Origin of the sequence: Kocuria marina (assembly GCA_014652975.1) — a bacterium.
Taxonomy (GTDB): domain Bacteria; phylum Actinomycetota; class Actinomycetes; order Actinomycetales; family Micrococcaceae; genus Kocuria; species Kocuria marina.
Window position 1 is genome coordinate 172,514 of sequence record BMZV01000003.1, and the last position, 115,343, is coordinate 287,856.

Sequence of the window (115,343 nt, forward strand, 5' to 3'; positions counted from 1 at the left end):
GGCTCGTACGACGACGCTATCTCGATCGCCAACGACACCCTCTACGGTCTGGGCGCCGGTGTGTGGGCTCGTAGCGGTAACACCGCCTACCGCGCCGGCAGGGCCATCCAGTCCGGCCGCGTGTGGGTGAACCAGTACCACAGCTACCCCGCGCACTCCACGTTCGGCGGCTACAAGTCCTCGGGCATCGGCAGGGAGAACCACCTCATGATGCTCGACCACTACCAGCAGACCAAGAACATGCTCGTGAGCTACACCGAGAACGCGCAGGGCTTCTTCTAGACCCTGACCGGAAGGCGAGGAACCGTCATGAGCACCCCTTCATCACCGGCAGAACCGCCCCCGACGGGCACCGCGGATCCCGAACACCCCGTGGTGCTCGAGACCATCGCGGCGGTACCCGGTGAGACCACCTCACGGGTCGGTTTCACCGGGCCCGCGGTGGCCCTGTTGCAGGAACTGTGGGAGCAACATGGACCCCTCATGTTCCACCAGTCCGGGGGATGCTGTGACGGTTCCTCGCCCATGTGCTTCCCCGCCGGTGAGTTCCGCACGGGCGGGGCCGATGTCCTGCTGGGGACAGCCCGGTTGCCGTCCCCGACCGGCGAGGATCTCGGGGGCCTGGAGTTCTGGATCTCCGCCGAGCAGTTCGAGTACTGGCGGCACACGCGGTTAGTAATCGACGCCGTTCCCGGCCGCGGTGGGGGCTTCTCCCTCGAGGCCCCCACGGGCCGGCGCTTCCTCACTCGCAGCGAACTGTGTGGGATCGAGGTGTACTGATCGGAGACGTTGGTCAATCGTGAGAAGGGTGGCTGGTTCCCGCAGGCTGCGTGGGGGCGGTGGTGGTTGTCGTAGTGCAGCCAGCCCTCGAGTTTCCCGCGGCGCTCGGCCTCGCTCGTATAGCAGCGGGCGTAGCCCCAGCCGTCGGCCAGGGTGAGGTGGAACCGCTCGATCTTCCCGTTGGTCTGTGGCCGATACGGCCTCGTGCGCTTGTGCCGGATGCCGAGGCCGATGCAGGTGTGTCGCCACAAGTGTGAGCGGTAGGCGCCGCCGTTGTCGGACAGCACCTCTCGACGGTGACACCACGCTGGTTGAACCACTCGACGGCCCGGACGAGGACGGCAGTGGCGGTGAGGGCAATGTCGTCGTCGTGGATCTCGGCGGGGCATTCAATCGCTGGGTGACAGGCTCACCAAGTGGGAAGTTCGCCGTGACCTGGGGTGACGCGTCGCTCATCCTGACCGATGGGACGGTCGTTGATGCTGGCCTCGCGATGGGTCATGTAGCCCTGTGCGTCGAAACGCCACAGCTCATTGCCGTAGGAGCGCCACCACCGGCCGTCATGGTCGTGCCACTCGTACTGGAATCGCACGGCGATCTGATCGTCGGTGAACGCCCACAGGTTCTTGCGGAGTTGATAGTCGAGTTCCCGATCCCACTTGGCGGTGAGGAAGGCTATCACCTGGTCCCGGCCGGTGATCGTCTGGTCACGGTTTCGCCACACGGTATCGACGCTGTAGGCCTGGGCGACCGTCTCGGGGTCGCGGGTATTCCAGGCGTCTTCGGCGGCCTGTACCTTGCGGGCGGCGGTTTCGGCGGTGAACGGTGGGATGGGGTTGCGGGTTTGGGTCACGTGATGGCTCCTTGACCTGGGAGCGGATGTGTCAGTGGTTTGCGGGCGTTGGCCACGTGGGTGGCGCCGGGTGGTACTCGATGCCTTTCTTGTACCAGGTGTAAGAGAGCGTGTCGTTGGGAGTGGGGAACGAGCCGGTGACGGTTTCGGTTTAGGCCGCGAGTGTGAGCGGCTTGGTTAGTTTGGCTTCGAACTCGATGGGCGTCAACCCGCCGAGTCTGTCCTGGGCTCGTTGACGGTGATACTTCCGCTCGATCCAGACCACGATGGTCAGGCGCAGCTGCCGGGCCATCGCGCGACCACGGAACTGGCTCCCTGTGTCGGCGTGCAGGATGCACCCGGCGACGTCGCCTCGGCGGGCGAGTGCGTTGCGGATCGCGTCGACGGCGAGTTTCGCGGTCATCCGCTCCGAGATCGAGTATCCGACGACGCGGTTGGAGAACACGTCTTTGATCGCGCACCAGTAGAGCGTGCCTTCCTTCGTCCAATGCCCCGTGATATCCCTCAGCCAGAGCCGGTTCGGCTCGTCGGCGCGGAAGACCCGCTGGAGGTGGTCCTCGAACACCGAGGGGCCCGTTGTCTTCCCCTTCCCGCGCTGGCGAGCTCGGCAACGAGCGGGTATGTCAGTGTGGGCAGCCGCCGAGGCGCAGATTCGCTTGCGACAAATACGCCGCAGCCCTGCTGAGCACCTCGTTGTCCTGCCCCAGGAGGCGGATCCACTTCTTCAGCTCCCGAGCATCCGCCGCGTCCGACGCAGTCTGACCAGGCCGATTTCCTTCATCACAGTCGACCTGACGGAGCCAGTTCTGCAGGGTCGCTTCGCTGATACCGAAGTCGGTAGCAATCTATGTGATGGTGACTCCGCTCTGACGACGGCGAGCGACCGCGATAACGTCCTCCCGGAACTCTCTGGGATGAGGACCGGGCATGATGACATCCTCCCCGCCAGCGCCTCTCAACGCTAACGATCAGTCGTCACCTACTCGTTCCCCACGCCCGGTCTCGACCACCAAGGTGACCTACGACGCCCAGACGTGGCTATACGTCACCAACCGCCGAGCGGAAGGAAGGAACGATCGAGAGATCCGCCGCTGCATCAAGCACTACCTAGCCTGTCACGTCTATCGAACCCTCAACGCTACGACCCCGAGGGTGAATGGCTCTTGACCGACATAGAAGAATCTGGACACCCCTCGGCAGACGTCACCATCGGACGTCAGTGTGGGGTTTGCCGGCAGGGGCGGGGTCGGCGGGTAGTTCTGGTTGTCCGGTTGGAAGGGTGGACAAACAGAACTACCCACTCAGGCAGGTTCTACCGAGAGGTTAGATTGCGGCGACAGCCGAACGAACAGCCTCAGCCATGGACGTGGCCGGGCGTCCGATAAGCCTGCTCAGGTCTCCAGAGTTCACTAGGAGATCTCCGCGGGCTATTCCCAGATCAGAATCTGCGAGGATTTCCGCGCCCCCCTCGGGCACTCCGACCCTGACGAGCATTGCGGCGTATTCGCGCGGCGGCAGGTCCTGGTAGGAGATGTGCTGGCCGGCCGCGGCGCTGATCTCTGCCGCAAGCTCGGCCATGGTGAACGGCTTGTCACCGCCGAGCTCATAGATCCTGCCGGCCTGGTCGTCGGCCAGCAGCACCGCGGCGGCCGCCTGGGCATAGTCTGCGCGGGAGGCGGCGCTCACCCGACCATTGCCGGCACTGCCGACGAGGGCACCCTGAGCGAGCACGCCCGGCAATTGGTCGGTGTAGTTCTCCAGATACCAGCTGTTGCGCAACAGGACGAAAGGAACGCCGGACTGCTCCAGGAGGGTCTCGGTGGCTTGGTGCTCGACAGCCAGCTTCATCTCACTGCCGTCTGCGTTGGCGATGCTCGTGTAGGCGACCAGCTGGATACCCTCGCGCTGAGCGGCCTCGATCACGGTACGGTGCTGCTCCACCCGCTGGCCCACCTCGGAACCTGAGATCAGGAGGACTTTGCTGGCCCCCTTCAAGGCCTTTCCTACGGAGGCCGCGTCGGTGTAGTCCAGCTTCCTCACGTGGACACCGCGCTGTGCCAGATCCGCGATCTTGTCAACTGCACGCCCTGCGGCCACAATCTCCTGCGGCGGAACGTTGCGCTCCAGCAGTGTTTCCACGACCTGGCGGCCAAGCTGGCCGGTAGCTCCGGTGATAACGATGCTCATGGTGTCCTTCCATGGGGTCCTCGACGGAAGGTATAACCGCCCCACCTTTCGATTACTTCCGAAAAGCCGGGAGAAGAACCCGACTGTGGTGGCTGCTTTCTCATCCTCGAGGGCCTCGGTGTAGGCCGGCCGGGAAACCCGGAACTTTGCAGCCACGTGAGCCTGGGGCACACCATCGTAAAGATGACGGTGCACCATCCGCAGAAGGCCGGTCGGGGTCAGGGGTGCATGAGCGTAGGTCATGAACGGGCTCTCTCGTACGGGTGGGTGGTGTAGGAGCTTCCATCCCGCGACGAGCAGCCCGTTCCTCATCTCACCACCACACCCGTGCCAACAACCCCATCCACCACAACACCTAGGAAGCACCTTCATCGGGCCCGCGTCACTCGTGAACGGCGGCGCTCCGCGCCTCGGATCCCAGGTGCGGACCCTCCGTTCGCGCGCGGTCGTCCCGTCGGCGGAGGGCGGCGCGCCGGATGAGCCACCGGCTCACGAGCTGCAGGAGCAGCCCCGCGGCGAACGTCACGGCCATGAACGGGCGGTCGATGTCGAGCGGTAGGACCACGGCCGCCATGCACACCGCACCGAGCACGATGAACGCGGCACGAGCGATGCAGCGGCACTCGGTGCGCCAATAACCACGGGGCAGCCGCACGACCCGTCGGCATGTGGCGAGCACCGCGAGCCACCCCGTTCCCAGTGGAACGGACAGTTGCGGGTACGTGAGTCCGGCGTCGCCCGGCAGGGCGATCACCGCACCTCGAGCCACCACCTGGTTGGCAAGGATCAGGGCCAGGGTCACGGCCAGGGCGTCCAGCAGTATCGACGTCAGGGGGCGGGACAGCCATCGCGAAGGCCGCGCCGGTGGTGTCCCGGTGTCGTTCGTAAGGCCGATGCCGTCCGAGAGCCACGGCCCGTGCGGGAGCCCGGCTCCTATGGACGGCCCGTTCGCCAGCCCGGTCCCGAGGGACAGCGCGGGCCCGTTCGAGCCATGGGACGCTGTCGCTGGTCGGGACCCGGTGACGCCAGGGAGGTCCCGTGGGATGCGCGCACCACGACGCACGATCTCGACCATCCGGGCCACCTCCCTCTCCACGCGCGCGGCCGACGTCACAGGGTACATCCAGATGCTTGAGGTTGTCCCTATTTGTATGATCGCGGCCCTCCCGCGAGCACACCCCTCCTCACCGGACTGACGTCCCCTCACCCGATCCGCCGTAGAGTGAGGGGCGTGCACCCCGCTCTCGTCCTGGCCTCGCAATCACCGGCGCGCGCATCCCTGTTGGAGCGCGCGCACATCCCGTACCGCGCCGTCGTCTCCCACGTGGACGAGGACGCCCTCGTGGCCGCGGGAGCCCCCGAGACCCCCGCAGAGACCGCCTTGCTACTGGCCCGGGCCAAGGCGGAGGCCGTCGCAGCGCTTCCGGAAGCGGAGGGGCGGCTCGTGCTGGGTTGCGACTCCGTGTTCGAGCTCGACGGCGTCCCCTACGGCAAGCCGTACGAGCCGGACGTCGCGATCGAGCGCATCAGCGCCATGAGCGGGCGCACGGGCACGCTGCACACGGGCCACTGGCTCGTGGATGCGCGCACGGGCGAGGCTTCCGGCAACGGCCTGGTCTGTTCCGCGGACGTGCACTTCGCCACCATGACACGCGCGGAGATCGAGGACTATGTGGCCACGGGTGAGCCCCTCCAAGTCGCAGGCTCCTTCACCCTGGACGGGCGGGGATCCCAGTTCATCGAACGGGTGAACGGGGATCCGAACGCCGTGATCGGGCTGAGCCTGTCCACCCTGCGTACCCTGCTCGCCGGGGTAGGGATCCGGGCGTCCTCGTGGTGGGGTGCCGCAGCACAGGGCGGGGCGCAATGATTTGTAGATCTTCCACAGTTACCGCACCGCGGTGCCCCCGCGCTTAGGCGTTCCCCGGCACGGGGCACTAACCTTTCGGCAGAGAGTCGACAAGGAGCTATCACGTGACAACCACCTCGCGGCAGCAAGAGGCCGCCACCGCAACCCGCCCCGTCACCAAGGTCCTCGTGGCCAACCGAGGGGAGATCGCGGTGCGCGTGATCCGCGCCGCGCGCGACGAGGGCATCGCCTCCGTGGCCGTCTACGCGGACCCGGACCGGGATGCGCTGCACGTGCGCATGGCGGACGAGGCGTACTCACTGGGCGGGACGACCGCCGCGGACTCCTACCTGCGGATCGACAAGATCCTCGACGCCGCTCGACGCGCCGGTGCTGACTCCGTCCACCCCGGTTACGGGTTCCTGTCCGAGAACGCGGAATTCGCCTCCGCGGTGATCGCGGCGGGACTCACATGGATCGGCCCTCCCCCGGCGGCGATAGCCCAGCTCGGTGACAAGGTCGCGGCCCGCCACATCGCGGAGAAGGTCGAGGCGCCGCAGGTCCCCGGCACCGCCGACCCGGTGTCCTCGGCCCAGGAGGTCCTGGACTTCGCGGACGAACACGGCCTGCCGATCGCGATCAAGGCCGCCTTCGGTGGTGGCGGCCGCGGCATCAAGGTGGTGCGTGAGCGCGACGCGATCCCCGAGCTCTACGAATCGGCCGTGCGCGAGGCTACCGCCGCCTTCGGCCGCGGTGAGTGCTTCGTGGAACGGTTCCTGGACGCACCCCGCCACGTGGAGACCCAGTGCCTCGCGGACCAGTTCGGCAGCGTCGTCGTAGTGTCCACGCGCGACTGCTCGCTGCAGCGGCGCAATCAGAAGCTCGTGGAGGAGGCACCCGCGCCGTTCCTGTCGGACGAGCAGATCGAGCGGCTCTACGAGTCCTCCAAGGCCATCCTCAAGGAAGCCCAGTACCAGGGCGCGGGGACGTGCGAGTTCCTCGTGGGCCAGGACGGGACGATCTCCTTCCTGGAGGTCAATACGCGCCTACAAGTGGAGCACCCCGTGTCGGAGGAGGTCTCGGGACTGGACCTGGTGCGGGAGCAGTTCCGCATCGCCCGCGGTGAGGCCCTCGGCTACGACGACCCCGAGATCCGCGGACACAGCTTCGAGTTCCGGATCAACGGCGAGGACGCCGGCCGCAACTTCATGCCCTCCCCCGGCACGCTCACCACGTTCACCGTGCCCTCCGGGCCGGGCGTGCGCGTGGACTCCGGCGTGGAGGCCGGCGAGACCGTGGGCGGGAACTTCGACTCGATGCTCGCCAAGCTCGTGGTGACCGGTGCGACCCGCACGCAGGCCCTCGAACGGTCCCGCCGGGCCCTGCAGGAACTGACGATCGAGGGCATGCCCACTGTCGTCCCGTTTCACCGGGCCGTGGTGAGCGATCCCGCATTCGCAACCCCGGACGACACCCCCTTCACCGTGCACACCCGGTGGATCGAGACGGAGTTCGACAACCGGATCGAACCCTTCACCGTGGCACCCGAACCCTCGGCGGACGAACCCGAACGGCAGAGTGTCGTCGTGGAGGTGGGCGGTAAGCGCCTCGAGGTGACCATGCCGCTGCTGGGAGGTGCGGCCCGCCCGGCCGCAGCCCAGCCCAAGGCACGCAAGCAGCGCAGCGGACGCGGCACGGCGGCCCGCGGAGCCTCGGGGGATTCCCTCTCCTCACCCATGCAGGGCACGATCGTGAAGATCGCCGTGGCCAACGGGGACGAGGTCTCCGAGGGGGACCTGATCGTGGTGCTCGAAGCCATGAAGATGGAGCAGCCGCTCACCGCCCACAAGTCCGGTGTGATCAAGGACCTGGACGTGTCCGAGGGGGACACCGTCTCCGCCGGCACCGTGCTGGCCTCCATCACGGGCTGACGTCCCGGCGCATCGCCTTACGGGGCCGGGGCATCGCTCCGGAGCCCCCACCAATCCGTCGTAGCGGCCCCGGTTCGGAACAGGACCGGGGCCGCTACGCACCCGCTCGACGACGAGACCGGCCCAGCACACGAACTGAGCGACGTCGAGGTTCCATCTCGGAATGTGGACGCCAGAATTCACCATGCGGTATGGCCGGTCTTATCTTGAAGGCATTTCGCCCCTGAGTCCCTGTGAGGTTCTTCATGTCTTCCACCGTGTCCACCGTGGATCCGGGATCCCCCGCGGAGCAATCACGTGTGCCCCGCAGCCGCGTGATCCTGGCGTCCCTCGCGGGAACCACGATCGAGTTCTACGACTTTTACGTATACGCGACCGCTGCGGTGGCCGTGTTCCCCGCCCTGTTCTTCACGGGCGAGAACGACACCGCCAAGCTGCTGGCCTCCATGGCCACGTTCGCCGCCGCGTTCTTCGGCCGGCCCATCGGCTCCGTGATCTTCGGTCATTACGGGGACCGGATCGGGCGTAAGGCCACCCTGATCGGCGCTCTGCTGACCATGGGTATCGCCACGTTCCTGATCGGCCTGCTGCCCACGTTCTACCAGATCGGCATCTGGGCTCCCCTGATCCTCACGATCCTGCGCTTCTGTCAGGGCCTGGGACTGGGCGGCGAATGGTCCGGTGCCTCCCTGCTCGCGACCGAGTACGCGGAGGAGGGCAAACGGGCCCGCGCCGCGATGTGGCCGCAACTCGGCGCGCCGTTCGGGTTCATCCTGGCCAACGGCTTCTTCCTGCTGCTGACCGTGGTCATGCAGTTCGGCACCGCGGGTCACCACCTGGGCACGGGCCACCCGTTCCTGGTGTGGGGCTGGCGGATCCCGTTCCTCGCGTCCGTGGTCATGGTCCTGCTGGGCCTGTGGGTGCGGATCAAGCTCGAGGAGACCCCGGTGTTCCAGCGCGCGGAACAGCAGGGTGAGAAGGTCAAGGCCCCCGTGGCCGAGGTCTTCAAGACGTCGTGGGTGCAGATCATCCAGGGCACGTTCATCATGCTCGCCACGTACGTTCTGTTCTACCTGATGACCGCATGGGTGCTGTCCTACGGAATCGGCAAGCCGGAGACCGGTGGCCTGGGCATCGAGTACCGCACGTTCCTGATCCTGCAGTTGCTCGCCGTGCTGCTGTTCGCCGCCATGGTCCCCGTCTCGGGCTGGCTCGCGGACCGCTACGGCCGCCGCTCCTCGCAGCTCGTGATCACGAGCCTCATCCTGCTGTTCGGCCTGAGCTTCGCCCTGATCATGAACCCCGACCTCGTGGGCACGGGCGCGGATGCGTCCCTGCTGCGCGTGCTGGTCTTCCTCACGATCGGCATGACCCTCATGGGCCTGACGTTCGGTTCCATGTCCGCGATCCTGCCCGAACTGTTCCCCACGAACGTGCGCTACACCGGTTCGGGCATTGCGTACAACGTGGCGTCCATCCTGGGTGCGGCGATCACCCCCTACATCGCGGTGCTGCTCAACGCGCGCTTCGGCGTGGGCGCGGTGGGCCTGTACCTGTCCTTCGCCGCCGTCATCACGCTCATCGCGCTGTGGTTCTCCCCCGAGACCCGGCACGTGAACATGTACACCGTGGGCACCAAGGCCGCCAAGTAGGCCTTCCGCTTCCACGGACGACGGCGCCGCGGTGACCTTCCGTACGAAGGTCACCGCGGCGTCGTCGTACCCGGGGTGCGAACCGTGCCCGGCTGGAACGAGCGGTGCTCGCCCGAGCGGGGCAGTCAGCGGTGGACATGCAAGCGGCGCGCGGCCTCCGCGATCGTGCCGGACAGGGACGGGTAGACCGCGAACGTGTCGGAGAGGTCGTCCACGCCCAGGCGGTGGGTCACCGCGAGCGCGATCGGGAAGATCAGCTCGGAGGCGCGCGGTCCCACGACCACGCCGCCCATGACCGTCCCACTGCCGCGGCGGGCGAAGATCTTCACGAAACCGTCGTCCACGGCCATCATCTTGGCGCGCGGGTTGGTGGACAGCTTCATGGTCATGCCAGTGAACATCGCGGGATCCGCCTCGACGTCCGACTGGGAAATGCCCACGGAAGCGATCTCCGGGGACGTGAAGATGTTGGACGCGACCTCGTCCGTGTGCAGCGGGTGCACGGTGTCACCCAGGATGTGGGCCACGGCGATCCGGCCCTGCATCGCGGCCACGGAGGCCAGGGGCAGCACGCCCGTGCAGTCACCGGCGGCGTAGATCCCGCTGACCGACGTGCGGGAGACCGAGTCCACCTTGATGTGACCGCGTTCGTCCATGGCGACCCCGGCCTCCTCGAGACCCATGTCCGCGGTGTTCGGGATTGAGCCCACGGCCAGCAGGCAGTGCGAACCGCGCACCTTGCGCCCGTCAGAGAGCGTCACGCGCACGCCGTCCCCAGTGTTCTCCACGGAGTCGGCGCGGGAGCGGGACAGAACGCGCAGACCGCGGCGCTCGAAGACGTTCTCGAGCACCTGGGCGGCATCGGTGTCCGAACCGGGCAGCACCTGCTCGCGGGACGAGATCAGGGTGACCTCCGAGCCCAGGCCGTTGTACGCGGAGGCGAACTCGGCGCCGGTGACACCCGAACCCACCACGATCAGCTTCTCGGGGATCTCGGTGAGCTGGTAGATCTGCTTCCAGTTGAAGATCCGCTCGCCGTCCGGCTTGGCGGTGTCCATCTCCCGGGGGTGCGAGCCCACGGCGAGCAGGACGACGTTCGCGTGGAGTTCGTACTCGGCGTCGTCGTCGGAGGGGCTGACCACCACGGTGTGCTGATCGGCCAGGCGGCCGCGGCCCTGCACCACGCGCACGCCCACGCGCTCCAGGCCGCGCTTGATGTCACGGGACTGCGTGGCGGCGAGGCGCAGCAGGCGCACGTTGACGGTGTCCAGGTCCACGCGGAGGTTGTTCAACTCCTCGCTCGCGTCCTGACCGTCCCCCACGTGCACGCCCAGGTCCTTGGCGTCCGCGAACCGGTTCATGGTGTCCGCGGACGCGATCAGGGTCTTGGAGGGGACCACGTCCGTGAGCACGGCGGAACCGCCCATGCCCTGCTCCTCGATCACGGTGACCTCCGCACCGAGGGACGCGGCGACCAGTGCGGCCTCGTAACCACCGGGGCCGCCGCCGATGATCACGAGCTTCGGATTCGCAAATTCAGTCTGCACACTCACGGTCCCCATTGTTGCAGCATTTACCCCGGGTGCTACCGCCCATGATGGTGGTCCGGGTCTTCCGCGGGCCGGTTACGAATGGCCGAGTCAGCGAACACACGTCGTAGGAGGAGACATGTCCACCGTCGCTCTCGTTGTCGTTCTGGGCTTCGTCCTTTTCGTCGTCCTGGTCGTCGGGGTGGTTCTCACGGCCTCACTCCGCCGGCAGCGCCCGCCCGCGTCCGATCCGGCCCCTCCGCTCAAGGGCCACGTGGTGCGGGGTGCACCTCCCGCCGATCGTTGAGGACGACCCCTTGCCGGCAGGACCCTTGCCGGGCCTTTCACGTCCGAGCGGTGGATCGCGGCTTAGAGTGGTGACCGTGACTGAGAACGCAACGGCTTGCACGGATCCCTTCGACCTCGCCCGCCGCGCCGCGGACGTCCTGCGTGAGCGCACCGGCGTGCAGAGGCACCGGATCGCCCTGACCCTGGGCTCCGGGTGGGGCGGTGCCGCGGACCTCATCGGTGAGACCGAACACGAGATCCCCGCGACCGAGATCCCCGGCTTCTCCGCCCCCGCCCTGCAGGGCCACGGCGGCACCCTGCGTTCCATCCGGCTCACGAACGGGGATCACGCCCTGGTGATCGGGGCGCGCACCCACTTCTACGAGGGCAAGGGTGTGCGGGCCGTGGCCCACGGCGTGCGCACGGCCGCCGCGGCCGGAGCCGAGATCATGATCCTGACGAACGGATGCGGCGGACTGAACCCCGCATGGGCGCCCGGGACCCCCGTGTTGATCCGCGATCACATCAACCTCACCGCCCATTCCCCGCTCGAGGGCGCCACCTTCGTGGACCTCACCGACCTTTATTCTCGGCGGACGCGGGACATCGCCCACCAGGTGGAGCCCGGACTCGACGAGGGCGTTTACGCCCAGTTCACCGGACCGCACTACGAGACACCGGCGGAGGTTCGGATGGCCAAGGTGCTCGGAGCGGACCTCGTGGGCATGTCCACGGCGCTCGAGGCGATTGCCGCGCGCCACGCCGGCCTCGAGGTGCTGGGGATGTCTCTCGTGACCAATCTCGCGGCGGGGATCAGCGACGAGCCCCTGTCCCACGAGGAAGTGCTCGAGGCCGGCCAGGCCGCCGGTCCCCGGATCTCCCGGCTGCTCGCGGACGTCGTCGCGAAGTTGTGAGAACGCGCGCCGGTTCGGGTGCTCGATATCGACGGAATGTCGGCAAGTTCCGGTCCCAGGCACTAGACTGGGCGCAGGAACGTAATGGGCCCGCCGCGGCGGTCTGAAAGGGTGAACTCATGGTCAGAAGAGCCGAAACACACACGAGCGATCAGTACTCCGCTGGGCGCACGGTGGAGGATGGCAGCCACGCGGTGACCGAGGACCACCGGGCCGCCCGCTCCGACCACGATTCCGCGTCCCGCCGCAAGCCGCAGTACTCTGGCCAGGACGACGTCGTGAAGAACGCCATCCTCTTCGGCGGCGGTTTCATCACCATCCTGGTGAGCCTTTACCTCTTCGCGTCCTACCCGGACAGCTGGTTGTTGTTCCTGCTCGGGATCCTGGCCTACGGTCTGGCCCTCATGGTCCCCACCACGATCCTCAACGGCAGCACCGCCAAGCACTCCACGGGTGGCAAGGAAGTCACCCTGGACCTCCCGCGCGACGCCTCCGAGATGGCCCGCCAGCCCATCGGAGCGGGTCAGCGCCAGGACAACGTGAGCCACTGACGCACCACATCCACGACAGCCCCGCTCGTCCACCCGGATGAGCGGGGCTGTTTCCGTGTGCGGACCTGCGACGACGCCGCGCCAAGGTACCCGGGGTGAGTCAGTACCCGGGCGAGGCGGCGCCCGGACGGGGCCGCGCTATCCCTACTGCGAGACCTCCTCCGTAGGTGCCTGTACCGGAGGGAAGATCGCGTCCAGCACCTCCCGTGCCCATGCGAGGATCTCCCCGTCCACGAGGTCCTTGCCCCCGATCCGCGCGGTCTTGGGTTTGGGGATCAGTGCCATGCGGGTGTCCGCCCCCGGGACCGACTTCACCTGCGCGCCCGGGTACATCCGAGTCAGGCGCATCTCGCGGGACTCGGTGAGCTCGGCCGGCGAGAACCGGATCATGGTGCCCTGGGTGGCCACGTCCGTGAGACCCGCGGCGCGCGCCCTGATCCGCAACCGGGCGACGTCGAGCAGGTTCTCCACCGGGGTGGGTAGCGGGCCGTAACGGTCCTTGAGTTCCTCGCCGGCCTCCGCGACGGCTTCTTCCGTGGCGGCGTTCGCGATCGTGCGGTACGCCTCGAGCCGCAAGCGCTCACCGGGCACGTAGTCGTGCGGGAGGTGGGCGTTGACGGGCAGCTCGATCTTCATCTCGGCGGGACCCGTGTCCTGGTCGCCGCGGTACTCGGCTACGGCCTCCCCCACGAGCCGCAGGTACATGTCGAAGCCCACGCCCGCGATGTGTCCGGACTGTTCCCCGCCCAGCAGGTTGCCCGCACCGCGGATCTCGAGGTCCTTCATGGCCAATTGCAGACCCGAGCCGAGCTCGTTGTGGGCGGCCACGGCCTTGAGCCGTTCCAGTGCCGTCTCGCTGAGTGGTTTCTCCGTGGGGTACAGGAAATAGGCGTAGGCACGTTCACGCCCACGGCCCACGCGACCGCGCAACTGGTGCAGCTGCGACAGCCCGTAGCGGTCCGCGTGGTCCACGATCAGCGTGTTGGCGTTGGCGATGTCCAGGCCCGTTTCCACGATGGTGGTGCACACCAGGACGTCGAACTTCTTCTCCCAGAAGTCCACGATGATCTGCTCCAGGCGCGACTCGCTCATCTGCCCGTGGGCCACCGCGATCCGCGCCTCGGGAACGAGTTCGGCGAGCGCTTTGGCCTGCGCCTCGATCGAGGAGACACGGTTGTGGATGAAAAACACCTGGCCCTCGCGCATGAGCTCACGCCGGATGGCCGCGGAGACCTGCTTGTCCGTGTAGGGCCCCGCGTACGTGAGCACGGGGTGGCGTTCCTCGGGCGGGGTCGCGAGCGTGGAGGTCTCACGGATGCCCGTCATGGACATCTCCAGCGTGCGTGGGATGGGGGTCGCGGACATGGCCAGGACGTCCACGTCCGTGCGCATGGCCTTGAGCTTCTCCTTGTGCTCCACGCCGAAACGCTGTTCCTCGTCGATGATCACCAGGCCCAGGTTCTTGAACTGGGTCTCCTTGGAGAGCAGTCGGTGGGTCCCGATGACGACGTCGATCGCGCCGGAGCGCAGTCCCTCGAGCGTGGCCTTGGACTCCTTGGCGCTCTGGAACCGGGACAGCGTGGCCAGGCGCACCGGGAAGCCCGAGAAGCGTTCGGCGAAGGTCTCGGTGTGCTGCTGGGCGAGCAGCGTGGTGGGCACGAGCACGGCCACCTGTTTGCCGTCCTGCACGGCCTTGAACGCCGCGCGCACCGCGACCTCGGTCTTGCCGTAGCCCACGTCCCCGGAGATCAACCGGTCCATGGGGATGGGCCGTTCCATGTCCGCCTTGACCTCGTCGATCGTGGTGAGCTGATCCGGGGTCTCCACGTACGGGAAGGCCTGTTCGAGTTCGCGCTGCCACGGGGTGTCCGGGCCGAACGCGTAGCCCTTGGACGCCATGCGCGCCGAGTACAGCCGGATCAGCTCGTTGGCGATCTCCTTGACGGCCTTCTTGGCGCTGCGCTTGGTCTTGTTCCAGTCCGCGCCACCCATCTTGGACAACGACGGCGCTTCCCCGCCCACGTACGTGCTCACCTGGTCGAGCTGCTCCGTGGGCACGAACAACCGGTCCCGGGGACCGTTGCGCTTGGACGGCGCGTACTCGAGCACGAGGTACTCGCGCACGGGCTTGGGTTGACCCGGGGCGGTCATGGCCCCGGCGATCGGTCGCTGCACGAGTTCGATGAACTGCCCGATCCCGTGCTGCTCGTGCACCACGTAGTCGCCCTTCTGCAGGGCCAGGGGGTCCACCTGGTTGCGCTTGCGCCGCTGCGGCAGTTTGCGCTGCGCCCGGTTGTCGTAGGCGGTGGAACGCCCGAGCACGTCCGCCTCGGTCAGCAGGGCGGTGCGCGTGGCCTCGATGACGAACCCGCGTCCGGCGCGGGCCGTGGTCAGTTCCACGAGACCGGCCCGGGGCACCTCCGTGAGGCTGTCGCACCGGGCGGCGGGGATCTCCGCCCCGTGCAGCAGCTCGCTCAGCCGCTGCAGCGGTCCGGGGCCGTCCGTGACGAGCACGACCCGCCAGTCGTCGTGCATGCGCTCCCCCAGGAAGCGCAGCATGGCCTCCACGTCCCCCGAGAACCGGGTGGGTTCGCGCGCCGTGACGGTCAGGGTGTCGGCGTCGGTGTCCGCGAGCCGGACCTCCTCGTCCGCGGTGTCGGCGTCGATCTGGGAGGTCGTCACGGCGTTGACGTTGAGCCCCGTGACGGACCACCACCCCACCGACCGGTCGAGCGCGAGTTCCCGGACCTCCCCCACGGTGTGGAAGGACCCGGCGGCGAGCGTGCGGGACGCGCCGTCGTCGGCGTCGAGCGCGGCGTGCAGGTCCAGCGGGGCGTCGTTGCCGCCCGAGGCGGACTCCCACGCGGCCGTGAGGAACTCCTGGTTGGTGGCCACGAGGTCGTGCGCGCGGGCCCGGACCTTCTCGGGTTCGAGCACCACGGTCATGGAGCCTTCGGGCAGCAGGGACATGAGCTGGACCATCTCGTCCGCGAGCAGTGGCGCGAGCGATTCCATGCCCTCCACGTACTGCCCGCCGGCGATGCGCTCCAGGATCTCGCGCCCGCCCGGCAGCTGTTCCTTGAGCTTGGCGGCGCGTGACTGCACCGACGGGGTGATGAGCAGTTCACGGCACGGCGGGGCCACGATCACGGACGGGGACTCGGCATCGGTCAGCGTGCGCTGGTCCGCGACCGCGAACCACCGCATCTCGTCGAGCTCGTCCCCGAAGAACTCCGCGCGCACCGGGTGGTCCTCGGTGGGCGGGAAGACGTCGATGATGCCGCCGCGCACCGCGAACTCGCCGCGGCGGGTCACCATGTCCACGCGCGAATACGCTGCCCCGGCAAGGCTCGCCACGAGCTGTTGGAAGTCGTAGTCCTGGCCCGTGCGCAGCGTCACGGGTTCCATGGCGCCCAGCCCGGCGACCACGGGTTGCAGCACCGAACGCACCGGCGCCACGACCACGCGCAGCGGCTGTTCCCCGTCCTGCGCGTGTTCCAGGCGCCGCAGCACGCTCAATCGCTGGCCCACGGTGTCCGAGCGCGGCGAGAGGCGTTCGTGCGGCAGGGTCTCCCAGGACGGGAAGTTGGCGATCTGCTCGGCGGGCACGTAGGACGCGAGCCCGGCCTGCAGTTCCTCGGCTTCACGTCCCGTGGCGGTCACGGCCAGCAGGATCGGGGTGGACCCCGCGGAACCGTCCTCGGCCCCGTCGGACGACGACGCCGCCCCGGCCCCGTCCGCGAGGCCCCGCACGATCTGCGCGAGCACCGGTGCGCGCAAGCCGTCGGTCGCGCTGATGATGGTCTCGGCGGAGCGCTCCGCGAGCGGCCGGGCGGCCTGCACGCGGATGTTCGCGAAGCTGCGGTCCTCGGAGAGCGCGGTGAGCAGACCGGTCAGGGACATGGGTGGCTGACTCCTGGTGGGTGCGGTGAGCGGGGCCTGTGACCCCGTGCCCATGACGGGCGGGGCGGAACGCGCTACAGCCTACTCGGGGCGTCGGACACGCTCCCGCGCGAGCGCACCGTCCGGAACCCGTCCTCGCGGGAGGTGTGCCGGGTCGGCCGGGCTCGCGCGAGGTCAGCCCCGTACGCGAGCGCGCGGACCCGACACCGGTTCCGACGGCCGAACCGCGCCCGGGCGGCCCGCTCGTACCCTGGAGACATGACGACACCTGAGCACCCCGCCCTGACCGGACTGACCGTGGCCGTGACCGCGCACCGTCGCGCCGCAGAGCAGAGCGGGGCCTTCGAACGCCACGGGGCACGTGTGATCCACGCGCCCGCGCTCAAGCTCGCCCCGGTGGACCAGGACGACGCCGTTCTGGCCGCCGTGCGCGAGACGATCGCGACTCCCCCGGACGCCGTGCTCGTCACCACGGGCTACGGCTTCGACCGGTGGCTGCGCGTGGCCGAGCAGGAAGGGCTGGGCGACGAGCTGCTGGAAACGCTGCGCGGCGTCGTCGTCATGGCACGCGGAGCGAAGGCCCGGGGGCAGTTGCAGGCCAAGGGCGTGACGTGCGCGTACACGGGTGCGTCCGGGCGCACCGCGGAACTCGTGGACCGCGTGCTCGCGGGGGATCCCGCGGCGCAGCGCCCCGCGACCGTGACCGTGCAGGTGCACGGCACCACGGACGAGGCACAGCTCGAGCGGTTGCGCGCGGACGGGATCGCGGTGCGCGTGGTGGCGCCCTATCAGTGGGAGTCCGCGGACGAGGGTTCCCGACTGGCCGGGCTCGTGCGCGACGTCGTGGCCGGGGAGATCGATTACGTCACGTTCACCGCCGCGCCCGCCGTGGACGCCCTGTTCGACGCCGCTCGCTCGGTGGGCGCGTACGACGAGTTGGTGGGCGCATTACGCGAGGGCCGGTGCACCGCGGTGGCGATCGGGCCGGTGTGCGTGCAGCCGCTCGAGGAAGCGGGCGTCACGAACGCCGTGGTGCCCGAGCGGTTCCGTCTGGGGGCCATGGTCAAGGCCGTGTGCGATCACGCGCGGGAGGCCGCCTCGCGGTAGTGCTCCACCGTGAGCTTCACGAGTTCCGGGGGCACCGATCCGGGGTGGACGAGCAGCGGCTCGGCCGCGATGTCGCCGCCGGCCGAGAGGACGCGACCGTGGAAGAAACCCGGTGCCAGGAGGTACGGGACGAGCAGCACGCGCCCGGCGTCGTCGGGAGTACCTTCCGTGCGGCGCGGCATTTGCGGATCGGATTCCGCATCGCGTGAGCCGGGGTGCTCGACGTGTCGGCCGAGCTCCGCGCGCGCGGCGGCGACGGCGTCGGGAACCGAGGGCCGCGCCGCCGAGAGGTAGCAGGCCGTCACGGGCGCGCCCAGTGCAGCGCCGAGGTATCGGGCCATGAGCTCGCAATCGTCCCGCGAACGCGGATCGGAGGATCCCGCCGCGACCATGAGCACGCGATCGGCCGGTGCGAGACCGGGTGCACCCGCGGCGTCGAGCGCCTCGGCGAGCCGCCGGGCCATCACGGCCGCCAGGCGACGATCAGGGCCCAGTGCCGCGGCCACGACGTGCTGCGGTGAGGACTCGACGGCCCGGGCCATGTCCACGAACACGTGGTACCCGGCGGAGAGCAACAGCGGCACGACCACCGCGGGATGCTCGGCGTGTTCCCGGGTGCGCGCCACCAGATCGGGTTCCTGGACGTCCACCCACGTGTCCACCACGTCCACCTCGGGAAGGGCCGCACGCACCTGCTCGACCAGGGCGGCGACGGCGCGCTGTCCCCGCTCGTCGCGGGTCCCGTGGGCGCACGCGAGCAGGACGGGAGCGGAGGCGGGATGCGGGTTCACACAGTCCATTGTGCCGGTTTCCCGGCTTGCGCGGCGCATCCGGGAGGCCGCGGTCGCGGGACCGATGACTAGGATGAGGGCAGCCCGCGCACCGTGTCCCACGGCGCGCGGAAACCGACGATTCGGCGACGACCCTGAGGAGCACCATGTCCGTCAACGCTTCCACCACCATCAAGGCCCCCGTGGACACCGTCCTGGCCACGTTCGTGGACGAGGCCTTCGTCCGTCACGTGAGCGCCTTGGCCGGAACGCAGTTCGAGTCCTTCGAGGTCAACGGGGACACCTCCACGGCGTTCACCGCGAGCACCGTACGCAGCATGGGCTCGGACAGGCTGCCGGACGTGGCGCAGAAGTTCGTCAAGGGCGGGGTGAAGCTCACCCAGGTGGATACGTACGACGCCCCCGCCGCGGACGGTTCCCGTACCGTGCGCACCGAGATCAAAGTGGCCGGTCTGCCCGTGGGAGCCACCGCGCACCAGACCATCAAGCCCCTGGGTGAGAACGAGACCTCGGTGGACGTCACCGGTGAGGTGCAGGCCAACATCCCGCTCGTGGGCAAGAAGATCGCCGCGGCCGCCGAGCCCTACATCGGCAAGGCTCTGACCCTGCAGGCCCGCCAGGCCGAGGCGTGGATCGCCAAGAACTGAGCGCCTTGCGGGTCTAGGATGGCCGGGCGGGAACCATCGGTGCCCGCCCGGCCATCCTTCGTCCTACTCGACAACCGCGGTTCACCTCTGAACCACGTGACGGGAGTTCCTTGTCTTGAGCACAGACACGCAGACGTCCTCCGGTTCCGGTGGATCCTTCACGAATTTCCTCCGCCGGGACACCACCGGCGGTCTCCTCCTTCTGATCGCCATGGTGTTGGCCCTCGTGATCGCCAATTCCCCGTGGGGGGAGGTCTACTTCGGGCTGCGTGACACCGAGGTGGGCCCGAGTGTGGCCGGGCTGCAGCACACCGTGGGGCACTGGGCCTCGGACGGGCTGCTCGCGATCTTCTTCTTCCTCACGGGGTTGGAGTTGAAGGCCGAGTTCGTGGACGGGGAACTGCACAACATCCGTAAGGCGATCCTGCCGGTCGTGGCCGCGTGCGGCGGCGTGCTCGTTCCCGCGTTGATCTTCCTGGGGGTCAACCTGGCCGCCGGTTCGGAGCGCACCGCGCTGCACGGCTGGGCGATCCCCACCGCCACGGACATCGCCTTCGCGGTGTCGGTGCTCGCGGTCGTGGGTTCATCCCTTCCCGTGGCCATGCGCACGTTCCTGTTGACCCTGGCGGTCGTGGACGACCTCATCGCGATCGCGATCATCGCGTTCGTCTACACCGAGAGCGTGAACTTCCCGTTCCTGGGCGGGGCCGCGGTGCTGCTGGCACTGTACTGGTTCCTCACCCACAAGTTCATGGGGTGGTTCATGGCCCGGCACTGGGCCGCGTGGGTCATCCTGCTGCCCATCGGTGTGGTGACGTGGTGGCTGGTCTACGAGTCCGGGATCCACGCGACGATCGCGGGCGTCCTGTTGGGCTTCATGGTCCCCGTGCTCAAGCAGAAGCCGCGCATCATCCGTCAGGAGGACCCGCGCATGGGGTTGGCACCCGTGCTCGAACACCGCTTCCGTCCGCTGTCCAACGGCTTCGTGATCCCCGTCTTCGCGTTCTTCTCGGCGGGTGTGGCCGTGGGCGGCTGGGACGGTGTGACCTCCGCCGCCACGGACCCGGTGGCCCTGGGCATCGTGGCCGGTCTACTGCTCGGCAAGCCCATCGGCATCTTCGGTGCCGCGTGGCTCATGGACCGTTTCACGTCTGCGGAGAAGGACCGGGACTACACGTGGTTCGACATGTTCGGCATGACGATCGTCGCGGGCATCGGGTTCACGGTGTCCCTGCTCGTGGGCGAACTGAGCTTCGGTGAGGGCAGCCCCCACGGTGACCACGCCAAGGTGGGCATCCTGTGCGGTTCCCTGCTCGCCGCGCTGATCGGTGGCGCTCTCGTGGCCACGCGCAACAAGAAGTACAAGGCGATGCGCGCGGCCGGCCACGACCCGGACACCCTGGACTGACGCCCACACACCGCTGCACAAGAGACGCGCCCGCTCCCCCGATCCGGGGAGCGGGCGCGTTACTCGTGCCGGGCGGTCAGGCCGGGTTGCGCGGGTGGAAGTACTGCTGCGCGGCGGTCAAGCCCCGCTCGCTGAGCATCTCGACGGCGTCGGCGGCGTCGGAGACGAGCAGGGGCAGCTCCTTCGCCTGCGCGCCGGAGAAGCGTTTGAGCACGTAGTCCGCGGTGTCCATGCGTCCCGGGGGTCGACCCACGCCCACGCGCACCCGCGCGTAACCGGGCCCGCCCATGGCCTTGGTGATGTCCCGCAACCCGTTGTGACCGCCCTCCCCGCCACCGCACTTGAGCTTGACGGCGCCGAAGGGCAGGTCGACGTCGTCGTGGACCACCACGAGTTCGTCCGCGCCCAGGGAATAGTACTTGGCCAACGCGCTCACGGGCCCCCCGGAGACGTTCATGTAGCTCAGGGGCTGGGCCAACACGAGTCGCGGCGCCCCCGGACGCATCCGGGTCTCCGCCACGGCGGCGCGCGCCTTGTGAGCGGAGAGTTTCACGCCGGCGCGCTGCGCGAGTTCGGCCACGACCATGGCACCGACGTTGTGCCGGGTCCCCGCGTAACGGTCCCCCGGGTTGCCCAGTCCCACGACCAGCGTGCGCTGCGTCATCTCGTGTCCCTTCTTCCGGGCGGGGCGGCCCCGCTCGTTCGTCCCGCACCGTATCGGGTGTCGGATTGTTCGTTGCCGGGGCCGTGTCCGGACCCGGGGACGACGGCGGCGGCAGGCACACGTGGTGCTTGCCGCCGCTCATCACATCGCCTCAACCCGTTACGGACAGGCGATCACTCGGATCACTCGTCGTCCGAGGACTCCCCGGCCGACTCCTGCGCGGTCTCGCCCTCGGCGTCCTCGGCCTCCGGCTCCTCACCCAGGTCCTGCTCCACGGGCTCGGACACGTTGATGACCAGCAGCTCGGGGTCGGACACGAGCGTGACACCGGAGGGCAGGGTCACGTCCGCGGCGTAGACGTGCTCGCCGGCCTCGCGGCCCTCGATGTCCACGACGACGTTCTCAGGAACCTTCAGCGCGTCGGCCTCGACGAGCAGGACGTTCTCCTCCACGTTGTGCACGGCGGTCGCGGCGACCTCGCCCTCGACGGTCACGGGGACCTCGACCTCGACACGCTCACCGCGGCGCACGGTCAGCAGGTCGATGTGCAGGATCTCGGGGCGCACGGGGTGGCGCTGGACGTCCTTGATCATCGCGAGGTGGCCCTCGCCGTCCACGTCGATCTCGAGCACAGCGTTGGAGTTACGGGACGCGAGCATCATGTCGTGGCCCGGCAGGATCACGTGCAGCGGCTCGGCACCGTGGCCGTAGATCACGGCGGGGATCTGGTCGTTGGCGCGCACGCGGCGGGAGTAGCCCTTGCCGAACTCGGTGCGCAGGGTCGCGGGAATGGTGATGACGTCCACCATGGCGGTTCTCCTTCGATCGTGGGTCTGGTTGGTTACCGTCAGACCGTCCGAGTCACGGTGGAGGTGCTCGCACCGTGCGTCCCGAACGTTGTTACGACCGACGTGGTGCGGTACCCCACTCGCCCACCGCTCGGGATGCACTCACCGGTCGCGGTAGATCGTAAGGATCCACAAGCCGTCGTCGATAACGGGGCGGGACGACCGCCCCCTCGCCTTGGCAACGGGCCCACAATAGCACGTGCCCCACCCCCGGCGCCGCCTCCGGGTTTGACCCCCAAGCGGGCGACGACGCGGCCCCGTCAAGGACGTCACATGTCCACAATTCTGTACCGATTCATGGACTCTGGGGGTATTCGAGCAGGTGAGAGAGTATGTTGACTAATTAGCGGGCGTAAATCTCGGGGGAGATGAACACCGCGGTGCGGGGACTCGTTGGGAACGGTCCACGCATCGGAGCGAGCGCGTGGGGCGTCTCGCCGTCGAACGGTTTTGGGGGAAGGTTCGTCGACCGTGTTCCAGCATGCAAGCCAGAAACACAAGCACCTGTCGTGGCGCGAGAGCTACCAGACGGAACTGAGGATCTACGACGCTTTGTCCCTGGTGCTCGCGCTCGCCGCGGCCCAGGCCCTGCGGTTCGGCTGGCTGCAGGGGTTGCTGCAGGTGGACGTGCTGCCCGTGCCCTACTGGCTCGTGGGGCTGCTGCTGGCCGTGGGGTGGTGGCTGTGGCTCGAGCTGCGCGGCACCCGCGGTGTGCGGCTGATCGGTAACGGTGCGGAGGAGGCAAAGCAGCTCGTCACGGCCTCGCTCACGTTGTTCGCCGCGATCGCCATCGCCTCCTACGCCTTCAACGTGCCCACGGCGCGCGGGTACATCCTGATCGCACTGCCTCTCGGCACACTGGCCCTTTTCGCAGGACGCATGTGGGCGCGGCGTCAACTCATGCAGCGGCGCAAGAACGGGCTCAACATGTCCCGCACCATGGTGGTGGGTCGCTTCCCGGGGGCGGTGGAACTTGTTGGAGAGCTGCAGAGTCGCCCGGACGCCGGGTTCAACCCCGTGGCGGTCTATATGCCCACCTCGCACCACCAACTGCCGCAGTCCCTGCACTCCGTGCGGGTACCCGTCAACGCACTCGCGCCGGAGGAACGCCCGAGCGTCCAGGGGATCATGCAGGCGTGCCGCGAGCACGACATCGAGACGCTCGTGATGGCCGCCGCCGTACCCCTGAACACCACTGAGATCCGCCACCTGGGCTGGGCGCTCGCGGACGAGCGGATCCGACTGGTCATGAACACCGGGCTCACGGACGTGGCCGGACCCCGGATCCACACCCAGCAGCTCGTGGGTCTGCCGCTGATCCACGTGGCCACCCCGCGTTTCACCCGGTCCAAGAAGATCGTCAAGCGCATCATCGACGTCACCGGCTCTCTGGCCGCGCTGATCATCCTCTTCCCCGTGATGCTCGTGCTGGGCATCCTGGTCAAGGCGCACGACGGCGGTCCCGCGTTCTTCGCGCAGGAGCGCGTGGGGATTGACGGCACCCGGTTCCGGATGCTCAAGTTCCGTTCCATGTACACGGACGCCGAGGAACGCAAGGCCGCCCTGATGGCCGCCAATGAGTCTCAGGGGGACGTGCTCTTCAAGATGAAGGATGATCCCCGCGTGACCGCACCCGGCAAGTGGATGCGCCGGTTCAGCCTGGACGAGCTGCCGCAGTTCATCAACGTGCTCAACGGCACCATGTCCCTCGTGGGGCCCCGCCCGCCGCTGGCCAGCGAGGTGGACAAGTACGAGCAGCACGTCTACCGCCGCTTGCGTGTGCGCCCCGGGATCACTGGCCTGTGGCAGGTCTCCGGTCGTTCGGACCTCGACTGGAACCAGACCGTGCGCCTGGACCTGTACTACGTGGAGAACTGGTCGCCGGTGCAGGACTTGATCATCATGCTGCGGACCGTGCGCGCGGTCTTCGCATCCGAAGGCGCCTACTGAGGTCGAAATCAGAAGTATTTCTTCTCGAAATGCAATCGTGATGACCGTTGCGTGTGAGATACATCAAATTCCTGGGTGACCACTTACACTTTCTAGTGCGTCCCCCTGGCCGCTCGCCTTCCCCCCAATGAGTGGCTCCCCCCACACGCAGTAAAGGCTACGCGTATGATCTCCCCCCGAAAATCAGTGCTGCCCGCTGCCGTGACCGCCGCGGTCCTGGCACTGACCACCTTCATCCCCGCCACGGCGGCCAACGATCCCGCGGAGAACCTCAATCCCGAGAAGGGGAAAGTGGTCTCCGTGGAAACCCACGAACTCGAGACGGTTGTCAAGGACCCCCAGCTGCCCACGGCCCCGCCCAAGACCGGTGACAAGAATCCCGGCGCGACCATGGGCCAGAAGATGAAGTCCATGGCGACCACGACCAACCTCTCGGAGGCGTCCGAGAAGGAACTCGACAAGGTGGCCGAGAACGTCCTCGGCCCCGAGGCGGCGAAACCCTCCGCCGCGCCGTCGACCGCGGCGCCGTCGCCCAAGACCCCCGCCACGCCGTCCGCGAGCGCGAACCCGAAGGCCACCGCGAGTGCCGCCGCGCAGGCCGCGGGCACCACGGGCATCGGCCCGGCCGGTTCCATGTCCCTCGTGATCCGGGAGAACAACTGGATCCCCACCGGGATCCAGGGCATGGACGTCTCCGGGTGGCAGCCTGCTGTGAACTGGAGCGCGGAATACGCCGCCGGCGCGCGCTTCGCTTACGTCAAGGCCACCGAGGGGACCGGTTATCACTCCGAGGCCTTCAACGACCAATACACGGGCTCGTACGAGGTGGGCATGTTCCGCGGCGCGTACCACTTCGCGCTGCCCTCACAGTCCTCGGGTGCCGCCCAGGCGGACTTCTTCATCAACAACGGCGGCGGCTGGTCCTCGGACGGCAAGACCCTGCCCGGCCTGCTGGACATCGAGTACAACCCGTACGCCTCCCTGGGTGGCACGTGCTACAACATGTCCCAGCCGCAGATGACCGCGTGGATCAAGTCCTTCTCGGACCGCTACAAGCAGCGCACTGGTCGACTGCCCGCGATCTACACGACCGCGGACTGGTGGCAGACCTGCACGGGCAACACGGCGCAGTTCAACGACCACCCCCTGCACCTCGCGTCCTACGGCGTCATGGCACCCCAGTGGTACCCCAACGGCTGGTCGCGCTACGACATCTGGCAGTACACGGACAGCGGGCCCTTCTCGGGTGATTCGAACGTGTACGGCGGTTCGTGGGCACAGCTGCAGGCCCTGGCATCGTCGTCGAGCTACAAGCCGCTGGGCGGGCGCGCGACCGGCTACTCCGTGGCCGGCGGCATCGGCGCGATCTACCGCGCCACGGGCGGCGCCGCGAAGTGGGGCACCCCGGTGGGCCCCGAGGCCAACGCCGCGAACGGCGGCCGGTACCAAGAGTTCGTGCGCAACGGCGTGAAGTCCACCGCGTACTGGCACCGCACCACGGGCGGGCACATGGTGCGCAACACGAGCAGCATCGGCGGGAAGTTCATCGGCGCCGGACGGGAACGCGGTTACGGCTTCCCGATCACCGAGGAGCGCTCGCTGGCGGGCGGGGCCTACCAGGTCTTCCGTACCCCGTCCGGTAAGTCCACCAAGCTCATGTGGTCCCCGCGCACGGGTTCGCACGCGATCAAGGAGTACGGCGCGATCGGTCAGCGCTGGGCGAAGTCCGGTATGGAGCGCGGCCTGGGCTATCCCACGACCGACGAGTACCGCGCGGGCTACGAGATCCGTCAGCAGTTCTCCAACGGATACGTGATCGGGTACAACACCGTCTACGGCGGGACCCGGATCAGCCGGTTGTGATGCCGTGGTGTCCGGGGTGATGCGCCCCGGACACCACGACTCCCGAGCACGACGAAGGCCGGGGTGGCGTGTGCCGCCCCGGCCTTCGTCGTACCGGAAACCGCGTCGTAGCGGTCACCGGCGGTTGTCAGGAGCGGCCGTTGAACAGGCTGGTGACCGATCCGTCCTCGAAGACCTCCTGGATGGCACGGGCGATCAGCGGGGCGATCGAGAGCACCTCGAGGTTCTCGAACTGGTGCTCCGGGGGCACGGGCAGGGTGTCGGTCACGGCCACCTTGTCCGCGCCACACGAGGACAACCGCTCCACGGCGGGACCGGAGAACACGGCGTGCGTGGCCGCGATGATCACGTTCTTCGCGCCCTGGTCCTTGAGCACCTTCACGGCGCCGGTGATCGTTCCGCCGGTGTCGATCATATCGTCGATGAGCACGCACGTACGGCCCTTGATGTTGCCCACGACCTCCTTGGACACCGCCTGGTTGGGCACGGTGATGTCCCGGGTCTTGTGCACGAACGCGAGCGGGGCACCGCCCAGGCGCTCGGCCCACTGCTCGGCCACGCGCACACGGCCGGTGTCCGGAGACACCACGGTCACGTTGTCCACATCCACCACGGAGCGCACGTAGTCGCTCAGCAGCGGGATGGCCATGAGGTGGTCCACGGGTCCGTCGAAGAAACCCTGGATCTGCGCGGTGTGCAGGTCCACGGACATCAGCCGGTCCGCGCCCGCGGTCTTGTAGAGGTCCGCGATCAGGCGAGCGGAGATGGGCTCGCGGCCGCGGTGCTTCTTGTCCTGGCGCGCGTACGGGTAGAACGGGCTGACCACGGTGATGGACTTGGCGGATGCCCGTTTGAGGGAGTCCAGCATGATGAGCTGCTCCATCAACCACTGGTTGATGGGAGCGGGGTGGGACTGAATCAGGAACGCGTCCGCGCCGCGCACCGACTCACCGAAGCGCACGTAGGTCTCACCGTTCGCGAAGTCGTACGCGTCCGTGGGGACCAGTTCGGTGCCCAGCTCACGGGCGATGTTGTTGGCGAGCTCGGGATGGGCCCGACCCGAGAGCAGAACCATGCGGTTCGAACCCGTGTTGGTGATGCCGGTCATGTGAACTCGCTTTCCTTGAATTCCCGTGGATCACTGCTCGCGTGCCGTGCGCCCGGACTCAGGCGTGGTCGTCGCGGTCAGAGTCTTGAGCGGCCTGGGCCGCGCGTGCCGCCGCGGTTCCGGGACGGTGCTCCTGCACCCATCCTTCCACGATGACCTGCTTGCCCTCCGTGAGCACCAGGGCCCCGGCGGGGACGTCCTTGCGCACGGTGGTCCCGGCACCCGAGTAGGCGCCGTCGCCCACGGTCACGGGGGCCACGTACATGTTGTCCGAACCCATGCGGACGTCGTTGCCGATCCTGGTGTGGTGCTTGGCCACGCCGTCGTAGTTCACGAAGACCGAGGCCGCGCCGATGTTGGAGTTCTCCCCGATCGTGGCGTCCCCCACGTAGGACAGGTGCGGGACCTTGGAGCCGCGTCCGATCGTGGCCTTCTTGGTCTCCACGAACGTGCCGATCTTGCCGTCCTCGCCCAGGACCGTGCCGGGGCGCAGGTACGCGAAGGGGCCCACCGTGGCGCCCGCGCGCAGCTCGGAATCGCTGCCGTGGGTGCGCGTGACGCGCGCTCCGCGGCCGACGATCACGTCGGTCAGGGTGGTGTCGGGGCCCACGACGGCGTCCTCCGCGACCCGCGTACGCCCATGCAGTTGGGTCCCGGGCAGCACGGTGCTGTCCGCCTCGAGCTCCACGGTGTCGTCGATCCACGTGGTCGCGGGGTCCACGATGGACACCCCGTTGCGCATGTGCATTTCCAGGGTTCGCTGGTTGAGGTAGTGCCCCAGTGCCGCGAGCTGGACGCGGTCGTTGGCGCCCTCGAGCTCCATGTAATCCGCCATCTTGAGGGCGTCCACGCGGTGGCCGGCCTCGCGCGCGAGACGCGGGACGTCCGTGAGGTACTTCTCCGCCTGGGCGTTGTCGGTGTCCACGCGGGAGAGCGCATCCCGCAGCACCGCGGCGTCGAACGCGAAGATCCCGGAGTTGACCTCGCTCACGGCACGCTCGGCGTCCGTGGCGTCCTTGAACTCCTTGATCTCGGCGAACTCGCCGCGCTCGTCCCGCAGGATCCGGCCGTACTTGCCGGGCTCGGGGTGATCGGCGGTCAGCACCGTCACGGCGTTGCCGTGGGAGTCGTGGTGCGCCACGAACTCGCGCAGCGTGTCCACCATGAGCAGGGGGACGTCCCCGTAGGTCACCAGCACAGTGCCGCTCACGGGGGTCTCGGCGTCGAGGACCTCGAGGCCCGCGTCCACGGCGGAACCGGTACCGGGGACGTCCGACTGGTCCGCGGTCAGGACCTCGGGATCCACGGCCGCGATGTGCTCGGCCACGAGATCGCGCTGGTGACGGATCACGGCCACGATGCGCTGCGGCGCGAGCTCGCGGGCCACCTTCAAGGCGTGGCCGAGCATGGAACGACCCCCGATCTCATGCAGGATCTTGGGGGTCTTGGACTTCATGCGGGTGCCCTTACCCGCGGCCAGGACGATGACGGCGGCGGGGTTCTGCCCGGTGCTCGCGGTGTCAATGGTGCTCACGGAGCAGACTCCTCTGGTTGCTCGTGAGGCGGTGGGGGCCATCTACGCCTCGATGTATCGTGCGTTCCGCCACTAGGACTCGAACCTAGACTCACGGCTCCAAAGGCCGGTGTGCTGCCAATTACACCATGGCGGAGCGTTGTCACCCGCGGGCGCCAACATGTGCGTGCGCCCGGAGGACGCACGAGACGTCACTTTATCATCTGCGTTCAGCGCGTCAGCACGAGCAGAACCCGCCCCGCTGCACGGTTCTCCTCGAATCCGGGGAGCCCCCGGGACAGGGTCTCGGCGTCCTCCACGGTGATCCCGCGCACGAGCACGGGGGCGCGTGCGGCGGCGCGGCGCACGTACTCCCACGCGGCGTTGTCGGCCTGTCCGGCGGCCCGGGAACGCGAGACGTCCCACGCCATGGAGGTGACGTCCGGGGCGGTGACGTCCAGCGTGCCGTTGTCGTACTCGCGGTCCAGCAGGGCCATGAGCATGCCCACTTCCTCCACGATCGTGCTGTTCTGCACCATGAGCTTGACCTGGCGGTGGGACGCTGCTTCCGCGAGCGCGGCGAGCATCGAGTACAGCCGCCGCCGTTGCCGCCCCCGGTGCGCCACCCCGCCCAGGGCGAGCACGAGCCACCCGGCGCCCACACCGCGACACAGCTCCAGGGCGTCGTCCACGGCCGCGAGCACGCCCTCGTCGGGGATGTCGTCGTCCACGGCCACGGGCGCGCGCAACAACAGGGGTTCCGCGCCGGCCTCGCGCAGGCGTAGAGCGGTCTGGCGGCGCACGAGCGAACCCATGTGCGGCCCCACGGGGTGGTCCCCGCCGATCGTGATCTCCACCGGCCCCGGGAACTCACGGATCCGGGCCACCGCCGCAGCGAGGCCCTGGGGATCGTCCAGGACGGTTCCCGCGGGCGTCTCCCCGCGTCCTGTTGCGTCGTGCATGGCACACAGTCTCGCACGCCCGTGGGACGGGGGGACGACGCCGCGGCCCGTCGGTGCGCGCTTGTATCCTTGCCGGGTGGCTCATCTGATCGGCGGAGAAAACTTACATCTCGAGTACCCCACCAAGACCGTGTTCGACTCGGTCACCGTGGGGATCGACGAGGGCGACCGGATCGGGATCGTGGGTCGCAACGGGGACGGCAAGTCCACTCTCATGCGACTGCTCGCGGGGCGCATCGCACCGGACTCCGGGCGGGTGACCGTGCGCAGCGGGACGACCGTGGGCATGCTCGACCAGGCCGACACGCTGGACCCGGACCAAACAGTGGGCCACGCCGTGGTGGGGGACGTGCCCGACTACGTGTGGGCCGCGGATCCCAAGGTGCGGGACGTGATCTCCGGGCTCGTCTCGGACGTGGACTGGGACACCCCCGTGGGGCAGCTCTCGGGCGGGCAGCGCCGCCGGGTCGCGCTCGCGAGCCTGCTGACCGGCGACTGGGACGTGATCTTCCTGGACGAGCCCACCAACCACCTGGACGTGGACGGCATCACGTGGCTCGCGAAACACCTCAATAACCGCTGGTCCAGGAACGCCGGCGCGCTCGTGGTCGTGACCCACGACCGCTGGTTCCTGGACGCCGTGTGCACCGACACGTGGGAGGTCCACGACCGGATCGTGGAACCCTTCGAGGGCGGGTACGCGGCGTACGTGCTGCAGCGCGTGGAGCGCGACCGGCAGGCCGCCGTGGTGGAGCAGAAGCGGCAGAACCTCATGCGCAAGGAGCTCGCATGGCTGCGCCGCGGGGCACCCGCGCGCACGTCCAAACCCAAGTTCCGCATCGACGCCGCCAACCAGTTGATCTCCGACGTCCCGCCGCCGCGCGATTCCGTGTCGCTGTCCCGCATGGCGGTGTCCCGGTTGGGCAAGGACGTGGTGGACATCGAGGACGTGTCGGTGGAGTTCCCCTCCCCCGCCGTTTCCGGTTCCGCGGGTTCGTCCGGTCCGTCCGGCCCTTCCGCGGACGACGACGGCGCCGCGACTGCCGCTTCGTCGGGCGCCTCTTCGCCTGGCGCCTCCGGGCGGACACGCGTGCTGCAGGACGTCACGTGGTTGATCGCCCCCGGGGAGCGCACGGGCATCCTGGGCGTCAACGGCGCGGGCAAGTCCACGCTCCTGGGGCTCGTCACGGGTGCCGTGGAGCCCACCACGGGGCGGGTCAAGCGCGGGAAGACCGTCAAGATCGCGACCTTGACCCAGCAGCTCGCCGAGCTCGAGGACGTCGCGAACGACCGGGTCTCGGACGTCGTCGCCCGGAAGAAGACCTCCTACGTGACCGACGGCAAGGAGATGACCCCCACCCAACTGCTCGAGCGGCTGGGGTTCTCGTCCGCGCAGCTGAAGACCCCGGTCAAGGACCTCTCGGGTGGACAGAAGCGGCGCCTGCAGTTGCTGCTCATCCTGCTGGACGAGCCCAACGTGTTGATCCTGGACGAGCCCTCCAACGACCTGGACACGGACATGCTCGCCGCCATGGAGGATCTCCTGGACACGTGGCCCGGGACCCTGCTGGTGGTCTCCCACGACCGCTATCTCCTGGAGCGGGTGACCGATCAGCAGTACGCGGTAATCAACGGCCGGTTCCGGCACCTGCCCGGCGGGGTCGAGGAGTACCTCAACCTCTCGGCGACCGCGGCGTCCGGCACCGCAGCCGGTTCCTCCGGGGCGTCCAACCCGCTTGCGGCGTCCTCTTCCTCCTCTGGCACTGCCCCTGCCTCCGACGGCGCCGCCCCCTCCGAGCCGCGGCTGTCCGGCGCGCAGGCGCGGGCCGCGCAGAAGGAACTGGGCGCCGTCGAACGCAAGATGCAGAAACTCGGCGAGCAGATCGAGGCATTGGACGGGACCATGGCCGCCGCGGACCCCTCGGACTTCGAAGGGCTCGGCAAGCTGGCGGCGCAGAAGTCCGAACTGCAGGAGCAGCTGGACGAACTCGAGCTGCGATGGCTCGAGCTGGGCGAGGCGCTGGAGTAGACGAGCGAGCCGGAGCTCACTCGCTCCAGGGGTTCGCCTTGATGATCTCCACGAAGTTGTCGCGCTTGAATTCCGGGTCGAAGTGCTCCAGCACGTCCGCGTTCATGTTCCCGAACGTGGAGTGCGGGCGGTGCACGTTGGCGTCGTTGAACGCCTTGAGGATCTGGTTCTTGAAGTCCGGGCGGGGATGGACCTCCACCACGGCCTGCCGTTGGGCGTCCGTGAGCTCGTCGAAGTGCATGCCCAGCACGTCCGTCTCCACACCCGCACTCACGAGAGCGATCTCCGGGGCCATGAACTCGGGCACCCCGGGGGTCGTGTGCAGCGCGATCCCGAGCCACGCGTTGTGCGCCCGCTCCTGCGACGCACCGCGTTCCAGGAGGAACTCGCGGACCTCGTTCGCGCCGTCCACCTCGAAACGCAGCATGGAGTCGGAGTAGGTATCCGTGAGGCCGCGATCGTGGAACATGGCCGCCGCATACAGCAGCTCGTGGTCCACGCTCAGGTCCTGGGCCTGCCCCACGAGCGCGCCGAAGAAGAACACGCGGCGGGAGTGGTGGTAGAGCAGGTCGTCCTCGTTGTCCCGGATGTACTCGGTGATCTCCCGGGCGAGTTTGCTGTCAGGGACGGAGATGCCGGAAATGGTGTCGGTCATGAGCTGACTCCTGTTCTGGGCGGGCCGTGCATGGGCGGGCAGGGGCCGCTGCAGCTGAGGAGCCGCGCTGCCCCACCTTTCCATTGTGGGCTCGCTGCACACCCGTCCGCCAGGTCCACAGTGACAGGAACCCCTCGGATTCGGACATACTGAACACATGACAGCCCGCCATCACGTCGTCGTTCTGCTGTTCCCCGGGGTCACCCTGCTGGACGTCTCCGGACCCGCTGAGGTTTTCGCCGCGGCCAACTCCGCGGGTGCCGACTACGCGGTGCGCTTCGTCTCGCCGTCCGGCGGAGACGTCGAGACGTCGGTGGGCGCGCGGATCGCGACCGAATCACTCGCGGATCTGGAGGGCGCACCCCGGATCGGCACGCTGCTGGTGACCGGTGGAGAATCCCTCGCCACGCGCCCGGTGCCGGACGGCGTCGTCACGGCAGTGCGCGCCGTCGCCGACCATAGCGACCGCGTGGCGAGCGTGTGCACCGGGGCGTTCGCGCTGGCCGAGGCGGGCCTGCTCGACGGACGCCGGGCCACGACCCATTGGCGTCACGCCGCCGAGCTGGCCCGCCGCTACCCGGTAGTGACCGTACACCCCGACGAGCTGTACGTGCGGGACGGAGCCGTGTTCACGAGCGCGGGCATCTCGTCCGGGATCGACCTCGCCCTGTCACTCGTGGCCGTGGACCACGGGCGGAACTTGGCCCACGGCGTGGCCCGGGAACTCGTGGTCTACATGCAGCGCGCGGGAGGGCAGTCCCAGTTCTCGGCCGCGCTGGACTGGCCCGCGCCGTCATCCGCTCCCCTGCGCGAGCTATGCGCCGATATCGTGAGCGACCCCGCGGCCGCACCCCCGGTGGCGGAGCTGGCCCGGCGCGCGCACATGAGCGTGCGCCATCTGAGCCGGCTGTTCACCGCGGAGCTGGGCGTATCGCCGGGGAAATTCGTGGAACAGGTCAGGGTCGAAACCGCCAAATCTCTGCTGGACCGCGGGCACGGCGTCATGGACACCGCGCGACTGTCCGGCTTCGGCACGGACGAAACCCTGCGCCGCGCGTTCGTGCGGCACTTCGGCGTCACGCCCAGCTACTACCGCGGCCGCTTCCCGGCCGATCCAGTCCGGGAGCCTTACAGGTCCACGACCTCGAACTCGAGCAGCGACGCACCCGTGGCCACCGGTTTGCGCTGACCCCCGGCGTGGGCGCCCTTGGCATTACCGTCCCGCCACGCCTCGAAGTCCTCCTGGGTGGCCCACGTGGTCACCACGAAGTAGCGGCCCTCCCCCGCGACCGGGCGCAACAGCTGGAACCCCTCGAAACCGGGCTCACCGTCCACCGCGTGCTTGCGCGCCGCGAACCGGGCCTCGAGCTCGGCGCCGGCACCCTCGGGGACCTCGATGGCATTGATCTTCACCACGGACATGACTGCCTCCTGTCGTTCGTCATCACTTCTCTCCCAGGCTAACGACGCCGCCTGACCAGTCACTGCGACGAGGTACCGGACCAGGCGGCGTCACCCGGCGACGTCGGACACGAGTTCGAACTCGGCGCCGCCCTCCGCGACGTCGGCCCGCACGAGACGCACCCGGACCTCTTTGCCGAGCGGCAAAACGGGGGCCTTGAGGGTGACCTCAACGGCAGGTTCGCGGATGATGATGGTGCCGCGAGCGCCGTCGTCCTTGACCTCCACCACGGTGGCCGTGAATTCCTCGCCCACGTGCGCGGACAGCGCCAGCGTCTCGACCATGTTCACGATCCCGCGCTCGTACGCCGAGGCCTTGCGCGCGGACGCCTCCATCTCGGCCGGCAGCTGCGGCAGCGCCTCGAGCACCCATTCGGGAACGGGGTTCCCGGCGCTGATCGCGAGGCACACCTCGCTCCCGTAGCGGTCCACGAGTCGGCGCAGCGGCGCGGTCACGTGCGCGTACGACGTCGCGAGGGTCGAGTGTTCGCGATGCTCCGGGGCCGCGCCGTGGAACGCCTCGTAACCGGCCCCCCGAAACAACAGGGTGCACGCGTGCAGCATGGCCGCGTGGGTCCCGAGCTGCGGATCGAGTGCGCGCACGAATTCCGGGTAGCTGACGTCCTCGGGCCACGGGATGCGCAGGGCGGCCGCCGTGGCCCGCAGTTTGCGGATCGCGGAGTCGGCCGCGCGGGGCAAGATGCGCAACAGGCCCGTGCCGGCGTCGAGCATCAACTGCGCGGCGGCGATACCCGTGAGCAGCGAGATCTGGGCGTTCCACCCCTCCACGGGCAGCGCACTGCGGTGGACCACGCGCCACTGCTCGTGATCGATCACCACTTCCTGCTCGGGGATGCGCAGGCTCACCCCGCCGCGTTCCCGTTCGATCCGTTCCCGTAATTGCCCCACGGTGCGCAACAGTGTGAGGGACGGGCCCGCGGTCCCCGCGTCCAGCCGATCCTGTACTTCTCGATAGGTCAGCTGGGCGCGGCTACGCACGAGGGCCCGCCGCACCGATGTGCTGCGGAGTGCGCCCTGTTCGTCCAGCCCCAGTTCCCACAGCACGGCGGGGCGCACGGTGTGCGGCAGCAGACTCGCGGCGTCCTCCGAGAGTTCGGGAGGGTGCAACGGCGTGCGCTGGTGCGGGGCGTAGAGGGTCTGGCCGCGGCGGTGGGCCTCGACATCGATCGGATCGCCCGGGTGCACGAACGCGGCGACGTCGGCGATCGCGTACCACACGGTGAAACCCGTATCCGCGGTGCCGATGAGCACCGCTTGGTCCAGGTCCCGGGAGCCCTCCGGGTCGATCGTGACGAGCTCGAGGTCCGTGCGGTCCAGAGACGGTAGGCGCGGTGCGGCGGCAGCGGCCACGGCGGCGTCGTGCACGGCCGGTGGGAAGTCGTCGGGGATGTTGAGCTCGTGACGCAGGGCCTCGAGTGCGCGCACGAGTGGCTCGGGAACGGGATGGACCTGCTGCGGACGGATGGCCAAGATTGACTCCTCACCCGGGGGCTCGGGGAGTGCACCGCCCGGGCCGGCCCAGACCTCGAAACCGTGGTGACGCGCCTACGTTGACCCGATTCTGCCCCGGGACACCCCGGCGGGCGGGTTCATTCTCGCGATTCGACCCGCGCGCCGGGCACGGGGCCGCCCACGGCGAGGGCGTGGCGGTGTTCCCGCACAAAGTCGAGCACGAGGCGGCGCGCGGCATCCCGCGAGCGCACCAGGAAACACACCGTGGGGCCCGACCCGGAGACCCATCCGGCGAGCGCACCCAGTTCCACGCCGTGGTTGAGCAGCCCCTCGAGTTCGGGTAGCAACTGGATCGCGGGGCCCTGGAGGTCATTGCGGATCCGGGCGGCGAGGGCATCGGGGTCCGCGTCGGCCAAGGCCGTGAGCACCGCGGTGGGGACGGGGTCGGGGGCGATGCCGGTGCGCGGGGCACTCCTCGTCGACGCGTTCGTCACCGTGTGGTTGGCATCCCACTGGCGGTACACGGCCGGTGTGGACAGGCCCTGGTCCTGGGGGACGAACACGAAATGCAATTGCTCCTCCGCAGCCACCGACTCCAACTCGGTTCCCGTGCCGCGGCCGATCGCGGCACCTCCCAGGAGCATGAACGGCACGTCGGCGCCCAGGCCGGCGCCCAGTCGGAGGAGTTCGTCCGTATCCATTGGGGCGATGCCCGCGTGGCGGGCCACGAGGTCGTTGACCGCCACGAGCGCGGCGGCGGCGTCCGCGGATCCCCCGCCCATGCCGCCGGCGACCGGCACGGCCTTGCGGACATGCAGCTCGAGTCCGGGCATGGGAACGTCCAGCGCCTCACACACCGCGAGCGCGGCCTTCACGGCCAGGTTCGTCCCGTCCAGGGGGACATCGGAGAGGCGGGCGGTTCCCTCGCTCACCATGCGGGCGTACTCGCTACCGCGCTCGGCCTCCACGGTGATGCGGATCCCCACCCCACGACGGGCGAGCGCGGGATTCACGGCGGCCGTCACGGTTTCCCGCAGGTCCACGGCCACGAAGAGGGTCTCCAGGGGGTGGTAACCCTCCGGGGTGGGGCTGCCCACGTGCAGCACGAGGTTCGTCTTGGCCGGGGCGCTCGCGCGGACCCGGGTCGGTGTGGGGCTCATGGGTGCTCCCCCGGGTCGGTGGCAGGTACGTCGTTCACTCCGGACCGGTCTCGGGGCGCGGTCTCAACGGCTTCCGCGGGGTGCTCGTCCGGCGCCGTCCCAGTGGCAGACGCGGTTCGTGGAGTCGTGAGGTTCCCCGGAACTTCTCCGGGTCGGCTATCGGCTCCGGCCACTTCCTCCGTCCCCTCTGAACTTACGGTCCCGGCGGCCGCCGCGATCCGGGCGAAGTCGGCGACGTCGAGCCGCTCACCGCGCGCGGCGGGGTCCACACCGGCGGCGCGCAGGATCTCCTCGGCGCGGGCACCGGACCCCGCCCAGCCGCTCAGCGCCGCCCGTAAGGTCTTGCGACGCTGGGCGAATGCGGCGTCTACCACCGCGAACGTGTCCCGGCGCAGCGACTCGGCGACCGGGGGCTCGCGGCGCTCGAAGCGCACGAGCCCGGACGCGATCTTCGGGGCGGGCCAGAACACGTTCTTGCCGATCACCCCGGCCTTGCTCACGTGCGCGTACCAGGTGGCCTTCACGGACGGCACGCCGTACACGCGCGACCCGGGCCCGGCCGCCAATCGGTCAGCGACCTCGTCCTGGACCATCACGAGCCCGTGGCGCACGGTCGGGAAGGTCTCCAGGATGTGCAGCAGCACCGGCACGGCCACGTTGTAGGGCAGGTTCGCGACGAGCGCGGTCGGCTCGCCGGGCAGCTCACGCACGCGGGCGGCGTCGGCCTCCACCACGGACAACCGGTCCGCAGCGCTCGGGAAGAACCGTTCCACGGTCTGGGGCAGCTGCCGCGCGAGGGGCGGGTCGATCTCCACGGCCGTGACCGACGACGACGCCGCCAGCAGCCCCAGCGTCAACGACCCCAGGCCGGGCCCCACCTCCAGGACGTGTTCGTCCTGCCCCAGGTGGGCGGCGGCCACGATCCGGCGGATGGTGTTGGGATCGATCACGAAGTTCTGACCGAGCGTCTTGGTGGGGCGGATCCCCGCTTGCTCGGCGAGTTCTCGAATCTCGGCGGGGCCTAGGAGAGGGCCGTCGGTACTGGGCTCGGTCACCGGTCAATCCTACGTGGCGTGCCTGCGCGATCCGCACCCGCACCTGTGCCCGCGCCCCCGCCCCGCTCACTCCCCCATACCTGAACCTTCCCTCCCACCCTCATTGGGCCCCGCGGCAATCCCACTGCACAACACGTGTGCCCCAGAACGACACCGATCACGGGATATGGATGCCTTTTCGGGACACGGATGTGCGAGCGCGAGATCCTGCTGCCGGGAAACGGGGCACGACCCAGAGTTGGCGCCCCAACCAGGTGCGCCACTCGACTGAGCGGGCGGGATCTCGGAGATCATCGAACACGATGATGCGAAGTGTCCACCCCAGATCTCGGAGCACCTCGTTGCGATACATCTCGTTCTTGTACGCGTGGTGGTTCTCGCTGTGCACCCGCCCGTTGAACTCAATGGCTGTCTTGTGTTCAGGCCACGCGAGGTCGAGCAGGCTGTAACCCAGGCGTGTGTCCACGCGAAAGTTCATAACTGGACACGGCAGGCCACACGCCAACAGCATCAACCGCGTCAAGGTCTCCATGGGAGAAAGCGTGGGAAATTGCGTGCTCTTCAATGCCGTGCGCACCGCCATGACCGCACGGGATGTGGGAGGCAGCGTCTCCAATGCCGAGTAGATGTCCGCCAGCGAGAGCGGCTCCCCACAGGATTGAGACGTCCACGCGGGTGTCGAGTCCACCGGCCTCAGATCACGATGCACCAGCAACGCATCCAGTGCGGCGGTGAGTGCCCAGCGGGACATCATGGGCGCGGGATGACACAGCGCCCGATCCGCCCATCGATAGTGGGACCCGATCGGAATCCCAAGGACTTGTAGCGCGGTGATTCCCGTGATGCGGACGGACGATCCAGGGCCGTTGAGATGACGTTGCAGCAACATGGCCCGTTGCACGTGATCCGGGGGCGAATCGGCGCGGCACCACAGCCCGTGGGCCAGTTGATGCATCGAAGGATCACGGGTCAGCTGGTGTTTCCGCCGACCCAGTTCACCGGAAGTGGCCACGAGAGGTCGTGGGCCTCGGTAAGTGGCAGTGATTCGTGAGTCCATGCCAGGAATCTAGGAACGGACGACCTAAAAATCGGAGGGCCTGGACTGGATGGGGAGTGCGGATGACCTCACGCCCCCGATCTCGCAAACATCTGTGCCCCGAAACGACACCGGATCCGCCTCGCTCCTTGCTTTTTCGGGGCACAGGTGTGGTGCAGCCCGGTTGCCGCGGTGGGGAGGTGGGTGGGCTGGTTGTGGGAGCACGCATGAGAAACCAAGTGGGCGCAGGGTGTGGGTGGGCATGGTGGATGGGGCGCGGGGCGGGGTGGGAGCCCCTCAGAACTGCCCGCACACCCGTTCCGAATTCAGAACTGCCCGTACACCCGCTCCGAGTTCTCCCAGATCCGCCGGCACAGCCCCTCGAGGTCTGTGTCCAGGATCTCCGCCATCCCCCGCACCGTGTAGTTGACCATGTACGGCGCATTGGGCCGGCCCCTGAACGGGTGCGGCGTGAGGAACGGCGCATCCGTCTCGCACAGCACGAGCCCCGGATCCGCTTCCCGCAGCGCTGCCTTGAGCGGTGCCGCGTTCTTGAACGTCACGGTTCCCGCGAACGACATGTACCACCCGTTCTCGTTGCACAACCGCGCGAGCTCCGCGTCCCCCGAGAAGCAGTGGAACACCGTACGTTCGGGAGCCCCGGCATCACGGAGGATGCGCACCACGTCCTCGTGTGCCTCACGGTCGTGGATCTGCATGGCCACCCCGTGCCGCTTGGCTATCTCGATGTGCGCCCGGAACGACTCCTCCTGCACCGCTAACCCCGACTCCGGGGTGTGCACACGATCCATTCCCGTCTCCCCGACGCAGCGCACCCTACGCTGCCCCGCCAATTCATCGATCACCGCGAGCGCTTCGTCCAGCGAGCGCCCGCCCGTTGAGCCCGCGTCGCGTGCCCCCGTGAAACGCCCAGCCGCGGAAACTCCCCCTGGTCCATCGGACTCGAAGCGCCCCGCTCCGGACCCCTTCGCCGAGCCGTCACCTGCCGGAGCCGGTGCATCCAGGTCTCCGGAGACACCCGACCCGGCCAAGGTAGGGGCCTCGTTCGGGTGCAGCGCCACCGCTGCCAGCACCCTCGGAACCGTCTGCGCCGCTGCCACCGCGAATCGCGACGACTCCACGTCGCACCCTGCCTGGACCACCCCGCACACGGAGGCGTCCCTGGCCGTGGCCATCGCATCCACCACGGACACCCGTACCAACCCGTCCTGCATGTCCAGGTGGGTGTGGTTGTCCACCACGGGGTGCGGCAACGGCTCCGGCAGCGCAGGGAACGTGAGATTGCGACGTCGTCCTTGCGCATCCGTGTGCGCACGACGCTCCGTGCCCTCACCGTTGGGCACGTCGTCACCGGAATCGGCGACCGCGTACCGCTCCACGGTGTACGCCTCGGGCGTCTGTCCCGCCACGGGCTCGGGTCGGGCTGCGTGGTCCCACACGGATTCGGATACGGGTGTCTCAATCACCCCTCCACGATAGATGACGCGCTCCCGCCCGGCCCCGGGCAACCGCATCCGTGCGCCGCTCGGTGAGGAAGGGGCCCCGACCCCGTTCGCAATGCACCCGCACCTGGCAAATACCTGCGAACATGGGGACAAACACCCCCGGATCCCCCTGCCCGTGAGACGAGGAAATAATGGAGCAGTTCGCCGCCCGCACCAAGGCCATCCTTGACCGCATGAACTCGGTCATCGACGGCAAACCCGCCGAGACCCGCACGGCCCTGCTGACCCTGCTGGCCGGCGGCCACCTGTTGGTCGAGGACGTCCCGGGCGTGGGCAAGACCATGCTGGCCCGTACCCTGGCCGGCGCGGTGGGTGGGACGATCAACCGGATCCAGTTCACCCCGGACCTGCTCCCCACGGACATCACGGGTGTGTCGGTGTACGACCAGACCCGCAACCAGTTCGAGTTCAAACCCGGCCCGGTGTTCGCGAACGTGGTGATCGGGGACGAGATCAACCGCGCTTCGGCCAAGACCCAGTCCGCGCTGCTGGAGGCCATGGCGGAGGGCCAGGTCACGGCGGACGGCACCACGTACCGGCTGGCCGAACCGTTCATGGTCGTGGCCACCCAGAACCCGGTGGAGATGGACGGCACGTTCCCCCTCCCGGAGGCCCAGCGAGACCGGTTCATGGCGCGGATCTCCATGGGCTACCCGGACGCGGACGCCGAGGTCGCCATGCTGCGCGATCACGGCGCAGGCTCCCCGTTGACGGGTCTCGGGCCGGTCGTGGACATCGAGGAGGCCCGCGACCTCGTACGCCACGTGGCCTCGCTGCACGTGTCCACCCCGGTGCGCCGCTACGTGGTGGCACTGTGCCAGGCCACCCGCACGCACCCGCACCTGCGCCTGGGGGCGAGCCCCCGCGCGGCCCTGCAGTTGCAGGCGGCCGCCCGCGCGCAGGCCGCCCTGGCCGGACGCGACCACGTGCTGCCGGACGACGTCAAGGACGTCGCGGTGGCCGTACTCTCCCACCGCCTGCTCCTCGAGCGTCGCTCGGGTGCGGACAGCGCCCAGGACATCGTGCGCACGATCCTCTCCGACGTCCGCGTCCCCACCGAAGACGCCCCCCAGACCCGATGAAGGCCGCCGCTCCCGAGGCGCGGGTAGATTCACGCGCCAAGTTCACGGTGCGCGGGTGGTGTTTCCTGGCGGCAGCCGTGCTGTGCCTGGCCGCCGCCACGTGGCTCGGCCGCAAGGACGTCCTGGCGCTGTCCCTGTTCCTGGGCATGGTGCCGCTGCTGTCCTCCCTGGCCATGTGGCTCGTCAAACCTCGCGTCCTGCTCAAACGTTCGGTGGACCCGCCGCTCGTCACGCTCGGCGACGCCGCCCAGGTGGCCCTGCGCGTACGACGTCGCTCCGCCTTCTCCGCGCGCAACCGTACCTCGGGTGCCGCTCGAGCAGGCTCCACCCACGACCCGGTGGACCCCGCGGTCCACGATATGGGCACGGCAGGAGGCGGCCTGACGGGTGGCATGGGCGATGGCCCGGCGGATGCCGCGAACCCCGGCCGCGGGGCAGGCCCGGACACCACCGACGCGGACCGCAGGGGCACCCTCCGCTCGGGCCGCACGAGCGCCGTCGCCGCCGTGGACGTGCACGAGACCGTGGACCCCCTGCTGGGCCGGGACCAGGACGTCTCGGTACCGGTGTCCGGGGCGCCGGTCACGTACACGGTGCGCCCGCGGCGTCGGGGGATCCACGAACTGGGTCCGGCTACGGTGCGCGTGGGCGACCCGTTCGGCGTGGTGACCGAACTGCTGGACGTGGCCGAGCGGACGTCGCTGTACGTGGCCCCGGAACCCGAGGACCTCACCGAGCACGGGGTCACCATGGCGCGTGAATCCGGCAACGACCCGTCCCGGCGCGCCCAACCGCAACCGGGACCCGACAACGTGATGACCCGCGAGTACCGCCACGGTGACCCCATGCGCCGGGTGCACTGGGCGGCGTCCGCCAAGCACGGCCAGCTCATGGTGCGCCAGGAGGACCCGCGCAGCACGCGCAGCGCCGTCGTGGTCCTGGACTCCGCGGCCGAACACTGGCCGGGCGCTCGTGTGTGGGCCGGTGTGCTCGAATCCACCGAGGAGTTCGAGTGGGCGGTGCGCGCGGCGGCGTCCGTGATCGAGCACCTCACGCGCCGCGAGACCGTGGTGCACGCGCTCGACGACCAGGGCCGCGCAATGCCCCGCGGCGAGGCACCGGTGGCCGACCTGCGGGACACGGACGTCACCGACGACACCGCCACGGAAGTCGTCCACGGCCTCTCCCGAGCGGCCCTCGTGAGCCGGCCCGAATCCGAGGCGTCGACCGATCCCCTGACCGAGCGCCTCGAACGGGAGGGGCTCTCCCACCCGTTGTTGCTGCTCACGGGCCGACTCTCCCCAGCGGCCGCGCGGCGCTACGTCACGGCAGCGGCGGCGAGCACGGTGTGTTCGGTCATCATGGTGATCGACGCCCCCGCGCACCGCCCCGACAGCGCCGCGGTGTTCGAGTCCGCGGGGTGGTCCGTGGTGTTGGTGACGCGCTGGACGGACGTGGACGCCGCATGGCTCGCGACCACCCGCGGGGCCACCCTGCTGACTCCGCCGCCGCCCGACCCCGGTACCCGACAGCTGCGCATGGACGAGATGATGGGCCACGCCCGAGGGAGGGCCACCGCATGAGCGCCCCCGATCCCACGCCCCACGCGGACCACGACGCCACCTCCGCGGGGACCCCCGCCGCGGCTGCGACCGCCAGCGCAGCGCCCACGGCTCAGGGCCGCTCGGTGACCCCCGCCGCCACCGGCCACCGGGCCGCGCCGGACGGCCGGAGCTCCGCCGGCCACTCCCGCACTCCGCACGATCAGCACATCCAGGGAGCGCGTCCGCCCCGGCCCCGCGTGATCGAACTCAGTCTGCTTCTGCTCACCGCGATCGCCCTGGGCTGCGTGGGCATGGCCGGGGCGCTGAATGGCCTGTGGTGGCTGCCCTCCGTGGCGGCCACCGTGCTCACGGTGCTCGTGGTCACGGGCGCGGCCCGCTGGTTGCGCGTGCCCTCACCGCTCGTCACGGTCCTGGGCCTGGCCGCCCTGTTGCTCGCGTTGACCGTGGTGCACCTGCCTTCCCACGCCCTGCTGGGCTTCATCCCCACCGGGGAGACCTTCACCGCGGCCGGTGAGCTGTGGCGTTCCTCCGGCGACTTCATCTCCCGCGACGCCGCCCCCTACGGCCCGAACCCCGGGCTGGCCTTCGTGCTGTGCACCCTGGTGGGGCTGGTGACCGTGTTCATGGAAACCGTGCTCGTGGGCCTACGCATGGCCGGGCTCGCATGCCTGGGGGTCCTGGCGCTGCTCGTGCTCCCCGCGCTGACCCTGCCGGGCAGCGTCACTGCCCTCGGTCTGGCCGCGGCCGCGCTCGCCGCCCTGGCGCTGCTGGCCGGTTCACGGTTCTGGGGTGCCACGCGCGCCCAGCGCATCGCCCCGACCCCGGGAGGACTCCCCCGCGCCCTGCTCGTCATCGCCGGTGTACTCGCGGTGGTGCTGTTCGTCCCCGCGGTCATGCCCGGATTCTTCAACGGGGCCTTCCCACAGGGCAGCTCGTTCACCGCCGAGCGCGCCTCCGGGGTGGGCCCGCTGCGCGCGGTGGGTCAGGACCTGCGCTCGGACGAGCACACCCGGCGGTTCTCCTACACGACCTCGGACGACCAGCCCCAATACATGCGGTTGCTCACCCTTTCCGATTTCGACCAGGACGAGTGGTTCCCGGACGTCGAGAACCTGGACGGCGATCTGTCGGGTCTGGCCGACGCCGCGCGCAACCCGGTCCCCCGCGGCACCGAGGTCTCGGCCAAGGTCATGTTCGACGACTTCTCCGAGCACTGGCTGCCCGCACCCTACGCCCCGGTGGCCGTGAGTGGACTCGGTGACGAGGGGTGGGCGTGGAATCCCCGCGACCTGTCCATCTTCAGCGAGTCCACGGGAATGTCCGGGGCCGAGTACACGATCACGTTCGCGCTGTCACGAGCCACCCCGGAGGCACTGCGGACGGCACCGTCGGCAGCGTCGGACCCGCAGCTCAGCGACTACCTGCGGCTGCCCGCGAACCGCCCGCAATCGGTCGCGGACGCCGCGCGCACGTTCACCGAGGGTGCGGACACGGACTACGACCGCGCCCTCGCGATCCAGAACCACCTGCGCGACGACTTCCGCTATGACGTGACCGCCCCGCTCGCCCAGGGCTACGACGCCGGCGGGATGGGATCGCTCGACGAGTTCATGCGCACCCGCACGGGGTACTCGGGGCATTTCGCCCCGGCCATGGCCCTCATGTCCCGGGAAGTGGGTATCCCCGCGCGGGTCGCTGTGGGTTACCTGCCCACCGCCCCGGTCGAGGACCCGGACGGCGGCCGTTCCTTCCCCGTGAGCACGGGCGATTCCCACGCGTGGCCCGAGCTGTACTTCGAGGGCGTGGGCTGGGTCCGTTTCGAGCCCACCCCCGGGGTGCCCAGCACCCCCGATTACGCGCCGGATTCGGCCCAGGACCAGGGTGGGGAGGGTTCGCAGACCCCGGAGGAGACCGCGGCGCCGAGCGACGAGCCCGAGCAACAGCCCAGCGAGGAACCCTCCGACCAGCCGTCCGATCAGCCGAGTGAACAACCCAGCGAGCAACCGGGGGACGACCCCTCGCAGGAGCCATCACCCCAGGACGAGGCGGCGCCGACCACCGCTGCGGTGCCGTGGTGGCTCGTGACCGGGGTGCTCGGTCTGCTCGCGCTGCTGGCCCTCGCGGCGGCGCCGCGGGTGGTGCGCGGGCGGCGTCGTCGGGCGCGACTCGCGGCACTGCAGGACGCGTCCCTGACCCCGCAGCGCCGGGCCAACGCCGCGTGGGACGAGTTCCGCGCGCTCGCCGAGGACCACGGCGTCACCTCCCCCGCGTCCGACACGCCTCGCGTGCGGGCGCGCCGGCTCGCGGCGGGGCTACCGGGTGCGCAGACCGCCGTGGATCACCTCGTCGCGGACCTGGAATCCGCGAGCTACGGCGCCCCGGACTCCCGCTGGACCCCGCGGACCACGCCGGAGGACCTCACGCTGGTCCGGGACGAGTTCCGGAAGCGGGCCTCGCGCGGCGGGCGGCTGCGCGCCGACTGGTGGCCGGCGTCGCTGTGGAGCGGCCCGCGCGGGTGACCACGACGCCGCGCGGGCGGGTCCGTCCCGCCCGCGCGGAGGCCGGGGCCGCGCCGTCATCACTGCACGGAGACCGGCAAGTCCGACCCGAGGGGCACTCGTCGGCGAGACGGTCGTCCTACATATCTGCGCGCCATTACCGCGGGTCGGGTCAGTTCTGACCGCGCGCGGTGATCACGGCGTCGTAGAGCTTGCGTGTGCTCACCCCGTGCTCGGTGGCCACCTCGCGCGCGGCGGCCTTGAGCTTGACGTCGCTCGTGGCCACGAGGTGCTCGACCTCCTGAACGAGGTCCTCGGGCTCGGGAGCCACGGCCGGTGGGGCACCATGCACGACCACCACGATCTCCCCGCGCACCTGGTTGTTCGCGGCCCACTCGACCAGACCCGCGAGGTCATCGCGCAGCACCTCTTCATGCAGCTTGGTCAGCTCGCGGCACACGGCCGCGCGCCGGTCCGCGCCCAGGGCTTCCCGCAGCGCGGTGAGCATCTCCGCGAGACGGTGCGGGGACTCGTAGAAGACCATGGTGCGGGGTTCGTCCCGCAGGGTCGCGAGGTGGGCCGCACGCTCGCCCGTCTTACGCGGCAGGAAGCCCTCGAACGTGAACCGGTCGGTGGGCAGCCCGGAGACCGCGAGCGCCGCGAGGACCGCCGAGGGCCCGGGGAGCACACTCACGGGCAGGTCCGCCTCGGCCGCGGCGCGCACGAGCGGGAACCCGGGGTCGGAGACCGTGGGCATGCCCGCGTCGGAGAGCACGGCCACGGTACGACCGCGGCGCACATCGTCCAGCAGTTCGCCGGTGCGCGCGTTCTCATTGTGTTCGTGGTGGGTGACCACCCGCCCGGTCACGGTCACGCCGAGCCCGGAGGCCAGGCGGTGCAGGGTGCGGGTGTCCTCCACGGCCAGCACGTCCGCGGTGTGCAGGACGTCCTTGAGCCGCTGGGACGCGTCCGAGAGGTTGCCAATGGGGGTGCCCACGACCACCACGGCACCGGGGCGGTGGTCCTCGGTGCCGGGGGTGGTCGTCGATGTCTGTGAACTCACCCGTCCACTCTACGAAGGTCCGCCGGTCGAACGCGGTGACGCCACCGTGGCCGGGCTGAATCTCCAGGGGTGCACCCTACGATGGGATCCGTGCCCTCGACTGTCTTCTCCCCCGCCTCGACCGCACCCGTGGCCCCCTCCGTGCGCGACCGCCTGCTCCCCGCGGTCACCCGGTTGCCCCGGTACTGGTGGGTCCCCCTGGCGCTCGTGACCCTGCTGGGCGGGGTGCTGCGCTTCGTGCACCTGTCGTGGCCGCACGCCGTGGTCTTCGACGAGACGTACTACCTCAAGGACGCCTACTCGCTGCTGCTCCACGGCACGGAGCAGCAATGGCCCGAGGGCGCGGACGAGGGGTTCGTCTCCGGGAACATCCCAGACACACAGGGTCACCCCTCTTTCGTGGTGCACCCGCCCCTGGGCAAGTGGCTCATCGCGATCGGGCTGTGGTTGTTCGGCGCGGACGACCCATTCGGGTGGCGCTTCTCCGCGGCCCTGTTCGGCACGGCGTCCATCGCCGTGATCTGGTGCGCGGGATGGTTGTTGTTCCGCTCGGTCACCCTGGCCACGATCGCCGGTGTGCTGACCTCCCTGGACGGGCTGCACCTCGTGGAGTCCCGCCTGGCCCTGCTGGACGTCTTCCTCATGTTCTTCCTGTTGCTCGCCTTCGTCTTCGTCCTGTTGGACCGCGACGACGGTCGACGCCGCCTGCTCGCCCGCGGCCCCGGCGGCGTCCTGGGCCCGTGGTTGGGCGTGCGGTGGTGGCGGATCGCCGCGGGCGTGGCGTGCGGTGCGGCCGCGGCCGTGAAGTGGAACGCGCTGTTCAGCATCGCCGCGCTCGGGATCCTGGCGGTGCTGTGGGACATGAACGCGCGGCGGATCGCCGGGGTCAAGAACTGGTTCGCCGGTGCGGTGCTCAAGGACGGCCCGTGGGGATTCCTGAGCATGATCGGCGTGGGCGCGGTGGTGTACGTGATCACGTGGACCGGGTGGCTCACCACGAGCACGGGCTACAACCGCAACTGGGCCGAGCTGAACCCGGGCGACGGCCCGCAGTGGCTCCCGACCGCCCTACGTTCCCTGTGGGAGTACCACGTGGCGGCCTATTCGTTCCACGCGGGGCTGTCCTCGCACCACACGTACATGGCCGGCCCGGCCACGTGGCCGGTCATGGCCCGCCCCACGTCCTACTTCTACGAATCCCCCGGACGAGGCGTGGACGGCTGCACGGTGGACTCGTGCAGCCAGGCCATCCTCAACCTGGGCAACCCCGCCGTGTGGTGGGTGGGGATCCTGGCGGTGCTGCTGGGACTGTGGTTGTGGGCGGTGCTCCGTGACTGGCGCTTCGGTGCCCTCGTGGGCGTGTACGCGGCCGGTTACCTCCCGTGGTTCCTCTACCCGGAACGCACGATGTTCTTCTTCTACGCGCTGTCCTACTTCCCCGCCATGGTCCTGCTGATCACGGGGGCGATCGGGGTGCTCACAGGCAAGCTCGCGGTCCCCCGCCTGGGTGCCACCGCGGGCACGCCGTCCGCCGCGGTGCACGAGCAGGTGATCTCACCGGTGTGGGCGCGGCGCTGGCGCAGGGTGAGCGTGGTGTTCCTGCTGCTCGTGGTGGTGCTCGCGGTGTTCTTCTGGCCCGTGTGGACCGCCCAGACCATTCCCTACGAGCACTGGCGCTGGCGGATGTGGTTCACCTCGTGGATCTGAAGGAGCGTGCCGCCCGCATCCGGCGGGTCGTGGCGAGCATGACCGCGAACGCCCCGATGAGCGCCACGAGCGCCACGGCGATCGCGGCGTCGATCCAGAACTGGGTGGGATAGAGCCGGATCAGGGTGTCCGAGATGCTGAAGGTCCACGTCCCGGAGCTGAAGAACAAGGAGTGGAACGCCGCGAAGAAGCTCTGCCACCCCACCACCGCGAACACGGCCGTGAGCAGCAACAGGACCACGGTGAGCCACGAGCCCGCGAACCACGCGGAAGAGGCGGTCCCCGGGGTCGCCCGGTGCAGGTACCAGGCCGCCAGGACGCTCAGCACGAGCAGGACGAACGCGATCAGCAGCCCCCAATACATCACGTGCTGGACGTCCCGCATGTGAGAGACCTCCGCCGGGGTGAACGCCATGCCACCCTCGCTGCTCACCAGACCGCCCAAGTACTCGGGCGGGGCCAGGTTCATGATGTAGTCCATCCCGTAGGAACCGAACGTCATCCGTTCCTGCGTGCTCATCCCCCAGTGGTCAGTGGGGAAGCCGGGGCGGTGGTACTCGAGCCACAGGAAGACCGGGGTGGCCACGAGTCGAACCCCCAGCGCCACGAGCAGGACGGGCAGAGTGAGTGCCAGGAATCCCTGGAGGATGCGCTGCACCGCGGTGGGGCGGGGCCAGGGGCCGCGTGGGATGGAGGAGCTCACCGGGCTGTATCACCAGTTTCCGTGCCAGTCCTCGTCCGAGTAGTGCTCGAACGGGATGTTCCAGTCCCCGTAGCCATCGTCGGGATCGGCCTGGGGGTAGTCAGTGTTGACCACCTCCACCATGTCACCCGGGCGGAAGGTCTCAAAAATGTAGGCCGCACCCTCCGGCGGCATCCCCACGCACCCGTGGGACACGTTGGCCACGCCCAGCACGGGCATCGCGGACGGCAGCGCCTGGTGGATGAACTCGCCGCTCCACGTCAGCCGGGACACGTTGGACGCCTCGAACGGCGGGTAGTAGTGGGGGTCGCCGGGCTTGAGGTTCAGCGACGACGCCTTGAACTCGTAGGAGGCCGCTTGCTCGATGATGACCTTCTTGCCCGTGGTGGACGGCCAGTCCGGGTTGCCCAGGGTCACGGGCCAGCGACCGGTCTCCTTGCCGTTCACGTAGGCCACGAGGGTCTTGGTGTTGTTGTCCACGAACGCGCGCTGCTCGGGTCCCGTGCGGAAGGACACGGTCTTGTTGCCGTTGCCGATCATGCCGTTGCCCAGGTCCTTGCCCAGGATGTTCGCGGTGACCTTCACCTGGGCGTTCGGGTCCCACGGTTGCTCGGGGCGGAAGCGCAGTTTGCGGTCCGAGTACCACCGGAACGCGCCGTTGCGGTGCGCCCCGTCCACGGTCACGGCCTTCTCGACCTCGTCCTTGTTCATGACGGGCTCGGAGAAGTTGAACTCCACGACCTGCCACACGCCGTAGGTCTGCCCGTCCTTGACGTTGAGGGCCACGTCCGCCTCGTGGGCGGCGTCCACCGTGCTGAACACGGACTGCCCCGTGCTGTCCCGGTCCCCGGAGCGCGCGGTGTAGTCCACCGTGTAGGTCTCGTCGAACGCAAGGGGCGCCTTCGAGCGCCACTCGTGGCCGTCCTGCGCGAGTTCGCCCTCGACCCGCTCCCCCGAGCCCGCGGCGCTCACGGTCACGTCCGTGAGTTCCCCGCCGTCCGCTGTGACGACCACGGGGTCCACGGGGTTGACCATGCTCGTGTCGGCGGCCGGGCTCACCTCGACCCGCACGGTCCCGAAACTCTTCGTGGGCGCGGGGCTCGATGGAGCGGCGTCGGCGGACGACGGCGCTGCCGGGGTGGCGTCGTTCCCCCCGGCGCACGCGCTCAGGCCCAGGAGCCCTGCGAGAGCGAGGCACGCGATGCCCGGACGACGACGCCGCGCGCTCGCCCCGGCGGGACGCGCGGGCTCGCGCGGTGTCCCGGGCAGCGGATCGCGGTGGTGGGAAGGGAGTCTCATGGGCACCTCACATCGGGGGGAGAACGGCGGCCGTGGGAATCACGGTCTCGCAGCCCACCCGGACGGGGCAACCGGGTTACGGCCGCCGCCAGTGCGGGGTGCGCAGGGCTGCGGGGAGGGGGACGAAGTCCATGCGCTGCCCCACCTGCGTATTTGCGTTCGCAATCGTACGCGTCGCTACAGAATAGCCGGTATTCACCCCGGAACGGCCCATGGGAACATGACGCGCCGGGCGCACGCCATTGGCGCCCGCGGAGCCCTCGGAACGGGGCATTTCGGCGGAACCGGAATCGCCCGCGGGGCCGGAGGAATCGGCGTCGGCCCGGGATTCGTCATCGCGGCCCTGGTAGGAGACGTCGCGCAACACGGGACCCCGTGACAGGGACGGGCCCGAGGGTCGCGCAGCCCCGGGCGGTCGCACGGCGCCCAGGAACGTACCGCGCGCCGTGCGGTGGGGTGCGGGATCCTCGTCCGGTCGGACGGCTTCCACCACAGCGTCGAGGTCGTCGTGGCTCCAGCCGTCCGGTGACTCCAGGCGCACCACGCGCCAGCCCTTGGGTGCCGTCAATGAGTCCGCGTGCACGGGGCACAGGTCGTACGCGTGCGGTTCCCTCCGCGCGGACAGGGCACCGATCACCGCGGTGGAATCGGAATAGACATAGGTCAGAGTGCACACCGCGTCACGGTTGCACATCTGCTTGGAGCACGTGCGCCGCGGAGTCTCGGGAGCAGCCACGGGGTTCAGCGTCCCCGGCGACGCAGCCTGCGCCGCTCGCGCTCGGACAGGCCGCCCCAGATCCCGAACTTCTCGTCGTTGGCCATGGCGTAGTCCAGGCACTTGCCGCTCACGGGGCACGCCTCGCACACGCGTTTGGCGTCCCGGGTGGACCCGCCCTTCTCGGGGAAGAAGGCCTCGGGATCGGTCTGGGCGCACAGGGCGTCGGTCTGCCACGCGAGCTCGCCCTCGGCGTCACCCTCGCTCACGGAGTACAGCCCGGCCACGGCCTGCCACACGGAGGCGTCCACGCTCTGGACGTCGTGGACCTCGGTGGTGCTCAGGTCTTGGGGGGTGCTCACGGGGGGTTGCGGTTCACGCGGCTTCTTGCGGTCGGAACGCAGGAGCACGTCCCCGGCGACCTCGGGGTGTGCGGCCAGGAAGGCCGTGGCGAGATCGTCCAGTGTGGTCACACCCGAGTCCCCCCGGGCTTGATCCACGGGATCCACGAACCAGTCCACGGGAGCTGCACCCCCGGTCGACCCGGGTTCGTAGTCCTCCCGAGCATCGATCTGGCGGCGTGCGGCCTCTCCCATGTCACTCCTTCCGTCCCACGCGTTCGCTGTTCAAATGTCCTCAACCAGCCCGGTTGTCCCGACCGAAAACGAGTCCGCCACGTAGGGGCGTACACCGTCGATATCCCGGTGGATCCCCTAATTACACGCGTGTAAGTCCTACTGAGTCAAGCCGAGTATCCTGGGCTTCCCGGGTCCACCGGCGCGCCGTCCGGGAACCCGTGGTTCCGTCACATACCCTAAGGAGTTTCCTCGTGGGACGCACACCCACAGACCTGACCCAGGCCCTGCAGACCGTGGCCGAGCGCCCCACCCCCGCTCTGATCTGGCGCGACGGCGCCGAACGGGTCGAGCTGTCCGGGCGGGTCCTCGTGAACTGGGTCGAGAAGGCCGCCGGGCTGCTCGTGGACGAGCTCGACGTCGGCGCCTCCGACGTCCTCACGATTTCCCCCGTGCCGCACTGGCGACTCGCGGTGCTCACGTTCGCGGCGTTACGCGCGGGTGCGCGCGTGGACTTCACGCGTCATCCCGAACCGGATTCGGTGGTCCATGCGTACCCGGAGTCTCACCCTGACGACGACGCCGCGGCCCAGACCCTGCTGGTGGTCGCCGAACCCGCACTGGCCTTCGAGTGCTCGGGGCCCCTGCCCCAGGGCGCGGTGGACTTCTGCGACGAGGTCCGGGCCCAACCGGACATGTACGGGGGTCTCGAGAACCCGGAACCCGACAGCGTGGCCCTGCCGTCCGGGGTGACCCACGCGGAGGTACTGCCGCGAGCGTTGGAGCTCGCCGGAACCGACGAGGGCACCGTGTACCTGCCGCTCACCGAGGGTTGGGGCGAGAACGCGGCCCTGCGGACCCTGGGGATCATCACGGCCGGTGGGGCGGTGTTGCTGACCGCGCGTCCCGAGGACGCCACGGCCGCTGTCCTGGACCAGGAGCGCGCAACCCGCGGTTGACACCGAAACACGGTGGCGCCTGCACCGGGCCGCGCGACCGGCGGTGGTCCGGCCGGCGTTTGTCTGGTGCAGGCGCCCTGTTCGACGGTCCTCGCGGATCAGGACGCGCGGCGCACGTCCTGCTCGGGAAGGGTGTTCGCCACCGTGTCCTCGGGCCGCGGCGCCGGGTTCCCGTGGTGGGATGCCGGGTCGTCGTGTCGGGGCGTCTTGTCCTCGCGCTGCGGGATCACGGGGATCTGCCCGGTGATGAACGCGAGTTCCTGGTCCGGGCTGCTCGCGAAGTCCGGGTCCTGGTCCAGCTTGGTGCTGAACACCCAGAAGCGGTAGGCGAAGTAGCGGAAGATCGTGCCCAAGATGGTACCGATGATCGTGCCGGAGATGAAGGACGCGGTCGCGGAGGTCAGGCCCAGGACGTAGTAGCTGACCCCGAGGCACCCGAGTTCGATCCCCATGCCGATGCCGTTGGCCACCAGGAACTGCACGAGTTCCTTGCGTTTGTCCTCTTGGCGCTTGTCCCGGAAGGTCCACAACCGGTTGGCGACCCACGAGAAGATGATGGCCACGACCGTGGCGACCACTTTGGCCTTGATGTGGCTTTCCGCGAAGTACTGCGTGTGCATGAGTACCCAGACCAGGCCCGCGTTGATGGCGAACGCAGCCGCACCCACAACCCCGAACTTCGCGAGTTCTTTGACGAACAGATTCCACAGCGCGTGTGCGCGATCAAACATTTTGTTCAAGATTCGATCCCAATCTGACGCTCGGGGAAGAGGGATGGGTGGCCGCACCGGCGTGGCCCGCCGCCGACCCGTGACCCGCCACGACACGGATGATGTGGCCTCCGCAGGAAGATTGAGTGCATCGTACTCCGAAATGGCTGAACGTCCGCTGTGGCGCTAGCCTGAAACCGTGAATTCTCCCATTACCGGTCCTGTCATTGGTGTGGTGGGCGGCGGGCAGTTGGCCCGCATGATGGCCCCCGCCGCCGTCGCTCTCGGCGTGGAACTGCGCGTGTTGGCCGAGGGCCCGGAGGTCAGTGCCGTGGCCGCGGTGCGCACGGCACCCACAGGTGACTACACGGATCTCGAGACCCTGCAGCGTTTCGCCGCGGACGTGGATGTGCTCACGTTCGACCACGAACACGTTCCCACCGAGCATCTGCGCGCGCTCGAGTCGCAGGGTGTGGCGGTGCGTCCGGGGCCGTCCGCCCTGGTGCATGCGCAGGACAAGCTCGTGATGCGCCGCGCCGTCGCCGAGCTGGGCCTGCCCAATCCGCAGTGGCAGGAAGTCTACTCCCCGCAGGAACTCGTGGCGTTCGGCGAGCGCGTGGGTTGGCCCGTGATCCTCAAAACCCCGCGGGGCGGGTATGACGGCAAGGGCGTCCTCAAGGTCGACGGCCCGCAGGACGCCGGCACCGGCACCGCCGCCGAGTGGTTCGAACGCGCCACCGGCCAGGACGACGGCGCCGGGTTGCTCGCCGAGGAAGCGGTCGCGTTCTCGCGGGAACTGTCCGCGATGGTCGCGCGCCGGCCCTCGGGGCAGACCGTGGCGTGGCCCGTGGTGGAGTCCATCCAGGTGGCCGGGGTGTGCGACGAGGTCATCGCCCCCGCCCCCGGCCTGGATCCCCAGGTGGCCCGCGCGGCACAGGACGCCGCGGTCCGGTTGGCCGAGGAACTGGGCGTGACCGGAGTGATGGCCGTGGAGCTGTTCGAGACCCCCGGGACGGACGCGGGTTTCGCGGTCAACGAGCTCGCCATGCGCCCCCACAACTCGGGCCACTGGAGCATGGACGGATCCGTCACGGGACAGTTCGAGCAGCACCTGCGCGCCGTGCTGGACTGGCCCCTGGGCGCCACGGACGTCGTGGCCGGGGCGGCCGTGATGAAGAACTACCTGGGCGGGGACAACCAGGACCTCTTCGCCGCGTATCCGCAGGCACTGAGCGCGGAACCCCGCGCCAAGATCCACAACTACGGCAAGTCCGTGCGCCCGGGGCGCAAGATCGGTCACGTCAACGTGGTGGGCGGCGCCCACGAGGTGCAGCGGCTGCGGGAGATCGCGACCCACGCGGCGAGCATCCTGCGCGACGGCGAGGACCGCGGGGTGCGACCCACCGACGTGAGCGATGCTCCCGAGCGGCAACCGTGGGGTGCGGTCCCGTCCGGTCAGGACGAGGCCCCGCGCGTGGGTCTCGTGATGGGCTCGGACTCGGACTGGGCCACCATGCGGGCCGCGGCCGAGGCCCTCGAGGAACTCGGGGTCCCGTACGAGGCGGACGTGGTTTCCGCGCACCGGATGCCCACCGAGATGCTCGAGTACGGCCGTACCGCCCACGAGCGTGGCCTGCGGGTCATCATCGCCGGGGCCGGCGGTGCCGCCCACCTGCCGGGCATGCTCGCGTCCGTCACGCCGCTGCCCGTGATCGGGGTGCCCGTGGCGTTGAAGACCCTGGACGGCATGGATTCCCTGCTGTCCATCGTGCAGATGCCCGCGGGGGTTCCCGTGGCCACGGTGTCGATCAACGGCGCCCGCAACGCCGGTCTGCTCGCCGCCCGGGTGCTGGGATCGGCGTCGGACGCGTCCGGGCAGGACCTGCGGGAACGACTGCGGGACTTCGCACAGGAGCTCTCGGAAGCGGCGCACCGGAAGGGCTCCGTGCTGCGTGACGCCGTGAGCCGCGGAACCGCCTCCCAGGACTGAGCGCCACCCCCTTCGGGGTGCATTGTCGGCCCGGACCCAGGCGGACAAGGCACAATGATCGGGTCGGGATCCGTTCTCCTCTGATGGATCCCGGCCCGGCGGGCCCGCACCCATGGCCCGTCGCAACACCGACTTCCCCTTCAGCACGGAGTTGCACGTGAACGGATCCAGCGACCGGCCCGACGACGCCGCCCCCCATCCCACGGCCACCAAGGCCTACGAGAGCGTGGCGTCGGGCTCCCACACCGCATCGGACGAGCCGCCCGCGGGCGCCACCGCCGAGCGTCACCCGGGCGACGGGCCGCGACGATCGCGTTCCCGCGTGGGGGATCCCCTCAGGAGTCCCCGGTTCGCTGCACCCGCCACCCGCACCAAGCGGGCCTGGTGGCTGCTGGGTACCACGCTGCTCGTGCCCGGTTCCGCGCAACTCGTGGCGGGCCGACGCGGCCTGGGGCGGATCGCCGTGCGCGTGACCGCCGTGGTGTGGGCGCTCGTGCTCGCCGCCCTGTTGTTGTGGGTCGTGTGGCGCAGCGCGCTGATCTGGTTGCTGACCAACACCGTGACCTCCGCGGTGCTCATGTACGGCCTCGTGGCGCTCGCGATCGGGTGGGTGCTGTTGTGGTTCGACACGCTGCGCCTGATCAGACCCGGGCTGCTCGGGGACGGGACGCGCCGGGCCGTGGTGCTCGTGACCGTGCTCGCGATGCTCGTGACCGGAGGGGGACTCGGCTACGCGGCGCACCTGGTCTCCGTGGCCCGCAACGCGGTCTCGGACATCTTCGGCGGGGGCATGCCGTTCGCCCCGGCGGACGGGCGCTATAACATCCTGCTCATGGGCGGTGACGCCGGTGACGACCGCGAGGGCCGCCGCCCGGACTCCATGACGGTGCTCAGCATCGACGCCTCCTCGGGGCAGACGGTCACGATCTCCCTGCCCCGCAACCTGCAGAACGTCCCGTTCCCGGCGGACTCCCCCATGAACGCGGTCTACCCCGAGGGGTTCAATTGCGGGGACGAGTGCATCATGAACGCCGTCTACACGGACGTGATGCAGAACCACAAGGACCTCTACCCGGACGTCGCCGATCCCGGGGCGCAGGCCACCAAGGAGGCCGCCGAGGGCGTCACGGGCCTGAAGATCCAGGCGTACGCGCTGATCGACATGGACGGCTTCGCGTCCCTCGTGGACGCGCTCGGCGGGATCGACATCAACGTGGGTGGCCGCGTACCGATCGGCGGCGGGACCAACCTGGACACGGGGCTGAAGAACCCCATCCTGGGGTGGATCGAGCCCGGGACCCAGCACATGGACGGCTACCACGCCCTGTGGTACGCCCGCTCCCGCGAGGGCGCCACGGACTACGACCGCCAGGCCCGGCAGCGTTGCGTCCAGGCCGCGATGCTCGCGCAGCTGAACCCGGTCGCGGTGGCCACCAAGTTCGACGAGCTCGCGAGCTCTGGCCAGCAGATCCTCGAGACGGACATCCCGCAGTCCTCGATCGGCTCCATGGTCACCGTGGCCACGAAGGCCAAGGACCACGAGCTGCAGGCGTACGCGGCGGGTCCTCCCTACTACGACCAGTCCTTCCCCACCTATCCGGACTACGCGCAATTCCAGTCCGACGTCTCCCGGGTCCTGGCGAACGCGAACGGCGACGACGCCCAGGCCGCCGGGGGCGCGCGCGGCGACGCAGCGGTGCCGTCCGCCGACACGCCCGGCACCGTGGGTTCCCAGGGTGCGGCGCGAACGGGCGGGGTGTCCGCGCTGGGCGGCGGTGCGGGCGTCGGGACGGCCGTGGTCGTGCCCGCCGCGCTCAAGGTACCGGTGCAGGAGCAGTTGTCGCCGAACGGGACGTGCTCGGTCCCCTGACCCGGCACCCCGGGCCCGCGCACTCGGTACAGTTGAGGGCGTGGCGAACATCCTGCAGTCCCCCGAATGGGCACGGTTTCAGCAAAGCATCGGACACCGCGTGATCCAGGCGAATGGGCCGGGCTGGCGGTACCTCGCGACCGTCGAGGGCGGGCGCACCGGACGGTACCTGTACTGCCCGTACGGCCCCGAAGCGGACTCCCCGCACACGTTCGACGCCGCTCTGGCGGACCTCACGGCGCAGGCCGAGGCGCACCGGTGCTGGTTCGTGCGCGTGGAGCCGATCAACGGTCACCCGGTGGACGGTCTGGAGACCCCGGAGGCATCGCTCAAGCGGCGAGGCATGAAGCTCGCGCCGCGCCAGGTGCAACCGGGACACACCCAGCTGATCGACCTGCGCAAGGACGCCAAGGACCTGCTCAAGGACATGAAGTCCACCAACCGCAATCTCTACCGCAACATCCACAAGAAGGGCGTGAGCATCGAGCGCTCCGAGGATCCCGCGGACGTGCGGTACCTGCTGACCTTCCTGGACGCGACCGCCAAGCGGCGCAACTTCAATCGGCAGCATGACGACTACCTGCGGGCCGTCGCGGAATCGCTCATGCCCGCGGGTGCCGCGAGCCTCTACCTCGCCAAGCTGGACGGTGAGCCGATCGCGGCCTCGCTCGTGTACGACTCCGAGGACACCCGCACCTACGCGCACGCGGCCACGGACCAAACCCACCGGAAGCTCTCGGCGGGGATCCCGCTCGTGGTGACCATGATCATGGACGCCAAGGAGAAGGGGCTCACGTGGTTCGACCTCTTCGGCACCGCTCCCGAGGGCGCGGGGCCCGAACACGAGTGGTACGGCTTCACGTCCTTCAAGAAGTCCTTCGGCGGCGAGCCCGTGTCCTACCCGGGGACGTGGGACCTGCCGGTCTCCCGCGCGGGCTACACCGCCTACGGTGCGGTGCGCGCGGGCCGTGAGACCCTCGGGGCAGCCCGGCGCAAACTGCGCACCCTGCGCGAGCGTAGGGTGGGCGCATGACTCGCACAGCCCTGATCACGGGTGCCACCGGTGGCATCGGACGTTCCTTCACCCATGCCCTGCACGAGCGCGGCTACGGCCTGATCCTCACGGGCCGCAGCACCGAGAAGCTCACGGAACTGTCCCAGACCGTCACGGGCGGCACCGCGCAGATCGTCGTGGCGGACCTCGGGACCACCGAGGGGATCGACACCATCGTGGACGTGCTGGAACGCAACCCCGTGGACCTGCTGATCAACAACGCGGGCTTCGGCAGTCACGGCGAGTTCGCCCACCTGGACCTGGACCACGAGATCGAGGAGCTCACGGTCAACGTCCGGGCCCTCATGACGCTGACCCACACCGCCCTGGGTGCCATGACCGCCGCGGGGCACGGCGCGATCGTGAACATCGCGTCCGTGGCGGGCTTCCAGCCCCTGCCGTCCATGGCCACGTATAGCGCGTCCAAGGCGTTCGTGGACCGCTTCAGCCTCGCCGTGGGTGTGGAGGCCCGCAAGCACGGCGTACACGTGTTGAGCGTTAACCCCGGTCCCGTGGACACCCAGTTCTTCACGGTCGCCAATGCGCAGGCCATCGAGCTGGGCCGTTCCGCGAATCCGGACGACCTCGTGGCCGCGACACTCACGGCACTCGACAAGAAGCGGTCCCGGCTCGTGTTCCCGCGCGCGTACTACGTCCTGGACGCCCTCACGGGCGTGCTCCCGCGGTCGCTGGTCGCGCGCGCCGCGAACGTGGTCTCGGGCCGCAAGTAGTCCCACCCCGCGCCGGCAGAGTTCGTCCCGGGCGGGCGGGGCTCGTCTCCCGGGCGGGCAAGTCTCGTCCCGGCCGCGCCGTGCGGCCAGGCACGGCCCTCTTCGCGCCGCGCGCCTCGGCTCGCGCGAGTCGTCCACACCGTCCACGGCGTGCGCCGCAGGTCAGGCCCGTTCACCAGCGGGCGGCGTCGCGGACCGCCGCCCGGCCCTCCTCGACGGCGCGACGCAGCAGTCCGGCGGCCGCGCTCTGACGCCGCGAAGCGCTCTGCGTGTCCCCGTCCGTGCTCGGGGTTCCGGTGACCGGTGTGCCGGTGGACTGCGCGGTCCGCTTGCGGCGGGCCAGCGGGCCCGGAAGCATGCCCGTGATCATGCCGCCCCGCGCCGAGCGTGGTGAACGGGCCGCCCCGGAGTCCTTCGATGTACCGCCCGGGAGCTGATCCGCGGAGCGCACCAGATCCGGATCGGCGTCCACCCCGGGGCTCGTCCGGGAGGACGGCGCGGCGTCGTCCTCACGGGAACGCGCTGCGGTAAGACTGTCGGATGGCTCGACGGGCGAGCCCTCGAAAGCCGCGGACCCGGCAGTCGCGTTCCCGGCGCGTGCCGGCTGGGGCACGTTGTGGGGGGCCGCGGCCGACGTCGTCGGCTCGGGTGCGGCGTCGTCGCGGACCGCGGGCTGCTCCGGCAACAGGTCGTCGGGGGCCGCGTTCTTCGAGCGTCTGCCCAGGAACCGGCGCCGGGTCTTCTCCACACGGCCGGCCACCTGGAACTCGCCGAGCAGCGGGTACTCCCACGTGCCGGGGGCCTCGTGCTCCTCGGTCGCGAGCTCGCGCAACACCATGGGTTGCGAGGGCCGGTCGGGGTCCCCCGCGAGCACCTTGTGCACCTGGCGCTGCTGCAGTTGGACCAGGCCCGTGAGCAGGAGGGCGTCGTCCACGCCCAGCTGGCGGGCGCGATCGGTGAAACCCAGCCGGTAGATCATGGCGGATTCCCCGGTGTGCACGAACCACAGGTACCCCAGGGCGGTCTCCGTCCCGTCCTCGAGGTGCTCGGTGGCCACGAGAAACACGGAGTTCTCCCCCACGGCGCGTAACAGTTCACGGATGTACTCACTGCGCAGACCCACGTTGGACAGATCGCGGTCCGAGGCGCGCACCCGGCGCACCCGCACGCCGGAATCACGCAGCCCGGCGCGGCAGCGCTGCAGCGTGTCATCCGACAACCGCTTGGACAGCTCACCCTCGGTCTCGCCCAGTCGCACCACGAGGTGACGCGGTCCGGCCTCCCCCTTGCGGGGCTTGTCCGCGCGGCGGTAGCCCGCGCCGGTGAGCAGCTCGGTGAGTTCGGGGGTGGCGTCGGTGTCCGGGCTCACCCGTAACACGGCGGCCTCGTGTGCCGTGCGGGCGTGGTCCTGCAACGCGGCCAGGACCTCCGTGAGGTGGCGCGGATTCTTGACGTGCAGGGACCGGGCGTCCACGACCGTGTGCAGGTCCTCCCGCAGGATCACCAACTGGCTGTAGCCCACGGTCTGCTGACCCCGATCCACGGCCACGCGTTCGACCCTGGCGTCCTGCGCGGTCAGGGCCTCGGCGTCACCGATGCCCCACAGCAATTCGGGGTGTCCGCCCGTGACACGGACCCGGGCGTCCCAGGTCTTCCGATTTCCGCAGGGGGTCACGCTCAGCGCCACGGGGTTTCCTCTCCTCAGGCCCACAACGCGTTCCAGCATAGCCGGGCACATACCGCGCGCGTGCCCTCCCCGACCGGGGTGAACACGCGCGCGGTGTGTAGAGAGTGGCGGGGATCAGCCCTGGTTGCGCTCGTACTTCTCCCACTTCTTGGCCAGGTGCTCGGCCTCGACCATGCGCACCGTGCCCGAACGCGAACGCATCACGATGGACTGGGTGGTGATGGTGCGCCCGCGGTAGCGCACACCGCGCAGCAGGTCGCCGTCGGTGATGCCCGTGGCGGCGAAGAAGCAGTTGTCGGACGTCACGAGCTCGTCCGTGGTGAGGATCCGATCCACGTCGAGTCCTGCGGCGGCGGCCTTCTCCCGCTCGGCGTCGTCCGTGGGGGCCAGCCGGCCCTGGATCACACCGCCGGTGGCCTTGACGGCGCACGCGGTCACGATGCCCTCGGGCGTGCCGCCGATGCCCATCATGATGTCCACGCCGGTGCCCTCACGGCACGCGGCGATCGCCCCGGCGACGTCCCCGTCGAGGATCATGCGGGTGCGGGCACCGGTCGCGCGGATCTCGTCCACGAGGCCCTGGTGGCGGGGGCGGTCCAGGACGCACACGGTGACCTGGTTGGCCTTGACACCCTTGGCCTTGGCCACGAGGTGCACGTTCTGCTTGACGGGCAGGCGCAGGTCCACGAGATCGGCGGCCTCGGGGCCCACCACGAGCTTGTCCATGTAGAACACCGCGGAGGGGTCGAACATGGAGCCGCCGTCCGCCACGGCGATCACGGCTAGCGCGTTGTTCATGCCGAGAGCGGTGAGCCGGGTGCCGTCGATGGGGTCCACGGCGACGTCCGAAGCCGGGCCCTTGCCGTCGCCCACCTGTTCGCCGTTGAACAGCATGGGGGCCTCGTCCTTCTCGCCCTCACCGATCACCACGGTGCCGTTGAAGTCCACGGTGGAGAGGAACGAACGCATGGCGTCCACGGCCGCGCCGTCCGCGCTGTTCTTGTCACCGGCGCCCACCCAGTGGCCACCCGCGATCGCGGCGGCCTCCGTGACCCGCACCAGTTCCAAGGCCAAATTCCGGTCCGCCACATTGCCCGCTCTGCTCTGCTGGGTCGCTTCTGCCACGTTGTTCCTCACATTCGAGTTTCGGGTCGCCCCGGTGGCCGCCTGCCGGGCCCCGGCGGCACCACCATGACACGTACGTCCAGCATATCCCCGGGTTCCCAGGATTGGGCCGGTCCCCGGGAGCACGGCACAATGGGTCCGTGAGTTCTTCCGCTTCCGGTCCCGGTGCCGGGTCCTCCCCCGATCCCCGCGACGCGCACGCCGCGCCCGCCTCCGCCGCGGCCGACGACGCCGCCACCCCGGACGCGGGTCAGGCGCCGGTCCCGCAGCTCACCCGCAAGCAGGCCTCGCGGATCAACGCACCCATCCGCGGCATGGTCATCTCCATGCTCGTGCTCATCCTCCTGTTGTTGCCGTTTTTGTGGTTGCAGCCCAAGCCCGATGCCCAGCCCTACCGAGCACACGTGGACGTGAGCGAGGAGGCGCGCTTTGCGGGTGACCAGGCCCCGTTCACCCCCGCGGCCCCGGCGTTGGGGGACGGGTGGAGCGCCAACTACGCGCGCTGGGAGGCGCAGTCCCAGGACGGCGTCCCCCTGTGGAACGTGGGTTTCCTCTCCCCCGGTTACCACCTGGTGGACATGGCGCAGACCGCCCGGTCCAATCCCACGTGGCTCGCGCAGCGCACCCAGCTGATCCCGCCCACGGACGAGCGCACGGTCAATGGGATCACATGGCAGATCCATCACCGTGACGCCTCGGGCAAGCAGGACGAGTTCACCGCGTGGGTCGGTGAGCTCAAGGACTCCACGGTGGTGCTCAGCGGCCAGGCCCCGAGCGCCGAGTTCGAGCACGTCGCGGGGGCCGTGTCCGGGCAGTGACGCCGGGCAGCGGGACCGGGCGCAGCGACGTCGTCGAACCGAGGTCCCGGAACCGGGGCTAGTCTAGGACACGAGCGAGCCGACCCGGCCCAGCCATCGTGCCTTCGAGATTTGGAGATCAGCGTGAGCACTCAGCCGTCTGCCGTGGAGAACACACCCCGCACCCCGTTGGGGGCCTGGCGGAAACTGCGGGAGGGCAACGCCCGGTTCATCTCGGGTGACACCCTGCACCCCCACCAGGACGCCCAGCGCCGCAAGGACCTCGCGCAGTCCCAGAAGCCGTTCGCGGTGATCTTCGGGTGCTCCGACTCCCGCCTGGCCGCGGAGATCATCTTCGATCTCGGGCTCGGCGACGCCTTCGTGATCCGCACCGCGGGCCAGGTGATCGACAACGCCGTCCTGGGCACGCTCGAGTACGCGATCGAGGTCCTCGGCACGCCGCTGATCATGGTGCTCGGCCACGACTCGTGCGGCGCCGTGACCGCGACCAAGGCCTCCGTGGAATCCGGGGAACTGCCCCGCGGTTTCCAGCGGGACCTCGTGGAGCGCATCACGCCGTCGGTGCTCGAGGCCCGGAGGCAGGGCCACACGGACCTACAGGACATGGTCGTGGAGCACACCAAGCAGACCGCGGCGCGCATGCTCGACCAGTCCGCGGCGATCTCCGGCGCGGTCTCCCGGGGCGAAGCCGCCGTGGTCGGCGTGTTCTACCACCTCTCGGACGGCCAGGCGGACCTCGTCTACAGCAACGACCCGGCGTTCCGGGACGCGTGAGTCCCCCTCCCGGATCCCACCTCCCATGCCCTGCTGAATGATGACGACGCCGCGCGCTCCCCGGGCACGCGGCGTCGTCGTCCTCCGCACCGCGGTAGTACGGCGACCGCGAAGGCTGACGACGGGGCCGTGGGCCTAAACTGTGGGCCATGGCAGAAAACACCGAGTACCGCATCGAACACGACACCATGGGTGAGGTCCGCGTCCCCAAGAACGCGCTCTACCGAGCCCAGACCCAGCGCGCCGTGGAGAACTTCCCGATCTCCGGCACCACCCTGGAACGCGAGCACATCAAGGCGCTCGCGCAGGTGAAGAAGGCCGCCGCCACGGCCAACGAGGAACTGGGTGTCCTCGACGCCCAGCGCGCCCAGGCCATCCGCGACGCCGCGGACGCCGTGGCCTCTGGCCGGTACGACGAGCACTTCCCGATCGACGTCTTCCAGACCGGCTCGGGTACCTCCTCCAACATGAACACCAACGAGGTGCTCGCGACCCTGGCCACGCGCTCCCTCGAGTCCGAGGGCGTGGAGGTCCACCCCAACGACCACGTCAACGCGTCCCAGTCCTCCAACGACGTGTTCCCCACCTCGGTGCACGTGGCCGTGACCAACGCGCTGATCAACGACCTCAAGCCGGCCATGGACGTGCTCGCGATCTCCCTGGAGAAAAAGGCCTCGGAGTTCAAGGACGTCGTGAAGTCCGGGCGCACGCACCTCATGGACGCGACCCCCGTGACCCTGGGACAGGAGTTCGGCGGCTGGGCCGCCCAGGTGCGCTACGGCATCGAGCGCATCGACGCGTCCCTGCCGCGCGTGGCCGAGGTGCCGCTGGGCGGCACGGCCGTGGGTACCGGGATCAACACCCCGGACGGCTTCTCCGCGCGTGTGATCGAGCTGCTCTCCGACGAGACCGGTCTGCCCCTCACGGAGGCCCGCAACCACTTCGAGGCGCAGGCCAACCGCGACGGGCTGGTGGAGGCCTCAGGACAGCTGCGCAACATCGCGTACTCGTACATGAAGATCATGAACGACATCCGCTGGATGGGTTCCGGGCCGAACACGGGCCTGGGCGAGCTGCACATCCCCGACCTGCAGCCGGGATCCTCGATCATGCCGGGCAAGGTCAACCCCGTGATCTGCGAAGCAACCATCCAGGTGGCCGCCCAGGTGATCGGCAACGACACCACCGTGGCGCTGTCCTCCACCAACGGCGCGTTCGAGCTGAACGTGGGCATCCCCGTGATGGCCGCGAACCTGCTCGAGTCCATCCGTCTGCTCGCCAACTCCTCCCGCGTGGCCGCGGAGAAGATGGTGGACGGGCTGCAGGCCAACGAGGATCGCTGCCGCTTCCTGGCCGAGGCCTCCCCCTCGATCGTGACCCCGCTGAACAAGGCCATCGGCTACGAAGCCGCCGCGAAGATCGCCAAGCACGCCGTGGCCAACAAGGTCACCGTGCGCGAGGCCACCATCGAGCTCGGCTACGTGGACGGCGAGAAGCTCACCGAGGAGCAGCTGGACAAGGCCCTGGACGTCACCACGATGACCGGCAAGCGCTGATCCGCTCGTCCCGTATGGCGCTCACCGGCCCCCGGTGAGCGCCCCGGGAAACAGGGGCGTGCCTGCGGCACCCCGTCAACGGCAGAACTCGGCCACCCGTTCACTGGGTGGCCGAGTTCTTCGTCGCGGCGGGAACCTCCTGACCGCCGAGCGGTCGGGGAGGTCCTACGGAAGGTCACGCCTTCCGGGGTGAGGAGGCCGCGCACCGGGAGACCCCGGTGGCGCCGGCCACGGCGCAGAAACGCTGCGCCCGTGCCACGGTTCGAGCACCCGCACCCGGGTGTTCCCCACTGCCCCGCTGATGCGCGACAGAGCCCGGGGCGCTCCCGCGTTCCCGCGGCCGCTCAGATGCACGTGGAACTGCGGCGCCGTGGTCCCCGCGTGGGACACGGTGGGCTCACGATCGGACGGGGTGGGTGTGCGAATGCTCACGGGCTCCATCATGTCATGTGCGGGGCGATCGCGCGGCGGCGCGGGACCGAGCGGCCGCGGGGCCCTCGTGGGACGCCGCACGCACCGGTGTTCCGTTGCCCACAGATCTCTTTGACCGCAAGGATCCGGGACTACCCTGGATGGCAGAGACATTCGTGATGCCAGCCCGGGTGCTCCCGCGGCGGGCCGTTCCCCCGAGGAGACAGTGTGAAACTTGCAGAGCAGATCGTCCAGCAGCTAGTGGAAGCAGGTGTGGAACGGATCTACGGCGTGGTGGGCGATAGCCTGAACCCCATCGTGGACGCCGTGCGCCGCACCGGCGGCTCCGCCAAGGGTGGGATCGACTGGGTGCACGTGCGCCACGAGGAGGCCGGTGCGTTCGCAGCGAGCGCCGAGGCTCAGCTGACCGGCAAGCTCGCCGTGTGCGCGGGCTCCTGCGGGCCGGGCAACCTGCACCTGATCAACGGGCTCTACGACGCCAACCGCTCCGGTGCGCCCGTACTGGCCATAGCCTCCCACATCCCCTCGCAGTACATCGGCTCCGAGTACTTCCAGGAGACCCACCCGGACCGGATCTTCACCGAGTGCTCCGTGTACTCGGAGCTGGTGAGCACCCCGCAGCAGTCCCCCGCCGTGGTGAGCTCCGCGATCCAGTTCGCCGTCACCAGCCCGGGCGTCTCCGTGGTCACCCTGCCGGGCGATCTCGCGGACTCGGACGCCGCCGTGGAAGCCCGCCCGTTCGCCGTGCCGGCACCGAGCGCCGTGGTCCCCTCAGACGAGACGGTCGAGCGCATGGCCAAGGCCCTGAACTCGGCCAAAAAGGTCGCGATCTTCGCGGGCATCGGCGTGGCCGGCGCCCACGACGAGGTGATTGCCCTCGCAGACACCTTGAAGGCGCCCGTGGGCCACTCGCTGCGCGGCAAGGACCAGATCCAGTACGACAACCCGTTCGACGTGGGCATGACCGGGCTGCTGGGCTACGGCGCCGCGGCGGAGGGGCTGCACGACGCGGACGTGATGGTCATGCTCGGCACGGACTTCCCGTACGACCAGTTCCTCCCGGACGTCACCACTATCCAGGTGGACACCGATCCCACCGTGATCGGGCGCCGGACCGGCGTGGACATCCCCGTGCACGGTGACGTGAAATCCACGATCCTCAAGCTGCTGCCCGAGCTCACGGTCAAGTCCGACCGCTCGTTCCTGGACAAGACCCTGGCCAAGCACGACAAGCTCATGAACAAGGCCGTGGGTGCGTACACCCGCAAGGTCGAGAAGATCACGCCTATACACCCCGAGTACGCCGCGTCCATCCTGGACCAGGTGGCCGCCGAGGACGCCGTGTTCACCGCGGACACCGGTATGTGCAACGTGTGGAGCGCCCGCTACATCAACCCGCTCGGCACTCGTCGCATCCTGGGCTCCTACCTGCACGGGTCCATGGCCAACGCCCTGCCGCAGGCGATCGGCGCGCAGCTGGCCGATCCGGGACGCCAGGTCATCTCGATGTCGGGCGACGGCGGGCTCTCCATGCTCATGGGCGAGCTGCTGACGCTGGCGACCTACAATCTGCCCGTGACCGTGGTGGTGTTCAACAACTCCACGCTGGGCATGGTCAAGCTGGAGATGCTCGTGGACGGGCTACCGGATTTCGGCGTGGACGTACCCCAGGCGAACTACGCGCAGATCGCAACCGCCATGGGCATGCAGGGCATCCGGGTGGAGAAGCCCAAGGACCTCGAGTCCGCGTTCACCACCGCACTCGCCCACCAGGGCCCGTCCGTGGTGGAGGTCATCACCGACCCCAACGCCCTGTCCATCCCCCCGGAGATCAAGAAGGACCAGGTCTTCGGCTTCGCCACAGCGATGTCCCGCATCGTGCTCAACCGCGGCGTCGGTGAGGCCGTCTCCATGGCCCGCTCCAACCTGCGCAACATCCCGCGCGGCTGACCCGCGGCCGTCGCCCTCACGACGGCGCACGCGGATGGGGACCCGGTGGCACGCTGCCACCGGGTCCCCATTGCCGTAGCCGGACCACACCGCACCGGTGCCGCCGGGTGCCGCGAGGCCCCGGAAGCGTGTGACTCGGACCATATAGGATCACGGGAGCAGTGACCCTGTTCGCTCCCATCAGGATTGGAAGCGGTGTCCCATGACCGCCGAGGACCCCCTGGCCGCCCACCGACCCCGGGCGGCGTCGGCACCTGCTCGCCAACCTGAGGCACGGCTACTCCGTGGAGGGCGCCTCCAAAATCTCCCTGGGCAAGCGGTCCGGGCTCTCCCGGTTCCAGGTGGCCCGCCCTGCTGCAGGAGGCGAAAGACACGGGGATCGCGCGGATCGAGATCGCCGTGCCACTCGAGAGCCCCGATGAGCAGCTCGCCCGCGCAGTCGGTCTGCGGCGGCTCGTCACGGTGGGGACCACCCAGTGGCCCGCCGACCGGGACGCCCTGGGCCGGGCCGTTCCCCGGGAGATCACGCGGGTGCTCCGGGACGGGGACACCCTCGGGATCTTTTGGTCCGGCGCCCTGCAGCACGCGGTGAAGCACCTTCCCAAGCTGCCGCACAACGATATCGTCCAGCTCGCCGGTGCCCTGCGCACGGACGACACCACGGAGAGCGAGTCACCGCGCCTGTTCGCCGAGCTTCGCAGCCGCACCGCTTGGCCCCTGTGGGCGCCCCTCGTGGTCGACCAGGCCGCGGCCCTGAAGAAGTCTCCCGAGATCGACGTGGCGCTGAGACGCGCGGACTCGCTCGACGTCGCCGTGCTCGCCATCGACGGGTGGTCGCCGGACACCTCGACCGTGTGGCCGCGTGTGAGCGAGGACCTTGCCCGGGCGGCGGCGCGGGCTGGAGCGGTGGCGGAGGTCTCCGGCCTCCTCCTTGACGAGTCCGGCCACGAGCTGGACACTCCAATCGCGGGGATGGTCGTCTCGGCAAGCGTCGCGCAGGTGCGCTCGGCCCACCACAGGATCGGGGTCGCCTCGGGAGCGGAACGGGCCCCCGCCGTCCTCGCCGCGGTGCGGGGGGGGGCTGGTGAGCCACCTCGTGTGCGACACGGCCCTGCATGACGAGGTGGAACAGCTTCTGCGCGCCAGTGCACCGCCCCGCGAGGACTGAACCGCCGGGCGCTCCCACCGGCACCCGCCGTTCCCGCTGTCGGTCCGCTCCCGATCGGTACGATCATTCACCGGCCGTTTCCGCGCCCTCAGAGCGGACACCATGACCAGCACGGTCGTCGGCATCGACTCCCCCAGTCCTGCAAGGTGCCGGTCGTGGACACGGCCACCGGCCGGACCGTGACCTCAGCCAGCGCGCCGCACCCGGACCGCACGAACGAGGACCCCGCCGCGCGACGCGCTGCGTGCGGCGTGGGGCGAGGCGGGCGTGGCCGAGCACGACGACGTCGTGGGCGTCTCCGTCGCGGGCCAGCAGCACGGCATGGTCGCGGTGGACGGGGACGGGAACCCCGTCCACGACGCCCTACTGTGAAACGACATCCGCAGCGACCCCCAGGCCACCCGCATGATCGAAGAGCTCGGGATCCAGTGATGGATGAATCAGCTGGGCATGGCCCCGATCCCGTCCATGACGCTGTCCAAGCTCGCGTGGCTGCGGGAGAACGAACCGCAGGCCGCCGCCCGCGTGGAGCGTGTCATGCTCCCCCACGACTGGCTGACGTTGATGCTGTGTGGAGAGTTCACCACTGACCGCTCCAGCGCCTCCGGGACCGGCTGTTTGGGCTTAGTTGTTGTTGGCCATGAGGTTGTTGACGGCGTCGGCGCCTCGGCGTGGTCACTGCCAGACATGAGGCTTGGATGTTAGAGCGACGGCTTGACTCTGTCGTAACGTCAACCGACAGGGTGGTGTTCATGACTGAGAACGACGGGCCGGCGATTGACCGGTCGATCTATGTGATGCCGATGTTCGTGAACTTCGTGGTCAGCGACCTAGCAGCATCCGAAGCGCTCTATGCCTCGGCGGGGTTCGTGACGCTTGCGACCATCCCGGGGCCGGGCGGTGTGCCGTCGCTTGTGCATCTGCGCCGGGAAAAGTACCAGGACATCCTCATGACCCAGGGCGTAGCGGTGCGCGGGTCAGTATCCGTGTCGTTTGCGGCGGGCGACGTCGACCTCGGGGAAGTCGTTGATCGCCTTCGGTCGGCAGGTGCCGAGGTGGCGGGGCCGCTCGATACTCCGTGGTTCACGGCCGATGTCACGTTCACGGACAAGGACGGGAACACGGTCACTCTGACCGCTCCGCGGATGGCGGATCAGGCTGCCGCGCAGGCCTGGGCGAGCGATCAGATCACCGGTGACTTCGAGCTGCCCAAGGGAGCAGCCGCCCCGAACTGGAACCAAGGCTGAGGAGAGCAACGTGACGGAGTGGCCGATCAGAGACCTTGCGAAGGCGACCGGGCTCACCAGTCGAACGCTCCGACACTACGAGCAGATCGGGCTGCTCCTTCCCTCGCGGGTCGCGAGCAACGGATACCGCTTCTATGGTGACGCCGAGATCTCACGGCTCTACCGAATCCTGTCGCTCCGCGCGCTCGAACTCCCCCTCGCGACCATCCAACTCGCGCTCGATGACAAAACCTCTCTCGCTGACGCCATCGAAACGCATCTCGGGCTCCTGGAAGAACGCCGAGACAGAACCAACGAACAGATCGCCGTCGTCCGACACACGCTCGAGACGGTGAAGAAGGGCCAGTCCATGTCCATCGAGGAAGTCTTCGCAGGCGTCGACCAGAGTCAGTACGAGACCGAAGTGCGCGCCCGCTGGGGTGATGCGGCCTGGGAGCGCAGCGCTATGCGCCGTACCGGCATGACCGACGAACAACGGGAAGCCGACGATAAGAAGAGCCGCGACGTCAACGCGGCGTTGGGGGCTGCGGCCGAGGATAGCGAGAACCCGAATAGTTCCCGCTTCCAAGGCTTGGTCGCGGACCACCATCGGTGGGTTACGGCGTACTGGGGAGGTAGAGAACCCGACCGTGAGGCCTATACCGGGCTCTCCGAGTTGTACGTGGCCGATCCTCGGTTCGCCGCAACCTACGGCGGTGAGAGCAACGCCGAAATCATTCGCGAGGCAATGCAGATCTGGGGCCGGGCCAACCTCGAATGATGGATGGATGATGTTTCACCGGAACAGTCCGCTCACCTTGGAGGGCCGCCGCCGACTGATTGAGCGCTGCCAGACGCGGCCGATTTCACACGTCGCGGCCGAGATGGGCCTATCTCGTGCCACGGCCTCGAAATGGGTCAATCGGCACCGAGCCTTCGGCGACGAGGGTCTGCTCGACCGCTCCTCGACGCCATTGCGGCAGCCGACCGCCACGTCGGGTGCGGTCGTCCGGCGGGTCGAGTGGTTGCGCCGCGAGCACAAATGGTCGGCATCTCGCATCGCTTTTGAGCTTGAGCGGGAAGGGGTCAGCCTCAGCCGCAGGACCGTGACTCGATTGCTGGGGCATCTCGGATTGAGCCACCGGCGGTTCATCGACCCGGCCGGCGAGACGAACCGCGAACCGCAGCGCATCATTGCCGAGCGACCCGGTCACATGGTCCACATCGACGTGAAGAAGGTCGGCCGAATCCTGGACGGTGGCGGCTGGCGCATTCACGGCAAGGGTAGCCCCCCCCCAAGCCGAAGCGGTCGACCGCGCGAAGCGGCGCGGATCGCGGGCTGGATACGTCTACCTGCATTCCGCGATCGACGGCTACTCGCGACTGGCTTACACGGAAGCCCCCCCACGATGAGAAGGGCATCACCGCAGTTGAGTTCCTGGCCAGAGCCCGCGACTGGTTCGCCGCCCACGGCATCGTCGCCATCGAACGGATCGTGACCGACAACGGAGCCTGCTATCGCTCGCGGGCCTTCGCTGCCGCTCTCGGTGGCAGCCGACATCAGCGCATCACGCCCTACACGCCGCGGCACAACGGCAAGATCGAACGCTACAACCGCATCCTCGCCGAGGATTTCCTCTACGCCCGAGCCTGGTCCTCAGAACAGCAACGCCGAGACGGGCTGCTCACCTGGAACCTGCACTACAACTACCACCGACCCACGGGCACACGACGGTCGCCCGCCAGCATCCGCGACACCGCTATGCGTCAACGACGTCCTGGCCTCCTACACTTAGTGGTTGTAGGCGATGAGGGAACGCTTGTTTGGTGTGCCGATGAGCCAGTTGTGCCAGATTCCGGCGGCGTGGGTGAGGAGCCTCGCGGCGACGCGGGAGTAGACGCCGGGGATGGTTCTGCCGCCGTGTTCTTCCAGGATGAGTTGGCCCCTCAGTGTGTTGAACGCGGACTCGACTCACCGTCGGATACCGCCGAGTTTGCCAAAGCGCGGCTTCTCGTCTTGGCGGCCAGGGCGGATCAGTTGCGCGTCGAGTTCATCAGTGATGAAACTTTTGAGCTCGCGTCCGGCGAAGCCCTTGTCGCCCATAATCACTTGACCGAGCTGGAGAAGATGCCGGTCGTGGCGGAGCATGGCTTCGGCGGCTTCTCGCTCTCCGATTTTCGGATGTGCCAGCCCCCAGATGATAGGCATTTCCTTGGGCGTGCAGGTCAGGTAGAACCGGAATCCCTCGAAGAATCGAGAGTGGGAGGCGCAGTAGCCCTAGCCGCCTTGCCCGGCACGGTCGGATCGTTTCACCGTCTCTCGAGACTTTCCACGGGGCAGCGGTGTCGAGTCGATCAGTTTCTTGGCCTCGCCCCAGGTCGGGGTATCGCGAGCCAGCTGGCTGAGCACAGCGGAGATCAGCCACAGTGCTTGGCGCACACGTTTACCTCATCCCGATTGCTGGGGTAGGTTCGGGAACATCCCGGTCACGTCCCTGCGAGCGTAGCGGATCCCTTTGCGGTCCGAGGCGATTTCCGATTAACAGCCTCCACGCGGTCAAACGCTCATAGGGCTCACCCATCCAGGGCGCGGTCACCATCTTTACGGAAAGTGTGCTTAGTAAGGCGGAGATGTTGGCCGATTTTGTCGACGAGGTGTTCGGCGATTGCAAGAGACGAAGTTGCGCCGGGTGAGGGCGCATTGCGTAGTAATGTCGCGCTACCGATGTCCTCTATGACGAAGTCATCGAGGAGTTGGCCGTCTCGATCCATGGCCTGGGCGCGGATGCCGCGGGTAATGGGTGTGGATGCGGCCCCTTCCAGGCTGGGCACATACGCAGCAGCGCCGGCTAGGAACTTCCGCCGGGAAATAACGGCGCCGAACTCCTGAACAGCCGCCTGCATGTTTTGCCCGGCAAACTTCCAGAAGCCCGGGCTGGCCGCCACGTCAATACTGTCCTTGAGCCCAACGCGCCAACCGTTGTAGTTCTCCCGGCCAAAGGATAAAAACGCATTGGGGCCGACAAGCATCTCCCCGTCCACCCGCTTAGTGAGGTGAACTCCCAAGAATGGATATGCCGGATCCGGCACCGGGTACACCAGGCCATTCAGGATGTCTCGATGTTCTGGGGCCAGCAGTGAGTATTGGCCAAAGAATGGGACGATCTTGGGGTAGGTAGCTCCTCCCGCCAGGCGCGCGACTCTATCGGACTGCAGTCCTGCGCAAGCAATGAGGTGATCAAAGGTGTGGGTAGTTTGCTCACCGCCACGCTCCACAGTTACTGCACACCCCCGTTCTCCATTAGCGATGGAGACGACCTCAGCCCCCAGTATCACCCGCCCCCCAGCCCGCTGAACATCATCAATGAGCGCACGCGTGACCGCGGCATAATCAATAATTGCGGTGTGAGGAGAGTGCAGCGCCATTCGACCCACTGCGTTGGGTTCAACACTTCGAATACCCTCGGGACCCAGAAGTTCGACGTCGGGTACACCGTTGGCCAGGGCTTTCTCTTTGATGTCACGCAGTCGGTCTTCCTCCACCGGTGTTAGTGCCACCACGATCTTGCCGCATTCGTCGAACGGCAAATTCTTTTCATTCGCGTAGGCGTGCAATAAGTGGACGCCGCGGCGGCACAGGCGCGCCTTGAGGCTACCGGGTTGGTAGTACAGCCCGGCATGGACGACACCTGAGTTGTGCCCAGTCTGGTGGGCGGCCGCAGCGTCTGCCTTGTCAAGGACGGTGATTTCCGCGTCCGGAAACCGATGGGTGATTTCGCGGGCGACTGCTGCGCCGACGATCCCTGCGCCGATCACTCCGAACGAAAGTGTGGACATTGGTGAATCGCTCCTTCGAAACTGACTCTGGTGCTGGATTTGAGATACTGGCGGAATGGATAAGGTGAGTCGTGGTGTGAGCCTGACCGAACAGGCTGTGGAATCGATCAGAAGTGCCATCATCGCGGGCGACTTGATCCCTGACCGGCTGTACACCGGTTCGGAATTGGCCCGTCAGCTAGGGGTGTCTCGTACGCCCATCCGTGAGGCCTTGCAGGTCCTCTCGCGGCGCGGCATGGTTGTCATCGAGAAAAACCGCGGGGTGCGCGTGCTCAACACCTCAGTCGAGTCATTGATTGAGGTGTTCCAAGTGCGCTTGATGCTCGAGGTTCCGATGTCTCGTCGTGCGACACAGTTGAAGACAGACAGTTCCGCGGCACGGTTCGAGGCTGCCGTAGAGTTGTTTCGTGCAGCGGCGGAGTCGGGCGACCCCGGAGCCGTCCTGCGCGCTGATCGTGACTTCCATCGTGCTTTGATGGCTGGCGCTGGTAACGATAAGGCGCGGGAGTTGCTCCAGGAACAGCGCGACTTCGTGCTCAGTACAGGAGTGGGTACAGTCCCCACCTCGCGCACCGCGATGGAGTGCTTTGACGACCACGCAGACATCATTGCCGCATACCGCCGAGACGACGCCGACGACGTCAGCCGTGCGGTATCGCGGCACATAGCGAATACTGCCCGAATCTTGATTCGGCAGGAAACGCGGGATCGTCCCGAATTTGGTGAGGTCGACGCCGACGAAGCCATCGCTTGGCTGACGGAGCGACGCTGACTACAATTCCACCTTCCCTTGAGCGACCCCTCGTAGACACCTTCGCGGCTTAGCAGGTCACACTGTAAGAGCGATATATTTTTCAATTTGGTACTCCTCGATGCCGCTGTGACCGCCTTCTTTTCCAAGTCCGGAGGCTTTGATGCCACCGAACGGTGCGGCTGGGTCTGCGACTACGGGACGATTAATGCCAACCATTCCGCTCTCGAGGCGTTCCGCTGCCTGAATCGCCTTATTAATATCGCGGGTGTAGAGGTAAGAAACCAGCCCAAACGGCGTACCGTTCGCGATCTCGATCGCCTGGTCGTCGCTTTCCGCTTCGTAGATAGACGCGATCGGCCCGAATATTTCGTTGGTGGCGATCGCAGAATCCAGGGAGGCATTAGCGACTACGGTTGGTGTGAAAAAATATCCGGCCCCGGGTGCAGTCTCGCCGCCTGCTAAGACCACCGCACCCTGATCGATGGCATCTTCGAGCAACTTCTGTACATTGTTGCGCTGGTTTTCATCGACAAGGGGGCCTATGTCGACACCCTCTTCGGTGCCCGGGCCGACCTTAAGTTGGGCAACCTTGGCCAAGAAAGCCTCTCGAAATGCCGGGGCCACCGACTTCTCCACGATGATTCGGTTCGCCGCGACGCACACTTGACCTGCGTTTCGGAATTTCGCTACTACTGCCCCACTCGCGGCTTCGACTGGATTAGCATCCGAGAGTACGACAAAGGGTCCATTTCCGCCGAGCTCCATGGATGAGGCCATCACGTGGTCTGCAGCCTGCTTAAGTAATGTCGTGCCGACTGCCGTCGATCCCGTGAAGCTGATTTTACGCAACGTCGGCCTAGACATAAGGGCCTTCGACTGTCGGGAGGCAGAGCTGGTCGTGATGAGATTAAGAGCGCCCTCGGGAACTCCCGCATCATGGAGGATCTGAACAAACATATGGGTCGAGAGCGGCGTGAGTGCTGCGGGCTTGATGAGGACGGTGCAACCAGCGGCCAGGGCAGCACCAGCTTTACGCGCACCCATCGACAGCGGGAAGTTCCACGGCGTGACGAGGTAGGACGGGCCCACTGGCTGGTGTGTGGTGATGATTTTGTAGCCACCGTTTGGAGCGTCGCTATATCCACCCCGTTGCTGCGGGACCTGTTCGGAATACCACTGGATGTAGTCGGCAGAAACCTGTACTTCACCGCGGGCCTCAGTCAGGGGCTTTCCCATCTCCGAGGACATGACCCAGGCGATGTCTTCCTTGCGCTCGATCAGCAGGTCGTAGGCGCGACGCAATATGTTCGAGCGGTGACGGGTGGTTGTCGCCCCCCACTCTTTCTGGACGCTGGTAGCCACGTTCAGGGCCTCCAACGCATCCTCCGGTGACGCGTCTGCCACTGCAGCGATGACCGTCTCGTCGGCCGGATTCTGAACTTCGAAGGTGTTGTTGTTCGACGCAACGCGCCATTCTCCGCCGATGAAGAGCCCCGTCGGGACCTCGATCTGACCGTGGGGCGCGGACAAGCTTGTCCAAGTTGATGGCTTCATGAGGAACGGATCCTTCCAAGACGTCAGAGGCATGAACCGGTACTAGTAACTTAGCGCATGGAGGTTGACTTACACGTTACATGCAAGTCATCATACCTGTGATCCAAGCTACACGGCATGGTGAGCTACATCAACGTTACGGATGCGGAGAGACCGATGACAACGACTGAGCTATCCGAGCGTGCTCGGGTGAGGCGCGTAGCCGGCGCCTCCATGATCGGAACCACCATCGAGTGGTACGACTACTATATTTTCGGCACGGCCGCGGTGTTGGTTCTCAACGAGCAATTCTTCCCCGCCCTGTCCCCTGCAGCGGGGACTCTTGCTTCGCTTGCCACATTCTCCGTGGCCTTTATCGCGCGTCCCTTCGGTGGAATTATTTTCGGCCACTTCGGGGACAAGGTGAGTCGCAAGACAATTCTCATTTGGTCGCTAATGCTCATGGGTATTTCGACGTTCCTAGTGGGCTTCCTGCCAAACTATGCCACCATCGGTATTTGGGCACCTATTCTTCTCGTGACCCTACGTTTTCTTCAGGGACTAGCCGTGGGCGGCGAATGGGGCGGGGCCGTCCTCATGGCCCTTGAACATGCTCCGCAAAACAAACGAGCCTTCTACGCGTCCTGGACACAGTCAGGTGTGCCTGCGGCCCTTGTCCTGTCCTCGACAATTTTCCTGTTCGTGCAGATGATGGACGAGGCTGCCTTTCACTCCTGGGGCTGGCGCGTTCCGTTCTGGATCTCGGCCGCGCTAATCGTGGTGGGTCTGTTCATTCGTCTGCGCATTACAGAATCCCCTGAGTTCTTGCAGATGAAAGCCGACAAGCGTGAAGTTCGTATCCCTCTGTTCGAACTTCTTCGAACAGCTTGGTGGCCTCTGATCCTCGGTATCTTTACGCTGGCCTCCCCGAACATCATCTTCTATATTTCCTCGGTCTATCTGCTAAGTTATGGGCCAGGACATGTCGGACTGTCGCGGAATGCCGTGTTTGTGTCCCTGATTGTTGCGTCGACCATTGCGGTTTTCACGATCCCGCTGGTGGCCGTCATCGCGGATCGGATAGGTAAAAAGAAGATCATGCTGACCGGCGCCGTTATGGTTGCGGTCCTTGTTTTTCCCGTCTTCTGGTTGGTGAACACCGGACAACCTTTGGGTGTTCTCGCGGCGATGATTCTGGCGTTGCCGATTGCACACGCTACAGCCTATGCCGTTGTCGCCAGCTTCATCCCTGAACTTTTCCAACCGGAGGTACGTTTTACCGGTTCTTCGCTGGCATATCAGATCGGAGGCATCGTGACCTCGGCGCCGGCTCCCCTAATCGCCGCATCCTTACTTCAGAACACAGGATCGTGGATATCAATCGCACTTTATGTCTCCATCGCGGCACTTGTGGGGTTCGTGGCAATCGCATTGAGCAGAAAGCATCAGGAGCCGAGCCCTCAGATATCTACCGACTCATCCATTAAAAGTAGCGGCGGACGCTAGCAGTATCTACACTTACAAATTCCAGCATCATACAAAGCCCTCCACATGACTCCTGCCTGCCCATTAGGACAGATCAGATCCATGCCTAATCGTAAGGAAAATCCTTTGCCCAAAGTTGCTGTTCTTGAAGAAATCAACGGACCCCTCACCTTGCAGGACTTTCCGGAACCCCGTCCCTCTCCTGGAGGCGCCATCGTCGAGGTGGCCCTAGGAGGAATCTGCGGAACGGACGTCCATCTGCGAACGGGACACCTGAACGTCCCGTTGCCCCTGGCGATGGGGCATGAAGCCGTGGGCTGGATTCGTAAGCTAGGCGATGACCTCACAACAGACGTTGAAGGACAACCCCTTGCGGTAGGCGACCGGGTTGCATGGGCGAATAATATCCCCTGTGGCTCCTGTCATGAGTGTCTAGTACTGAAGGAACCTACTCTGTGCTTGAACCGGAAGATCTATGGCATCAATCGTCGCGCATCAGACGCCCCTCACCTGCAGGGCGGCTGGGCCGAAATGATGGCGCTGGAGGCCGGGACAACGATCATCAAGATCCCGGAATCGGTAAGTTTCGAGGAGGTCATCACCTTGGGGTGCGCCGGCCCAACGGCAATCCATGGAGTGGTCGAGAACCTGAGGATTGAACCGGGGTCTGTCGTGGCCGTTCAGGGCGCTGGACCCGTTGGTTTGGCATCAGCCATGTATGCCAAAGCTATGGGTGCTGCACTCGTCGTGATACTCGGCGGGCCCACCTCTCGCATTGAGATGGCGCTACAAATAGCGGCTGCAGATGCGGGTGTTGATATGGATGCCTACCCGACGGCTTCGGAACGTTTGGACGCGTTCCTAAAGCTCACCCCAAATGGCAGAGGGGCCGATGTGGTCATCGAGTGTGCCGGTGTTCCGTCAGCTGTGGCCGAGTCCATCGACCTGGCACGTCCGAATGGGCAGCTATTGGTGCTGGGCCAATACACAGACCATGGGGCTACGCCCATTAACCCGCATTTGATCACCAGAAAGCAGCTAAAGATGTTCGGATCATGGGGGTTTGCTCCGGCCCATTACGTTAAGTACATTAAGTCGCTTCCCCTCCTTGCTAAGAACCACGATTTGGCCTCTATTCTCTCCGTTTACCCCCTGCACGACGTCAACGACGCTCTTGCCGACGTGGCTTCCGGATCAGTCACAAAGGCTGCACTTAGACCGGACTCCAAAAATAAAGCTTGAAATTGGATGTACGGGTGCACGACAGGGGCGCTCAGTTCGTCCGGTCTCGGAGACTCCGACGGTGTCGGCTTCTACGGGATGCTCACCGTTGTGGATGGCCGGCCGCTGTGCCACATGTGCGGTCGCACGCACCAGAACCTCGGACCGCACCAGGCACGCGCCGCCTACCGATCCCGGCACGGACTGAGCCGCTCCCTGGCTCTGGTCGGGCCCGAGGTGACGGTCAAGCTCATAGCAGCCGCCCCCCAGCCCGAGCGGATCGCGTACCTGGCGAGTGTGCGGGTGACCAGCGAGTCGTGACAACGTCCGAGCGTACCCTCGGACACGGGCACAAACGGGCGGCTCCTGTCGAGCTGCTCCAACCACCCCGGGCGGGCTCGACCGTGCGCGTGCTGGCGGCGGCGTCCCCGATGTGGTGCAGGTGCTCGGGCAGATCCGGTCGGGCTGGCTCCAGCTCGGGCATCCCCTGGCACAGCACCAGCTGCCGGGCGAGGGCCGGGTCCTTGCCCAGCTCGGAGGTCGCCGGTAGCCCGACGTACCTCGTTGTGCAGCCGTCGTATCGCGCGGTTGACTGTGAGGTCCATCAGGGCGCGCAGGGCCGCGTCCCGTCCGATCCGTCCCTTTCTCTCGGTGAGGGGAGGCCCGGAAGAGGAATCTGCCGGCTGGACAAACCCAGGAGCGAGAGGGAGAAGGCCACTCATGGCAGCCCGGTGAGCTCGTGGCCCAGCATCGGACCTAAGCACGCCATCTCGGCCACCACGGCCCCGAAGGGTTCACTACGGTGGGCGTCGAGGATTTCGGACACCTGGCCGGGACGGTGCCGAAGATGATTTCCAGGAAACTGCTAAAGATAGCTGCAGGGTCGTCACTGGATGTCATGGCGGGGAACGAAACCTCGGGGTGTGTCGTCCCAGTCGGTCGCGGCGGTGAACGGCAGGAACCGGCACCCGGTGTCCTCCTGCGCCATGCGGTACTTCCCCCCGTTTCCTTCTTCGTAGGAGATGTGGGTGTGCAGGCCGGAAGGCCCCGGCATGATTGCTGCCCCCAGTCCTTGGTGACTGCAGACGGTGATCTCACCGGGGCTTGAAGGTGCCAGAGACATCGCTAATTGGGGCCGGGCAGAAGTAGTAGGCAAGGCCGTTCGTAACGTGGATGTCGAGCTCTGACACCGCTGCCAGACCAGCATGTTGAAACCCGTGTTCAACGCTGGAGAAATGCCCATGATCAGCAATCGCCGAAAGGTCGATGTCTTCCTCGGCGTTGGTGTACGCAAGAGCGAATACCGCGCCCTAGATGAGTGAGTCCTATTAGCGTTTGACCGCGTGGAGGCTGTTAATCGGAAGCGGAGGGGGCTAAACCCTGCTTGTGAAGACAGATCTGAACATCCTCCTAAGCGCACCTCACGTGCATCTTGGGGATCGGGTCATGCCCAGGTTCGACTTTTCTCGTGATCGGCCTCCGGACCGTAAGTACGCCTTGAACGATGTCGAACGGCTGTGCCTGTACGTGGCGCAGCACCTGTTCGGCATCGCCTCGGACCGCAAAGGGATCCGCTACGCTCGCAGGGACGTGACCGGGATGTTCCCGAACCTGCCCCCAGCAATCGGGATGGGGTAAACGTGTGCGCCAAGCACTGTGGCTGATCTTCGCAGTGATCAGCGAGCTGGCTCGCGATACCCCGACCTGGGGCGAGGCCAAGAAACTGATCGACTCGACACCGCTGCCCTGTGGAAAGTCTCGAGAGACGGTGAAACGATCCGACCGTGCCGGGCAAGGCGGCTATGGCTACTGCGCCTCCCACTCTCGATTCTTCGAGGGATTCCGGTTCTACCTGACCTGCACGCCCAAGGAAATGCCTATCATCTGGGGGCTGGCACATCCGAAAATCGGAGAGCGAGAAGCCGCCGAAGCCATGCTCCGCCACGACCGGCATCTTCTCCAGCTCGGTCAAGTGATTATGGGCGACAAGGGCTTCGCCGGACGCGAGCTCGAAAGTTTCATCACTGATGAACTCGGCGCGCAACTGATCCGCCCTGGCCGCCAAGACGAGAAGCCGCGCTTTGGCAAACTCGGCGGTATCCGACGGTGAGTCGAGTCCGCATTCAACACACTGAAGGGCCAACTCATCCTGGAAGAACACGGCGGCAGAACCATCCCCGGCGTCTACTCCCGCGTCGCCGCGAGGCTCCCCACCCGCGCCGCCGGAATCTGGCACAACTGGCTCATCGGCACACCAAACAAGCGTTCCCTCATCGCCTACGACCACTAAGCCTAAACAAACTCACTCATCTAGGGGTCGCCCGGCAGCTCAGGGACCGCCGGGTTCGCGGACGCGACCGGGCGGCGCCTGCCGCTGCTGTGCACCATCAACGCTACACGCGTCATGACCACCGCCGCGGACCTGCTGGGGTGGATCTCGTGGAGTTCACCCCTCTGGCGCAGTCCGGCCCGTCGGACGCGGGAGGGCTCACCTTCCTGCGCTACCTCGACGGCGAGCGCACGCCCAATCTGCCCACGGCACAGCCACGCATGCGATCCCCGACCGGGTGGAAGGTGCTTTCGACACCGGGGGCCTGAATGCGGTGTGGATCTCGGACATCACCTACCTGCGCACCGCTGAAGGCTGGCTGTACCTGTACGTGGCCCGGGACGGGTGCTCCCGGCGGGTGCTGGGCTGGGCGATGGACACCGTGCAGTCCACCGACCTGGTCGAGCGTGCCGTGCGGATGGCCAACAACCTGCGCGGGAGCGTGCCGGACGGGGTGGTCTTCCACGCCGACAGAGGCTGTCAGTACACCCCGGCCCAGCTGCACCAGGTGTGCTAGGAACTCCACATGCGCCAGTCGATGGGCCGGACCGGGGTGTGTTGGGACAACGCGATGGCCGAGTCGTTCTGGTCCACGCTCAAGACCGAGTTCTACGACCGGCGTAGCTGGCCCACCCGGGCCGAGGCCCGTCGTGAGGTGGCTGGCTGGATCGAGATCGTCTACAACCGCCGCCGGCTGCACTTCGCGCTGGGCTACACCACCCCGGTCGAACACGAGAACGCCCTGCGTGCCACCGGCACGCAGGGCACCGAAGCGCGGCCCCAAACCGCCTAACACCGCGTCCACGATTTGCGGGGAACCCCAGTGTCCGTGGCGGACTGCCTGGGTATCCTGCGCAGCGTGGACGTGGGGATCCAGCGCGTCCTGCTGATCGGCGGAGGAGCGAAGTCCGAGGTGCTGTGCAGCGTCTTCCCGGACACCCTCGGCATGCCCGTGACGGTGCTGGAGACCGGCGAGTATGTGGCGCTCAGCGCCACCCGCCAGGAGGCGTGGGCCGCGGGCGAGTTCCCGCGGTGGTCACGCACCGCCAGCCGGGAGCTGCGTCCCTCCGACGACGCCGGTGTGCGCGAGTTCCGCCGCCGCTACGGCCTGGTACGACGGGTCACGGAGGCCGAACTGGCCTGAGCCACCGGTGCCCGACGGTTCCCTGGAGGGGCGGGTGATCTGCTTCCGCGCCTCCCTCGCCCCGGGTGCACCGCCGGGGCGTCTCACGTGCCCGGTTCTTTCGGCGCGGCCGTGACGTCAGCACTCGAAGCCCGTGCGCCCCGTGAACTCCAGTGCGGCCCGTAGCCGATCGGCCTGGTGCTCCGGCATGGGAGGCAGCTCGTCCACCGGGTACCAGCCCACGGCGAGGGACTCGTCGTCCGCCACCCGCGCCTCGCCGGAGACGTAACTGCACAGGAACGTGTGGTCCAGGAACTGGCAGCGGTCCCCGTTGGGGAATTCGACGACGTCCCCGGCCTTGACCCGCACGAGGTCGTCCACGGTGATCTCCACGCCGGTCTCCTCGAGACACTCGCGGCGGGCGGCGACCCCGGGGTCCTCCCCCGGTTCCACGATCCCGGTGATCAGACCCCAGTTCCCGTTGTCCGCGCGCCGCCCCAGCAGCACCCGGCCCTCGTGCAGGACCACGGCGGTGCACCCGGGCAACCACAACAGGTCGTGATCGATCTTGCGGCGCAGGTGGGCGATGAACTCGGGAACGGGCACGGGTGTCTCCTCCTGGGTGGGTACGACTGCGCGGGCGGCGTTCACAGGAACGCCACGACACCCAAGCTTCCCACGATCATGAACGGCCCCAGGGGGATGCGACTGCTCGCCCGGGCGCGGCGCAGGATCAGCAGTACGGCGCAGAACAGCCCGGCCAGCGCGAACGTGGCCGCGAGCGCGAGCACCGTATGGGTCACGGACGAGAATCCCGTGAGCAGCCCCAGGACCCCCGCGAGCCGCACGTCCCCCATTCCCATGCCGGCGGGGTTGATCAACCGCAGGGCCAGGAAGAGTCCTTTCATGATGAGCAGACCCCACAGCATCCACCACAGGCGCACGGTGTCGTGGGCGAGGACGGCGGAGGCGCCCAACAGGAGGGCGGTCACGGGATACAGCGGGCGCACCACCCGCCCCGGCAGGCGGTGGTATCGGATGTCGGTGGCGGCGAGCCACACTCCTGTGCATGCGAGCACCATGACGGCCAGGGTGCATGCCACCGCGGCCAGCTGTGCGCCGACCGTGGCTTCCTGCAGGTGCGCCCCCACGAACCCGCCGATGCCCGTAGTGTCGGGCTGAAGCATGAACTCATCCTAGGCACCCCGCTGTGGTGCGGGCCATGAACGGCGGCCCATGTGGAGCACGGGTTCGTAGACTGGGCCCATGATCGCTCCCTGGCAGAACAGGCCCGCCCGATCGACCCTGTCCCAGGAGTCCTTCGCCGCGCTGTGCCGGTCCTCCCCGTGGCGCTGGGACACGGTGCGGTTCACGCTGTACTGGGTGAGCGAGGATCCGGACACCGCCGCCCACCCCGTGCGCGTGTGGCTGCGCCGGCCCTCCGATGTGCGCGTGGAGACACTGCAGGGCGACGTGCTGTACGCGAGTACGTCCCTCGAACGCTCCCGGGACGACTTCTACGTCACGGACACGTCCCGCTCCTGGTTGCTGCCTCCCGCGCTCGTCTCACCGGTCTACGACGACGACGGCCTCGTGCTCCGCCGCCCCGAGGCCGCCTACGGGGACCCGATCTTCGGGGGCGGGCGCTGGCAGGCGATCCTGGACCCCGTGGAATGCGTGGGCCCCGCGCCCACCCCGCCCTACCTCCCGGAGCAGCGCCCCTCGCAGTTGTCCTCCGTGGTGGCCGGGGCCTTCGCCAAACGCCGGGTGTGGTGCGCGACCGTGGAGCCCACCGTGCGCTACCGGCCCATGACCGCGAACCACCCGCTCGCCCCGGGTCCCACGCGGATCGCGGTGGACACAGCGACCGGCGTCTGTGTCTACTCCCACGTGCTGCGCGGACCGTACGCGGGTCAGGGCCACCGGCTCGTGATCGAGGCGGTGGACGAATACCAACTGGACGACCTGTTCACGCAGCAGGACTTCAACCTCACGGACGTCTCCCGTCACGTGCCGTGGCCCGTGCTCCCGGCCTGAGCCGCCGCCCGTGATCCGCACCGGGCGGATTCCCCAGGGGCCGCGTTTCTCGGGTGTCCAGGGCGCGCAGCCCGTTCGGACCTGACGACGACGCCGCGGGCTCGGGACGACCAGGCCGGGCGGGGGACGACGCCGCCCTCCCGGCCCGGCGTCGTCGGGTCACACGTCCTGGCGCTCGAGCAGGTCGGTCACGAGGGCCGCGATGGGTGAACGCTCGGAGCGCGTGAGGCTCACGTGCCCGAACAACCGCTGACCCTTGAGCGCCTCGACCACGGCCATGATGCCGTCGTGACGTCCCACCCGCAGGTTGTCCCGCTGGGCAACGTCGTGGGTGAGCACCACCTTGGAGTTCTGCCCGATCCGGGACAGGGCGGTGAGCAATACGTTGCGTTCGAGCGACTGCGCCTCGTCCACGATGACCCACGCGTCGTGCAGGGACCGCCCGCGGATGTGGGTCAGGGGCAGCACCTCGAGCATCCCGCGCGCCACGACGTCGTCCACGACCGCGGGTGAGACCACGGAGGACAGCGTGTCGAAGACCGCCTGACCCCACGGGTTCATCTTCTCCTCCTCGGTGCCGGGGAGGTAGCCCAGGTCCTGGCCACCCACCGCGTAGAGCGGGCGGAACACCATGATCCGGCGGTGCTCCCGGCGTTCCAGAACGGCGTCGAGACCCGCGCACAGCGCGAGCGCGGACTTGCCCGTTCCCGCGCGACCGCCCAGCGAGACGATGCCCACGGCGGGGTCGGTCAGCAGGTCGATCGCCAACCGCTGTTCGGCCGAGCGTCCCTGCACCCCGAACACGTCCCGGTCCGCGACGACCAGGCGCGCCTGCCCGTCCGGTTCGGTCCGGGCGAGAGCGCTGCCCGCGGACGAGCGCAGGACCAGACCCGTGTTCACGGGAAGCTCCCGGGCGCCCGGCACTTCCATGCGGCCCTCGGCGTAGAGGCCGGAAACGACGTCTTCCGCGACGTCCAGATGGGCCACGCCCGTGTACGCGTCGTCACCACCGATCCACTCACCGCGGTACTCCTCCGCGGCGAGTCCCAGGGCGGAGGCCTTGAGCCGCATAGGCAGGTCCTTGGACACCACACACACGTCGTGGCCCTCGCCGGAGAGGTTCGCGGCCACGCTGAGGATGCGTGAATCGTTGTCCCGCAGCCGGAAACTCTGGGGCAGCACCGTGTCCGCGACGTGGTTGAGCTCCACCTGCAGGCACCCGCCGTCCGCGAGGTCCACGGGCCGGTCCAGGCCGCCGTGGGTCACGCGGAGGTCGTCCAGCAACCGCAGCGCCTTGCGCGCGAAGTACCCCAGTTCCGGGTCGTGGCGCTTCGCCTCGAGCTCGGTGATCACCACCACGGGCAGCACCACGCGGTGCTCGGCGAAACGGAACACGGCGCGCGGGTCCGAGAGCAGCACGGACGTGTCGATCACGTACGTGCGCACACCGGCCGCGGAGCCGTCCTCCTCGAGCGCGCCGGATCGGACGGGGGTTACGGGGGTGTCGATGCTCATGGGGCCCTTTCCCTGCGAAGTCCTTGGCCGGTGTGTCCGGCACCTCTCACGCTAGGGAGGCCGATCAAGGGTGGCGCGCCCCACCGGTGAACGGCGCGTGAACATCCGCCACGGGCCCGTGAGCGGGACCGCTAGGGCCCGCTCAGCTCCCGAATCGGCGCTGACGGCGCGCGTAATCGCGCAGGGCCCGCAGGAAGTCGACCCGGCGGAAGTCCGGCCACAGCGCTTCGCAGAAGTAGAACTCGCTGTATGCGGACTGCCACATCAGGAAGCCCGAGAGGCGTTGTTCGCCGGAGGTGCGGATCAGCAGGTCGGGATCGGGTTGCCCGCGCGTGTAGAGGTGCGCGGAGATGTCCTCCACGCTGAGCTCCTGCGCCATTTGCGCGAGCGACGCACCGCGGGCGTCGGCGTCGGTGAGCACCTCGCGTACCGCGTCCACGATCTCCTGCCGCCCCCCGTACCCCACGGCGATGTTCAGGTGGGGGCCGGGATTGCCCACCGTGCGCTGTGCGCTGTTCAGCAGTTGCTCCTGGAGCTTCTCCGGGAGGGTTCCCAGGGCACCCACGGGCTGGATCCGGCAGATCCCTTCCTCCTGCAGCTCGCACATGAGGTTGGTGATGATCTCCAGCAGGGCCGTGAGTTCCTCGCGCGGACGGTTGAGGTTCTCGGTGGAGAGGATGTAAAGGGTGACCACCTGGATGTTCAGCTCGTGGCACCAGCGCAGGAACTCCACGATCCTGCGCGCGCCCGCCCGGTGGCCCTCCTCCGTGGTGGCGCCGAACTGGCGCGCCCACCGGCGGTTGCCGTCCACGAGCACACCCACGTGATGCGGCAACTCGTCCGCGGTGAGGGTGCGCGCCAAGCGGTGTTCGTAGAAGGAATACATGACACGGGGAAGTTTCACAGCGTCATTCCTCCCCTGAGTCGGCCCGGTCCACACGGATTCACACCCCTAAACTACCTGTAGGGCAGACCCAATCCAGTAGCACCCCCGAGCTCCGTGTCCGCGGGGCACCCATGAGAGGCAGTGGTGTCCACCATGTCAGACGAACGCACCGAGAAGCGCACCGTTCCCGGCCCGGTGACGATCGTGCGTCACACGCGTAACGGTCCCCTCACGGTGGAGAAGAAACCGTCCTGGCGCGGGTGGATCCACGCGGGTTTCAGCCCGGTGGCCGCGGTGCTGGGTGTGGTGGCCATCGTCGTGGCACCCACGGTGGAGCTGCGTCTCGCATGTCTGGTCTACACCATCACGGCGATCATGCTGTTCGGTACCTCGGCCGTATACCACCGCTTCTACTGGGGCGCGCGCATGAACGCGGTGCTGCGGCGGATGGACCATTCGAACATCGCCCTGATCATCGCCGGGACGTACACGCCCCTGGCCGTGAGTTTCCTCCCGGTGCGGGGCGCCACGATCCTGCTCGGCGTGATCTGGACGATCGGTGCCCTGCTCGTGATCTTCCGTGTCTTCTGGATGAGCGCGCCGCGATGGCTCTACACCCCGCTCTACGTGATCATGGGGTGCCTGGCCCTGCTCTACCTCCCGGCGTTCTTCGCGGTGAACGTCCCCGCGACCGTCCTGCTGATCTGCGGCGGCGTGTTCTACATCGCCGGTGCGGTGTGTTATGCGACCAGGCGCCCCCGGTTGCTCCCGGCGACGTTCAGCTTCCACGAAGTCTTCCACGCGTGCACGATCGGCGGCTTCGTCTGCCACTACATCGCAATCATGTTCGCGATGTTCGCCGCGTGAGCGATGTGTGACGCCCCGGTCAGAGGTCCGACGGCGCTCGGCGTGCGGGGACCGCTCGGCGCGGTGACGTCTGCGTCGTCCACGCGATGCCGACGACGACGCAGCGCCCCGGTGCGCTCAGCCCCGCTCCGCGCGGATCCGGGTGACGAGTGCGCTCACGTCGGGCACGGAACGGACGGGAAGTTCGCAGCGTCCGTCCCGGCACAACCACACCGTGTAGCCGGGTTCCGATGCCGCAGGAACCCCGTACGGCGCCGCACTCCCGTCCAGGACCAGGACATCCAGCACGTGTGCCGCACCGACCGCGTCGAGCGTCTCGCGCCACTGCTCGGCGCTCGCTTCCACGACCTGCAACAGGGCCGGTGGATGCTCGTCGGCCAGAACGGCCGACACCATGCCCCCGGCCGTCGTGGGGGCCTTGAGGACCACCCCGGTCGCGGGCGCGGTCACGGCGTCAACCACCTCCCGGGCCTGGCGCTCACCGATCGTCGGTTGGGACAGCTCCGTGAGCCACCGGGAGAGCACCGCGGAACTGGACGCGGCGACGTCGTCGAACGGTTCCGCACGGCCCGTGGCCCCGGCCGCCGCGAGGGTGGGGTCCACCTCGGCGGACTCGAGCACGGTACTCCCGCGCACAAAACGCTTCACGGCGACCTCGGCGAGCGTGCGGCTGCGCTCGTACCACGCGGTCTCGCCCGTGGCCCGGTACAGCGCGAGCAGCCCGGCGCCGAAGCGCGCGTAGTCCTCGAGCTGGCCCTCGTGGGGGTCCACGACGCCGCCGCGTGACGTGCGCGTGATGCGTCCCGTGGCGGAGTCCCGGTGCCGTTCCCACAGGAAACCGGCGGCCGTGGCGGCCAGCTCGATCCACTCGGGGTGCCCCAGCAGCACACCCGCGTCCGCGAGTCCCGTGAGCGCCATGCCGTTCCAGGCCGTGACGATCTTGTCGTCCAGGTGGGGTGCCGTGCGCGTGATCCGCCGCTGCCACAGCTCCTGCCGTACGGACTCGTCCAGGATCCCCGTGACCGCACCCGCCTCACCCCAGGCCGCCGTGGCCGGCGCGGGGCGACCCCCTGCGGGGCTTCCGGCGTGACCCGAGAACGTGTAGTAGGCACCCTCACGTTCGGCATGCGGCTCGTCGGACGCGGGATCGCTGTCCGCGTCGAGGGATGCGGCGAACGCGCCCTCGGGGGTGATCACCTCCCGTTCGAGCCACTCGACCAGCAGCTCTGCGGCCCGGCGGTAACGGGCCGCGCGAGTGGCATCCGTGCCGGTACGTTCCAGCAGCGCCACGGTGCGCGCCAGCACGCCGAGCAGCTGGGCGTTGTCGTAGAGCATCTTCTCGTAGTGGGGCAGGGACCAGTCCGGGGTCACCGAGTACCGGAAGAACCCGCCGCCCACATGGTCCTGCAGCGCCCCCGTGACCATCGCGTCGAGCGTGGCGCACAACAGATCACGTGCGGTGCGCGCGTGCTGCGCCGCGGCGTCGTCGTGGCCGGAAGCAGCGTGCGCGCTCGCCGACGCGGGATCCCCAGCCATGGCATCGCGGTGCGCAGTGCTCGCAATGCGCGTGAGGGCGTCCAGGGTGGGCGAGGGCGGGAACTTGGCGCCGGTTCCGAAGCCCTCATGGGCGGCGTCCCGGGCGACCTCGAGGCCGTCGAGCCAAGCTCCCGTGAGTTGTTCCGCGGCGTCCTCGGCGGCCTCGCCACCCTCCACGCGCACGACCGACGGACCCGCGTCGGCGAGCATCCGGTCCACGAGTTCGGGGTGGCGGGACAGCGCATCGTAGACCTGTTCGGCCCCGCGCAGCACCTCGTCACGGCGCTCGGTCCAGGCCTCGGCGACGGCCCGCAGGACCTGCATGAAGGACGGCCGCCCCTGCACGGGACGCGGCGGGTAGTAGGTCCCGGCATGGAACACCCTGCCCCGCGGGGTCAGGAACGCGGTCATGGGCCAGCCGCCCTGACCAGTGAGCAGCTGGGTGGCCGCCATGTAGATCGAGTCCACGTCCGGGCGTTGTTCGCGGTCCACTTTGATCGCCACGAAATGTTCGTTGAGGTAGCGCCCCACCTCCGGGTCCTCGAAGGACTCGTGGGCCATCACATGGCACCAGTGGCACGCAGCATAGCCCACGGACAGCAGGACGGGCACCTCCCGCGCGTGGGCCTCCTCGAAGGCCTCGGGGCAGAACTCCCACCAGTCCACGGGGTTCTCCGCGTGCTGCAGCAGGTAGGGACTCGTAGAGTGGGCCAGACGATTGGACATACCCCACGGTCTCACACGGGAGCGGGGATGACAGCCCGGGGGCTCACGGCTCGAGGGTCATGAGGCGCGGCTCTGGTCGCGGTTGCCCGCCACCGGGTGGTGCGTCGCTCCCAGGGGCGGGGCGCCCGTCGGGTTCAGGCGCAGGGCGGGGCGCCCGTGGCAGTCAGTCGCGGGGCGGACCGTCCCGGCGGTCACCCGCGCGAGGCGGGCGGGCGACATCGCCCTCGCTCGACCCACCGGTGCGGGACGTGCGCGACGGCGACGCCGCGGCATCGTCCGCGTAGCCACCCACGTGATCCTCCGCGGCGCGCTGCTCGGCGTACTGGGCGCGGTAGCGCAGTCGCCGGTTACGGCGGTTGAAGTCCATCACGAGCAGGACCACGGCGGCGGCCAGCAGGAACGTCATGAGGAAGCCCACGAGGCCCGGCGAGACCTGGCTGGGGTCCAACCCCGGGCGCAGGGTGTTCTCCGGACTCGGGGCCGGCGTCGCGGCGGTCAGGACGGTCAGCAGCGTGGACACGGGAAGGCTCATTTCCGGGGGGTCGAGGCGGCGTCGGTGACGCCCGCGAACAGATCCGTCTCGGGCAGGGAGGTCTCCACGCGGGACTCCGCGAGCGTGTAGTCCTCCCACGGCCACACTTCGGCCTGGGTCTCGGCGGAGACCGCGAAGAACAGGCCCTTGGGGTCCACCTGGGTCCGGTGGCTGCTCAGGGCCGCGTCCCGGACGGTGAACTGGTGCGCGCACTCGATCTTGGTGGTGGTCTCGTGGCGCGGCATGGGCGGGCGGTGGCCCTCCGGGTCCGACTCCTGGATCGCGGCGATGCGCTGGGCGTACGGGGACTGCAGTCCGCGGGCCTCGAGGGCCTCGTGCAGTGCGATGAACCGCTCCACGTTGAACGCGCGGTCGTAGTACAGCTTGGACGGGGTCCACGGCTCACCCGTTTCGGGGTACGCCTGCGGGTCCCCCGCGCGCTGGTATGCCTCCATGGCCACGTTGTGGGTCTGGATGTGGTCCGGGTGCGGGTAACCGCCGTTCTCGTCGTAGCTCAGGATCACGTGCGGGCGGAACTCACGCACCAGCTGCACCACGGGGGCCGCGGCGCGTTCGAGCGGTTGCAGGGCGAAGCACCCCCACGGCAGCGGAGGCAGCGGATCTCCCTCGGGCAGACCGGAGTCCGTGAACCCGATCCACCGGTGCTCCACGCCCAGGGCCTTCGCCGCCGCGGCCATCTCGTGACGACGCAGCCCGGGCAGGTCACGTTCGGCCCAGACGTCCCCCTCCATCTCGGCGTTGAGGATCGAGCCGCGCTCGCCACCGGTGCACGTGGCCACCATGACGCGCGCGCCCAGCTGGGCGTAATGTGCCATGGTCGCGGCACCCTTGCTGGACTCGTCGTCCGGGTGGGCGTGGATGGCCAACAATCGAAGCTGTGAATAATCCGTCACCGAACGGATGCCTCCAAGACGTCATCGCGGGAAAAATGCAATCCCCGGTATCTTACGCCGCTCGTGCTGCCGGAGCTGTCGTGCCCATCACGGCTGCCGCGCACCGCACGGCGACCGGTCTCCCAGAAACCACACACGCGCGCTGGGTACAGTGGGCGCCATGAGTTCTGCGACGCCCCGGCCTACCTCCCGGCCGCAGACGGGCGCCACTGCCCCCGGCACCTCCGCGATCCAGCGGGCGCTCGCACAGCGCTACGGGACCGGACACCGCGCCGTCGCCCGCTCCCCCCGCCGCGGGCCCAGCACCCGTGGCTGGATGCTGATCGCGGCCGCGGCCACGCTGGTGGCGGCGCTGTTCGTGGTGTGGATCGTGTGGGGCAACTCCCAGCGGCCCGTGTTCAAGGACGTGAGCTTCCAGATCACGGACTCGGGGCACGTGTACGCGGACTTCGACCTCACCAAGGACCCCGACCAGACCGTCACGTGCGCGGTGGAGGCCCTCAACGAGCAGTACGCCGTGGTGGGTTGGACCGAGGTCACGATCGGCCAATTGCCGGACGACCAACTCAACGGCCGCACGAGCACCCACCGGGTGCCCCTGCGCACCACGAACCTGGCCACGACGGCGGGGGTCGACTCGTGCTGGGAGAGTGCTGGCTGACCCTCCCGCGGTGGTCGGGTAATTCCTGACTGACCATCCGCGCAGCTTCGGACCGGCCACATCCGTGACGGCAACCATGACGTCGGATTGCACGACCCACCGCACCCCCGCACGCGCTTTGGGCCGCGGGCGCGGACTCCACTAGACTGGACGGAGATCACATCCCCGACCCGGACGCGCTGGGCCACTCGGCTCGCCCCGGGGCGGGGTTTTTCTACACGTGTCCGTCAGGGCGACGGACACCAGAGAACGGAGGCACCGTGGCTACTAATGAGGGAGCCTGGCTCACCCAGGAAGCCTACGACCGGCTCAAGAAGGAGCTTGACCACATCTCCGGGCCGTACCGCCAGGAGATCGTGGACCGGATCGAACAGGCGCGTTCCGAGGGGGACCTCAAGGAGAACGGCGGCTACCACGCTGCACGCGAGGAGCAGGGCAAGAACGAGGGCCGGATCGCCCAGTTGACCCAGCTGCTCGAGAACGCCCAGGTGGGCGAGGCCCCCGCGGACGACGGCGTGATCGAGGCCGGCATGGTCGTGACCGCGGAGATCGCGGGCGACGAGATGACCTTCCTCATGGGTTCCCGCGAGGTCGCCGAAGACCTCACCGGCGGTTCGGACCTCGAGGTCTTCTCCGAGCGCTCTCCCATGGGTGCCGCGATCAACGGCCACAAGGTCGGTGACACCGTGAGCTACAAGGCCCCGAACGGCAAGGACATCACGGTGAAGATCCTGAAGGCCAAGCCCTTCAGCCGCTGATCGACCCCGGTTCATCACGAAGGCCACCTCGCACGTGCGAGGTGGTCTTCGTCGTGCGCGACCCGATGCGGCCCAGGAGTCTTACGCGGCTCGACACGGTCCATGAGTCGCCCGGGTGTGGCCCGTAGGATCGAAGCACGCCCCGTCGAGCCTCGCTAGGAGTTTCCCCCGTGGTCACACACTGGAACCGGACCCCCAACTCGTGGACGGTCCCGCTGATCATCCTCACCGCGCTGCTGGGGATCGCCGCGATCGTCGTGCACTTCCTGGGTCAGGACGACCCCGCACTGAACGCGACCGGCGGCCTGCGCAACATCCTGTGGTTCGCCACCTTCGTGGCCGCGTTCGTCACGTACTTCACGGCCCGGCGCGGACGACGCCGCTGACGCACGCGCACCGCGCGGGTCACCTCCCGCTCAGTGCACCACCACGGGTCGGTAGCCGTGGGACTCCAGGGCGTCGATCACGTGATCGCAGTGCCCGTGGCCCTTGGTCTCCATGTCAATCGTGATGGACACGTCCCCCATGGACAACGAGCCCCCGATCCGGGTGTGATTCACCCCGGTCACATTGGCGTCCATGTCCGCGATGATCTGTGAGATCTGGGCGAGCTCACCGGGGCGGTCCGTGAGCATCATCTTGATGGTCATGTAGCGCCCCGCCGCGGAGAGACCCCGCTGGATCACCTTGAGCATCAGCATGGGATCGATATTGCCGCCCGAGAGCAGCACGACAGTGGTCCCTAGATCCGGGTACTCACGCTTGAGCGCCCCCTCGAGGATCGCCGCCACACCCACGGCACCCGCGGGTTCCACGACCATCTTGTTGCGCTCGAGCATGAAGATCAGCGCCTGGGCGAGCGAGTCCTCGGAGACCGTGACGACGTCGTCCGCGAGGTGGCGGATCACGTTGAACGGCAACTGTCCGGGCCGGCCCACGGCGATGCCGTCCGCGATGGTGGAGACCTTGGACAGCGTGACGATCGCGTCCCCGGCGAGCGAGGGCGGGTAGGCCGCGGCGTTCTCCGCCTGCACCCCGATGACCCGGATGTCCTTGCCCTGCTCCTGTGCCTTGGCCTTCAGCGCCACGGACACTCCCGCGAGCAGCCCTCCCCCGCCCACACCGGCGATGACGGTGTCCACGGTGGGCAGCTGGTCGAGGATCTCGAGACCCAGGGTGCCCTGGCCGGCGATGATGTCCGGGTGGTCGAAGGGGTGGACGAACACCGCGCCGGTCTCGTCTGCGTAGCGCTGGGCCTCTGCGAGCGCCTGGTCCACGTTCGACCCATGCAGCACGACCTCCGCACCGTGGTCCTGGGTGGCCGCGATCTTGGGCAGGGCCGCTCCGCGGGGCATGTAGATCCGCGCCGTGATCCCGAGTTTCGCCGCCGCGAGCGCCACGCCCTGCGCGTGGTTGCCGGCCGACGCCGCCACGACTCCCCGTCGCTTCTCCTCGTCGGAGAGCTGGGCCATGCGCACGTACGCGCCGCGGACCTTGAACGACCCGGCGCGCTGGAGGTTCTCGCACTTGAGGTAGACCTCGGAGCCGAGCATGCGGGACAGCGCCCGGGAGTGCGCGAGCGGCGTCGTCTCGATCACCCCGTCGAGCAGCTGCGCGGCGTGGCGGACGTCGGCCACCGAGACGGGCAAATCAGTGAGGCCCACAGAGAACTTCTTTCGTGGTAGTCGGCCGTTGCGGCTCGTTCGAAACGCGCGAACCCGGGGTGGATCACGACCTCGAGGCTCGGCGCGGACACACAGAACGCGGCGTCCGGGGTGAGGACGCCGCGTTCCATGGTATTACGCCGTGCGGGACTAGACGTTCCGGGAGTCCCCCGAACCCACCTCGTCCGCCTCGATGGACGCGTTGTGCTTGGTTTCCTTCTTGTGCTTCTCCTCGCGCTTCTTCTCCGCGTTCTGGCGCTCACGATGGCGCTTGCCGCGGAAACGCTGCAGCTGGGCCATGACCTGTTCGCGCGTGAGGTCCTGCTTCTTGGCTGCCTTCTTGATCTCCCACGGGTACATGAGGGGCTGCCACGCGATCTCCTCGTCCCGCTCCCAGGCGCGGCTGCCGAGGTAGCGGATGATCGTGTTGAGCATGGCCATCAGGGGCACGGCGAACAGCGCACCGGCGATCCCGAAGAGCACGCTACCGGCGGCCACCGCCAAGAACACGGCCACGGGGTGCAGGGCCACGGCCTTGCCCATCACGAGCGGCTGCAGGACGTTGGACTCGACCTGCTGGACGAGCAGCACCACACCGAGCATGGCGAGCGCGATACCGGGCCCGATCGCCACGAGGGCCACCAGGACGGCCACCGCACCGGTCACCACGGCACCCACGATGGGGATGAAGGACGCCAGGAACACCAACACACCGATCGGCAGCGCCAGCGGCACACCCAGCAGGAACGCACCAAGCCCGATACCCACGGCGTCCACGAACGCCACGAACACCTGGATGCGCACGTACTGCGCGAGCGAGATCCAGCCCTTGCGCCCGGCACCGTTCACGGCGGGGCGGGCGCGGCGGGGGAACAGTTTGACAAGGAACAGCCAAATGTTCTCGCCGTCCATGAGGAAGAACAGCAGGACGAACAGCATGATGATCGTGCCCGTGACGATGTTGGTCGCCGTGGAGCCGAAGGTCATCGCGCCGGAGAGGATGGCGTCCGAGTTGCGCTGCAGCGTGGCCCCGATGTCCGAGAGCCACTGGTTGATGTTGTCCGTGGAGATGTTGAGGGGGCTGTCCTCCAGCATTCCGATCAACTGCTGGAAACCGGCCACCGCGCTGTCGGAGAGCTGTGCGAAACCGGCGATCATCTGCTGACCCGCGAGCACCAACAGGCCCAGAACCCCCAGGATCAGTCCGAGCTCCACGGTGATCGCGGCCAGCGCGGACGGGAAGTGCTTGGAGCGCAGCCAGCGGACGGCCGGCGAGAGCAACCCCGCGAGCAGCGCGGCCAACAGCACCGGGATGAACACGGTGGTCACGTGGCTCAGCAGCCACCCCACCACACCCACACCGGCGATGATGAGCAAGATCCGCCACGACCACGCGGCCGCGATCCGGACCGGGGTCGTGACCATGGTCTGCGCGTCAGGGGCGTTGGGCCCCGTGGAGGGGGGCGACGCGCCGTCGTGCTGGGTGACGAGTTCGGAGGATGTGTCGGACTGGGGACGTTTGACCACGGGGTTCGGGGATGAGCCCGCGTGGGACGTCGTAACACTGGATGGCATGCCCTTATCATGACACCATCGCGCAACGTGCTGATACCGGCGTGCGGGGCCGAGGGTGACAAAATGGGCGTCATGTCCACCACACTGCTGCGCGTCCTGTCCCAACGCCGCCCCGCGAGCGTCCTGACACAGGAGGCCCCGCGGCGTGAGGAGCTCGAGGCCGTCCTGCGGGCCGCCGCCGGCGCCAAGTACGACGAGCGCCCCACGGGTTGGCGCGTGGTCGCGACGAGCGGGCAGGCCGCGTCCCTGCTGGCCGCGGCCATGGCGGGCCTCACGTCCGTCCCCGCCCTCTCGGGCCCCGTCCCCCGGTTGAAGGGTCGCAAGATCCGGGTCCTGGCCGCGTATCGCGGGAGCCTGCAGTGGGCGTCCCGGGGCGGGGTGGCCCTGGCCATCATCTTCCGCCACCACCCGGAACTGCCGCAGTCCAAGAAGGACCAGCGCGGGGACGTGTACGCCGCCCGCGGGATCCTCGAAGCCGCGTTCTACGCGCAGGGATGGGCCACCGTCTGGTCCCATCGCGAGCCCTACGACCGGGACGTGGTGCGCGAGTTCTACGGTCTGGACGAGCACGAGGAGATCCTGGGCTGGCTGTTCGTGGGACGAGCCACGAGCAATAACATCCCCGCCCGCGCGATCAACCTGCCCCCGCGCGAACTCGAGATCCGCTACATGTGAACGATCCCCACAACGCGAGAAGCGGCGACCCACTGGGCCGCCGCTTCTCATTCCGGCGTACGTCACCGGGCCCTGAGGGCCCCGAGCGACGCGCGGGGATGGGAGTCAGTCGCTCATGGAGCGGATGATCGAGAGCACGCGCAGGATCTCCACGTAGGCCCAGATCAGGGTCACGGTCAGCCCGAACGCCGCGGACCATGCCGCCTTCTTGGGGATACCGCGCTTGACGCCGTCGCTGATGTTCTCGAAGTCGAGCACGAAGCTGTAGACGGCCAGCAGGATGGCGATCGCGCCCACGAACAGACCCAGCGGGATGCCGAAGATCGTGGCGTCGTAGCGCATGTTGTAGCCGCCCAGCAGGCTCGTGCCCAGGTTGACCAGGGCGAACAGTGCGTAGGCCAGCAGTGCGACCATGAAGAACTTGGTCACGCGCGGGGAGGAGCGCAGCACGCCCACCTTGTAGAGCACGAGTACGGAGACGAACACCGCCAGGGTGCCGATCACCGCCTGGACCACGATGCCCGGGTAGGCGCCCTCGAACATGCGGGAGATGCCACCCAGGAACAGGCCCTCGGCGAGCGCGTAGAGCGTGATCAACAGCGGGCTGGGCTCACGCTTGAACGCGTTGACCAGACCCAGCACGAGACCCACGATGGCGCCCGGCAGCGCGAGCACCGGGGCGACCCAACCCACCACGGCCGTGACGATTACGCAACCGAGCACGAGCGAGGTGCGCATGACGACGTCGTCGTAGCTCATGCGTCCGGTGCGGTCCGGACCCGCGGCGGGCGCGTTGTAGAGGTTCTCCAGGTTCTCGGGTGAGTAACGGGGGTCGCGGGAGATATCCGGGGTGGTCGCGGTGCCGTTCTTCTTGTTGAAGTCGCGTAGCAGTGGGTTTCCGCCGGCCATGGGACGTCCTTTCGAGGCGTGGGCGAGCTGTTCGTTCAGCCTAACATTGACGCGTCACAGGAACCTGGGAGTTTGTGCTGAGCGAACAGGGCCCCCGCGGGTGCGGAATCGGTGCCCCCACTGGGACTCGAACCCAGACTGAGCGGATTTTAAGTCCGCTGCCTCTGCCGATTGGGCTATGGGGGCGTGACCGAGCCGGTGAGTCCGCGCGGGTGCGCGGGCCCACCGGCTCGGTGCGATGGAGTGTTACAGGCTCGCCTTCTCGGCCGGGACGTCCGCGCCCGCGGCCTTCTGGAAGGCACGGCGGGGGTCCCGCAGGTGACGCAGCGGGGTGGTGTCACGGCCGAAGAGCAGGTTCACTCCCCACTCCGTGAACACCCGCACCTTGCGCTCCACCGTGGGGATCGCGTACCCGTGGTAGAGGCGGTGCATGGCCCACGCCGGCAGACCGCCGAGGTCGATGCCGCGGATGGTGGCGGCACCCTTGTACAGACCCAGACCCGCCACGGACCCGAGGTTCTCGTGATAGTAGTCCTCGAGCGGCTCGCCCTTGTGCGCGGCCATGATGTTCTTGGCCATGGTCGCGGCCTGACGCACGGCGTGCTGCGCGTTGGGGACGCAGAACCCGCCGGGGCCGGCGCCCGTGAGATCCGGGACGGCGGCGATGTCACCGGCGGCCCAGGCACCCTCGAAGGGCCCGTCGTCGCCGGTCACGCGCAGGTCCGCGCCCACGCGCACGCGTCCGCGGTCGTCGATGGGCAGGTCGCTGTTCTTGGCGAAGGACGCAGCCTGCACGCCGGCCGTCCAGATCAGGGTGTCCGTGGCCATCTCGCCGGCCGGGGACTTGTCCTGCATGTTGATGAGCTTGACCAGGTCACCGTCCACCTCGGACAGGGACGTGTTCAGCAGCACCTCGATGCCGCGGGCGCGCATCTCGGCCACGACCTTCTCGGCACGGTCCTCGGAGACCTCGGGCATGATCCGGCCCATGGCCTCGACCAGCACGAAGCGCAGGTCCGAGACCTTCAGGAGGTCGTTGCGCTGCACGGCCGAACGCGCCATGTCCTCGAGCTCGGCGATGGTCTCGGAACCGGCGTAGCCGCCGCCCACCACGATGAAGGTCAGCGCCTTGCGCTTCTCGTCCTCGTCGTTGGTGAGGGAAGCCACCTCGATGCGCTCGAGCACCCAGTTGCGCACGGACACGGCCTCTTCGATGGTCTTCATGCCGATGGCCTTGTCCGCGAGCCCCGGGATGGGGAACGTGCGGGTGTTGGAACCGCCGGCGAGCACGATCTCGTCGTACGTGAGCTCGAACTCGGGGCCCTCGTCGATGCCGTGGACGGTGACCGTACGGTTGGCGTGGTCGATGCTCTCCACGCGGCCGGTGATCAACTCGCAGTCGGCCAGGTGCTGACGGTGCGGGATCACGGCGGAGCGCGCCTCGATGTTGCCGGCCGAGACCTCGGGCAGGAACGGGAGGTAGGTCATGTACGGGTTGGGGTCCACCACCGTGACCACGCCGCCGGACTCCGTAATGCGGGTCTGCAGCTTCTGCGCCAGTGTGAAACCGACGTAACCGCCACCCACGATGAGAAGGCGCGGACGGTCCTTAGCAAGTTGATTGAAAGCCATACCCGAAAGCTTACTCACCGTGGCACGGTTTTGCCGACGCGGTGTCAGCGGCCCGGTGAGCTGATCGTGAAATCAGCGCGAGAGCCTGCGGATGTGCAGGACCGCGGCCACGGTGAGGCCCGCGACGATCACCCCGAAGCTGACGAGGATCACCACGGGTAGCGCGCCGGTCTCGTTGAGGGGTGCCTGCGCCACGGGTGGGGTGGCCTCCCCGGTCACCTGCCGCGTGTCCGGCGCGGGCGGGGTCGGGGAGCTGCTCGGGGTGGGTGTCTGCGAGGGCGGGCGGTTCTGCGCAATCCATTGCCGCACGCTGCCCAGGGGATTGATGTCGGAGATCCGGACGTCGTCCTCTACGGCCGCGCGCACATCCAGGATCCCATACCCGTAGAGCGGGTCCTTGCCCTGCGCTCCCGCGTCGTGCGCGGTGTCCACGATCCGCTGGGCGATCCCAGCGGCCGTGAGGTCGGGGTGCTTCTGCTTGATCAGCGCCGCTGTCCCGGCCACGAGGGGCACAGTGGCGGAGGTCCCGGACCACCGGGCGTAGCCGTCCCCTGGGATCGCACCCACCATCTCCTCGCTGGGCCCGGCCACCGCGATCGAGATGCCCTGGGAGGACGAGTCCCAACTCGCCGTGCGCGACCGGTCCACGCCGCCCACGGACAGCACCCCCGGAATCGTGGCGGGCGCCCCCACCTGGTTGAGCCCCGAGCCCCGGTTGCCCGCCGCCGCGACCACGAGCACACCCTTCTCCTCCGCGTACGCGAACGCCGAGTCCCACGCGGGGGGCCACCCCGTGGCGTTCGAGCCCAGGGACATGTTGATCACGTCCGCGCCGTGGTCCACGGCCCACCGCACGGCGTCCGGGATCTGTTCGTCGATGTCGCGGGCGCCGGGGTGCTCGCTGCCCACCCACAGGGACACGGGCAGGATCTCGGCCTCCGGGGCCACGCCGATGATGCCCCGGGTCCCGCCCGGACCGTCCTGGTTCGCGGGTCCGTGACCGCGTCCCGCCGCGAGTGAGGCCACCAGCGTCCCGTGTTCGGGTTCCGCGCCCAGACCATCCTGGCCGTTGGCCTTGCCCACGCCCGAGACGTCCGTGCCCTCACCAACTGCGTCCTTGAGATCCTGGTGGGAGCCGTCCACGCCGGTGTCGATCACGGCGATCTTCACGCCCTTGCCGGTCGCGGACTTCCACGCGTCCCGCACGCCGTAGTCGTCCAGCCAGTACTCCTCCTGGCGCACGTCCACCGGCTCCACGGGGACCTTGCCGTTCGGGGGCGGTGCCACGGGGGTCTCCACGGGCACCGACGGCGCGGGCATGGGTTCCACCGCGAGCGCCGGGGCGACACCGGTCCCGCCGAGCAGTAGGCCCACCGCGGCGAGTGACAGCGCACCGCGTGTTCTCAGCCGTCCCATGACCCCTCTGCTTTCCCGCGCTGCACGCGCGTTCCCGACCGCTCCCGGCGGCCGACGTTCCGGCCCCCCGCCCGGCGTCACGACGACGTCGCCCGCTGACCCGTCTGCTCCGGCTCGCTTCCGCTCCGGGCCCGTCCACACCGGGTGCCGGCGCGGGCGTCCGCTCCCCCGCGCGCCCGCGGGTGGTGTGCCGGGGTGCAACGGCGACCGGCCCGTGATCTCAGGCCGCGAGGGACAGGGCGATTCCGTCCAAAATATCGTGTTCGCTCGCGGTCACGGTGCTGACGCGCCCGTTGGTCGCGTCCGAGACACGTTCGATGATCCGGCGCCACACGAGCGCACCCGCCCCGATGACGTCCACGCGACCCTCGTGCATGAACCCGAGCTCGGCGCGTTCCTCCCGCGTCATCCCGGTGAGCTCCCGGCACGCGCGGATAACGACGTCGCTGTCCAGGACGCTGCCGTTGATCCGGTCCTCGTCGTAGCGGCTCAGGCCCATGGCCATGGCACTGACCGTGGTGACCGTCCCGGCGACACCCACGAGCCGGGTGGTCAGTTCGAGCGGTACGGTGCGTGCCACGGTGTCCATGGCCTCGTCCACGTCCCGCAGCACGAGGCGTTGCTGTTCCTCGGTGGGCGGGTTGGACCCCAGGTGGCGTTCGGTCATGCGCACGCACCCCACGTCCACGCTGCGGGCGGCGATCACGTGCTCCGGAGACCCCAGGACGCACTCTGTGGAACCGCCGCCCAGGTCCACCACGAGCACGCGGTCCTCCGGGGTCAGTCCCGCGGCCGCATTGAGCGCGCCGCGGAATGACAACGCCGCTTCCTCGTCACCGCTCACGACCTCCGGGGTCACCCCCAGGCGGGACCTGATCCCGTCCACGAAGACCTGCCGGTTGCCGGCGTCGCGCGTGGCGGACGTGGCCACGAACCGGACGGCGTCCACCTTGTGCTTGGTGATGAGCCGGGCGTACTCCTCGGCGGCGGCGAAGGTCCGCTCCAGGGCGGCCTCGGCGAGCCAGCCGGTGGCGTCCACACCCTGGCCCAGGCGCACGATGCGCATCTCGCGCACCCTGTCCTTGAGCTCGAGGTGGCCGTCCTTGTCCTTCACGTCCGCGATGAGCAGACGGATGGAGTTCGTACCGCAGTCGATGGCCGCAACGCGCATGGGTGATGGATCCTCGGTTCGGTGGGAGCGTGCCGGTTGACCGGCCCGGCACCAATTTACCCGCGTCGCGGGGCACTTCCGTCCCCTCCCCCGTAAATCACCTGCGCAGCCGGTGACCCGCGATCCGAGGAGCCGATGTGTTCGAGATCCTGCTCACCACGGTCTTCGTGGTGCTCCTGGTCGATGTCGTGGTCGCGTTCGTGGTCACGGCCCGCCGCCCCGTCACCGACCGCTGGCTGTTGTCCCTGCTGCTGAGCGGTACCACCGGCGCCGCGCTCGTCGTGCTGCTGACCGTGCTGCTTGGCCCCGCGGCGGCGTCGCGATTCCCGGACGTGGCCGTGGGGCTGATCGGGCTGGCCTCGCTCACGGCCGTCGTCCGACTGACCGCGGCGCGCACCCCCGGTGCCGCTCGGGGCGCGAGGACGAGCCCCGCGCCGCTTGGAGGCGGTGCCGGCGCATGATCACCGGCCTCAGCGCCGTCCTGATCGTGTGCGGAGCGTTGTTCTTCACCGCGGGCACGGCAGCGTTCATCCGGTTCCCGGACATACGCAGTCAACTGCACGCGCTCACCAAGGCGGACAACCTGGGCCCGGGACTCGTCATGGTCGGCGCCGCCGTGTACCTGGGGAGCTGGTCCACCGCGGCGTTGCTCGCGATCGCGTGGGTGCTCATCCTCGGCTCGGCGTCCGTCTCGGCGCACGCCCTGACCGCGCGGGAAGCCACGGAGCACGACGCCGCTCGCACCCTTGACGGCCCCGGCGCCTCCCCCGCGGTGGGCGAAATGGGGTTCCGCTCGCACGGTGAGCGAGTCCGGCACTGCCCGCACGGCAAATGAGTCCAGCGCGCCGGGTACCGCGGACCCGAGGCGGCCCGCCCCGTGACCGAACTCACCGCCCTCGACGTGGCCCTCGGCGTCGCCGTACTCGCGACCACCGCGGCCACCGTGTTTCCCCCGCGCGCAGCGTGCAGGCCATGTCCTTCCTGGGTCTGGGGTGCTCGTGATCCTCGTGTGGCTGCGGCTGGGCAGCTCGGACTCCGGCGGTGCGTTCCAGTCCGGGGCTGTGCTGGCGGGCGCGCTCATCCTGCTGCGCAGCGCCGGGGTGCCCCTGGACCGGCTGACCGGCCGGTGGCTACGGCCCCTACTGATCGTGGGCGTGATCGGTTTCATCATGACCGGGGCGCTGGCCGTCTCGCTCGGTAACGCGCGGCTGCGGTGGTCCCCGGAATGGTCCTTCGCGGCCATGCTCACCGTGGAGATCGCGCTGACCGCCGGGATCGTGCGCGTGGTGGACGACGTGTACGGGATCTACGTGGCCTCGGAACTTGGCGTGCTCACCCCGTTGCTGATCGTTGCGTGCTTAACCATCCTGTACGGCTGCTACCAGGCCCGGCGCCAGGAGGACCTCAAGAAGCGGCTCGCGTACTCCACGGTCTCGCACGTCAGCTACGTGGTGGTCGGGATCTCCCTGGTCACGCTCGCGGGGACCACGCGCGGTGTGGTGCACCTGGTGCACCAGGGACTCATGAAGATCGCCCTGTTCTTCTGCGCGGGACTGTTCGCCGAGGCCCTGGGCATCACCAAGCTCTCGCAGATGCACGGTCTGGGTCGGCGCATGCCGTGGACCTCCGCGGCCTTCACCGTGGGCGCGTTCGGCATGATCGGTCTGCCCGTGACCGCCGGTTTCGTGTCCGAGTGGATGCTAGGCCTGGGTGCCCTGGAGTCGGAACACCCCTGGGTCGTGGGCGTGCTGATCGCCTCGTCTCTGCTCAACGCCATGTATTTCCTGCCGGCGGTCTACCGCATGTGGTTCCGCGACCCCGCTGACCAGGACGCTTCCCCGGCGACGGCCAGGGACGGCTCGGTGGCGGGGTCCGAAACCAGCACCGCGGGGCCCGGGGACAGTTCGGCGACACCGTCCGAGGACGGCACCCCGGTGGCGTCGGACAGCAGCACCGCGACGTCCGACGGCAGCACAGCCGCGCAGCCCGGCGCGACCGTCGTGGTGCGGGAACCGGCCAGTCTGCTGGTGCCCACCGTGATCACCGCGGCCGCGTCCGTGTTCGTGGGCCTCGCGGCGTCGCTCGAGTTCGCGCCGCTGCAGATCGCCCGCCAGATCGCAGAGGAGGTGCTCGGCTGATGCTCTTCGCCCTCACGTTCCTGGTCCCGATCGCGGTGGTCGCCGTCGTCGTGCTCGCGGGAGTGCTGCCGGCACAGCGCGCGGCCCCCGTGCGCCGCGGCGCCGCCCTATGTGCCGCACTGGCCGCGGTGCCGGCCGGGCTGCTGGCGGTGTTCGGTGACCGCGAGTCCGTGGACGTCCCGTGGTTGTTGTTCGGCGCCCGCTTCTCGGTGGACGCCGTGGCCCGGCCCCTGTTGTTGATCGCCGCGCTGCTGTACGGCGGGTCCCTGCTGGCCCTGACGTAGCTCAAACTGCGCCACACCGAACGGCACCAGGGTGCGCTCACCGCCTTCATGCTCTTGTCCTTCGTGGGCAACATCGGCACGTACCTGGCCGCCGTCGCTGGCCCCGGACGCGTTCGACACGTACGTGTCCAAACAAGCCGTATCACCCATCTCCGTACTGGGAGGGGGCCTGGACTCGATCCTGCCGCTCGTGGCCACCGGTTCCACCCTGCTGCTCATGCGGTTCACATGGCTGGTATGGACGGCGGAGCGCGATCCGCGTCGCAGGCCCGACGGCGAATTGGTCTCGTGGTTGCTCGTGGCCGCGGCGGGCATCGTGGTGCCGTGGCTCGTGGGCGAGCGCTGAACCCCGCGCGCGGCGGTGTGGACGTGGCGCTGCGTGCCCTGAAACCCACGGTGGACGCCGATCCCCAGGTGGTCGTCGCACCCCTGGAACTCCCGCCGGGAGCCGCGCGACAGGTGGCCCTGATCCTCATGCCGGGCTCCATGATCCAGCGGATGATCACCGAGGACGGGGAACCCGCCCACGAGCCCGATCACTCACCCACGCACGTGGAACTGCACACCCTGTCCCTGTCACTGGGGCCGACCGGCCAGTGGCGGGAACTGCAGCACCGCACCCGTCACGCCGTGGACCCCGACCCGGGACTCTGACCAGCGAACGCGCCACCGCCCATGCCCGCGGTGGTCACGGCACACGCATGATCGCGCATGAGTGATCGGGGCAGTCATGATCGGACCGCCCCTCGGGAACGTCACCCCACCGGGGCGAACGCCGTACGAGGGTCAGTCCGCGCTGCGCCACGCGGGATCGCATGCGCAGTGGTCCCGGGACCAGGTGTCGGAGATCAGCTCGAGGGTCTCGTCCCCCAGGGGGTTCACCCCCGGACCGGCCGCGAGGCTGTGCCCCACGAGCACGTGCAGGCACTTCACGCGCGTGGGCATGCCGCCCGCGGAGATCCCCTCGATCTCGGGAACCTCGCCGATCCCCGTTTCCTCCCCGATCCGGCGCCGCTGCTCCAGGTAATGCTCGTGCGCGGCCCGGTACCGCTCGGCGAGTTCCGGGTCCTCAGTGATCCGGTCGGACATGCCGTACATGGTGCCCTCGGCCTCGAGCCGGGACACCGCGGACGTGATCACGGGGTGCGTGAGGTAGAAGACCGTGGGGAACGGGGAACCGTTGCTCAACCGGGGGGCCGTGGCCACGACCAGCGGGTTCCCGCACACGCAGCGCGCCGCGATCTCCACGACGTCCCGCGGGGGCCGACCCAGCTGGTGTCCCACCACGGTGCGGTCCTGATCGGTCACGGACGGGCGGTGTTCATGGGCCGCTGCGGTCACTGATTGCCACTTCCTCGGGTCTGCGGTTCAAGGGTGATCTGTTCGGGCGGGTACGCGGAGTCCACCACGGACTGCCACAGCCCGTCCGCCCACGCCGGCTTGCTAGCCTCGACCTGCTCGGCGGAGGATTCGACGCTCTGGCGCACGCCCGGTTGCGCGCCGAGCACCAGGTAGGCGTTCTCCCCCGGCATCACGTAGGACATCCGCTCACGCGCTTGTTGCTCCACGTAGGAGTCGTCCCCCCACAGTTGTTCCTCGTGCTTGAGCTGCTGTTGTCGCTCTTGTTCGTGGGCGATGCTCTGCTGCAGCGCGGAGATCTGCGCGCGCTGGTCGAAGAAGATCTTGGTGGTGGGCGCGGCCAAGAACACGATGAGCGTGGCCACCACGATCAGGGCCACGAGGCGCCCGTTGAACGAGTGGGCGGGTGTGGGGGCCGCGAGCGTCGACGAGCCGCCAGCGCTGTCCTGGGAGGGGGTGTCCCTCAGCGAGTCCCGTTTCGCGGACCGTTGCGTGTCCCGCGGAGGGTTGCGCCGAGCGTCCCGCGAGCGCCCGCCGCGCGGTTCGCGCGGGGTGTCGTCAGCGGGCTCGGGGCCCATACGGGGGATCCGCGGGCGGGGTCCGACCATGGGTGCCTCCCGGGTGACGTGGGTGGTTCGTGCTCGGTCAGTCTACCCGCAGCACGACGCCGCCCGGCCCCGGGAACGGGGGCGAGCGGCGTCGTCGTCAGGGAACCCACGGCGGCACGGGGGCCGCCGCACAGCTCACTTGCCGGTGAAGCGGGGGAACGCGGAGGCACCGGCGTAGGTCGCGGAATCGCCGAGCTCCTCCTCGATGCGCAGCAGCTGGTTGTACTTCGCCACGCGCTCGGAACGCGCCGGGGCACCGGTCTTAATCTGACCCGCGTTCACGGCCACGGAGATATCGGCGATCGTGGTGTCCTCGGTCTCTCCGGAACGGTGGGAGATCATGCAGCGGTAGCCGTTGCGCTGGGCGAGCTCGATCGCGTCGAAGGTCTCGGTGAGGGAGCCGATCTGGTTGACCTTCACGAGCAGGGCGTTGGCCACGTGCTCGTCGATGCCGCGACCCAGGCGCTCCGGGTTGGTCACGAAGAGGTCGTCACCCACGAGCTGGACCTTGTCCCCGATGTGCTCGGTGAGCGCTGCCCAGCCCTCCCAGTCGTTCTCGTCCAGGGGGTCCTCGATGGACACGAGCGGGTACTTCTCGACCAGCTCGGCGTAGTACCGGGACATGTCTTCGGCCGAACGCTTCTGGCCCTCGAAGGTGTAGGAACCCTTCTCGTGGAACTCGGAGGACGCCACGTCCAGGGCCAGCGCGATCTCCTGACCGGGCTTGTACCCGGCCTTCTCGATGGCCTCGAGGATCAGGTCCAGCGCGGCGGCGTTGGACTCGAGGTTGGGCGCGAAGCCGCCCTCGTCACCCAGACCGGTGGACAACCCGCGGTCCTTGAGCACGGACTTGAGGCTGTGGTAGACCTCCACACCCCAGCGCAGGGCCTCGGAGAACGTGGGAGCACCGATCGGGGCGATCATGAACTCCTGGATGTCCACGTTGGAGTCCGCGTGGGAACCGCCGTTGAGGATGTTCATCATGGGCACCGGCAGCACGTGCGCGTTGGGCCCGCCCAGGTACTTGTACAGTTCCAGGTCCGCGGAGCTCGCAGCCGCACGGGCGATCGCCATGGAGGCGCCCAGGATCGCGTTGGCGCCCAGCTTGGCCTTGTTGTCGGTACCGTCCAGTTCCAACATGGCCTGATCCACGGCGCGCTGGTCGGAGGCGTCCAGGCCCACCACGGCCTGCTCGATCTCCTCGTCCACGGCGTGGACGGCGTCCAGCACGCCCTTGCCCAGGAAGACCTTCTTGTCGCCGTCGCGGCGCTCCACGGCCTCGAACTCACCGGTGGACGCGCCGGAGGGCACGGCCGCGCGCCCGAAGCTGCCGTCCTCGAGCAGTGCCTCAACCTCGACCGTGGGGTTGCCACGGGAGTCCAGAATCTGGCGGGCTTGCAGCGCAATGATCATTGCCATGAAAATCTCCTTGTCGGTCGTCGACCCGTGGGGCGGTCCCCCGGTCTTTAGCCTACCGAGCGTCGCTGGGTGCGGGCGATAAAGGTGCGTCGTGGTCACGCACGAACCGTCGCACCGCCGTCCGCAATGCGCGCTCGGCGTCGAGGCCGCGCGCGGAGCTGTCCTGCACGCGGCGGAACAACTCCTCCCCCAGCGCGTCCTCCTCCGCCTGCCGGTCCTGCTCGTCCGACTCGGGGCGCGGTTCCGGGAGCCCGGCCACGCCGTGCCGGCGCGCCTTGGACAGGGCCTTCTCGGCGTACGCGAGCGCGGGCAGCGCCGGCGGGATGCCGTCGAAGATCCGCGTGCGCTGGGGTTTCTCGCGGCGTTTCACTGCGTCCCAGCGCGCGGCGAGTTCCGCATCGCTCGGTGTCCCGTTGCCGACGACGACGCTGCCCGCGCCCGTCACATCCGAGCCAGTGCCGCCTGGGCTGGCACTGTCCAGGGTGGTGCCCTCGACAACGGTGCTGTCCGCAGCGGTCGCCTTCACGGCGCCCGCAGTCGCAGCGGTCGTCCCCGCGGCCTGGCGCGCCGCGGCGTCGTGGCCCGGTGGGAACACCGCGGGGTGGCGCCGCACGAGCTTGTCCGTGACCGCGGCCAGCACGTCCGAGATGTCGAAGCGCTGCCCGTCGGGGTGTTCCTGGCCGATGCGCGAGTGGAAGACGACCTGCAGCAGCACGTCCCCGAGTTCCTCCACGAGCTCGGTACGACGCCGCTCGGACGGCTCGAGCGCCTCGACCGCCTCCACGACCTCGTAACTCTCCTCCACGAGGTAGCGCAGCAGCGACTCGTGGGTCTGGGCGGCATCCCACGGGCACCCGCCCGGCGAACGCAAGCGGTCCATGACGGCGAGCAGCCGCTCGAACTCCGCGCCCGGTGCGGAGCCTCCGTCCGGCACCGCCGGGTCATGGGCGGTCATGTTCCCCGTCCTGGCTTTCTGCGCCGACTCATCGTGCGGGGTCACAGACCCCGCGGACGCCTCTCGTGTCGGTTCCTCGGGCGCCGTCATGCGTCCTCACCCGTCACGTGGCGTTCGAGCCATTCCTGATAGGCCCGCGGCACGAACGCCGCGCGGGCCGCGTTGCGCTGCACCGCGACCAGATCGGCCTCGTCCCACCCCGCCTGCTCACGCAACAGCTCGAGCTCGTTGCCCACGGAGGTGTCGCTCATGAGCCGGTTATCCGGGGAGATCGTGACCGCGAAGCCGTGCCGCAGAAACCGGGTGGCCGGGTGATGAGCGATGTCGTCCCCCCACACCGCGCTCGCACCGGTCTGCAGGTTGGAGCACGGGCAGACCTCCAGCGCGATCCTGCGGTCGCGGATCCACCGGGACAGCGGCGACCGCGCATCGGGGTCCTCGTTGAGCAACCGCACGCCGTGACCCAGGCGCAGGGCGCGTCCGGCGGTGAGCGCATCCGCCATGGACTCCGCACCGTCCGCTTCACCCGCATGCAGCGTCACGGGGATGAAGTTCTCCGCGAGCAGGTCCAGGGCCGCGCGGTGATCCGACGCCGGGAAACCACGCTCGGGTCCCGCTAGGTCGAACGCGACCACGGACCCGGGTGCGGGTTCGCTGGGGACGCCCCCGTGCGCCGTCGTGGTGTCCGACGCCGCGTTATCGGATGCCGCGGCGCGTACGCGGCGCACCACGAGCTCGGCGATCTCGAGAGAGCGGTCCAGGTGGCGCATGGCGCACAGGATCTGCACGACTGAGAGGTGACCGCCCGCGGCCTTGACCTCGGCCACGCCCTCGGCGAGACCGGCCTGCACGGCGTCCACGGCGGCGTCGAGCGTGAGGCCACCGGCCACGTGCTGTTCCGGAGCCCAGCGCACTTCCGCGTGCACGATCCCGTCCGCCGCGCAGTCCGCGACGTACTCGCGGGCCACCCGGCGCAGCGCGTCCGCGGTCTGGGTCACGGCCACGGTGTGCGCGAAGGTCTCCAGGTAGCGCTCCAGGCTGCCCGAGTTGGCGCTCTCCCGGAACCAGCGACCGAGTGCGGCGGGGTCCGTGGCGGGCAGCTCATGACCGATCCCGGCGGCGAGGTCGATGATCGTGGCCGGACGCAGCGCGCCGTCCAGGTGATCGTGCAGACAGATCCGGCGGTGTGGCCCGAAGCCCCCGTCCGTGGTGCGGGCGGGGGCCTCGGGAATGGTGCGGGACGTCATGGATCAGTAGTTCCAGTCCTGCAGGGCGTCGTTGACGTGCTCGGGGATGTTGGAGCCGGTGCGCGGGTACATGCGCAGTTCCTCGAGGTAGTTCTGCCCCGGCAGGCGCTGCTCATAGCGCACGAAGGCCTCCTCGTCCGAGTAGTCGAACGTGACCTCGGGCGGGACGCCCGGGCGGAAGCGGAACATCATGGCCAGCGGTGCGCCGGAGCCTTCCACGTAGGAGTCGTCCTTGAGCTCCTGGACCTTGAGCAGTTCCTCCGGGACCAGCTCGAAGGTCGGACGCTGATCCCAGAACCCGTTGAGGCGCACGTGGGTCAGCGCGTCGTAGTACGTGCCCAGAGCGCGCACGCGGATCAACACGGTGGAGACGTCCCGCGCGGTGCCCTCGGAGTCGAACAGGTGCCGCTGCGCGTCCGCCAAGCGGGAGACCACGTCACCCGTGGTCAGCGCGAGGTTGCCCGGGGCCAACGCGTCCGGGTCGAGTCCCTGCTCCGGCTCGGCCCCGCGGTACGACGGCGCCACGTCCGTGGCGAGCGCGACCTGCGGTGCGCTCGCGGGGTCGTCCTCAGCATCCTGCACAGAGGCGGCGGACACGAGGTTCTCGGCGGGTTCCGTGCCGAACTCGGACTCGTCCACGTGGGCCGGGAGGTCCTCGGGGCTGGACTCATCGTTCTCGGTGGCCCGTTCCTCGGTCGCGTCGATCACCTCGGGACGATCCTCGGTGCTCTGCGCGACGGGCTCGGCGTGGAGGGCCGACTCCCGCTGCTCGAACTGTCCCCGCTCGTCGAGCGGCTCCGACCGCTGGGGCTGCTCGGCCTCTTCCTGCTGCGCCGTGAGCTCGGCGGCATCCCGATCGGCCACCGCGGGCGTCTCGAGGGACTCGTCCTGCACGACCGGGGCCGCGTCACCGGCCGTGAGCACCTCGCCGTCCTCGACGGGTTCGCTCGGCCCGTGCTCGGGCACCACCCGCACGGCGTCGTCGTCGCCCTGGGTGGTGTCGGCCGGGACTGTCCCGGCGGCGGGCCGGGAGTCCTCGGCGAGCGCGCCGTCGACGACGGGGGCCCCGGCCACCGGGGCATGCTGCGACGCCTCCGCCGGGGCGCCGTGCACGTACTGCTCCGTGCGGGACTCTCCGTTGGGGAAGTCGTAGGTCACGGTGATCTCGCGCTGCCCGTCGTGCGGGTTGGCGGCGATCAGGTCCAGCTGACGCCACGGCCCCACGGGGGTGTTCATGGCCTGGGTGTAGAGATCCGCGACGTCGTCGAACAGCGGCGAGCCCTGGTCCACGGTGCCGTTCTCGACCTCGTCCTGGGCGTCCCCGACGGCCTGGCGGGTCTGGTGCGTCATGATGTTGCCCGACTGCACGAGGGTCAGCCGCGCACGGTCCGCGCCGCGGGACAGCAACAGCTCCACGAGGTTGCGCAGCGCACCGGACTCCGGCAGGGCGACTGCGTTCGGATCATGACGACGCGGCGCGTTCTCCTGCGCCTGCTGCGGTGCCTCGGGAGCGCCCTGCGCGCTCTGGGGAGCGGCCGCAGGGTCGACGGGGCGGGCGCCGGGAGCCGGCTGGGGTGTCGGGGTGTCGTTCTTCTTGCTGCGGAACAGATCTCTCAGACCCACGTGTTCGTTTCCCTTCCAGAGCCGGGCTTGGTTTCCTGCAAAGTATAGGTGGCGCGGACTCCACGGATACCGGGAACCGGGCCCGTGCGCCGGTCCGTGACGGGCTCGACGTCGCTTCGCCCCGGTTACAGGTTCTCCGGCCCGAACGCGTCCGGGAGCACCTGGTCCATGGTGCGGACCCCGCTGACCGTGAGCAGTTCCATCCCCGGGGCCCTGTGTTCGTAGAGCAGCTGCCGGCAGCGCCCGCACGGCATGAGCACCTCCCCGTGGCCGTCCACGCACACGAACGCCACGAGCTTGCCCCCGCCGGACATGAACAGCGCGCTCACCATGGAGCACTCGGCGCACAGGGTCACCCCGTAGGACGCGTTCTCGATGTTCGCGCCCGTGACCACGCGGCCGTCGTCCACGAGTGCGGCCGCCCCCACCGGGTATCGGGAGTACGGCGAGTAGGAGTGGGCCAGGGCGTCCGTGGCGGCACGCTGCAGCTCGCGCCACGTGGCCTCGTCCACCGGGTTGCGGGTGCCACTCATGATCGTTGCCTCTCCTCGTCGCTCGAACGTCAGGATTGTCCGGTTCCGGAACTGCTCGGTCTCGCGTTTGCACCACCGGTCGACGACGCCGCGTGGCCATGCGAGCGGCGCACGCGGCGCCGTCGTCGTACCGCGGTGCGCGTCATTCCTTGGTGTACGGCTCGCCCGAGGCGGCCGGGCCGCGGGAACGGCCCACGAGACCCGCCACCGCGAGGATCGTGACCACGTACGGCAGCATGGCCAGGAACTGGCTGGGCACAGGGGTGCCCAGGAAGGACAGGATGGATTCCAGGTTGGATGCGAACCCGAACAGCAGGGACGCGAGCAGCGCACCCACGGGGTTCCAGCGGCCGAAGATCAGCGCGGCCAGGGCGATGTACCCGGCGCCCGCGGTCATATCGCGCGTGAACGCGGAGACCGAGACGAGCGTGTAGAACGCCCCGCCCAGACCGGCCACGGCGCCGCCCAACAACACGTTGCGCACGCGCAGCGCGTTCACCGAGACGCCCAGGGTGTCCGCGGCCTTGGGGTGCTCCCCCACCGCGCGAGTACGCAGACCCCATCGGGTCCGGTACAGCGCGAACCACACCACGATCACCGCGAGGTACATGATGTAGCCGATCACCGACTGGTCGAACAGCACGGGGCCCACCACGGGGATTTCGGCGAGGACCGGGATGCGCACGTGCGGCAAGCGGTCCGGTGCGTTGAAGGACGCGGCGTTGGGCTCGAGCACGGTCGCGAAGAGGAACCCGGTCAGGCCGGAGACGAGCACGTTGAGCACCACGCCCACGATCACCTGGTTCACGCGGTAGCGGATCGCGAACAGCGCGAGCACGGCGGAGACCAGCACCGCTCCCAGCATCGCCGCGAGCAGACCCACCCAGGGGTTGCCGGCCACGGTCCCGGCGACCGCGGCGGAGAACGCACCGAAGAGCAGCTGGGCCTCGATCGCGATGTTCACCACGCCCGAGCGCTCACACAGTAGACCGCCCAGGGAACCGAACACGAGCGGCGTGGCGAGTGCTACGGACCCCGCGAGCAACGCCGTGATGGAGATGCTGGGCGTCTGGGCGGTGCTCACGATCCACACCAGGAACCCGGTCACGAAGAAGAAACCGGCCACGATCACCGCCCAGCGCGGCAGCTTGCGCGCCTGCACGGCCGCGTACACCGCGAGGGCGGCGAGCACGATCGTGACCACCCAACCGTAGGGGGCGGAGGGCACGGAGACGTCGGGCAGGCGGATGGCATCGCCGTCGTTCGAGACCCGGAAGTCCACGCTCTGCCCGGAGGCGTTCAGCGCGAAGACGATCAGGGACACGAGCGCCAGGACACCCAGGCCGATTGCGGGCCGCAGGGTCCGCACACCCACGGCGCGGTTCGCGGCGGAGGTGGCCAGAGAGGCTTCGGGCGCGGGCTCCGGGGATCCGGACGTAGGACCGGAGGGCTGCGAAGTGATAGCGGTACTCACGCGGCGGCCTCCTTCGAGCGACGGGTGGCGAACTTGAACAGCGGGGGCAGCGCCACGAACAGCACGATCAGGGACTGCACGACCAGCACGATGTCGATGTTGGTCCCCGTCATGGACTGCATGGTCACGCCACCGGCGCGGAAGGCCCCGTAGAGGATGCCCGCGAAGAACGTCCCCCACGGGCGCGAGCGGCCGAGCAGGGCCACGGTGATCGCGTCGAAGCCGAAGGACGCGGCCACGCCCGAGGTCAGCGAGTGTTCCGTACCGGCGATTTGCGCGGTACCCGCGAGCCCGGCCAACAGGCCGGCGAGGAGCATGACGACGACGAACCCGCGGGTCACGGAGATGCCCGCGGTACGCGCGGCGCGGGGGTTCGCTCCCACGGCGCGCAGCTCGAAGCCCACGGTGGAACGGTTGAGCAGCCACGTTACGGCCACGGTGGCCAGCACGGCCACCACGAAGCCCCAGTGCAACCGGAAGTGGTCACCCAGCAGCTTGGGGAACATCGCGGTGTCCGCGACGGGCGGGCTGATGGGGTTGGACGAGCCCTCGCGCTGAAACCCCGGCAGCGTGAGCAACCACGCCACGAGGTTCAGGGCCACGTAGTTGAGCATGATCGTGAGGATGACCTCGTGCGCGCCCGTGCGCGCCTTGATCAGTCCCACGATCCCGCCCCACACGGCACCGCCCGCGGCGCCGGCGACGACGACGGCGAGTAGGTGCAGTCCCACGGGCAACTGCCACGCGAAACCGACCCACGCCGCGAGCGTGGCACCGATCAGGATCTGTCCCTGGGCGCCGATGTTGAACAGCCCGGCCCGGAACGCGAGGGCCACGCCCAGACCCGCGAGGATCAGGGGGGTCGCCACGGTCAGGGTCTCGGTCAGCGGGTACAACCGGTCCGCGAGCGTGCTGCCGTTGGGGTTATACACCGCGCCGTAGAACATGGCGATGTACGCGCTCGAGGCCGCTCGCCACATCGCGGAGAGCGTGTCCCCGGGGCGGGCGAAGAAGTACCCGGCGGCCTGGCGGACGCGCTCGTCCGTGACTGCGATCAGCAGCCCGCCCAGGATCAGCGCCACGACGACCGCGAGCACCGACTGCAGGGTGGAGCCCAGCAGGGTGCGGCGCGGGTCCTCGGCGGAGAGTTCGGTGGGTGGCGGGGCCGAGACCTGATCGGAGGTGGCCGGTGCGGTGGACGCGCTCATGCCGTGCGGTTCCCCTCGGGTCGGTCGGTGGTTCGGTCGGCGGGGTGGGCGCCGGGATCGAGGCCGTCCCCATCCAGGGTGACGGCAGCGGCGTCGCCCGCGTGAGCGGGAGCGGTCGCGGGTGCGGCCGTCGAGCCGCCCGCCGGGGACCCGCCGTCGTCGTGCGAGTGATCCCACGGCGCGGGCGGCAGCACGCTGTCCGCGGGCTCACCGGCCATCATGCGCCCAAGGGCCTCGCGCGGGGTGTCCGGGCCCACGATACCCATGAGGCGACCGTGGAAGAACACCGCGATGCGGTCCGCGAGTGCGTAGATCTCGTCCAGTTCGGTGGACACGATGAGCACCGCGGTGCCCTTGTCCCGCTCGGCCACGATGCGCTTGTGGATGAACTCGATGGATCCCACGTCCACACCGCGCGTGGGCTGGGACGCCACGAACAGTTTGAGGGGCCGCCCGAGCTCGCGGGCGATCACGACCTTCTGCTGATTGCCGCCGGACAGCGTGGCCACCGGAGAGTCCACGGATCCGGTGCGGATGTCGTACTCGTTCACCTCAGAGCCGGCGTGCCCACTGATCGCACCGAGGCGCAGGGACGGTCCCGCCGCGAACTCCCGTTCCCGGTAGCGGTCCAGCACGAGGTTCTCGGCCACGGTGAAGGTGCCCACGAGCCCGTCCGTGGAACGGTCCTCGGGCACGAAACCCACACCGCTGGCCAGAATCTCCCGGGTGCGCAGCCCCACGAGTTCCTGCCCGTCCAGGCGCGCGGAACCGCTCACCTGCTCCTCGAGTCCCACGAGGGCCTGGGTGAGCTCGGTCTGTCCGTTGCCCTGCACACCGGCCACGGCCAGGATCTCGCCGGGCGCGACGTCGAAGTCAACATTGTCCAGCAGCACGACGCCGTTGTCCCCCACCACGGTGAGCCCGCGCACCTCGAGCGCGGTCCCGGTGGTGTGGGCGGTGTCCTTGGCCACGGTCAGGGAGACGTCCCGGCCCACCATCAGGGCCGCAAGCTCGTCCGTGGACGTTTCCGGACCCACCTGGCCGACCACTTCCCCGCGCCGGATCACGGTGATCACGTCCGACACCGCCCGGACCTCGCGCAGCTTGTGGGAGATGAACACGATGGACGTGCCGTTGTCCCGCAGTTGCCGCATGATCTCGAGCAGCTCGTCCGTCTCCCGGGGGGTCAGCACGGCCGTGGGCTCGTCCAGGATCAACACCTTGGCGTCCCGCACGAGGGCCTTGATGATCTCGACCCGCTGCTGGACGCCCACGGGCAGGTCCTCGACCACGGCGTCCGGGTCCACCGCGAAGCCGTAGCGTTCGGAGATCTCCCGGATCCGGGCCCGGGTGGTCTCCAGGTCCAGGGACATCCCGCGCGTGTTCTCGTGACCCAGGGCCACGTTCTCGGCGACCGTGAAGACCGGGATCAGCATGAAGTGCTGATGCACCATGCCGATCCCGGCCGCCATGGCATCGCCGGGGCCGGAGAAACTGACGGGCGCGCCGTCGATCTCGATCGTGCCGGACGTGGGCTCGTACAGCCCGTACAGCACGTTCATGAGCGTGGACTTGCCCGCACCGTTCTCACCGAGCAAACAGTGGATCTGATGTGGTTCCACCGTGAGGTTCACACGGTTGTTGGCGGTGAAGTCACCGAACTTCTTGGTGACGTCCGTCAGTTTCAACTGCACTGTTCTGCTCCTGCCGGGCCCGCCCGCTCAGGCGGTGGGGGCGTTCTTGGACTGCACCGTGACCTTGCCGTCGATGATGTCCTGCTTGAGCTGCT

General features: G+C 68.7%; 100 protein-coding genes, 2 tRNA genes and 8 pseudogenes (2 of these 110 running past the window's edge). 51 read left to right on the forward strand and 59 right to left on the reverse strand.

From position 1 onward, the window contains the following. On the forward strand, positions 1-282 hold the 3' end of the coding sequence (gene exaC, locus IE157_RS08530; RefSeq protein WP_193519724.1) for an acetaldehyde dehydrogenase ExaC. Its footprint begins 1,242 nt before the window's first position; only the last 282 of its 1,524 coding nucleotides appear in the window; its start codon lies beyond the left edge, outside the window; the stop codon is at positions 280-282. 27 nt (positions 283-309) lie between these two features. Beyond that, positions 310-780 carry a DUF779 domain-containing protein gene (locus IE157_RS08535; RefSeq protein WP_082943398.1) on the forward strand — a complete coding sequence of 157 codons (471 nt, stop codon included), beginning with the start codon at positions 310-312 and terminating at the stop codon, positions 778-780. On the opposite strand, the pseudogene IE157_RS08540 reads toward IE157_RS08535, so the two are convergent. From IE157_RS08540 to IE157_RS08565, 6 genes and pseudogenes are all read right to left on the reverse strand, one after another. Next, positions 774-1,162: pseudogene (locus IE157_RS08540) on the reverse strand (integrase core domain-containing protein); the annotation flags it as partial. The gene IE157_RS08535 and the pseudogene IE157_RS08540 sit on opposite strands and share 7 nt — an antisense overlap. A gap of 27 nt (positions 1,163-1,189) precedes the next feature. Beyond that, positions 1,190-1,633, reverse strand: a complete 444-nt coding sequence (locus IE157_RS08545) for a nuclear transport factor 2 family protein (protein ID WP_064846901.1) — start codon at positions 1,631-1,633, stop codon at positions 1,190-1,192. A gap of 151 nt (positions 1,634-1,784) precedes the next feature. After that, positions 1,785-2,562, reverse strand: a pseudogene (locus tag IE157_RS08550) (DDE-type integrase/transposase/recombinase). Between the two features lie 394 nt (positions 2,563-2,956). Then, positions 2,957-3,820, reverse strand: a complete 864-nt coding sequence (locus tag IE157_RS08555) for an SDR family oxidoreductase (RefSeq protein WP_098053334.1) — start codon at positions 3,818-3,820, stop codon at positions 2,957-2,959. A gap of 126 nt (positions 3,821-3,946) precedes the next feature. Next, a pseudogene (locus IE157_RS13180) lies at positions 3,947-4,063 on the reverse strand (IS481 family transposase); the annotation flags it as partial. Between the two features lie 139 nt (positions 4,064-4,202). Continuing rightward, positions 4,203-4,895 (reverse strand): hypothetical protein, encoded by a 693-nt coding sequence (locus IE157_RS08565; RefSeq protein WP_193519725.1) that lies wholly within the window; start codon positions 4,893-4,895, stop codon positions 4,203-4,205. Between the two features lie 156 nt (positions 4,896-5,051). Here IE157_RS08565 and IE157_RS08570 point away from each other — a divergent pair, with 156 nt between their 5' ends. From IE157_RS08570 to IE157_RS08580, 3 genes are all read left to right on the forward strand, one after another. After that, positions 5,052-5,690: a Maf family protein gene (locus IE157_RS08570; RefSeq protein WP_193519726.1), complete on the forward strand. Its 639-nt coding sequence runs from the start codon at positions 5,052-5,054 to the stop codon at positions 5,688-5,690. 104 nt (positions 5,691-5,794) lie between these two features. After that, positions 5,795-7,600 (forward strand): acetyl/propionyl/methylcrotonyl-CoA carboxylase subunit alpha, encoded by a 1,806-nt coding sequence (locus tag IE157_RS08575; RefSeq protein WP_193519727.1) that lies wholly within the window; start codon positions 5,795-5,797, stop codon positions 7,598-7,600. A gap of 245 nt (positions 7,601-7,845) precedes the next feature. Continuing rightward, positions 7,846-9,252 (forward strand): MFS transporter, encoded by a 1,407-nt coding sequence (locus IE157_RS08580; protein WP_064846928.1) that lies wholly within the window; start codon positions 7,846-7,848, stop codon positions 9,250-9,252. Between the two features lie 125 nt (positions 9,253-9,377). Here IE157_RS08580 and IE157_RS08585 read toward each other — a convergent pair whose 3' ends face one another. After that, positions 9,378-10,805 (reverse strand): NAD(P)H-quinone dehydrogenase, encoded by a 1,428-nt coding sequence (locus IE157_RS08585; RefSeq protein ID WP_064846927.1) that lies wholly within the window; start codon positions 10,803-10,805, stop codon positions 9,378-9,380. A gap of 359 nt (positions 10,806-11,164) precedes the next feature. On the opposite strand from IE157_RS08585, the gene IE157_RS08590 reads away from it, so the two are divergent. Together IE157_RS08590 and IE157_RS08595 are read left to right on the forward strand one after the other, a co-directional pair. Continuing rightward, on the forward strand, positions 11,165-11,983 hold the full coding sequence (locus IE157_RS08590) for a purine-nucleoside phosphorylase (protein WP_098053374.1): 819 nt from the start codon (positions 11,165-11,167) through the stop codon (positions 11,981-11,983). A gap of 119 nt (positions 11,984-12,102) precedes the next feature. Then, positions 12,103-12,534 carry a hypothetical protein gene (locus IE157_RS08595; protein ID WP_064846894.1) on the forward strand — a complete coding sequence of 144 codons (432 nt, stop codon included), beginning with the start codon at positions 12,103-12,105 and terminating at the stop codon, positions 12,532-12,534. Positions 12,535-12,678: 144 nt separating this feature from the next. Here IE157_RS08595 and mfd read toward each other — a convergent pair whose 3' ends face one another. After that, positions 12,679-16,437, reverse strand: a complete 3,759-nt coding sequence (gene mfd, locus IE157_RS08600; protein ID WP_193519728.1) for a transcription-repair coupling factor — start codon at positions 16,435-16,437, stop codon at positions 12,679-12,681. A gap of 258 nt (positions 16,438-16,695) precedes the next feature. Between mfd and IE157_RS08605 the strand changes: the two genes are divergently transcribed. Then, entirely contained in the window at positions 16,696-17,544 is an 849-nt protein-coding gene (locus IE157_RS08605; RefSeq protein WP_193519729.1) for a uroporphyrinogen-III synthase, read from the forward strand. Here the strand turns inward: IE157_RS08605 and IE157_RS08610 are convergent. Next, positions 17,517-18,344, reverse strand: a complete 828-nt coding sequence (locus tag IE157_RS08610; RefSeq protein ID WP_193519730.1) for a sirohydrochlorin chelatase — start codon at positions 18,342-18,344, stop codon at positions 17,517-17,519. The genes IE157_RS08605 and IE157_RS08610 overlap by 28 nt on opposite strands. A 137-nt stretch (positions 18,345-18,481) precedes the next feature. Between IE157_RS08610 and IE157_RS08615 the strand changes: the two genes are divergently transcribed. Together IE157_RS08615 and nhaA are read left to right on the forward strand one after the other, a co-directional pair. Continuing rightward, positions 18,482-18,982 (forward strand): DUF2505 domain-containing protein, encoded by a 501-nt coding sequence (locus tag IE157_RS08615; protein WP_193519731.1) that lies wholly within the window; start codon positions 18,482-18,484, stop codon positions 18,980-18,982. A gap of 115 nt (positions 18,983-19,097) precedes the next feature. Continuing rightward, positions 19,098-20,390: a Na+/H+ antiporter NhaA gene (gene nhaA, locus IE157_RS08620; protein ID WP_193519732.1), complete on the forward strand. Its 1,293-nt coding sequence runs from the start codon at positions 19,098-19,100 to the stop codon at positions 20,388-20,390. Between the two features lie 76 nt (positions 20,391-20,466). On the opposite strand, the gene pth is transcribed toward nhaA, so the two are convergent. Then, positions 20,467-21,054 carry an aminoacyl-tRNA hydrolase gene (gene pth, locus IE157_RS08625; protein WP_064845258.1) on the reverse strand — a complete coding sequence of 196 codons (588 nt, stop codon included), beginning with the start codon at positions 21,052-21,054 and terminating at the stop codon, positions 20,467-20,469. A 182-nt stretch (positions 21,055-21,236) separates the two neighbouring features. Next, on the reverse strand, positions 21,237-21,863 hold the full coding sequence (locus IE157_RS08630) for a 50S ribosomal protein L25/general stress protein Ctc (protein WP_193519733.1): 627 nt from the start codon (positions 21,861-21,863) through the stop codon (positions 21,237-21,239). Between the two features lie 510 nt (positions 21,864-22,373). Here IE157_RS08630 and IE157_RS08635 point away from each other — a divergent pair. Both IE157_RS08635 and IE157_RS08640 read left to right on the forward strand, forming a co-directional pair. Further along, entirely contained in the window at positions 22,374-23,852 is a 1,479-nt protein-coding gene (locus IE157_RS08635) for a sugar transferase (protein WP_144931293.1), read from the forward strand. A gap of 165 nt (positions 23,853-24,017) precedes the next feature. Further along, on the forward strand, positions 24,018-25,715 hold the full coding sequence (locus IE157_RS08640; protein ID WP_193519734.1) for a GH25 family lysozyme: 1,698 nt from the start codon (positions 24,018-24,020) through the stop codon (positions 25,713-25,715). Positions 25,716-25,842: 127 nt separating this feature from the next. Here IE157_RS08640 and IE157_RS08645 read toward each other — a convergent pair whose 3' ends face one another. The 4 genes from IE157_RS08645 to IE157_RS08660 all read right to left on the reverse strand — a co-directional run bounded on the left by IE157_RS08645 (position 25,843) and on the right by IE157_RS08660 (position 29,298). Further along, positions 25,843-26,823 (reverse strand): ribose-phosphate diphosphokinase, encoded by a 981-nt coding sequence (locus tag IE157_RS08645; RefSeq protein WP_064847154.1) that lies wholly within the window; start codon positions 26,821-26,823, stop codon positions 25,843-25,845. Positions 26,824-26,881: 58 nt separating this feature from the next. After that, the gene (gene glmU, locus IE157_RS08650; RefSeq protein WP_404820623.1) at positions 26,882-28,357 is read right to left on the reverse strand and encodes a bifunctional UDP-N-acetylglucosamine diphosphorylase/glucosamine-1-phosphate N-acetyltransferase GlmU; all 1,476 of its coding nucleotides are present in this window, start codon (positions 28,355-28,357) and stop codon (positions 26,882-26,884) included. Positions 28,358-28,421: 64 nt separating this feature from the next. After that, a tRNA-Gln gene (locus tag IE157_RS08655) sits at positions 28,422-28,493 on the reverse strand. Positions 28,494-28,566: 73 nt separating this feature from the next. Continuing rightward, positions 28,567-29,298, reverse strand: coding sequence for a hypothetical protein (locus IE157_RS08660; RefSeq protein WP_193519735.1), 732 nt, complete (start codon positions 29,296-29,298; stop codon positions 28,567-28,569). A 76-nt stretch (positions 29,299-29,374) separates the two neighbouring features. On the opposite strand from IE157_RS08660, the gene IE157_RS08665 reads away from it, so the two are divergent. Then, positions 29,375-31,327 carry an ABC-F family ATP-binding cassette domain-containing protein gene (locus IE157_RS08665; RefSeq protein ID WP_193519736.1) on the forward strand — a complete coding sequence of 651 codons (1,953 nt, stop codon included), beginning with the start codon at positions 29,375-29,377 and terminating at the stop codon, positions 31,325-31,327. Between the two features lie 16 nt (positions 31,328-31,343). Here the strand turns inward: IE157_RS08665 and IE157_RS08670 are convergent, their stop codons facing one another. Then, positions 31,344-31,982, reverse strand: a complete 639-nt coding sequence (locus IE157_RS08670) for an HD domain-containing protein (RefSeq protein WP_085106954.1) — start codon at positions 31,980-31,982, stop codon at positions 31,344-31,346. 157 nt (positions 31,983-32,139) lie between these two features. Between IE157_RS08670 and IE157_RS08675 the strand changes: the two genes are divergently transcribed. Beyond that, positions 32,140-33,171, forward strand: a complete 1,032-nt coding sequence (locus IE157_RS08675) for a GlxA family transcriptional regulator (RefSeq protein ID WP_193519737.1) — start codon at positions 32,140-32,142, stop codon at positions 33,169-33,171. On the opposite strand, the gene IE157_RS08680 is transcribed toward IE157_RS08675, so the two are convergent. From IE157_RS08680 to IE157_RS08705, 6 genes are all read right to left on the reverse strand, one after another. Beyond that, on the reverse strand, positions 33,111-33,404 hold the full coding sequence (locus IE157_RS08680) for an antibiotic biosynthesis monooxygenase family protein (RefSeq protein WP_193519738.1): 294 nt from the start codon (positions 33,402-33,404) through the stop codon (positions 33,111-33,113). The two genes, IE157_RS08675 and IE157_RS08680, sit on opposite strands and share 61 nt — an antisense overlap. A 90-nt stretch (positions 33,405-33,494) precedes the next feature. Beyond that, positions 33,495-34,934 carry an RNB domain-containing ribonuclease gene (locus IE157_RS08685; RefSeq protein ID WP_193519739.1) on the reverse strand — a complete coding sequence of 480 codons (1,440 nt, stop codon included), beginning with the start codon at positions 34,932-34,934 and terminating at the stop codon, positions 33,495-33,497. A 119-nt stretch (positions 34,935-35,053) separates the two neighbouring features. Next, a complete protein-coding gene (locus IE157_RS08690) occupies positions 35,054-36,076 on the reverse strand; it encodes a 4-(cytidine 5'-diphospho)-2-C-methyl-D-erythritol kinase (RefSeq protein ID WP_193519740.1) in 1,023 nt (340 codons plus the stop codon). Then, complete coding sequence (gene rsmA / locus IE157_RS08695) at positions 36,073-37,131, reverse strand: 16S rRNA (adenine(1518)-N(6)/adenine(1519)-N(6))-dimethyltransferase RsmA (protein WP_193519741.1); 1,059 nt, start codon at positions 37,129-37,131, stop codon at positions 36,073-36,075. The genes IE157_RS08690 and rsmA overlap by 4 nt, the downstream gene beginning before the upstream one ends. A gap of 157 nt (positions 37,132-37,288) precedes the next feature. After that, complete coding sequence (locus tag IE157_RS08700; protein WP_193519742.1) at positions 37,289-38,143, reverse strand: hypothetical protein; 855 nt, start codon at positions 38,141-38,143, stop codon at positions 37,289-37,291. Between the two features lie 350 nt (positions 38,144-38,493). Next, positions 38,494-39,654 (reverse strand): TatD family hydrolase, encoded by a 1,161-nt coding sequence (locus IE157_RS08705; RefSeq protein WP_193519743.1) that lies wholly within the window; start codon positions 39,652-39,654, stop codon positions 38,494-38,496. 170 nt (positions 39,655-39,824) lie between these two features. On the opposite strand from IE157_RS08705, the gene IE157_RS08710 reads away from it, so the two are divergent. The 3 genes from IE157_RS08710 to IE157_RS08725 are packed head-to-tail and all read left to right on the forward strand — an operon-like array spanning position 39,825 to position 44,859. Next, positions 39,825-40,775 carry an AAA family ATPase gene (locus IE157_RS08710; protein ID WP_098053364.1) on the forward strand — a complete coding sequence of 317 codons (951 nt, stop codon included), beginning with the start codon at positions 39,825-39,827 and terminating at the stop codon, positions 40,773-40,775. Next, positions 40,772-42,358: a DUF58 domain-containing protein gene (locus IE157_RS08720; RefSeq protein WP_241181041.1), complete on the forward strand. Its 1,587-nt coding sequence runs from the start codon at positions 40,772-40,774 to the stop codon at positions 42,356-42,358. Before IE157_RS08710 ends, IE157_RS08720 begins: the two co-directional genes overlap by 4 nt. Then, entirely contained in the window at positions 42,355-44,859 is a 2,505-nt protein-coding gene (locus IE157_RS08725) for a transglutaminaseTgpA domain-containing protein (RefSeq protein WP_318281404.1), read from the forward strand. The genes IE157_RS08720 and IE157_RS08725 overlap by 4 nt, the downstream gene beginning before the upstream one ends. A 151-nt stretch (positions 44,860-45,010) precedes the next feature. Here the strand turns inward: IE157_RS08725 and rsmI are convergent, their stop codons facing one another. Then, positions 45,011-45,901, reverse strand: coding sequence for a 16S rRNA (cytidine(1402)-2'-O)-methyltransferase (gene rsmI, locus IE157_RS08730; RefSeq protein ID WP_193519744.1), 891 nt, complete (start codon positions 45,899-45,901; stop codon positions 45,011-45,013). A gap of 81 nt (positions 45,902-45,982) precedes the next feature. Between rsmI and IE157_RS08735 the strand changes: the two genes are divergently transcribed. Further along, a complete protein-coding gene (locus IE157_RS08735) occupies positions 45,983-47,608 on the forward strand; it encodes a dolichyl-phosphate-mannose--protein mannosyltransferase (RefSeq protein WP_193519745.1) in 1,626 nt (541 codons plus the stop codon). On the opposite strand, the gene IE157_RS08740 is transcribed toward IE157_RS08735, so the two are convergent. The 4 genes from IE157_RS08740 to IE157_RS12905 all read right to left on the reverse strand — a co-directional run bounded on the left by IE157_RS08740 (position 47,592) and on the right by IE157_RS12905 (position 50,921). After that, on the reverse strand, positions 47,592-48,311 hold the full coding sequence (locus IE157_RS08740) for a TIGR01906 family membrane protein (protein WP_193519746.1): 720 nt from the start codon (positions 48,309-48,311) through the stop codon (positions 47,592-47,594). The genes IE157_RS08735 and IE157_RS08740 overlap by 17 nt on opposite strands. 9 nt (positions 48,312-48,320) lie before the next feature. Continuing rightward, positions 48,321-49,610, reverse strand: a complete 1,290-nt coding sequence (locus IE157_RS08745; RefSeq protein WP_193519747.1) for a L,D-transpeptidase — start codon at positions 49,608-49,610, stop codon at positions 48,321-48,323. Between the two features lie 76 nt (positions 49,611-49,686). Further along, positions 49,687-50,346, reverse strand: a complete 660-nt coding sequence (locus tag IE157_RS08750; RefSeq protein ID WP_318281405.1) for a DUF3499 family protein — start codon at positions 50,344-50,346, stop codon at positions 49,687-49,689. 5 nt (positions 50,347-50,351) lie between these two features. Next, positions 50,352-50,921, reverse strand: a complete 570-nt coding sequence (locus IE157_RS12905; protein ID WP_064846188.1) for a WhiB family transcriptional regulator — start codon at positions 50,919-50,921, stop codon at positions 50,352-50,354. 233 nt (positions 50,922-51,154) lie between these two features. On the opposite strand from IE157_RS12905, the gene IE157_RS08760 reads away from it, so the two are divergent. Continuing rightward, positions 51,155-51,859 carry a TIGR03089 family protein gene (locus IE157_RS08760; RefSeq protein WP_064846187.1) on the forward strand — a complete coding sequence of 235 codons (705 nt, stop codon included), beginning with the start codon at positions 51,155-51,157 and terminating at the stop codon, positions 51,857-51,859. Between the two features lie 98 nt (positions 51,860-51,957). Here the strand turns inward: IE157_RS08760 and IE157_RS08765 are convergent, their stop codons facing one another. Next, on the reverse strand, positions 51,958-52,590 hold the full coding sequence (locus IE157_RS08765) for a GtrA family protein (protein ID WP_064846186.1): 633 nt from the start codon (positions 52,588-52,590) through the stop codon (positions 51,958-51,960). Positions 52,591-52,828: 238 nt separating this feature from the next. On the opposite strand from IE157_RS08765, the pseudogene IE157_RS08770 reads away from it, so the two are divergent. The 5 genes and pseudogenes from IE157_RS08770 to IE157_RS08785 form a co-directional block, all read left to right on the forward strand. Beyond that, positions 52,829-53,950: pseudogene (locus tag IE157_RS08770) on the forward strand (5-(carboxyamino)imidazole ribonucleotide synthase); the annotation flags it as partial. Positions 53,951-54,052: 102 nt separating this feature from the next. Continuing rightward, positions 54,053-54,559, forward strand: coding sequence for a 5-(carboxyamino)imidazole ribonucleotide mutase (gene purE / locus IE157_RS12910; RefSeq protein WP_318281421.1), 507 nt, complete (start codon positions 54,053-54,055; stop codon positions 54,557-54,559). A 157-nt stretch (positions 54,560-54,716) separates the two neighbouring features. Next, positions 54,717-56,429: an LCP family protein gene (locus IE157_RS08775; RefSeq protein WP_098055429.1), complete on the forward strand. Its 1,713-nt coding sequence runs from the start codon at positions 54,717-54,719 to the stop codon at positions 56,427-56,429. A gap of 40 nt (positions 56,430-56,469) precedes the next feature. Then, a complete protein-coding gene (locus tag IE157_RS08780) occupies positions 56,470-57,462 on the forward strand; it encodes a peptidoglycan bridge formation glycyltransferase FemA/FemB family protein (protein WP_193519749.1) in 993 nt (330 codons plus the stop codon). Continuing rightward, the gene (locus IE157_RS08785) at positions 57,459-58,214 is read left to right on the forward strand and encodes an SDR family NAD(P)-dependent oxidoreductase (RefSeq protein ID WP_193519750.1); all 756 of its coding nucleotides are present in this window, start codon (positions 57,459-57,461) and stop codon (positions 58,212-58,214) included. The genes IE157_RS08780 and IE157_RS08785 overlap by 4 nt, the downstream gene beginning before the upstream one ends. A gap of 172 nt (positions 58,215-58,386) precedes the next feature. Here the strand turns inward: IE157_RS08785 and IE157_RS08790 are convergent, their stop codons facing one another. Continuing rightward, positions 58,387-59,940, reverse strand: a complete 1,554-nt coding sequence (locus tag IE157_RS08790; RefSeq protein WP_156523393.1) for a hypothetical protein — start codon at positions 59,938-59,940, stop codon at positions 58,387-58,389. A gap of 75 nt (positions 59,941-60,015) precedes the next feature. After that, the gene (glpX, locus tag IE157_RS08795; protein WP_064846181.1) at positions 60,016-61,026 is read right to left on the reverse strand and encodes a class II fructose-bisphosphatase; all 1,011 of its coding nucleotides are present in this window, start codon (positions 61,024-61,026) and stop codon (positions 60,016-60,018) included. 140 nt (positions 61,027-61,166) lie between these two features. On the opposite strand from glpX, the gene IE157_RS08800 reads away from it, so the two are divergent. From IE157_RS08800 to IE157_RS08840, 9 genes and pseudogenes are all read left to right on the forward strand, one after another. After that, positions 61,167-61,844: a DUF4245 domain-containing protein gene (locus tag IE157_RS08800; RefSeq protein ID WP_064846180.1), complete on the forward strand. Its 678-nt coding sequence runs from the start codon at positions 61,167-61,169 to the stop codon at positions 61,842-61,844. A gap of 123 nt (positions 61,845-61,967) precedes the next feature. Then, complete coding sequence (locus IE157_RS08805; RefSeq protein WP_082943280.1) at positions 61,968-62,618, forward strand: carbonic anhydrase; 651 nt, start codon at positions 61,968-61,970, stop codon at positions 62,616-62,618. Between the two features lie 149 nt (positions 62,619-62,767). Next, the gene (locus IE157_RS08810; protein ID WP_193519751.1) at positions 62,768-64,174 is read left to right on the forward strand and encodes a class II fumarate hydratase; all 1,407 of its coding nucleotides are present in this window, start codon (positions 62,768-62,770) and stop codon (positions 64,172-64,174) included. Positions 64,175-64,813: 639 nt separating this feature from the next. Further along, a complete protein-coding gene (locus tag IE157_RS08815; protein ID WP_193519752.1) occupies positions 64,814-66,556 on the forward strand; it encodes a pyruvate dehydrogenase in 1,743 nt (580 codons plus the stop codon). Between the two features lie 399 nt (positions 66,557-66,955). Then, complete coding sequence (locus tag IE157_RS08820) at positions 66,956-67,675, forward strand: sugar-binding domain-containing protein (protein WP_193519753.1); 720 nt, start codon at positions 66,956-66,958, stop codon at positions 67,673-67,675. A gap of 499 nt (positions 67,676-68,174) precedes the next feature. Next, positions 68,175-68,429, forward strand: coding sequence for an FGGY family carbohydrate kinase (locus IE157_RS08825; RefSeq protein WP_318281422.1), 255 nt, complete (start codon positions 68,175-68,177; stop codon positions 68,427-68,429). 47 nt (positions 68,430-68,476) lie between these two features. Continuing rightward, positions 68,477-68,971 carry a VOC family protein gene (locus IE157_RS08830; protein WP_193519755.1) on the forward strand — a complete coding sequence of 165 codons (495 nt, stop codon included), beginning with the start codon at positions 68,477-68,479 and terminating at the stop codon, positions 68,969-68,971. A gap of 10 nt (positions 68,972-68,981) precedes the next feature. Then, on the forward strand, positions 68,982-69,731 hold the full coding sequence (locus IE157_RS08835; RefSeq protein ID WP_193519756.1) for a MerR family transcriptional regulator: 750 nt from the start codon (positions 68,982-68,984) through the stop codon (positions 69,729-69,731). A gap of 10 nt (positions 69,732-69,741) precedes the next feature. Beyond that, a pseudogene (locus IE157_RS08840) lies at positions 69,742-70,746 on the forward strand (IS481 family transposase). Here IE157_RS08840 and IE157_RS12915 read toward each other — a convergent pair. Together IE157_RS12915 and lhgO are read right to left on the reverse strand one after the other, a co-directional pair. Continuing rightward, positions 70,743-71,462: pseudogene (locus IE157_RS12915) on the reverse strand (IS982 family transposase); the annotation flags it as partial. The pseudogenes IE157_RS08840 and IE157_RS12915 sit on opposite strands and share 4 nt — an antisense overlap. 62 nt (positions 71,463-71,524) lie before the next feature. After that, positions 71,525-72,787 carry an L-2-hydroxyglutarate oxidase gene (gene lhgO / locus IE157_RS08850; RefSeq protein ID WP_193519758.1) on the reverse strand — a complete coding sequence of 421 codons (1,263 nt, stop codon included), beginning with the start codon at positions 72,785-72,787 and terminating at the stop codon, positions 71,525-71,527. Positions 72,788-72,863: 76 nt separating this feature from the next. Here lhgO and IE157_RS08855 point away from each other — a divergent pair, with 76 nt between their 5' ends. Next, positions 72,864-73,559 carry a GntR family transcriptional regulator gene (locus IE157_RS08855; RefSeq protein ID WP_193519759.1) on the forward strand — a complete coding sequence of 232 codons (696 nt, stop codon included), beginning with the start codon at positions 72,864-72,866 and terminating at the stop codon, positions 73,557-73,559. Between the two features lie 57 nt (positions 73,560-73,616). Here IE157_RS08855 and IE157_RS08860 read toward each other — a convergent pair whose 3' ends face one another. Next, positions 73,617-75,095 carry an NAD-dependent succinate-semialdehyde dehydrogenase gene (locus IE157_RS08860; RefSeq protein WP_193519760.1) on the reverse strand — a complete coding sequence of 493 codons (1,479 nt, stop codon included), beginning with the start codon at positions 75,093-75,095 and terminating at the stop codon, positions 73,617-73,619. 117 nt (positions 75,096-75,212) lie between these two features. Between IE157_RS08860 and IE157_RS08865 the strand changes: the two genes are divergently transcribed. Both IE157_RS08865 and IE157_RS08870 read left to right on the forward strand, forming a co-directional pair. Beyond that, positions 75,213-76,580: an MFS transporter gene (locus tag IE157_RS08865; protein WP_318281406.1), complete on the forward strand. Its 1,368-nt coding sequence runs from the start codon at positions 75,213-75,215 to the stop codon at positions 76,578-76,580. Positions 76,581-76,661: 81 nt separating this feature from the next. After that, positions 76,662-77,801, forward strand: a complete 1,140-nt coding sequence (locus IE157_RS08870; protein ID WP_193519761.1) for a zinc-binding dehydrogenase — start codon at positions 76,662-76,664, stop codon at positions 77,799-77,801. A gap of 865 nt (positions 77,802-78,666) precedes the next feature. Here the strand turns inward: IE157_RS08870 and IE157_RS08875 are convergent. After that, positions 78,667-78,834, reverse strand: coding sequence for a hypothetical protein (locus IE157_RS08875; protein WP_193519762.1), 168 nt, complete (start codon positions 78,832-78,834; stop codon positions 78,667-78,669). 332 nt (positions 78,835-79,166) lie between these two features. Between IE157_RS08875 and IE157_RS08880 the strand changes: the two are divergent. From IE157_RS08880 to IE157_RS08895, 3 genes and pseudogenes are all read left to right on the forward strand, one after another. Then, a pseudogene (locus tag IE157_RS08880) lies at positions 79,167-80,070 on the forward strand (IS982 family transposase). A 262-nt stretch (positions 80,071-80,332) separates the two neighbouring features. After that, positions 80,333-80,902: pseudogene (locus tag IE157_RS12925) on the forward strand (IS3 family transposase); the annotation flags it as partial. A 30-nt stretch (positions 80,903-80,932) separates the two neighbouring features. Further along, positions 80,933-81,253, forward strand: coding sequence for an FGGY-family carbohydrate kinase (locus IE157_RS08895; protein WP_318281407.1), 321 nt, complete (start codon positions 80,933-80,935; stop codon positions 81,251-81,253). A gap of 117 nt (positions 81,254-81,370) precedes the next feature. Here the strand turns inward: IE157_RS08895 and IE157_RS08900 are convergent, their stop codons facing one another. Together IE157_RS08900 and IE157_RS08905 are read right to left on the reverse strand one after the other, a co-directional pair. Continuing rightward, positions 81,371-81,838: an NUDIX hydrolase gene (locus tag IE157_RS08900; protein ID WP_193519766.1), complete on the reverse strand. Its 468-nt coding sequence runs from the start codon at positions 81,836-81,838 to the stop codon at positions 81,371-81,373. Positions 81,839-81,879: 41 nt separating this feature from the next. Then, positions 81,880-82,419 carry a prepilin peptidase gene (locus IE157_RS08905; protein ID WP_193519767.1) on the reverse strand — a complete coding sequence of 180 codons (540 nt, stop codon included), beginning with the start codon at positions 82,417-82,419 and terminating at the stop codon, positions 81,880-81,882. 79 nt (positions 82,420-82,498) lie between these two features. Between IE157_RS08905 and IE157_RS08910 the strand changes: the two genes are divergently transcribed. Continuing rightward, a complete protein-coding gene (locus IE157_RS08910) occupies positions 82,499-83,269 on the forward strand; it encodes a hypothetical protein (protein WP_193519768.1) in 771 nt (256 codons plus the stop codon). Positions 83,270-83,428: 159 nt separating this feature from the next. On the opposite strand, the gene IE157_RS08915 is transcribed toward IE157_RS08910, so the two are convergent. After that, the gene (locus tag IE157_RS08915) at positions 83,429-84,784 is read right to left on the reverse strand and encodes a PhoH family protein (RefSeq protein WP_318281408.1); all 1,356 of its coding nucleotides are present in this window, start codon (positions 84,782-84,784) and stop codon (positions 83,429-83,431) included. 142 nt (positions 84,785-84,926) lie between these two features. Further along, positions 84,927-85,688 (reverse strand): isoprenyl transferase, encoded by a 762-nt coding sequence (locus tag IE157_RS08920; protein WP_064846173.1) that lies wholly within the window; start codon positions 85,686-85,688, stop codon positions 84,927-84,929. Between the two features lie 135 nt (positions 85,689-85,823). Here IE157_RS08920 and trhA point away from each other — a divergent pair, with 135 nt between their 5' ends. Next, complete coding sequence (trhA, locus tag IE157_RS08925) at positions 85,824-86,537, forward strand: PAQR family membrane homeostasis protein TrhA (protein WP_064846196.1); 714 nt, start codon at positions 85,824-85,826, stop codon at positions 86,535-86,537. A 117-nt stretch (positions 86,538-86,654) separates the two neighbouring features. Here the strand turns inward: trhA and IE157_RS08930 are convergent, their stop codons facing one another. The 3 genes from IE157_RS08930 to mca form a co-directional block, all read right to left on the reverse strand. Then, complete coding sequence (locus tag IE157_RS08930; protein ID WP_193519769.1) at positions 86,655-88,799, reverse strand: thioredoxin domain-containing protein; 2,145 nt, start codon at positions 88,797-88,799, stop codon at positions 86,655-86,657. 163 nt (positions 88,800-88,962) lie between these two features. Then, positions 88,963-89,331: a hypothetical protein gene (locus tag IE157_RS12930; protein WP_241247069.1), complete on the reverse strand. Its 369-nt coding sequence runs from the start codon at positions 89,329-89,331 to the stop codon at positions 88,963-88,965. Next, positions 89,328-90,245 carry a mycothiol conjugate amidase Mca gene (gene mca / locus IE157_RS08940; RefSeq protein WP_094067098.1) on the reverse strand — a complete coding sequence of 306 codons (918 nt, stop codon included), beginning with the start codon at positions 90,243-90,245 and terminating at the stop codon, positions 89,328-89,330. Before mca ends, IE157_RS12930 begins: the two co-directional genes overlap by 4 nt. Positions 90,246-90,405: 160 nt before the next feature. Between mca and IE157_RS08945 the strand changes: the two genes are divergently transcribed. The 3 genes from IE157_RS08945 to IE157_RS08955 all read left to right on the forward strand — a co-directional run bounded on the left by IE157_RS08945 (position 90,406) and on the right by IE157_RS08955 (position 92,050). Next, on the forward strand, positions 90,406-90,906 hold the full coding sequence (locus IE157_RS08945; protein WP_085106981.1) for a DUF4307 domain-containing protein: 501 nt from the start codon (positions 90,406-90,408) through the stop codon (positions 90,904-90,906). Positions 90,907-91,166: 260 nt separating this feature from the next. Further along, on the forward strand, positions 91,167-91,664 hold the full coding sequence (gene greA, locus IE157_RS08950) for a transcription elongation factor GreA (RefSeq protein WP_085106982.1): 498 nt from the start codon (positions 91,167-91,169) through the stop codon (positions 91,662-91,664). 170 nt (positions 91,665-91,834) lie between these two features. Then, positions 91,835-92,050, forward strand: a complete 216-nt coding sequence (locus IE157_RS08955; RefSeq protein ID WP_064846168.1) for a hypothetical protein — start codon at positions 91,835-91,837, stop codon at positions 92,048-92,050. Positions 92,051-92,080: 30 nt separating this feature from the next. On the opposite strand, the gene ilvA is transcribed toward IE157_RS08955, so the two are convergent. Next, positions 92,081-93,328 (reverse strand): threonine ammonia-lyase, encoded by a 1,248-nt coding sequence (ilvA, locus tag IE157_RS08960; RefSeq protein WP_064846167.1) that lies wholly within the window; start codon positions 93,326-93,328, stop codon positions 92,081-92,083. Positions 93,329-93,478: 150 nt separating this feature from the next. Beyond that, positions 93,479-94,903 carry an AI-2E family transporter gene (locus IE157_RS08965; protein ID WP_193519770.1) on the reverse strand — a complete coding sequence of 475 codons (1,425 nt, stop codon included), beginning with the start codon at positions 94,901-94,903 and terminating at the stop codon, positions 93,479-93,481. Positions 94,904-94,975: 72 nt separating this feature from the next. Here IE157_RS08965 and IE157_RS08970 point away from each other — a divergent pair, with 72 nt between their 5' ends. Next, positions 94,976-95,578 carry a nitroreductase family protein gene (locus tag IE157_RS08970; protein ID WP_318281409.1) on the forward strand — a complete coding sequence of 201 codons (603 nt, stop codon included), beginning with the start codon at positions 94,976-94,978 and terminating at the stop codon, positions 95,576-95,578. 105 nt (positions 95,579-95,683) lie between these two features. Here IE157_RS08970 and IE157_RS08975 read toward each other — a convergent pair whose 3' ends face one another. The 5 genes from IE157_RS08975 to IE157_RS08995 all read right to left on the reverse strand — a co-directional run bounded on the left by IE157_RS08975 (position 95,684) and on the right by IE157_RS08995 (position 100,706). Beyond that, complete coding sequence (locus IE157_RS08975) at positions 95,684-96,487, reverse strand: Bax inhibitor-1/YccA family protein (RefSeq protein WP_035963708.1); 804 nt, start codon at positions 96,485-96,487, stop codon at positions 95,684-95,686. Positions 96,488-96,599: 112 nt separating this feature from the next. Further along, a tRNA-Leu gene (locus IE157_RS08980) sits at positions 96,600-96,673 on the reverse strand. Positions 96,674-96,733: 60 nt separating this feature from the next. Then, entirely contained in the window at positions 96,734-98,119 is a 1,386-nt protein-coding gene (locus IE157_RS08985) for an NAD(P)/FAD-dependent oxidoreductase (protein WP_193519772.1), read from the reverse strand. A 72-nt stretch (positions 98,120-98,191) separates the two neighbouring features. Then, positions 98,192-99,535: a S8 family peptidase gene (locus tag IE157_RS08990; protein WP_193519773.1), complete on the reverse strand. Its 1,344-nt coding sequence runs from the start codon at positions 99,533-99,535 to the stop codon at positions 98,192-98,194. Positions 99,536-99,755: 220 nt separating this feature from the next. Next, on the reverse strand, positions 99,756-100,706 hold the full coding sequence (locus tag IE157_RS08995; RefSeq protein ID WP_193519774.1) for a Ppx/GppA phosphatase family protein: 951 nt from the start codon (positions 100,704-100,706) through the stop codon (positions 99,756-99,758). Positions 100,707-100,843: 137 nt separating this feature from the next. Between IE157_RS08995 and IE157_RS09000 the strand changes: the two genes are divergently transcribed. The 6 genes from IE157_RS09000 to IE157_RS09025 all read left to right on the forward strand — a co-directional run bounded on the left by IE157_RS09000 (position 100,844) and on the right by IE157_RS09025 (position 103,782). Further along, positions 100,844-101,167: a hypothetical protein gene (locus tag IE157_RS09000; protein WP_193519775.1), complete on the forward strand. Its 324-nt coding sequence runs from the start codon at positions 100,844-100,846 to the stop codon at positions 101,165-101,167. Then, positions 101,164-101,541, forward strand: a complete 378-nt coding sequence (locus tag IE157_RS09005) for a cation:proton antiporter (RefSeq protein ID WP_193519776.1) — start codon at positions 101,164-101,166, stop codon at positions 101,539-101,541. The genes IE157_RS09000 and IE157_RS09005 overlap by 4 nt, the downstream gene beginning before the upstream one ends. A gap of 163 nt (positions 101,542-101,704) precedes the next feature. Then, positions 101,705-102,844, forward strand: coding sequence for a proton-conducting transporter transmembrane domain-containing protein (locus IE157_RS09010; protein WP_318281410.1), 1,140 nt, complete (start codon positions 101,705-101,707; stop codon positions 102,842-102,844). Beyond that, a complete protein-coding gene (locus IE157_RS09015) occupies positions 102,844-103,128 on the forward strand; it encodes a hypothetical protein (RefSeq protein WP_193519777.1) in 285 nt (94 codons plus the stop codon). Before IE157_RS09010 ends, IE157_RS09015 begins: the two co-directional genes overlap by 1 nt. A 124-nt stretch (positions 103,129-103,252) precedes the next feature. Beyond that, positions 103,253-103,474 carry a hypothetical protein gene (locus IE157_RS09020; RefSeq protein ID WP_193519778.1) on the forward strand — a complete coding sequence of 74 codons (222 nt, stop codon included), beginning with the start codon at positions 103,253-103,255 and terminating at the stop codon, positions 103,472-103,474. Next, positions 103,453-103,782 carry a hypothetical protein gene (locus tag IE157_RS09025; protein WP_193519779.1) on the forward strand — a complete coding sequence of 110 codons (330 nt, stop codon included), beginning with the start codon at positions 103,453-103,455 and terminating at the stop codon, positions 103,780-103,782. The genes IE157_RS09020 and IE157_RS09025 overlap by 22 nt, the downstream gene beginning before the upstream one ends. Positions 103,783-103,914: 132 nt before the next feature. On the opposite strand, the gene IE157_RS09030 is transcribed toward IE157_RS09025, so the two are convergent. From IE157_RS09030 to IE157_RS09080, 11 genes are all read right to left on the reverse strand, one after another. Further along, a complete protein-coding gene (locus IE157_RS09030) occupies positions 103,915-104,469 on the reverse strand; it encodes a DUF501 domain-containing protein (protein WP_085107017.1) in 555 nt (184 codons plus the stop codon). After that, positions 104,466-105,095, reverse strand: coding sequence for an FtsB family cell division protein (locus IE157_RS09035; RefSeq protein ID WP_064847171.1), 630 nt, complete (start codon positions 105,093-105,095; stop codon positions 104,466-104,468). The genes IE157_RS09030 and IE157_RS09035 overlap by 4 nt, the downstream gene beginning before the upstream one ends. 135 nt (positions 105,096-105,230) lie before the next feature. Beyond that, positions 105,231-106,514: a phosphopyruvate hydratase gene (gene eno, locus IE157_RS09040; RefSeq protein ID WP_035963725.1), complete on the reverse strand. Its 1,284-nt coding sequence runs from the start codon at positions 106,512-106,514 to the stop codon at positions 105,231-105,233. A 52-nt stretch (positions 106,515-106,566) separates the two neighbouring features. Further along, the gene (locus IE157_RS09045; protein WP_193519780.1) at positions 106,567-107,469 is read right to left on the reverse strand and encodes a MazG nucleotide pyrophosphohydrolase domain-containing protein; all 903 of its coding nucleotides are present in this window, start codon (positions 107,467-107,469) and stop codon (positions 106,567-106,569) included. Between the two features lie 86 nt (positions 107,470-107,555). After that, the gene (locus IE157_RS09050) at positions 107,556-108,716 is read right to left on the reverse strand and encodes an adenosine deaminase (RefSeq protein ID WP_098055418.1); all 1,161 of its coding nucleotides are present in this window, start codon (positions 108,714-108,716) and stop codon (positions 107,556-107,558) included. A 3-nt stretch (positions 108,717-108,719) separates the two neighbouring features. Beyond that, positions 108,720-110,339, reverse strand: coding sequence for a hypothetical protein (locus IE157_RS09055; protein ID WP_193519781.1), 1,620 nt, complete (start codon positions 110,337-110,339; stop codon positions 108,720-108,722). Between the two features lie 125 nt (positions 110,340-110,464). Further along, entirely contained in the window at positions 110,465-110,872 is a 408-nt protein-coding gene (locus tag IE157_RS09060; protein ID WP_098055423.1) for a cytidine deaminase, read from the reverse strand. Between the two features lie 142 nt (positions 110,873-111,014). Further along, on the reverse strand, positions 111,015-112,346 hold the full coding sequence (locus IE157_RS09065; RefSeq protein WP_064847175.1) for an ABC transporter permease: 1,332 nt from the start codon (positions 112,344-112,346) through the stop codon (positions 111,015-111,017). Next, a complete protein-coding gene (locus IE157_RS09070; protein ID WP_193519782.1) occupies positions 112,343-113,554 on the reverse strand; it encodes an ABC transporter permease in 1,212 nt (403 codons plus the stop codon). The genes IE157_RS09065 and IE157_RS09070 overlap by 4 nt, the downstream gene beginning before the upstream one ends. After that, on the reverse strand, positions 113,551-115,248 hold the full coding sequence (locus IE157_RS09075; RefSeq protein ID WP_193519783.1) for an ABC transporter ATP-binding protein: 1,698 nt from the start codon (positions 115,246-115,248) through the stop codon (positions 113,551-113,553). Before IE157_RS09075 ends, IE157_RS09070 begins: the two co-directional genes overlap by 4 nt. 27 nt (positions 115,249-115,275) lie before the next feature. Then, positions 115,276-115,343, reverse strand: the end of a protein-coding gene (locus IE157_RS09080; RefSeq protein ID WP_064847178.1) for a BMP family lipoprotein. 1,024 nt of this gene lie beyond the right edge of the window; only the last 68 of its 1,092 coding nucleotides appear in the window; the start codon falls outside the window, past its right edge — the gene reads right to left on this strand; the stop codon is at positions 115,276-115,278.

Bases quoted from the DNA above. Each gene is read 5' to 3' on its own strand.
- IE157_RS08535 (WP_082943398.1), top strand. From the start codon at position 310: ATGAGCACCCCTTCATCACCGGCAGAACCGCCCCCGACGGGCACCGCG.
- IE157_RS08555 (WP_098053334.1), bottom strand. From the start codon at position 3,820: ATGAGCATCGTTATCACCGGAGCTACCGGCCAGCTTGGCCGCCAGGTC.
- IE157_RS08565 (WP_193519725.1), bottom strand. From the start codon at position 4,895: ATGGTCGAGATCGTGCGTCGTGGTGCGCGCATCCCACGGGACCTCCCT.
- IE157_RS08580 (WP_064846928.1), top strand. From the start codon at position 7,846: ATGTCTTCCACCGTGTCCACCGTGGATCCGGGATCCCCCGCGGAGCAA.
- IE157_RS08595 (WP_064846894.1), top strand. From the start codon at position 12,103: ATGGTCAGAAGAGCCGAAACACACACGAGCGATCAGTACTCCGCTGGG.
- mfd (WP_193519728.1), bottom strand. From the start codon at position 16,437: ATGTCCCTGACCGGTCTGCTCACCGCGCTCTCCGAGGACCGCAGCTTC.
- IE157_RS08605 (WP_193519729.1), top strand. From the start codon at position 16,696: ATGACGACACCTGAGCACCCCGCCCTGACCGGACTGACCGTGGCCGTG.
- IE157_RS08610 (WP_193519730.1), bottom strand. From the start codon at position 18,344: ATGGACTGTGTGAACCCGCATCCCGCCTCCGCTCCCGTCCTGCTCGCG.
- IE157_RS08615 (WP_193519731.1), top strand. From the start codon at position 18,482: ATGTCCGTCAACGCTTCCACCACCATCAAGGCCCCCGTGGACACCGTC.
- pth (WP_064845258.1), bottom strand. From the start codon at position 21,054: ATGACGCAGCGCACGCTGGTCGTGGGACTGGGCAACCCGGGGGACCGT.
- IE157_RS08630 (WP_193519733.1), bottom strand. From the start codon at position 21,863: ATGGTGGACGTCATCACCATTCCCGCGACCCTGCGCACCGAGTTCGGC.
- IE157_RS08640 (WP_193519734.1), top strand. From the start codon at position 24,018: ATGATCTCCCCCCGAAAATCAGTGCTGCCCGCTGCCGTGACCGCCGCG.
- IE157_RS08645 (WP_064847154.1), bottom strand. From the start codon at position 26,823: ATGACCGGCATCACCAACACGGGTTCGAACCGCATGGTTCTGCTCTCG.
- IE157_RS08660 (WP_193519735.1), bottom strand. From the start codon at position 29,298: ATGCACGACGCAACAGGACGCGGGGAGACGCCCGCGGGAACCGTCCTG.
- IE157_RS08670 (WP_085106954.1), bottom strand. From the start codon at position 31,982: ATGACCGACACCATTTCCGGCATCTCCGTCCCTGACAGCAAACTCGCC.
- IE157_RS08675 (WP_193519737.1), top strand. From the start codon at position 32,140: ATGACAGCCCGCCATCACGTCGTCGTTCTGCTGTTCCCCGGGGTCACC.
- IE157_RS08680 (WP_193519738.1), bottom strand. From the start codon at position 33,404: ATGTCCGTGGTGAAGATCAATGCCATCGAGGTCCCCGAGGGTGCCGGC.
- IE157_RS08690 (WP_193519740.1), bottom strand. From the start codon at position 36,076: ATGAGCCCCACACCGACCCGGGTCCGCGCGAGCGCCCCGGCCAAGACG.
- IE157_RS08710 (WP_098053364.1), top strand. From the start codon at position 39,825: ATGGAGCAGTTCGCCGCCCGCACCAAGGCCATCCTTGACCGCATGAAC.
- IE157_RS08720 (WP_241181041.1), top strand. From the start codon at position 40,772: ATGAAGGCCGCCGCTCCCGAGGCGCGGGTAGATTCACGCGCCAAGTTC.
- IE157_RS08725 (WP_318281404.1), top strand. From the start codon at position 42,355: ATGAGCGCCCCCGATCCCACGCCCCACGCGGACCACGACGCCACCTCC.
- IE157_RS08735 (WP_193519745.1), top strand. From the start codon at position 45,983: ATGGGATCCGTGCCCTCGACTGTCTTCTCCCCCGCCTCGACCGCACCC.
- IE157_RS08745 (WP_193519747.1), bottom strand. From the start codon at position 49,610: ATGAGACTCCCTTCCCACCACCGCGATCCGCTGCCCGGGACACCGCGC.
- IE157_RS12905 (WP_064846188.1), bottom strand. From the start codon at position 50,921: ATGGGAGAGGCCGCACGCCGCCAGATCGATGCTCGGGAGGACTACGAA.
- IE157_RS08765 (WP_064846186.1), bottom strand. From the start codon at position 52,590: ATGTTTGATCGCGCACACGCGCTGTGGAATCTGTTCGTCAAAGAACTC.
- IE157_RS08785 (WP_193519750.1), top strand. From the start codon at position 57,459: ATGACTCGCACAGCCCTGATCACGGGTGCCACCGGTGGCATCGGACGT.
- IE157_RS08790 (WP_156523393.1), bottom strand. From the start codon at position 59,940: ATGCTGGAACGCGTTGTGGGCCTGAGGAGAGGAAACCCCGTGGCGCTG.
- IE157_RS08810 (WP_193519751.1), top strand. From the start codon at position 62,768: ATGGCAGAAAACACCGAGTACCGCATCGAACACGACACCATGGGTGAG.
- IE157_RS08825 (WP_318281422.1), top strand. From the start codon at position 68,175: ATGGCCCCGATCCCGTCCATGACGCTGTCCAAGCTCGCGTGGCTGCGG.
- IE157_RS08830 (WP_193519755.1), top strand. From the start codon at position 68,477: ATGACTGAGAACGACGGGCCGGCGATTGACCGGTCGATCTATGTGATG.
- lhgO (WP_193519758.1), bottom strand. From the start codon at position 72,787: ATGTCCACACTTTCGTTCGGAGTGATCGGCGCAGGGATCGTCGGCGCA.
- IE157_RS08860 (WP_193519760.1), bottom strand. From the start codon at position 75,095: ATGAAGCCATCAACTTGGACAAGCTTGTCCGCGCCCCACGGTCAGATC.
- IE157_RS08865 (WP_318281406.1), top strand. From the start codon at position 75,213: ATGGTGAGCTACATCAACGTTACGGATGCGGAGAGACCGATGACAACG.
- IE157_RS08870 (WP_193519761.1), top strand. From the start codon at position 76,662: ATGCCTAATCGTAAGGAAAATCCTTTGCCCAAAGTTGCTGTTCTTGAA.
- IE157_RS08875 (WP_193519762.1), bottom strand. From the start codon at position 78,834: ATGCCGGGGCCTTCCGGCCTGCACACCCACATCTCCTACGAAGAAGGA.
- IE157_RS08905 (WP_193519767.1), bottom strand. From the start codon at position 82,419: ATGCTTCAGCCCGACACTACGGGCATCGGCGGGTTCGTGGGGGCGCAC.
- IE157_RS08910 (WP_193519768.1), top strand. From the start codon at position 82,499: ATGATCGCTCCCTGGCAGAACAGGCCCGCCCGATCGACCCTGTCCCAG.
- IE157_RS08915 (WP_318281408.1), bottom strand. From the start codon at position 84,784: ATGAGCATCGACACCCCCGTAACCCCCGTCCGATCCGGCGCGCTCGAG.
- trhA (WP_064846196.1), top strand. From the start codon at position 85,824: ATGTCAGACGAACGCACCGAGAAGCGCACCGTTCCCGGCCCGGTGACG.
- IE157_RS08930 (WP_193519769.1), bottom strand. From the start codon at position 88,799: ATGTCCAATCGTCTGGCCCACTCTACGAGTCCCTACCTGCTGCAGCAC.
- IE157_RS12930 (WP_241247069.1), bottom strand. From the start codon at position 89,331: ATGAGCCTTCCCGTGTCCACGCTGCTGACCGTCCTGACCGCCGCGACG.
- IE157_RS08945 (WP_085106981.1), top strand. From the start codon at position 90,406: ATGAGTTCTGCGACGCCCCGGCCTACCTCCCGGCCGCAGACGGGCGCC.
- IE157_RS08965 (WP_193519770.1), bottom strand. From the start codon at position 94,903: ATGCCATCCAGTGTTACGACGTCCCACGCGGGCTCATCCCCGAACCCC.
- IE157_RS08970 (WP_318281409.1), top strand. From the start codon at position 94,976: ATGTCCACCACACTGCTGCGCGTCCTGTCCCAACGCCGCCCCGCGAGC.
- IE157_RS08975 (WP_035963708.1), bottom strand. From the start codon at position 96,487: ATGGCCGGCGGAAACCCACTGCTACGCGACTTCAACAAGAAGAACGGC.
- IE157_RS08985 (WP_193519772.1), bottom strand. From the start codon at position 98,119: ATGGCTTTCAATCAACTTGCTAAGGACCGTCCGCGCCTTCTCATCGTG.
- IE157_RS08990 (WP_193519773.1), bottom strand. From the start codon at position 99,535: ATGGGACGGCTGAGAACACGCGGTGCGCTGTCACTCGCCGCGGTGGGC.
- IE157_RS08995 (WP_193519774.1), bottom strand. From the start codon at position 100,706: ATGCGCGTTGCGGCCATCGACTGCGGTACGAACTCCATCCGTCTGCTC.
- IE157_RS09005 (WP_193519776.1), top strand. From the start codon at position 101,164: ATGATCACCGGCCTCAGCGCCGTCCTGATCGTGTGCGGAGCGTTGTTC.
- IE157_RS09015 (WP_193519777.1), top strand. From the start codon at position 102,844: ATGCTCTTCGCCCTCACGTTCCTGGTCCCGATCGCGGTGGTCGCCGTC.
- IE157_RS09035 (WP_064847171.1), bottom strand. From the start codon at position 105,095: ATGGTCGGACCCCGCCCGCGGATCCCCCGTATGGGCCCCGAGCCCGCT.
- eno (WP_035963725.1), bottom strand. From the start codon at position 106,514: ATGGCAATGATCATTGCGCTGCAAGCCCGCCAGATTCTGGACTCCCGT.
- IE157_RS09045 (WP_193519780.1), bottom strand. From the start codon at position 107,469: ATGACCGCCCATGACCCGGCGGTGCCGGACGGAGGCTCCGCACCGGGC.
- IE157_RS09050 (WP_098055418.1), bottom strand. From the start codon at position 108,716: ATGACGTCCCGCACCATTCCCGAGGCCCCCGCCCGCACCACGGACGGG.
- IE157_RS09060 (WP_098055423.1), bottom strand. From the start codon at position 110,872: ATGAGTGGCACCCGCAACCCGGTGGACGAGGCCACGTGGCGCGAGCTG.
- IE157_RS09070 (WP_193519782.1), bottom strand. From the start codon at position 113,554: ATGAGCGCGTCCACCGCACCGGCCACCTCCGATCAGGTCTCGGCCCCG.